120 protein-coding genes and 3 riboswitches (2 of these 123 running past the window's edge) are annotated in these 114,997 nt (G+C 46.2%); of the genes, 84 read left to right on the top strand and 36 right to left on the bottom strand.

Annotated features, from left to right (window positions below; all coding sequences use genetic code 11):
* Positions 1-685, top strand: the 3' end of a protein-coding gene (locus tag H615_RS0107865) for a hypothetical protein (protein ID WP_035531390.1). It extends 689 nt beyond the left edge of the window; only the last 685 of its 1,374 coding nucleotides appear in the window; the start codon falls outside the window, past its left edge; the stop codon is at positions 683-685.
* 235 nt (positions 686-920) lie between these two features.
* Positions 921-1,853 carry an oxidoreductase gene (locus tag H615_RS0107860; protein ID WP_027954632.1) on the top strand — a complete coding sequence of 311 codons (933 nt, stop codon included), beginning with the start codon at positions 921-923 and terminating at the stop codon, positions 1,851-1,853.
* 330 nt (positions 1,854-2,183) lie between these two features.
* On the opposite strand, the gene H615_RS0107855 is transcribed toward H615_RS0107860, so the two are convergent.
* Both H615_RS0107855 and H615_RS0107850 read right to left on the bottom strand, forming a co-directional pair.
* Complete coding sequence (locus H615_RS0107855; protein ID WP_027954631.1) at positions 2,184-2,753, bottom strand: DJ-1/PfpI family protein; 570 nt, start codon at positions 2,751-2,753, stop codon at positions 2,184-2,186.
* A gap of 124 nt (positions 2,754-2,877) precedes the next feature.
* Positions 2,878-4,506, bottom strand: coding sequence for an SLC13 family permease (locus H615_RS0107850; protein ID WP_035531387.1), 1,629 nt, complete (start codon positions 4,504-4,506; stop codon positions 2,878-2,880).
* Positions 4,507-4,700: 194 nt separating this feature from the next.
* Here H615_RS0107850 and H615_RS0107845 point away from each other — a divergent pair, with 194 nt between their 5' ends.
* From H615_RS0107845 to H615_RS0107830, 4 genes are all read left to right on the top strand, one after another.
* On the top strand, positions 4,701-5,795 hold the full coding sequence (locus H615_RS0107845; protein ID WP_027954629.1) for a tartrate dehydrogenase: 1,095 nt from the start codon (positions 4,701-4,703) through the stop codon (positions 5,793-5,795).
* Between the two features lie 88 nt (positions 5,796-5,883).
* A complete protein-coding gene (locus tag H615_RS0107840; protein ID WP_051254618.1) occupies positions 5,884-6,624 on the top strand; it encodes a GntR family transcriptional regulator in 741 nt (246 codons plus the stop codon).
* Positions 6,625-6,660: 36 nt separating this feature from the next.
* Positions 6,661-7,818 carry a glycerate kinase family protein gene (locus H615_RS21035; RefSeq protein ID WP_051254617.1) on the top strand — a complete coding sequence of 386 codons (1,158 nt, stop codon included), beginning with the start codon at positions 6,661-6,663 and terminating at the stop codon, positions 7,816-7,818.
* A 121-nt stretch (positions 7,819-7,939) separates the two neighbouring features.
* Positions 7,940-8,596, top strand: coding sequence for a DUF429 domain-containing protein (locus H615_RS0107830; RefSeq protein ID WP_027954627.1), 657 nt, complete (start codon positions 7,940-7,942; stop codon positions 8,594-8,596).
* A gap of 207 nt (positions 8,597-8,803) precedes the next feature.
* On the opposite strand, the gene H615_RS0107825 is transcribed toward H615_RS0107830, so the two are convergent.
* Positions 8,804-10,084: a GntP family permease gene (locus H615_RS0107825; RefSeq protein WP_027954626.1), complete on the bottom strand. Its 1,281-nt coding sequence runs from the start codon at positions 10,082-10,084 to the stop codon at positions 8,804-8,806.
* Between the two features lie 262 nt (positions 10,085-10,346).
* Here H615_RS0107825 and H615_RS0107820 point away from each other — a divergent pair, with 262 nt between their 5' ends.
* Positions 10,347-11,123, top strand: coding sequence for a 3-hydroxybutyrate dehydrogenase (locus H615_RS0107820; protein WP_027954625.1), 777 nt, complete (start codon positions 10,347-10,349; stop codon positions 11,121-11,123).
* Positions 11,124-11,227: 104 nt separating this feature from the next.
* On the opposite strand, the gene H615_RS0107815 is transcribed toward H615_RS0107820, so the two are convergent.
* The gene (locus H615_RS0107815) at positions 11,228-12,148 is read right to left on the bottom strand and encodes a DMT family transporter (protein WP_027954624.1); all 921 of its coding nucleotides are present in this window, start codon (positions 12,146-12,148) and stop codon (positions 11,228-11,230) included.
* A 334-nt stretch (positions 12,149-12,482) separates the two neighbouring features.
* Between H615_RS0107815 and H615_RS0107810 the strand changes: the two genes are divergently transcribed.
* On the top strand, positions 12,483-14,093 hold the full coding sequence (locus H615_RS0107810; protein WP_027954623.1) for an amidohydrolase: 1,611 nt from the start codon (positions 12,483-12,485) through the stop codon (positions 14,091-14,093).
* A gap of 686 nt (positions 14,094-14,779) precedes the next feature.
* Here the strand turns inward: H615_RS0107810 and H615_RS0107800 are convergent.
* Positions 14,780-15,829: a homocysteine S-methyltransferase family protein gene (locus tag H615_RS0107800; RefSeq protein ID WP_027954621.1), complete on the bottom strand. Its 1,050-nt coding sequence runs from the start codon at positions 15,827-15,829 to the stop codon at positions 14,780-14,782.
* Positions 15,830-16,002: 173 nt separating this feature from the next.
* A riboswitch (SAM riboswitch) is annotated at positions 16,003-16,107 on the bottom strand.
* A 709-nt stretch (positions 16,108-16,816) separates the two neighbouring features.
* Between H615_RS0107800 and H615_RS0107790 the strand changes: the two genes are divergently transcribed.
* Positions 16,817-17,314: a hypothetical protein gene (locus H615_RS0107790; RefSeq protein WP_027954619.1), complete on the top strand. Its 498-nt coding sequence runs from the start codon at positions 16,817-16,819 to the stop codon at positions 17,312-17,314.
* Positions 17,315-17,402: 88 nt separating this feature from the next.
* On the opposite strand, the gene H615_RS0107785 is transcribed toward H615_RS0107790, so the two are convergent.
* Positions 17,403-17,729: a hypothetical protein gene (locus H615_RS0107785; RefSeq protein WP_027954618.1), complete on the bottom strand. Its 327-nt coding sequence runs from the start codon at positions 17,727-17,729 to the stop codon at positions 17,403-17,405.
* Between the two features lie 542 nt (positions 17,730-18,271).
* Here H615_RS0107785 and H615_RS0107775 point away from each other — a divergent pair.
* The 12 genes from H615_RS0107775 to H615_RS0107720 all read left to right on the top strand — a co-directional run bounded on the left by H615_RS0107775 (position 18,272) and on the right by H615_RS0107720 (position 30,003).
* Positions 18,272-19,693 carry a sodium/glutamate symporter gene (locus H615_RS0107775; protein ID WP_027954616.1) on the top strand — a complete coding sequence of 474 codons (1,422 nt, stop codon included), beginning with the start codon at positions 18,272-18,274 and terminating at the stop codon, positions 19,691-19,693.
* 145 nt (positions 19,694-19,838) lie between these two features.
* Complete coding sequence (locus H615_RS0107770) at positions 19,839-20,741, top strand: hypothetical protein (protein ID WP_027954615.1); 903 nt, start codon at positions 19,839-19,841, stop codon at positions 20,739-20,741.
* A 120-nt stretch (positions 20,742-20,861) separates the two neighbouring features.
* Positions 20,862-21,080 (top strand): PF20097 family protein, encoded by a 219-nt coding sequence (locus tag H615_RS22675; protein WP_027954614.1) that lies wholly within the window; start codon positions 20,862-20,864, stop codon positions 21,078-21,080.
* A gap of 202 nt (positions 21,081-21,282) precedes the next feature.
* Entirely contained in the window at positions 21,283-22,230 is a 948-nt protein-coding gene (locus tag H615_RS0107760) for a hydroxyacid dehydrogenase (RefSeq protein ID WP_027954613.1), read from the top strand.
* 220 nt (positions 22,231-22,450) lie between these two features.
* The gene (locus H615_RS0107755) at positions 22,451-23,215 is read left to right on the top strand and encodes a TerC family protein (RefSeq protein WP_027954612.1); all 765 of its coding nucleotides are present in this window, start codon (positions 22,451-22,453) and stop codon (positions 23,213-23,215) included.
* Positions 23,216-23,379: 164 nt separating this feature from the next.
* On the top strand, positions 23,380-24,594 hold the full coding sequence (locus tag H615_RS0107750; protein WP_027954611.1) for a NupC/NupG family nucleoside CNT transporter: 1,215 nt from the start codon (positions 23,380-23,382) through the stop codon (positions 24,592-24,594).
* 122 nt (positions 24,595-24,716) lie between these two features.
* Complete coding sequence (locus tag H615_RS0107745; RefSeq protein ID WP_027954610.1) at positions 24,717-24,989, top strand: hypothetical protein; 273 nt, start codon at positions 24,717-24,719, stop codon at positions 24,987-24,989.
* 230 nt (positions 24,990-25,219) lie between these two features.
* Positions 25,220-25,984 carry a putative hydro-lyase gene (locus H615_RS0107740; RefSeq protein ID WP_027954609.1) on the top strand — a complete coding sequence of 255 codons (765 nt, stop codon included), beginning with the start codon at positions 25,220-25,222 and terminating at the stop codon, positions 25,982-25,984.
* A gap of 23 nt (positions 25,985-26,007) precedes the next feature.
* Entirely contained in the window at positions 26,008-26,943 is a 936-nt protein-coding gene (locus H615_RS0107735; RefSeq protein ID WP_027954608.1) for a nucleoside hydrolase, read from the top strand.
* 115 nt (positions 26,944-27,058) lie between these two features.
* Positions 27,059-28,087 carry a phosphotriesterase family protein gene (locus H615_RS0107730; RefSeq protein WP_027954607.1) on the top strand — a complete coding sequence of 343 codons (1,029 nt, stop codon included), beginning with the start codon at positions 27,059-27,061 and terminating at the stop codon, positions 28,085-28,087.
* Positions 28,088-28,308: 221 nt separating this feature from the next.
* Positions 28,309-29,517, top strand: coding sequence for a Bcr/CflA family efflux MFS transporter (locus H615_RS0107725; RefSeq protein ID WP_027954606.1), 1,209 nt, complete (start codon positions 28,309-28,311; stop codon positions 29,515-29,517).
* 201 nt (positions 29,518-29,718) lie between these two features.
* Complete coding sequence (locus H615_RS0107720) at positions 29,719-30,003, top strand: putative quinol monooxygenase (protein ID WP_035531381.1); 285 nt, start codon at positions 29,719-29,721, stop codon at positions 30,001-30,003.
* 24 nt (positions 30,004-30,027) lie between these two features.
* On the opposite strand, the gene H615_RS22880 is transcribed toward H615_RS0107720, so the two are convergent.
* Positions 30,028-30,315 (bottom strand): TIGR04104 family putative zinc finger protein, encoded by a 288-nt coding sequence (locus H615_RS22880; protein ID WP_084163049.1) that lies wholly within the window; start codon positions 30,313-30,315, stop codon positions 30,028-30,030.
* A 197-nt stretch (positions 30,316-30,512) separates the two neighbouring features.
* Between H615_RS22880 and H615_RS0107710 the strand changes: the two genes are divergently transcribed.
* The 6 genes from H615_RS0107710 to H615_RS0107680 all read left to right on the top strand — a co-directional run bounded on the left by H615_RS0107710 (position 30,513) and on the right by H615_RS0107680 (position 35,723).
* On the top strand, positions 30,513-31,616 hold the full coding sequence (locus tag H615_RS0107710; protein WP_027954604.1) for a hypothetical protein: 1,104 nt from the start codon (positions 30,513-30,515) through the stop codon (positions 31,614-31,616).
* 625 nt (positions 31,617-32,241) lie between these two features.
* Positions 32,242-33,105: an AraC family transcriptional regulator gene (locus tag H615_RS0107700; protein WP_156896456.1), complete on the top strand. Its 864-nt coding sequence runs from the start codon at positions 32,242-32,244 to the stop codon at positions 33,103-33,105.
* Positions 33,106-33,224: 119 nt separating this feature from the next.
* Complete coding sequence (locus H615_RS0107695; protein ID WP_027954602.1) at positions 33,225-33,761, top strand: GNAT family N-acetyltransferase; 537 nt, start codon at positions 33,225-33,227, stop codon at positions 33,759-33,761.
* 30 nt (positions 33,762-33,791) lie between these two features.
* Positions 33,792-34,145 (top strand): VOC family protein, encoded by a 354-nt coding sequence (locus tag H615_RS0107690; RefSeq protein ID WP_027954601.1) that lies wholly within the window; start codon positions 33,792-33,794, stop codon positions 34,143-34,145.
* Positions 34,146-34,179: 34 nt separating this feature from the next.
* Positions 34,180-35,262, top strand: a complete 1,083-nt coding sequence (locus tag H615_RS0107685) for an NAD(P)H-dependent flavin oxidoreductase (protein WP_027954600.1) — start codon at positions 34,180-34,182, stop codon at positions 35,260-35,262.
* A 56-nt stretch (positions 35,263-35,318) separates the two neighbouring features.
* Positions 35,319-35,723 (top strand): NUDIX hydrolase, encoded by a 405-nt coding sequence (locus H615_RS0107680; RefSeq protein WP_027954599.1) that lies wholly within the window; start codon positions 35,319-35,321, stop codon positions 35,721-35,723.
* A 123-nt stretch (positions 35,724-35,846) separates the two neighbouring features.
* Here H615_RS0107680 and H615_RS0107675 read toward each other — a convergent pair whose 3' ends face one another.
* Both H615_RS0107675 and H615_RS0107670 read right to left on the bottom strand, forming a co-directional pair.
* The gene (locus H615_RS0107675) at positions 35,847-36,488 is read right to left on the bottom strand and encodes a YczE/YyaS/YitT family protein (protein ID WP_027954598.1); all 642 of its coding nucleotides are present in this window, start codon (positions 36,486-36,488) and stop codon (positions 35,847-35,849) included.
* Positions 36,489-36,848: 360 nt separating this feature from the next.
* Complete coding sequence (locus H615_RS0107670; protein ID WP_027954597.1) at positions 36,849-38,405, bottom strand: ABC-F family ATP-binding cassette domain-containing protein; 1,557 nt, start codon at positions 38,403-38,405, stop codon at positions 36,849-36,851.
* 145 nt (positions 38,406-38,550) lie between these two features.
* On the opposite strand from H615_RS0107670, the gene H615_RS0107665 reads away from it, so the two are divergent.
* The 5 genes from H615_RS0107665 to H615_RS0107645 all read left to right on the top strand — a co-directional run bounded on the left by H615_RS0107665 (position 38,551) and on the right by H615_RS0107645 (position 42,801).
* Positions 38,551-39,456: an NAD(P)/FAD-dependent oxidoreductase gene (locus tag H615_RS0107665; protein WP_244877733.1), complete on the top strand. Its 906-nt coding sequence runs from the start codon at positions 38,551-38,553 to the stop codon at positions 39,454-39,456.
* Positions 39,457-39,544: 88 nt separating this feature from the next.
* Positions 39,545-41,068 carry a potassium/proton antiporter gene (locus H615_RS0107660; protein WP_027954595.1) on the top strand — a complete coding sequence of 508 codons (1,524 nt, stop codon included), beginning with the start codon at positions 39,545-39,547 and terminating at the stop codon, positions 41,066-41,068.
* Between the two features lie 105 nt (positions 41,069-41,173).
* Complete coding sequence (locus H615_RS0107655; protein ID WP_027954594.1) at positions 41,174-41,599, top strand: DMT family transporter; 426 nt, start codon at positions 41,174-41,176, stop codon at positions 41,597-41,599.
* A gap of 18 nt (positions 41,600-41,617) precedes the next feature.
* The gene (locus tag H615_RS0107650) at positions 41,618-42,313 is read left to right on the top strand and encodes a Crp/Fnr family transcriptional regulator (RefSeq protein ID WP_027954593.1); all 696 of its coding nucleotides are present in this window, start codon (positions 41,618-41,620) and stop codon (positions 42,311-42,313) included.
* A gap of 11 nt (positions 42,314-42,324) precedes the next feature.
* Positions 42,325-42,801 carry a DMT family transporter gene (locus tag H615_RS0107645; RefSeq protein ID WP_027954592.1) on the top strand — a complete coding sequence of 159 codons (477 nt, stop codon included), beginning with the start codon at positions 42,325-42,327 and terminating at the stop codon, positions 42,799-42,801.
* 14 nt (positions 42,802-42,815) lie between these two features.
* Here H615_RS0107645 and H615_RS0107640 read toward each other — a convergent pair whose 3' ends face one another.
* Both H615_RS0107640 and H615_RS21030 read right to left on the bottom strand, forming a co-directional pair.
* Positions 42,816-44,669, bottom strand: a complete 1,854-nt coding sequence (locus tag H615_RS0107640; RefSeq protein ID WP_027954591.1) for a terpene cyclase/mutase family protein — start codon at positions 44,667-44,669, stop codon at positions 42,816-42,818.
* Entirely contained in the window at positions 44,666-45,634 is a 969-nt protein-coding gene (locus H615_RS21030) for a nucleoside hydrolase (protein WP_084163047.1), read from the bottom strand. The genes H615_RS0107640 and H615_RS21030 overlap by 4 nt, the downstream gene beginning before the upstream one ends.
* 110 nt (positions 45,635-45,744) lie before the next feature.
* Between H615_RS21030 and H615_RS0107630 the strand changes: the two genes are divergently transcribed.
* Complete coding sequence (locus H615_RS0107630) at positions 45,745-46,479, top strand: AAA family ATPase (protein WP_035531610.1); 735 nt, start codon at positions 45,745-45,747, stop codon at positions 46,477-46,479.
* A gap of 187 nt (positions 46,480-46,666) precedes the next feature.
* Here H615_RS0107630 and H615_RS0107625 read toward each other — a convergent pair whose 3' ends face one another.
* Together H615_RS0107625 and H615_RS22035 are read right to left on the bottom strand one after the other, a co-directional pair.
* Positions 46,667-47,173: a peroxiredoxin family protein gene (locus tag H615_RS0107625; RefSeq protein WP_027954589.1), complete on the bottom strand. Its 507-nt coding sequence runs from the start codon at positions 47,171-47,173 to the stop codon at positions 46,667-46,669.
* 117 nt (positions 47,174-47,290) lie between these two features.
* Positions 47,291-47,440: a YjcZ family sporulation protein gene (locus tag H615_RS22035; protein WP_084163045.1), complete on the bottom strand. Its 150-nt coding sequence runs from the start codon at positions 47,438-47,440 to the stop codon at positions 47,291-47,293.
* Positions 47,441-47,608: 168 nt separating this feature from the next.
* Here H615_RS22035 and H615_RS0107615 point away from each other — a divergent pair, with 168 nt between their 5' ends.
* The 10 genes from H615_RS0107615 to H615_RS0107565 all read left to right on the top strand — a co-directional run bounded on the left by H615_RS0107615 (position 47,609) and on the right by H615_RS0107565 (position 58,906).
* Positions 47,609-48,442, top strand: a complete 834-nt coding sequence (locus H615_RS0107615) for a DUF2268 domain-containing putative Zn-dependent protease (protein WP_027954588.1) — start codon at positions 47,609-47,611, stop codon at positions 48,440-48,442.
* Between the two features lie 126 nt (positions 48,443-48,568).
* A complete protein-coding gene (locus H615_RS0107610; RefSeq protein WP_027954587.1) occupies positions 48,569-48,814 on the top strand; it encodes a stage VI sporulation protein F in 246 nt (81 codons plus the stop codon).
* A gap of 200 nt (positions 48,815-49,014) precedes the next feature.
* Complete coding sequence (locus tag H615_RS0107600; protein ID WP_027954586.1) at positions 49,015-49,455, top strand: GNAT family N-acetyltransferase; 441 nt, start codon at positions 49,015-49,017, stop codon at positions 49,453-49,455.
* 145 nt (positions 49,456-49,600) lie between these two features.
* A complete protein-coding gene (locus tag H615_RS0107595; protein ID WP_027954585.1) occupies positions 49,601-49,972 on the top strand; it encodes an ArsR/SmtB family transcription factor in 372 nt (123 codons plus the stop codon).
* 24 nt (positions 49,973-49,996) lie between these two features.
* The gene (locus tag H615_RS0107590; protein WP_027954584.1) at positions 49,997-52,534 is read left to right on the top strand and encodes a heavy metal translocating P-type ATPase; all 2,538 of its coding nucleotides are present in this window, start codon (positions 49,997-49,999) and stop codon (positions 52,532-52,534) included.
* Between the two features lie 196 nt (positions 52,535-52,730).
* The gene (locus H615_RS0107585; RefSeq protein WP_027954583.1) at positions 52,731-54,317 is read left to right on the top strand and encodes a M4 family metallopeptidase; all 1,587 of its coding nucleotides are present in this window, start codon (positions 52,731-52,733) and stop codon (positions 54,315-54,317) included.
* Positions 54,318-55,124: 807 nt separating this feature from the next.
* A complete protein-coding gene (locus tag H615_RS0107580; protein ID WP_027954582.1) occupies positions 55,125-55,970 on the top strand; it encodes an ABC transporter ATP-binding protein in 846 nt (281 codons plus the stop codon).
* Positions 55,921-56,871, top strand: a complete 951-nt coding sequence (locus H615_RS0107575) for an iron-hydroxamate ABC transporter substrate-binding protein (protein ID WP_027954581.1) — start codon at positions 55,921-55,923, stop codon at positions 56,869-56,871. Before H615_RS0107580 ends, H615_RS0107575 begins: the two co-directional genes overlap by 50 nt.
* A 26-nt stretch (positions 56,872-56,897) precedes the next feature.
* A complete protein-coding gene (locus H615_RS0107570; protein ID WP_027954580.1) occupies positions 56,898-57,899 on the top strand; it encodes a FecCD family ABC transporter permease in 1,002 nt (333 codons plus the stop codon).
* A complete protein-coding gene (locus H615_RS0107565; protein ID WP_027954579.1) occupies positions 57,896-58,906 on the top strand; it encodes a FecCD family ABC transporter permease in 1,011 nt (336 codons plus the stop codon). The genes H615_RS0107570 and H615_RS0107565 overlap by 4 nt, the downstream gene beginning before the upstream one ends.
* Positions 58,907-59,199: 293 nt before the next feature.
* Here H615_RS0107565 and H615_RS0107560 read toward each other — a convergent pair whose 3' ends face one another.
* From H615_RS0107560 to H615_RS0107525, 8 genes are all read right to left on the bottom strand, one after another.
* Positions 59,200-60,141 (bottom strand): metal ABC transporter solute-binding protein, Zn/Mn family, encoded by a 942-nt coding sequence (locus tag H615_RS0107560; protein WP_035531376.1) that lies wholly within the window; start codon positions 60,139-60,141, stop codon positions 59,200-59,202.
* Between the two features lie 146 nt (positions 60,142-60,287).
* Complete coding sequence (locus H615_RS0107555; RefSeq protein ID WP_027954577.1) at positions 60,288-61,145, bottom strand: metal ABC transporter permease; 858 nt, start codon at positions 61,143-61,145, stop codon at positions 60,288-60,290.
* Between the two features lie 2 nt (positions 61,146-61,147).
* Positions 61,148-61,888 carry a metal ABC transporter ATP-binding protein gene (locus H615_RS0107550; protein ID WP_027954576.1) on the bottom strand — a complete coding sequence of 247 codons (741 nt, stop codon included), beginning with the start codon at positions 61,886-61,888 and terminating at the stop codon, positions 61,148-61,150.
* Positions 61,889-62,177: 289 nt separating this feature from the next.
* Positions 62,178-62,426 (bottom strand): hypothetical protein, encoded by a 249-nt coding sequence (locus H615_RS0107545; protein ID WP_027954575.1) that lies wholly within the window; start codon positions 62,424-62,426, stop codon positions 62,178-62,180.
* A gap of 20 nt (positions 62,427-62,446) precedes the next feature.
* Positions 62,447-63,022, bottom strand: coding sequence for an HMA2 domain-containing protein (locus H615_RS0107540; RefSeq protein ID WP_027954574.1), 576 nt, complete (start codon positions 63,020-63,022; stop codon positions 62,447-62,449).
* The gene (locus H615_RS21025; protein WP_051254616.1) at positions 62,971-65,040 is read right to left on the bottom strand and encodes a heavy metal translocating P-type ATPase; all 2,070 of its coding nucleotides are present in this window, start codon (positions 65,038-65,040) and stop codon (positions 62,971-62,973) included. Before H615_RS21025 ends, H615_RS0107540 begins: the two co-directional genes overlap by 52 nt.
* 47 nt (positions 65,041-65,087) lie before the next feature.
* On the bottom strand, positions 65,088-65,621 hold the full coding sequence (locus tag H615_RS0107530) for an HMA2 domain-containing protein (protein ID WP_027954573.1): 534 nt from the start codon (positions 65,619-65,621) through the stop codon (positions 65,088-65,090).
* Positions 65,618-66,019: a hypothetical protein gene (locus tag H615_RS0107525; protein WP_027954572.1), complete on the bottom strand. Its 402-nt coding sequence runs from the start codon at positions 66,017-66,019 to the stop codon at positions 65,618-65,620. The genes H615_RS0107530 and H615_RS0107525 overlap by 4 nt, the downstream gene beginning before the upstream one ends.
* A 245-nt stretch (positions 66,020-66,264) precedes the next feature.
* On the opposite strand from H615_RS0107525, the gene H615_RS0107520 reads away from it, so the two are divergent.
* The 3 genes from H615_RS0107520 to H615_RS0107510 all read left to right on the top strand — a co-directional run bounded on the left by H615_RS0107520 (position 66,265) and on the right by H615_RS0107510 (position 67,680).
* Positions 66,265-66,609, top strand: coding sequence for a MerR family transcriptional regulator (locus H615_RS0107520; protein ID WP_027954571.1), 345 nt, complete (start codon positions 66,265-66,267; stop codon positions 66,607-66,609).
* Entirely contained in the window at positions 66,606-67,076 is a 471-nt protein-coding gene (locus H615_RS0107515; protein WP_027954570.1) for an SRPBCC family protein, read from the top strand. The genes H615_RS0107520 and H615_RS0107515 overlap by 4 nt, the downstream gene beginning before the upstream one ends.
* A gap of 124 nt (positions 67,077-67,200) precedes the next feature.
* Complete coding sequence (locus H615_RS0107510) at positions 67,201-67,680, top strand: effector binding domain-containing protein (RefSeq protein ID WP_035531373.1); 480 nt, start codon at positions 67,201-67,203, stop codon at positions 67,678-67,680.
* A 286-nt stretch (positions 67,681-67,966) separates the two neighbouring features.
* Here H615_RS0107510 and guaC read toward each other — a convergent pair whose 3' ends face one another.
* Complete coding sequence (guaC, locus tag H615_RS0107500; protein ID WP_035531372.1) at positions 67,967-68,950, bottom strand: GMP reductase; 984 nt, start codon at positions 68,948-68,950, stop codon at positions 67,967-67,969.
* A gap of 241 nt (positions 68,951-69,191) precedes the next feature.
* On the opposite strand from guaC, the gene H615_RS0107495 reads away from it, so the two are divergent.
* Positions 69,192-70,637: an MDR family MFS transporter gene (locus H615_RS0107495; RefSeq protein WP_027954566.1), complete on the top strand. Its 1,446-nt coding sequence runs from the start codon at positions 69,192-69,194 to the stop codon at positions 70,635-70,637.
* A gap of 36 nt (positions 70,638-70,673) precedes the next feature.
* On the opposite strand, the gene H615_RS0107490 is transcribed toward H615_RS0107495, so the two are convergent.
* Positions 70,674-71,315 carry a FusB/FusC family EF-G-binding protein gene (locus H615_RS0107490; protein ID WP_027954565.1) on the bottom strand — a complete coding sequence of 214 codons (642 nt, stop codon included), beginning with the start codon at positions 71,313-71,315 and terminating at the stop codon, positions 70,674-70,676.
* Between the two features lie 181 nt (positions 71,316-71,496).
* Between H615_RS0107490 and H615_RS0107485 the strand changes: the two genes are divergently transcribed.
* From H615_RS0107485 to H615_RS0107410, 16 genes are all read left to right on the top strand, one after another.
* Positions 71,497-72,171 carry a DUF421 domain-containing protein gene (locus H615_RS0107485; protein ID WP_027954564.1) on the top strand — a complete coding sequence of 225 codons (675 nt, stop codon included), beginning with the start codon at positions 71,497-71,499 and terminating at the stop codon, positions 72,169-72,171.
* 198 nt (positions 72,172-72,369) lie between these two features.
* Positions 72,370-73,281, top strand: coding sequence for a DUF6612 family protein (locus H615_RS0107480; RefSeq protein ID WP_027954563.1), 912 nt, complete (start codon positions 72,370-72,372; stop codon positions 73,279-73,281).
* A 66-nt stretch (positions 73,282-73,347) separates the two neighbouring features.
* Entirely contained in the window at positions 73,348-73,995 is a 648-nt protein-coding gene (locus H615_RS0107475) for a class D sortase (RefSeq protein WP_027954562.1), read from the top strand.
* 108 nt (positions 73,996-74,103) lie between these two features.
* A riboswitch (cobalamin riboswitch) is annotated at positions 74,104-74,292 on the top strand.
* A gap of 127 nt (positions 74,293-74,419) precedes the next feature.
* Positions 74,420-75,415 carry an ABC transporter substrate-binding protein gene (locus tag H615_RS0107470; RefSeq protein WP_027954561.1) on the top strand — a complete coding sequence of 332 codons (996 nt, stop codon included), beginning with the start codon at positions 74,420-74,422 and terminating at the stop codon, positions 75,413-75,415.
* Positions 75,378-76,442: a FecCD family ABC transporter permease gene (locus H615_RS0107465; RefSeq protein WP_027954560.1), complete on the top strand. Its 1,065-nt coding sequence runs from the start codon at positions 75,378-75,380 to the stop codon at positions 76,440-76,442. The genes H615_RS0107470 and H615_RS0107465 overlap by 38 nt, the downstream gene beginning before the upstream one ends.
* Positions 76,439-77,908 (top strand): adenosylcobinamide amidohydrolase, encoded by a 1,470-nt coding sequence (locus H615_RS0107460; RefSeq protein ID WP_027954559.1) that lies wholly within the window; start codon positions 76,439-76,441, stop codon positions 77,906-77,908. The genes H615_RS0107465 and H615_RS0107460 overlap by 4 nt, the downstream gene beginning before the upstream one ends.
* Entirely contained in the window at positions 77,905-78,876 is a 972-nt protein-coding gene (gene cbiB / locus H615_RS0107455) for an adenosylcobinamide-phosphate synthase CbiB (protein ID WP_027954558.1), read from the top strand. Before H615_RS0107460 ends, cbiB begins: the two co-directional genes overlap by 4 nt.
* A complete protein-coding gene (gene cobD, locus H615_RS0107450; RefSeq protein WP_027954557.1) occupies positions 78,842-79,927 on the top strand; it encodes a threonine-phosphate decarboxylase CobD in 1,086 nt (361 codons plus the stop codon). Before cbiB ends, cobD begins: the two co-directional genes overlap by 35 nt.
* Positions 79,915-80,451, top strand: a complete 537-nt coding sequence (locus H615_RS0107445) for a bifunctional adenosylcobinamide kinase/adenosylcobinamide-phosphate guanylyltransferase (protein ID WP_035531370.1) — start codon at positions 79,915-79,917, stop codon at positions 80,449-80,451. The genes cobD and H615_RS0107445 overlap by 13 nt, the downstream gene beginning before the upstream one ends.
* A complete protein-coding gene (locus H615_RS0107440; protein WP_027954555.1) occupies positions 80,448-81,914 on the top strand; it encodes a cobyric acid synthase in 1,467 nt (488 codons plus the stop codon). Before H615_RS0107445 ends, H615_RS0107440 begins: the two co-directional genes overlap by 4 nt.
* The gene (locus tag H615_RS0107435; protein ID WP_027954554.1) at positions 81,911-82,705 is read left to right on the top strand and encodes an adenosylcobinamide-GDP ribazoletransferase; all 795 of its coding nucleotides are present in this window, start codon (positions 81,911-81,913) and stop codon (positions 82,703-82,705) included. The genes H615_RS0107440 and H615_RS0107435 overlap by 4 nt, the downstream gene beginning before the upstream one ends.
* A complete protein-coding gene (locus H615_RS21020) occupies positions 82,672-83,295 on the top strand; it encodes a histidine phosphatase family protein (protein WP_051254615.1) in 624 nt (207 codons plus the stop codon). Before H615_RS0107435 ends, H615_RS21020 begins: the two co-directional genes overlap by 34 nt.
* Positions 83,232-83,624: a bifunctional adenosylcobinamide kinase/adenosylcobinamide-phosphate guanylyltransferase gene (locus tag H615_RS0107425; RefSeq protein WP_027954553.1), complete on the top strand. Its 393-nt coding sequence runs from the start codon at positions 83,232-83,234 to the stop codon at positions 83,622-83,624. Before H615_RS21020 ends, H615_RS0107425 begins: the two co-directional genes overlap by 64 nt.
* A gap of 15 nt (positions 83,625-83,639) precedes the next feature.
* Entirely contained in the window at positions 83,640-84,230 is a 591-nt protein-coding gene (locus H615_RS0107420) for a cob(I)yrinic acid a,c-diamide adenosyltransferase (RefSeq protein WP_027954552.1), read from the top strand.
* A complete protein-coding gene (locus tag H615_RS0107415; RefSeq protein ID WP_027954551.1) occupies positions 84,227-84,712 on the top strand; it encodes an ECF transporter S component in 486 nt (161 codons plus the stop codon). Before H615_RS0107420 ends, H615_RS0107415 begins: the two co-directional genes overlap by 4 nt.
* Positions 84,702-85,418, top strand: coding sequence for a hypothetical protein (locus H615_RS0107410; RefSeq protein ID WP_027954550.1), 717 nt, complete (start codon positions 84,702-84,704; stop codon positions 85,416-85,418). Before H615_RS0107415 ends, H615_RS0107410 begins: the two co-directional genes overlap by 11 nt.
* A gap of 40 nt (positions 85,419-85,458) precedes the next feature.
* Here H615_RS0107410 and H615_RS0107405 read toward each other — a convergent pair whose 3' ends face one another.
* Positions 85,459-85,758 carry a DUF3243 domain-containing protein gene (locus H615_RS0107405; RefSeq protein WP_027954549.1) on the bottom strand — a complete coding sequence of 100 codons (300 nt, stop codon included), beginning with the start codon at positions 85,756-85,758 and terminating at the stop codon, positions 85,459-85,461.
* A 196-nt stretch (positions 85,759-85,954) separates the two neighbouring features.
* Between H615_RS0107405 and H615_RS0107400 the strand changes: the two genes are divergently transcribed.
* Positions 85,955-86,251, top strand: coding sequence for a hypothetical protein (locus H615_RS0107400; protein WP_027954548.1), 297 nt, complete (start codon positions 85,955-85,957; stop codon positions 86,249-86,251).
* Between the two features lie 49 nt (positions 86,252-86,300).
* The gene (uvsE, locus tag H615_RS0107395) at positions 86,301-87,269 is read left to right on the top strand and encodes a UV DNA damage repair endonuclease UvsE (protein WP_027954547.1); all 969 of its coding nucleotides are present in this window, start codon (positions 86,301-86,303) and stop codon (positions 87,267-87,269) included.
* Between the two features lie 51 nt (positions 87,270-87,320).
* Here uvsE and H615_RS0107390 read toward each other — a convergent pair whose 3' ends face one another.
* Both H615_RS0107390 and H615_RS0107385 read right to left on the bottom strand, forming a co-directional pair.
* Positions 87,321-88,508 (bottom strand): acyl-CoA dehydrogenase family protein, encoded by a 1,188-nt coding sequence (locus H615_RS0107390; protein ID WP_027954546.1) that lies wholly within the window; start codon positions 88,506-88,508, stop codon positions 87,321-87,323.
* Between the two features lie 11 nt (positions 88,509-88,519).
* Positions 88,520-89,707, bottom strand: coding sequence for a CaiB/BaiF CoA transferase family protein (locus tag H615_RS0107385; protein WP_027954545.1), 1,188 nt, complete (start codon positions 89,705-89,707; stop codon positions 88,520-88,522).
* Positions 89,708-89,946: 239 nt separating this feature from the next.
* On the opposite strand from H615_RS0107385, the gene H615_RS0107380 reads away from it, so the two are divergent.
* The 8 genes from H615_RS0107380 (at position 89,947) to H615_RS0107345 (ending at position 98,895) form a co-directional block, all read left to right on the top strand.
* Positions 89,947-91,116, top strand: coding sequence for an aminotransferase class I/II-fold pyridoxal phosphate-dependent enzyme (locus H615_RS0107380; protein WP_027954544.1), 1,170 nt, complete (start codon positions 89,947-89,949; stop codon positions 91,114-91,116).
* 19 nt (positions 91,117-91,135) lie between these two features.
* Positions 91,136-92,761 carry a thiamine pyrophosphate-dependent enzyme gene (locus H615_RS0107375; protein WP_425307000.1) on the top strand — a complete coding sequence of 542 codons (1,626 nt, stop codon included), beginning with the start codon at positions 91,136-91,138 and terminating at the stop codon, positions 92,759-92,761.
* A gap of 17 nt (positions 92,762-92,778) precedes the next feature.
* The gene (locus H615_RS0107370; protein WP_027954542.1) at positions 92,779-94,284 is read left to right on the top strand and encodes an aldehyde dehydrogenase family protein; all 1,506 of its coding nucleotides are present in this window, start codon (positions 92,779-92,781) and stop codon (positions 94,282-94,284) included.
* Positions 94,285-94,304: 20 nt separating this feature from the next.
* Positions 94,305-95,459, top strand: coding sequence for a saccharopine dehydrogenase family protein (locus tag H615_RS0107365; protein WP_027954541.1), 1,155 nt, complete (start codon positions 94,305-94,307; stop codon positions 95,457-95,459).
* Positions 95,460-95,640: 181 nt separating this feature from the next.
* Positions 95,641-95,937, top strand: a complete 297-nt coding sequence (locus tag H615_RS0107360; RefSeq protein WP_027954540.1) for a hypothetical protein — start codon at positions 95,641-95,643, stop codon at positions 95,935-95,937.
* 87 nt (positions 95,938-96,024) lie between these two features.
* Positions 96,025-96,918: a TIGR01777 family oxidoreductase gene (locus tag H615_RS0107355; RefSeq protein WP_027954539.1), complete on the top strand. Its 894-nt coding sequence runs from the start codon at positions 96,025-96,027 to the stop codon at positions 96,916-96,918.
* A 106-nt stretch (positions 96,919-97,024) separates the two neighbouring features.
* Positions 97,025-97,867, top strand: a complete 843-nt coding sequence (gene ablB, locus H615_RS21015) for a putative beta-lysine N-acetyltransferase (protein ID WP_035531367.1) — start codon at positions 97,025-97,027, stop codon at positions 97,865-97,867.
* Between the two features lie 191 nt (positions 97,868-98,058).
* Positions 98,059-98,895, top strand: coding sequence for a DUF4037 domain-containing protein (locus H615_RS0107345; RefSeq protein WP_027954538.1), 837 nt, complete (start codon positions 98,059-98,061; stop codon positions 98,893-98,895).
* On the opposite strand, the gene H615_RS21010 is transcribed toward H615_RS0107345, so the two are convergent.
* Both H615_RS21010 and H615_RS0107335 read right to left on the bottom strand, forming a co-directional pair.
* Positions 98,892-99,266 carry a fluoride efflux transporter FluC gene (locus H615_RS21010; protein WP_051254614.1) on the bottom strand — a complete coding sequence of 125 codons (375 nt, stop codon included), beginning with the start codon at positions 99,264-99,266 and terminating at the stop codon, positions 98,892-98,894. The two genes, H615_RS0107345 and H615_RS21010, sit on opposite strands and share 4 nt — an antisense overlap.
* Entirely contained in the window at positions 99,263-99,634 is a 372-nt protein-coding gene (locus H615_RS0107335; RefSeq protein ID WP_027954537.1) for a fluoride efflux transporter FluC, read from the bottom strand. The genes H615_RS21010 and H615_RS0107335 overlap by 4 nt, the downstream gene beginning before the upstream one ends.
* Before the next feature lie 129 nt (positions 99,635-99,763).
* On the opposite strand from H615_RS0107335, the gene H615_RS0107330 reads away from it, so the two are divergent.
* The 6 genes from H615_RS0107330 to H615_RS0107310 all read left to right on the top strand — a co-directional run bounded on the left by H615_RS0107330 (position 99,764) and on the right by H615_RS0107310 (position 105,815).
* Entirely contained in the window at positions 99,764-100,903 is a 1,140-nt protein-coding gene (locus H615_RS0107330; RefSeq protein ID WP_027954536.1) for an FtsW/RodA/SpoVE family cell cycle protein, read from the top strand.
* A gap of 270 nt (positions 100,904-101,173) precedes the next feature.
* Positions 101,174-102,370 carry a dicarboxylate/amino acid:cation symporter gene (locus H615_RS0107325; RefSeq protein WP_027954535.1) on the top strand — a complete coding sequence of 399 codons (1,197 nt, stop codon included), beginning with the start codon at positions 101,174-101,176 and terminating at the stop codon, positions 102,368-102,370.
* 491 nt (positions 102,371-102,861) lie between these two features.
* Complete coding sequence (locus tag H615_RS0107320; protein WP_027954534.1) at positions 102,862-103,122, top strand: YesK family protein; 261 nt, start codon at positions 102,862-102,864, stop codon at positions 103,120-103,122.
* A gap of 77 nt (positions 103,123-103,199) precedes the next feature.
* On the top strand, positions 103,200-103,397 hold the full coding sequence (locus H615_RS22030) for a hypothetical protein (protein ID WP_084163041.1): 198 nt from the start codon (positions 103,200-103,202) through the stop codon (positions 103,395-103,397).
* Positions 103,398-103,444: 47 nt separating this feature from the next.
* A complete protein-coding gene (locus H615_RS0107315) occupies positions 103,445-104,386 on the top strand; it encodes a phosphotransferase (RefSeq protein WP_027954533.1) in 942 nt (313 codons plus the stop codon).
* 175 nt (positions 104,387-104,561) lie between these two features.
* Positions 104,562-105,815: an aminopeptidase gene (locus tag H615_RS0107310; RefSeq protein ID WP_035531364.1), complete on the top strand. Its 1,254-nt coding sequence runs from the start codon at positions 104,562-104,564 to the stop codon at positions 105,813-105,815.
* 57 nt (positions 105,816-105,872) lie between these two features.
* On the opposite strand, the gene H615_RS0107305 is transcribed toward H615_RS0107310, so the two are convergent.
* Positions 105,873-106,268: a sporulation protein gene (locus H615_RS0107305; RefSeq protein ID WP_027954531.1), complete on the bottom strand. Its 396-nt coding sequence runs from the start codon at positions 106,266-106,268 to the stop codon at positions 105,873-105,875.
* A gap of 247 nt (positions 106,269-106,515) precedes the next feature.
* On the opposite strand from H615_RS0107305, the gene H615_RS0107300 reads away from it, so the two are divergent.
* The 3 genes from H615_RS0107300 to H615_RS0107290 are packed head-to-tail and all read left to right on the top strand — an operon-like array spanning position 106,516 to position 107,814.
* A complete protein-coding gene (locus tag H615_RS0107300) occupies positions 106,516-106,773 on the top strand; it encodes a hypothetical protein (RefSeq protein WP_027954530.1) in 258 nt (85 codons plus the stop codon).
* A gap of 48 nt (positions 106,774-106,821) precedes the next feature.
* A complete protein-coding gene (locus H615_RS0107295; protein ID WP_027954529.1) occupies positions 106,822-107,382 on the top strand; it encodes a GNAT family N-acetyltransferase in 561 nt (186 codons plus the stop codon).
* Positions 107,383-107,385: 3 nt separating this feature from the next.
* Positions 107,386-107,814: a hypothetical protein gene (locus H615_RS0107290; RefSeq protein WP_027954528.1), complete on the top strand. Its 429-nt coding sequence runs from the start codon at positions 107,386-107,388 to the stop codon at positions 107,812-107,814.
* 113 nt (positions 107,815-107,927) lie between these two features.
* On the opposite strand, the gene H615_RS0107285 is transcribed toward H615_RS0107290, so the two are convergent.
* From H615_RS0107285 to H615_RS0107270, 4 genes are read right to left on the bottom strand one after another with little or no spacing between them, the layout of a single operon-like run.
* Positions 107,928-108,707, bottom strand: a complete 780-nt coding sequence (locus H615_RS0107285; RefSeq protein WP_027954527.1) for an energy-coupling factor transporter transmembrane component T family protein — start codon at positions 108,705-108,707, stop codon at positions 107,928-107,930.
* Positions 108,688-109,956 (bottom strand): ATP-binding cassette domain-containing protein, encoded by a 1,269-nt coding sequence (locus H615_RS21005; RefSeq protein WP_051254613.1) that lies wholly within the window; start codon positions 109,954-109,956, stop codon positions 108,688-108,690. Before H615_RS21005 ends, H615_RS0107285 begins: the two co-directional genes overlap by 20 nt.
* Entirely contained in the window at positions 109,956-110,534 is a 579-nt protein-coding gene (locus tag H615_RS0107275) for an ECF transporter S component (RefSeq protein ID WP_027954526.1), read from the bottom strand. Before H615_RS0107275 ends, H615_RS21005 begins: the two co-directional genes overlap by 1 nt.
* On the bottom strand, positions 110,531-111,133 hold the full coding sequence (locus H615_RS0107270) for a YkoF family thiamine/hydroxymethylpyrimidine-binding protein (RefSeq protein ID WP_027954525.1): 603 nt from the start codon (positions 111,131-111,133) through the stop codon (positions 110,531-110,533). The genes H615_RS0107275 and H615_RS0107270 overlap by 4 nt, the downstream gene beginning before the upstream one ends.
* Positions 111,134-111,225: 92 nt before the next feature.
* Positions 111,226-111,326, bottom strand: a riboswitch (TPP riboswitch).
* A gap of 217 nt (positions 111,327-111,543) precedes the next feature.
* Here H615_RS0107270 and H615_RS0107265 point away from each other — a divergent pair.
* Positions 111,544-112,473 (top strand): hypothetical protein, encoded by a 930-nt coding sequence (locus tag H615_RS0107265; protein ID WP_027954524.1) that lies wholly within the window; start codon positions 111,544-111,546, stop codon positions 112,471-112,473.
* A 451-nt stretch (positions 112,474-112,924) separates the two neighbouring features.
* Here the strand turns inward: H615_RS0107265 and H615_RS0107255 are convergent, their stop codons facing one another.
* Both H615_RS0107255 and H615_RS0107250 read right to left on the bottom strand, forming a co-directional pair.
* A complete protein-coding gene (locus H615_RS0107255) occupies positions 112,925-113,155 on the bottom strand; it encodes a hypothetical protein (protein WP_027954522.1) in 231 nt (76 codons plus the stop codon).
* A 198-nt stretch (positions 113,156-113,353) separates the two neighbouring features.
* Positions 113,354-113,890: a DUF420 domain-containing protein gene (locus H615_RS0107250; protein ID WP_425306999.1), complete on the bottom strand. Its 537-nt coding sequence runs from the start codon at positions 113,888-113,890 to the stop codon at positions 113,354-113,356.
* A gap of 181 nt (positions 113,891-114,071) precedes the next feature.
* On the opposite strand from H615_RS0107250, the gene H615_RS0107245 reads away from it, so the two are divergent.
* Entirely contained in the window at positions 114,072-114,497 is a 426-nt protein-coding gene (locus H615_RS0107245; RefSeq protein ID WP_027954520.1) for an RDD family protein, read from the top strand.
* A 54-nt stretch (positions 114,498-114,551) separates the two neighbouring features.
* Here H615_RS0107245 and H615_RS22620 read toward each other — a convergent pair whose 3' ends face one another.
* Positions 114,552-114,997: the end of an N-acetylmuramoyl-L-alanine amidase gene (locus H615_RS22620; RefSeq protein WP_084163037.1), read on the bottom strand. The gene runs 1,210 nt beyond the window's last position; 446 of the gene's 1,656 nt are visible here — the last part of the coding sequence; its start codon lies off the right edge, out of view; the stop codon is at positions 114,552-114,554.

Genomic DNA, 114,997 nt, shown 5'->3' with positions numbered 1-114,997 from the left:
ACCTGCGGCCGATCTCCGTGCTGATTTGAACCATCTCCTTTCTGAACATGCAGCCTTGGCAGTTCTGGCTATGCAGAAAGGCGGCGACGGAGCGGAGGACTTTGAAGAAGCTGCCGAAGCTTTGAGTCATAATACAGAAGATCTATCAGCAGCTATATCCTCTGTTTACGGGGAAGAAGCGGGTGCACAGTTTGAAGAGATGTGGTCCGAGCACATCGGCTACTTTGTTGATTATGTAAAAGCGACAGGAAATGATGATGAGCAGGCGAAAGAAGAAGCATTGAAAGCTCTTGATGGGTACAGACAGGAATTCTCCAAATTCCTTGATACAGCGACCGAAGGTAAATTGATGGCTGAAAATACAGCAGAAGGTCTGCAGATGCACGTGCAGCAGCTTACTGGAGCGTTTGATAACTATGTGAACGGTGACTACGAAATGGCATATGAGCAGGTACGTGAAGCTTACGGCCATATGTACGGCGTAGGAGAAGGGTTATCCGGAGCCATTGTGCAGCAGAATCCTGATATGTTTGCCAGCGACATGCCATCTGAAATGCCGAAAACCGGCATGGGCGGTACGAGTGAAGATGGCGGGCTGAATGCCTGGATGATAGCCTTTGCTTCCATGGGTATGGCTGTTCTAGCTGCCTTCATCGGTTTCCGCCGTAAGCAGGATCAAGCATAAAAAGAACGGTTTCCAATGACGGGGTGTTCTCACCCCGCCATTGTTTTCTATAGAGGGTTTTAAAAAGGTGGTGTCTGACATGGACGCCGCCTTTTTTTGGATGTAGTTAGAATTTTTTGATAATCAAGGCGTTTTCTTTTCTTCTATATGAACTTTGTCTTATGATTTATAGTAGGAACCTTTCTCGTAAAGGCAGCTGGAAATGAAAGATGAACATACAGGAGGAGATGAAATCATGAACGTAACAGAATGGTCCGTTCCATCGATACCATCCATGGAAGGAAAAGTCGTAGTTGTGACAGGTGGGAATGGAGGGCTGGGTCTGGAAGCAGTCAAAGTCCTCGGTGAAAAAGGGGCCACAGTTATTATGGCTTCACGTTCTAAGAAACGTGGAGAAGAAGCTGCCGATCTACTGAAGAGAAAAAAGGCGGATATCATCGTAGACGTGATGGAACTGGATTTAGCAGATCTGGATTCTGTCGCTTCCTTTGCAGAACAATTCAAGGGAAAATATGACCGCCTTGATATATTGATGAATAATGCCGGGGTCATGACAACGCCTTATGGCAAAACGAAGAATGGGTTCGAGCTTCAGTTCGGAACCAACCACCTGGGTCACTTTGCTTTAACGGCCCGCTTATTTGAACGGTTAGCCGCTACTGATGGCTCCAGGGTTGTGACAATCAGCAGCAATGCCCACAAATCGGGCTCTGTGAACTTTGAAAACCTTATGTTTGAACAGGGGAAAGGATATACCCCTATGAAATCATACAGCCGCTCAAAGTTTGCTAATTTACTATTTGCCTTTGAACTGCAGCGAAGGATCGATCAGGCTGGACTGTCCATTAAATCGCTGGGGGCCCACCCCGGGGGAGCACAGACAGATCTCGCCCGTCATATTGAAGACCGCTTCTTATACAAAGCTCTGAGTGGTGTGTTGAAACGTGTCACCCAGAGTGCCTATGAAGGGGCACTTCCAGGGATCCGCGCAGCTACTGATCCGGACCTTGAGGGCGGCTGTTATCTTGGACCTTCAGGATTTATGGAGATGAAAGGAGATCCTGTTGTGGTGAAACCGAAGACGGAAACCCTCGATGTGGTGGATGCGGAGGAACTTTGGGCAGAATCTGAGCGTCTTACCGGAATTTCTTTCCCAGTCACGAAATAATAAAAGGGACACCTTTTGACGGTGTCCCTGGACTGTAGAAAAAGCACTTGTTTCTCCGTGGAGCTGTCCCTTTTTTATGGATATTCATGTTCCGCTTATCGGTGGAAGCCTGACCCAGGCACGGCCTCAGCTAACCAGCCGTGAAAAGTCACTTGACCTAATGGATTTTCGGCTCGCACTGTTCCCACAGGCGCCGATCGCTCCACGGCAGCTCAATCACAATCCGTTGTATACGAACCGTTTCTATTGGAAATGTTCTTTCATACTTAGAGGCAGACAAAGCGTGAATCTATCAAAAAGGACACCTTTTTAAGGGTGTCCTTTTTGTACTTACGTATGAACGGTTGTTTCTTTTACCTGCTTCACGAACTCTTTCATGATGTTCGGGAGATCCGGCCAGGCATGTCCGGATACGAGATTACCATCAACATAATCCATTTCATTCATATATTCGGCTCCGATACTCTCCACCTCCGGCTGACAGGCTGAGTAAGCAGTCATCTTCCTTCCCCGGACCACATCAGGGACCGTTGTCAGGACAAGACTGCCGTGGCACATGACGGCAACCGGCTTATCGTTTTCAAAAAAGTGTCGGACAATACCCGGAATTTCTTCGTTCATCCGGATGTGTTCCGGAGCACGTCCACCAGGGATGATCAGGGCATCATAATTTTCCGGTGTCACATCAGCAAAGGTGATTCCGGCTTCAATTAAGTATCCAGGCTTTTCCGTATACGTTTCCCAATCCTCGAAATCATGGATGACGGTATTCAGTTTCTTTTGATGAGGGGCGGCAATGTCAACTTGGAAACCTTCCTCCAGGCAGCGGAAATAAGGGTAGTACACTTCCAGGGCTTCAACAGCATCTCCAGTAATGATCAGCACTTTCTTTGCAGTCATTCCATACCCTCCTTGTCATGAATCAAATACAGTACGTCCATTCCCTTATTCCATGATTTGTAATCCGTTTTCCAAAAGAATAAAACAGAGGCCCTGCACAAAGCAGAGCCCCTGATTCAGGTTGTTAGTTCAGTAACCCTCCAAAAATAACAGGTACATAGAAATAGACGATGACGATAGAGAAGAGGATGCAGCTGATGTTCAGCCAGATTCCTGTTGAAGCCATTCCGCTCATTTTGATGTAACCGGTTGCGAAAACGATCGCATTCGGCGGTGCTGCTACAGGGAACATAAAAGCAAATGTTGCACCCATACAGGCGGCCACCATGAGGATGATCGGATCTGTTCCTAAGGCTGCAGCACCTGCAGCAACAATCGGATAAACCATCGTAGAGGTCGCCGTATTTGATGTGAACTCAGTCAACATAGTGATGACGGCGATGATTAATCCGACCATGAGGAAGAATGGGATGCTGCTGTAATTGACGAGCTGGCTGCCGATCCATTTATCCAGTCCGGAACTGACGATACCCGCAGCAAGAGCGAGACCACCTCCGAAAAGCCAGAGGATTCCCCATGGCAGCTTTAGGACCGTGTCCCAGTCGAGAATGCTTCCTTCTTTATTTTTGGCAGGAATTAAGAATAGCAGGACGGCTCCAAGCAGTGCGATAATCGTGTCATCAATACCAGGAATGAAGCGTTCAAGTACAAGACTCCGCGTAATCCAAGCCAGCGCTGTCAGGGAAAATACAGTCAGTACAACCTTCTCTTCGTAACTCATTTTTCCAAGCTCTTTTAATTCCTTCTTTATAATTTTTCTTCCGCCTGGAATGTTCTTGATTTTCATTGGATAGGCGACTTTAACAAGATAGAGCCAGACGAGAGGTACAAGAAGAACAACCATGGGAAGACCGAACATCATCCATCGGGCAAAGGAAATGTCAATGCCGTATAAATTATTCACCGTTGCAGCCAAAATCGTGTTGGCCGGAGCACCGATTAATGTGCCGAATCCACCGATGGTTGCTGCATACGCGGTTCCGAGCATAATGGCGGTACCAAAAGGGAAGTTTCCGGGAGTTACATCTGTGTTGTTTTTCAAGGATTCGGCTACGTGTTTCGTAACAGCCAGGCTTATTGGAACCATCATCATTGTACTGGCTGTATTGGAAATCCACATCGATAAAAAACCGGTCGCTGTCATGAAACCAAGTATAATCATATTCGGACTGCTTCCTATAAAGGCAATGATAGCTAAAGCGATTCGTTTATGAAGGTTCCATTTTTCCATTGTTAAAGCAATCATAAAACTTCCAGCGAATAAAAAGATCAGAGGATCACCATAAGAGGAGGAAACTTCACCGGTCTCCATAACTCCTGTTAACGGAAAAAGCAGCAGTGGAAGCAGGGACGTGACCGGAATCGGCAGCGCTTCTGTTACCCACCATGTAGCAATCCAGCTGATCAGACCAAGCATCTGGACCGCTTCTGCGCTCATTCCTTCCGGTTGAATCAGCGAGGTGATCAATACGTGTAAAAGGGGTCCAACAATTAATCCGATTTTCTGAGGGGGGGAATAATTCCCCGGTCGTGGAGGTTTGTCATCGACGAGTTCCTTTGATGGATTAATTTCTTCCTGTACGGCTGCATTCGAAGGAGCTTTTGCAAATACATAAGAAGTTACATTCTTTATATCCTTTCGAAGGCTGCGATCCCATTTCCATAATTGCTTCCAGACAGAATGTAAGTACATCCGTTTATCCCTTCCTTTCACCTTTTTGATAACGCTTTCATGTCTGAATCATACTTTACGTATACATTATTGTCAAACTATTTTCAAAAGTTGGGATATTTATCTTTTAAAACGAAATTCATTTGACAATAACGTATACATTAATTAATATTTAGAATAGTTAAACAAAAAACTCTTTCAGGAGGTATGTATCGATGGAAAGTAAAAAACATTTTAAACTAGCTGTAATTCCGGGTGATGGTATTGGAGAGGAAGTCATTCAAGAAGGGCTTCGTGTCGTCGATCATTTATCAAAGACTTCTAATAAGTTCACTTTTGAAAGCGATTACTTTCCTTGGGGATGTGAATATTACCTTGAACATGGAAAGATGATGGATGAGGATGGACTGGAAAGAATTAAAAATCATGATGCTATTTACTTCGGAGCTGTTGGATATCCGACCGTTCCCGATCATATAAGCCTCTGGGGACTCCGTCTGGCAATTTGTCAAGGTTTTGATCAGTGGGCCAATATTCGTCCGGTTGAGTTCCTGCCAGGTGTAGAAGGGAAATTGAATCACCCGGATAAGGAAAAATTGAACTGGGTATTAGTCAGGGAAAATACAGAAGGTGAATATTCCGGCGTTGGTGGAAGGAACTTTGCCGGCCGAGGACCTGGCAAAGAAGTGGCTGTCCAGTCTTCTATATTTACAGAGGAAGGTTGTGAACGAGTGATTCGTCATGCTTTCGAGATGGCCATGAAGAGAGACCGCAAAAAAGTGACCAGTGTCACGAAAAGTAATGCCCAGCAGTATGGCATGGTTTTATGGGACGAAGTTTTCCAGCGCGTAAGCCGGGACTATCCTGAAGTCGAAACCGATCAATGGCTTGTAGATGCGATGGCTGCACGCTTTGTACTTCATCCGCAAGAGCTCGAAGTGGTGGTCGCTTCCAACCTTCATGCTGATATATTATCCGACCTGGGCAGTGCCCTGGCTGGAAGTCTCGGAATCGCCCCGAGTGCAAATATTCATCTGGACGGCCGTTTCCCGAGCATGTTTGAATCTGTCCACGGTTCTGCCCCGGATATCGCAGGACAGGGAATCGCCAATCCCATCGGAACTATCGGCAGTGCTGCCCTAATGCTGGAGCACCTTGGACTGAAGCAGGAAGCAGACTTAATTAATGAGGCAATCCGTGCTACAACGAAAGATGGTATTTTAACAGCAGACATTGGCGGAACCAGCTCGACAAGGGAAGTGACCGACGCCATTATCTCTCATATATCATCCAAATATGCCAGCGTCTAATTCCATACAGAGTAAAAAGGGAGTGCGATCTCTTTTTACTCTCTTCTTGTTATAATGAAAGGAAGACAAAAGGCAGAGTGGTGAATTTATGAGAGAACAATCATCAGTGAATACAGAATCGCATACAAGAGTAGAGGAAATGCAGGAACGATTGGCGCCGATCATCCATCATGTGTCTGAAAAAAAACTTCCGGTCAGGGCTTATCAGATATTACGCCTGGCAATCAGAAACTTGAAGCTTCTGCCGGGTCCGACAATCCTGGAAAGAGAGATTGCAGAAGTTCTTGATATGAGCCGCACACCTGTAAGAGAAGCATTAATCCGCCTGCAGACAGAAGGGGTCGTTCACCTGATTCCTAGAAAAGGATTTGAAGTAGAACCGATATCAGCTAAAGATTTGAAAGAGATTTATGAAGTTGTAGAAATGTTGGAAGGGTTAGCCGCAGGACTTGCTGTAACGGTCATGAACGCTAACGATCTGGAGCATCTGGAAGGTCTTATTTCCCAGCAGGAACAGGCGTTGTCGAAGAATGACCTTGATGAATGGGCAAGGCTGGATAACTTGTTTCACTTTACCATTATAGAGCATGCGGGGAATAAACGACTGGCTAATGTGATTGATGTCCATGCCGATCAACTGTACCGCGCCCGTCTGCTTACGATAAATAAACGTCCGCTCCCGATGCAGTCGATTGTGGAGCACAGAGCCATAGCTGCGTGTATGAAGGCGGGTAACGCAGAAGCGGCTGAGGCCTCGATGCAGTCGCACCGGAAAAGAGCAAGGAATGAAATCCTTGAGGTGCTTGAAGAGGGGCAAGACTCCATATAAACGAAGTACGGGAGGGCATTTGGAAAGGATACGTCTATGAAATGTATAATTGCACCGGACTCTTATAAAGGTAGTTTATCTGCTGTTGAAGTAGCTCAGAGTATGGAAAGAGGCATCAAACGGGTGTTCCCGTTGTGTGAGATCCGTTCTTTTCCGCTTGCAGATGGAGGAGAGGGTACGGTTGAGTCCCTTGTGAAGAGCACGGATGGGACACTTCGAACAGATGAAGTGACAGGCCCCCTAGGTGGAAGAGTACAAGCGGCTTGGGGCATACTGGGAGACGGGCAGACGGCTGTCATAGAAATGGCCGCGGCTTCCGGTATTACACTCATTGCGGAAGAAGATTTGAATCCCTATGAAACGACGACATACGGAACAGGTGAACTGATTAGGAAAGCGTTGGACTATGGAGTGGAAAAAGTGATCCTCGGCGTAGGCGGCAGTGCAACTAATGACGGAGGTGCTGGTATGGCCGCCGCTCTTGGGGCAGAACTGCTGGATAAGGAAGGGCGTGTGCTCCCTTATGGAGGTAAGCCACTTTTGGATCTCCACGAGATCAGGACGGATCATTTGGACAAAAGGATTTTTTCTACTCAGTTCGTAACAGCCTGCGATGTCTCAAATCCATTGTGCGGACCAGAAGGAGCTTCGGCTGTTTTCAGCCCTCAAAAGGGAGCAGCGCCTGAGATGGTAGAGATTCTGGATCAGGCATTATATCATTATGGAATGCAGATTCAAAAATATCTCAATAAGGATATTATGCATGAAAAAGGTGCAGGGGCAGCCGGGGGATTGGGTGCTGGTCTGATGGCATTTTTAAATGCTGAACTAAAGCCGGGCATTGATATCGTCCTGGACAGCATTCATTTCAATGCTGAACTGGAGCAGGCAGCCTTCGTCCTTACCGGGGAAGGAAAGACTGATCGTCAGACGTTATTCGGTAAAGCTCCTATGGGCGTAGGAATGAGAGCAAAACAGTTTAACGTTCCTGTATTTTGTATTTCTGGAAGCTTGAGCGATGGATATGCCCTGCTTGAGAAGAAGGGCATTCATGCTTTTTTCAGTATTGCTCATGCGCCCTCCAATCTCGATTATTTAAGTGAACATGCTGGTCCTCTTGTTGAGGAAACCGCAAAAAACATCATGAATGTTTACAAAACGGTTTATAAAGAGAAGACCGCTTCTGCAATATGAAGCGTCTGATCCCCTTGAAGATCTCTTCCTCAGACAAAAGGAAGAGATCTTTTGTATGCGCTTCCTGTTTTTACGAAGGGATTGGAAGGTATAACAGAACCAAGGGAAAGGAGGATTTATTGTGTATTACGCAGGCATTGACTTATCAGGTCCGAGCAATCATGCCGATACGGCCGTGATAATTTTTGAGGACAGGAAACATGCTCTGATTTTCAAAGAAAAAGTCACTCCGGCCAGTGACGGGGACATTATAGATACGCTGAGCAGGCTCGCATCAGAGCAGCAGGTCGTGGTGGGGATTGATGCGCCATTGTCTTATGAGGATGGAGGCGGCGATCGCATGAGAGACCGTTCTTTACGGCAGTTCCTTATGGAAAAAGGTGGACGATCCTCTTCCATTATGACTCCGACTATGACACGGATGGTGTACCTGACTATGAGAGGAATTCGATTATCAAGAGAGCTTTCCCATTTGGGTACGCCGTATGATATACAAGTTGTTGAAGTACATCCCGGTGCAGCTATTTTGACGCGGGCAGGTGAGGCAGACCATTTTCTTTCGTACAAAAAGGACCGCTCTACACGAAGAGAAGTGCTGGATTGGTTGAGAGATCAAATGAATATGCTCCATATTCCGGAAGAATCATTGGATCATGTCCACACGTTGGACGCCTGCGCAGCTGCTCTTGCCGCATGGAGCTGGAATGATTCAGAATTGGCCTCTACTTGGATCTATCAAGCCGAACCGCCTCTGCACCCTTATGATTTCTGTTGTTAAGAACGCCCTTTCCTGAGACGGCTTTGCCAGCGTCATTACAGGACCGGCACCATCAATACGAGCGGACGTTGAACAGGAGCCGTCTCGCTTGGAAAAAACACCATGGATAGAAAGCAAGCAGGACCCGCCGAAATAATAGACGACGGGTCCTGCTTTTTTTTTAGGAATTCTTTCACAGATAAAGGAATATGGTCTTCTCAGTCTGTTTTATACAATTCCGATATAGGACATCAAAATTCCTACTACTGTTGCCACAAAAGGAATGAGCAGAGCAACGATGAAGATATCTTTATAGGAATCTTTATGGGTTAAGCCTGTAATCGCAAATACGGTCAGAAGGGCACCGTTATGCGGAAGAATGGAGGCTCCGGAAGCGATAGCTGTAATCCGGTGAAGGATTTCCGGGTTCATTCCCATCTCCATCGCCTGCTGATAGTAATCAGAGCCAAGAGCATTCAAAGTAATATTCATTCCGCCGGATGCGGAGCCGGTAATCATCGCAAGCACCTGTGTGGCTAATGCATCAGAGATGACAAGTCCGCCTTTGATGTTCAATAGCGCTTCTTTAATCGCTGGAAAAGCAGGGGAAGCCTGAACAACTGCTCCGAATCCTACGGCTGCACCTGTATTCACGACGGCAGTTACAGCACCTTTGGCTCCATCATTCAATGCTGTGATGAACTCGTGAAATGCTTTCCAATTCAAGATAATCGTTAAAATAATTCCGATGAATAAAGCAATCAGCATTTCTACGTTGAAGATGTTAATCAACAGGACTACACAAAGTAGTGGCAGGAAGGATAAAAAGACGCTGGGATCGTTCCCGGAACTTTCCGTCCCCACTTTGTTCTTCGGTTCAGTAAAGCCTTCTCCTGCTTTGGTCAGTTTGTTTGCGCGGTAGGAAAGATAAAAGTATCCGCCGACAGCCATAATCAATCCAGTGACAATACCGATGATCGGCGCGGCCATCATCGTTGTATTAAAGTATTCGGTAGGAATATAGTTCTGGACCTGAGCTGTACCGGGCAGAGCTGTCATCGTAAAGGTGAATGCACCAAGCACAATCGTACCCGGAATCACTTTCCGGCTGATATCGGCCTCTCTGAACAAGTTAAGAGCCAGAGGGTACATAACAAAGACGACTACAAACAGGCTCACACCGCCGTAAGTAAGGATGGCAGCACCTAAAAGGACCCCTAAAATCGCCCGCTCTTTTCCGACAATTCTCGATAAAAAGCTGGCTACTTTGCGGGCACTTCCTGTAACTTCCATCAGTTTTCCGAAGACAGCACCAAACAGAAAGATCGGGAAGAAGTCTCTGGCAAATGAAGCAAATCCACTCATGAAGTCAGACGTGAACGCGTCCAGAATATTCATGCCTGATAGAATCGCTACGATGGAAGCAGCAATTGGGGCAATCCATAGAATGGACCAGCCTAAATACGCCATAATCATTAAAGAAACAAGTCCAATTATGATAGCAAACATGGGATAACCTCCTTTGGTATTCGTTTTAATAGAATGATGTTTGACAAAACTCGACAATATTTTTGCAACAAGAAATATCTTACTCTCACGCTTTATAGTAATCAATAGAAATAGAAAGATAGAGAATTCATGCATTTTTCGGGGAAAAACGAATATTCCGTATAATTCGTAATGCATGAAATGGAAAAAGTTTTTGGGTACAATCGAATTTGAGTTAAAAGCAGCAGCTCATCAAGAACATACATGAGAGAGGTTGATAGACATGGTTGAAAACAAAGTTGTATTTATTACAGGAGCGGCCCAGGGTATCGGGTATCAAATCGGAAAAGTTTTTGCAGAGAACGGCGCGAAAGTCGTCTTGTCTGATATTAACGAAGAAGGTGTACAAGAGGCGGCCAAATCGCTGACCGAGCAGAATTTAACAGCTATTGGTGTAAAAGCGGATGTCACGAGTGAAGACGAAATCAATGCCGCTATTAACAAAACGGTTGAAACCTATGGCCGCATTGACGTACTTATCAATAACGCAGGGCTTCAGCACGTATCTCCTCTTGAAGAATTCCCAACAGAAAAATTCAAGCTGATGCAGGACATTATGCTGACAGCACCATTCATCGCAACGAAGGCTGTCTTCCCAATCATGAAGGAACAGGGACAGGGACGTATCCTGAACATGGCTTCCATTAACGGAGTCATCGGATTCTCTGGTAAAGCCGCTTACAATAGTGCGAAGCATGGTGTCATCGGATTGACGAAAGTGAGTGCCCTTGAAGGTGCAGAACACGGCATTACAGTAAACGCCGTAGCCCCTGGGTATGTAGATACACCACTTGTACGTGGTCAATTGAAGGATCTTGCCAAATCCCGCGGTGTAGAACTGGAAAAGGTGTTGGAGGAAGTTATTTATCCACTAGTTCCTCAAAAACGCCTGCTTCAAGTAGAGGAAATTGCAGACTACTCTATGTTCCTTGCCAGTGATAAGGCGAAGAGTGTTACTGGTCAAACCGTTCTTATTGATGGCGGGTATACAGCTCAGTAAGTAGGAGAAAATGAGTAGAATCACAAAAAAAGGAACCGTTCATTTCATGAAATGAACGGTTCCTTTTTTTGTGGAAATAGGTTGAAGCAAAGAGGCCTTCCCGGCTAATTGGCTGCTGCTCTCTCCTTTTCCGGGTTGATGGAACGGGTGTTTTTCTTCGAATCCTGTACGACAATGACAGCCGTAATGACGAGGCCGACTCCTGAGTACTGCCAAAGCGTCAACTGCTCCTGAAAAACGAGAAAACCCATAAGTGTCGCAACCACAGGCTCAATGGTAGCGATAATGGAGGCCTTGCTCGATTCTATGAAGCTCAAACCTTTCGTGTATAAAATAAACGGAAGCATCGTAGATAAGAGCCCCAGCCCCAGTACATAGAGCCATGTGGATACGGTTGAGAATAAAGAAGCCTCATTCCAAAGGCCGCTGAATGGGACGATAGCGATCGATGCGAATACAAACGTATAAAAGGTGACGGTCAGTGAATCGTAGTGCACAAGGGCAAACTTACCGAAAATGCTGTATAACGCATAAAATAATCCTGACCCAAGTCCTAGTATCAAGCCATACATGGAAATGGACTGTTCCGAATGTGGAACGATGCCAACGACGAGTGCACAGCCAAGAAAAGTAATCAAAAGAGCAGATACTTTGCGTACCGTCAACGATTCTTTAAAAATCAGTCTTGAAAGTATCGTGACAAACGCCGGGGCTGTGTAGAGAAGGATGGATGCTACAGAAATAGACGTTTCCTCAATCGCACTGAACAAGCACCAGTTAAAGAGGACGATACTGATGATCCCGGTTCCGATAAAGTATCGGCTGTCACCTGCTTTTATTTTAAAGAGGCGGCGGTCTTTTGATAATAGGTAAAATCCCAGAAGCAGGCTGGCTGATAAAACCCGGAGCGATACGACTTGGGCCGGGGTGAATCCGATATTGTACAAGTAAGTGACGTAAAAACCGATGATCCCCCATAAAGCGGCGCCTGTACCGATTGAAAAAAGAGCAGACTTTTGACTCATAGTGACTTCCTCCATACGATTTGATATATGGAATGCTATCAGAATCTGGAAGGATTGGATAGATTCTGTTCCTTCTTTTCTAAAAAAAACGGCATCTGTATGGACAATGATGTAAAGATTGCCGAGACCTACACCTGGGTTTTTGTAAGTGAATCTATGGATGATGAATGAGTAGGGAACATAAAAGAGTAGGAGCAAGGGACCCGGTGTAAAGTCTCTTTTTGGTCATTTTTTCCTCATGTTATACTGTCCTCTTCATTAATTAAGGGAAAAAATGGACATCAAACCATTAGAGCCCTTCTCACATGACCTGACTATGAGAGGAGACATGACCATGCAGACGATTTACTACGGAGGAAATATTCTTACTATGGAAGAGGAAAGTTCGATTGTCGAATCGATCTTGATCGAGGATGGATGGATTAAACGTAAGGGCGCGCTTCAGGAAATCGAGAAGGAAGCACATCCATTAGAGGTGGAAAAAGTGGATTTGAAAGGGAAAACGTTAATGCCTTCATTTATTGACCCTCACGGACACATCTCTTTTGTAGGTCCGGTTTCCCGAATGGCAGATTTGAGCGGCTGCGAAAATTTTGAAGATGTAAAGCGCGCGCTCAGACAATACATAGAGCAGCAGGAGGATGGACAAGGTGAAGTGATCATTGGGTTTGGATACGATCATACTATCCTTGAGGAGGGGCAGCATCCTACCAAGGAAATCCTGAACCAAGTCACAGATCAACCGGTATTTGTCTTTCATGCGTCGGCTCATATGGGCTGTGCCAACGACGCTCTTTTACAAAGGGCAGGTGTAGATTCCCGAACGGAGGAAGTCGAAGGTGGAACCATTGGTCGAATGGCAGACAGTATGGAACCAAACGGATATGTGGAGGAAACAAGTCTTTCGTTGATTCAGCCGTATTTACAAAAAGGAATGGAACTTGATTATTTGAAGCTGGTGGAAGAAGGTCAGGACGTTTATATACGAAATGGGATAACGACTGTCCAGGATGGAGCCGCCTCTCTGCAATTCGTCGAGTTGTGTAAAGCTTTAGCTGAAGAGGAAAGGCTGCTCATTGATGTGGTATCCTACCCGCTCATGGACACAAATCCGAATGAGATTTTTACATCAAATCCCCTTTATGCGAAACAGTATCATAAACGCTTCAAACTCGGTGGATACAAAATGTTTTTGGACGGGTCTCCCCAGGGAAAAACAGCCTGGCTTACGGAACCATATGAAGGAGAGGAAACGTATAGAGGCAGTGCCTGGTACAGTGATGAGCAGGTGAAGCAGTTTACAAAACAGGCGGTGCAAGACAATGTCCAATTGATAACCCACTGTAATGGAGATGCAGCAGCCGATCAATTGCTGAGAAGCTATAAAGGCTCTCTGGCAGAAACAGAACAACCTGAAACAAAAGCAGGGAGACCTGTTATGATCCACTGTCAGACCGTTCGTGACGATCAATTGGATGTAATGAAAGAAATCGGGATGATCCCCTCTATGTTTGTTGATCATACGTATTACTGGGGAGATGTCCACTTGAGAAACCTCGGGGAAGAGCGGGGAAACCGGATCAGTCCGGCTAAATCAGCCATAGATAAAGGTCTTCCTGTCAATTTTCACCAGGATGCCCCCGTCATTAAGCCGGATATGCTTCACACCATTTGGAGTGCGGTGAATCGAAAAACGAGGTCAGGTGTAACGATAGGGGTGGACCAACGCGTTTCTGTATGGGAAGCTCTTCAAGCCGTTACGATTCATGCCGCCTATCAATATGGAGAAGAAGAGACAAAAGGAAGCCTTCAGGCAGGGAAGCTAGCTGATTTGGTCATCCTTGATCATAGCCCGTTCCAAGTAGACCCCATGCAGATCAAGGAAATACAGATTGAAGAAACAATTAAGGAAGGACGCACCTTATACAAGAGGGAAGAAAAGTAAGGGAATCCATATGCTTTGTGAGCCTTGCCGTTTTCGTTTGAATAAAGCCGCCTGTCCAGGTAGGACAGGCGTCAGGCTGTAGAAAAATCCGTGTTATCCAGCTAGAGTTCTCCGCATGTCGTGTTGAGGGGACACGTTCCGCTTATCGGTGGATGCTTGCCGCGGGCACGGCGGCCTCACCTGACTTGGTCAAGAAAACCATTGGACCAAGTGGATCTTCGGCTCGCGCTGTTCCCACAGGCGTCACCACCGAACGCTCCTCGTGCCGACGTTAGAATATAGAGGAGAGAGATTGTGCACTAAGCAGGTTCGCAGATTCAAAAGAACGGCATCGTCTGCGCTATTGCCGCTTGCGTGGAAAAGAAAAAGAGAAAGAACAGGCGCTGATGACGGCTGTCTGCCGGAATATGACAAAGACTCTTCTCCATCCAGTAAAGGTGAGCTGGGTGAAGGAGAGTCTTTTTCGATGTTAAAGAACGCCCAAGGAGCGGTGCCCCTTCCACTCCTGCGGAAGAACGAGTGGTCCGAGATCGCCGAGCGTGGGTTTTGCGAGGAAGCTCGGGCGCTCGTCCGCGGAAAGGGAAGGGGCTTTCGCTCCTGGCGGTAAGAAAGAAAAAAGCTTGTAAAGAAACAGAGGTTTCTCTACAAGCTGTCGCCTGTCCAAGGAGGACAGGTGTTTTTTTTGCTTAAGCTTTCGTTTTATAAGATGTTATGTGATCCTGAAGGGTGTCATCACTGCCAAATAAGAAATGTTTCTTCATATCCGGAGAGTACGTAGAGTTTACTGCTGTACGTCCGACGGTTTCGGCTACTTCGCGAAGCATAGCCGGAGACGCTCCACAGCAGAGCCCCAGGTAGTTCACACCGATACTATGGGCTTCCTTAGCCCATTCCGCCAATTCATAGCGGTTCGTGTAGAGTGGGTCAAGTGATGTTGGGAACGTTGTTTCCGTTGGCAGGGTACAGGCACAGCCACCGTCCGGCAGGTTGAAGAAAGTAGGGTGCTCCTCCGTTGTCCGGTAAGGGATTGGAAGGGCTCCTACATAACCGTCCACGGTGCTGCGGATTTTCTCTACGTACGGCTGCATCGTTGCCGGACCGCGGAAACAGTTCATACCTACAACAAGCGCCCCTTTTTCTTCCAGCAAACGGCAGGCTTCTTCAACTTCATAACCGTCCCGTAGAACATTTTCCCCCATAAGACCGAAGGTGATGACAGCAGGGAGGTCCTGCTTTTGAATTTCTTCAAGAGCAATCAGAGCTTCTTCATAGTAGTAGAAGGTTTCACCGTTAACAAAATCTACACCTTCCTCTTTACACCATCCGATCATCTCTGCGAACATGCTCCTTGTTTTCTCAACAGATTCAGGATCATCCGGATTGAACAGGTTGGTATTGGAAACGTTCCCAGCGACAAGAGCTTCTTCCTCTGGATGCTCTTGAGCCACCTCTTTAGCCAGACGAACCGCCTGACGGTTCAGCGGTTCTAAAAGATCCTCTTTGCCAATGATCCTCATTTTTTCACGGTGACCATTGTAAGTGAAAGCTAAAACAACGTCGGAGCCCGCAAGCATATAGTCGCGATAGGTCTGTTTGAGTGCCTCCGGGTTATCCAGCGCTACTTCCGGTACGAAGGATCCAGCTTGTAAATAGCCCCGTCGCTCCAGTTCAAACAAGTAACCTTCTCCACAAATGACGGGTCCATCTTGTAACCTCTGCTCTAATGATCGTTTCATTTCACAACAACCTTTCCATTTAGTATTGATCAAATATATTAGAAAGCTCATCCTTCTACAGGAATATGCTGACTCACAGTTTCTGAGGGAGCTCTTTTCAACAGAAGAGGTGGTGTATATTTCCATTAAAAAAAGACCTCCTTTGATAAGGGGGCCTTCTATTTATCTAAGACTCCTTATCTTCAAGGCAGTAAGACTGCCTTCTGGATTTAGCACCGTGCCAATGGCTGGTTGCTGAGGTATCAAAGGGCCAGTCCCTACACCTCTCTGGATAAGTTCGTATGTAGTTTTTAAAGCAGTTGATCCGTTTGATCAACGTTTATCCTTTCGCTTGCGTTTTACAATACAGGAAAATATAGTGAGAATCAATAGAATTTTCGGAAAAAATCTACCTGTATTAAAAAATCGTGAAAGAAGGCTGCTCCGTTTCGACGATGATGGGAAAATGACCATAGACTTATAGAAGGAGGGATATTCTTCATTATGAAACTTTATACAAGTCAATTCGTAGTCCATGAAAGAAGTTTCTAATGGAATAGTAAATAGGCAAGGGCTCCATTGTAACCGGAATGGTTTTTCGTCTTAAGGATTGCGTTAGGAAGTGAGTAATGAGTGGAGATTAGTAGAATGAACGTTTACGTTTATGCTTTAGGAACCTTGGCAGACTGGGGAATTGACTGTGTAACCGCTGGGTTGAGCTCAGGTGCAGTGCTTTAAGAGAAGATGGGAGGAGGTTTCGCTTCAGGTGGCAGGGGCAGGAAAAGAAAGGATTACGGCAAAGGGAGGGGTGAGGCGTACACCTTATATAACGACGGATGAGATCTCCTTTTATCCTCCACTTAAGCATTTAGACGTTTGCTCAGAAAGAACCTTGGAAGCATGGTATAAGGATTTCGACACAGGTGTTACAAATGAATGGAAACTTTGGAGAAATAGATTCAATTGAAGTGATGAAAGTGATTTCTCAAGGTGTGATAGGAGGAGAGCATGTACAAAGCATTCCATTTTCTATTCATCATTCTTATCTTTATTGTGTATCATGTCGTATCATTCGGAGATACTCCCGCTCCTTTTGGGGTAGGCGTCAAAGAGTTGGGGGATCAGACAATGAGGGTCGAAGAATATAATTGGAAAGGAGACACCGTTCATCAGACTGTTATAAGCTGGAAATCGCAGGAGGAAAAGCCGGAAGAACTGACGTATCTCTGGGTGAATGAAAAACAATTAAGGCAAATGTATGCGGCCCTCATATCTTGTATTCTGCTATTGTTCTATTTCCCTCTATCTAAGCTCATAAGTTTGAAATCCACCATAAAAGAGAGGGATCCCAGGCTGACTCCTTTTTGGAAAGGAGTTTTATTTATACTGGGTACAGGCATCTATACAGCCGTATTGATCAATGGCATTGTGCATTATCAAGAGCTGTTGGATGAAGCCACTCGCTTATTAGCTGAACTGGAACCACTGATGCATCAGGACGAATGAAAGGATTTCATAATACATTACACAAAAAAGGGAGCACTACAAAAGTGTCTCCCTTTTCTTTGTTCAATGACAGGGTCGATCCATTCGTTTACTCCGCCGTCTTGTTAACCTTGGTGATCTGCATAGGCTCCTCCTGCAGTGGAAGTCCTTTTTCGACACTTCCTACATCACATAGAGGAATGAAACTGGTTGTCCCAGGTACAAGTAGATCATCAATTTCAAGAACATAGTCTTCCAGTCCTCGATACCTGCCGACAAAAATCCCTGCTCCTTCTTCTACGAAAAAAGTGATTCCTATCGTATCTCCGCAGCGGAAACGGGTGGAGATGACATTAGCTAGTCCAGTAACACAGCAGCTGCAGGTGATCACATCCACATCGGAATGACAATCCTTTTTACACGGTTTATGGTTCATACTATACACCTCCTAAACATCAAGATAGTTCATTCTATGACAGGATATGAACTATGGTATAGATGTATATCACAGTCTTTAAAAAGATAGAGAAGAAGATGGATTTTCTATTATTTTTACTAAGGCAGCCGGAATTGTGACAGACCGAATTATACATGTAGGTAAGGCATTCCCCATTCGATAATGAAACGTAAACCTCGTTCTTTGCGGAAGTTACCCATGGTCGAAGTTCATTTCGTTTTCAATTCGGCTTTTGTTGATGGATTGTATAAGGCCATAACCCCCTCAGAATCCACAGCTCCAAAAAATCATCGTTTTCGTTCAGGAATAGTGCCTGTCATCAGGTTCAGGAAAGAGGATGATTTCCATAGAGGGGATCGGTTGGGATCCAGGATAGGAGGTATAAGAAAGAAAGACTTTTCAATGGAAATGATTGAAAAGTCTTTCTTTTTTCATAAGCGTTTAAAACTCTTTTTTCAGCGGGAATCGGGGGAAAAGGTTATTCATGAATTGAAGTTTAAAAACAGCGGGGTGATGGGATAATGAGTCCGGAACAAATAGGTTTTGCGCTATTATACATTGGTGTATTTCTTATCATCGGGAAGATTATCAGAGTAAAAGTGAAAATATTTCAGGATCTCTTTTTGCCGGCATCGATTATCGGCGGCTTTATTGCTTTATTATTAGGGCCGCAGGTGCTTGGTAAAATTGCATCTCTATTTGTATCAGAAGGGCATTTCTTAACGAACGGGATTATGACAGATACGATTATCCAGGTTTGGTCAGCCCTTCCAGGGTTAATGATTAACGTAGTTTTTGCTTCTCTCTTCTTGGGAGCGGCTATGCCTAAATTGAAAGATGTCTGGACATACGGCGGCCCACAGCTTGCTTTCGGCTGGGCCGTAGGGTGGGGACAGTATGTGATCGGTTTGTTAGTCGTACTGCTGATTCTAACACCCTTTTTCGATATTCCAGCGATGGCCGGTGCTCTTATTGAAGTGGCTTTTGAAGGAGGACACGGTACAGCGGCGGGAATGGCAAGTACATTCGAAGAGCTTGGTTTTTCAGAAGCCTTCGATTTAGCGATCGGCCTGGCCACCGTGGGTGTTTTATCAGGTGTCATCTTCGGTATTATTCTGATTAACTGGGCGGTCCGGAACAACAAGACCGAGGTCATCAAAGATGCTCATGGATTTTCTGAACTGCGGAAGAGTGGGATCATGGAATATCAGAATCGTGAACCTGCCGGGAAAATGACGCTCCGCCCTGAATCCATCGAGCCGTTATCCTTCCACCTCTCCATCATTATGGTCGCCATTCTGATCGGCTGGGGTATTTTACAGGGACTGATCGGACTTGAAAGCATTACGATTGCCAATTGGACAGGATCGAGCTTCATGACATACATTCCATTGTTTCCGGTTGCTATGTTCGGCGGCATTATCATTCAGATTTTCTTTAACAAAAATGATAAATACAACTTGATTGATCGGAGAATGGTGAACCGCATTCAGGGGCTGGCTCTGGACTTGTTAATTATCTCAGCCATCGCAACGGTTTCCCTGGAAGTGATCGGGGACTATCTTGTGCCTTTCTTAATTTTGGCTGTGGCCGGGATTTCCTGGAACCTCTTCAGCTTTATTTTCCTTGCTCCCAAGATCATTCCAAATTACTGGTTTGAACGTGGAATCGGAGATTTTGGTCAATCCATGGGTGTGACGGCAACGGGCCTTCTATTGATGCGTATCGTCGATCCGGACAACGAGTCCCCGGCATTTGAAGCTTTCGGCTATAAGCAGCTCGTTTATGAACCATTTTTAGGAGGTGGCCTCGTCACCGCACTTTCTGTCCCATTCATTGCCGGGGTCGGTCCGTGGGCAGGACTCATTCTCGCTTTATGCATGACGGCCCTGGGTATATTGGTCGGCATTTTCCATTTTGGGAAACAAAAGAATCAAGAGTAGACAAGGAAGCTGCTTAAACGCAGCTTCTTTTTTTCGTCAACAACGTTTGATCCGTTCTAAAATAAGGAATCATTTACTAAATTTTGAAACTGGATGCCCCTGGTGTTCGTAGAGTCAGGAAAGAAGGAGAGGTGGAGGTGGTTTCATGATCAAAAAGGTTTCCATTGTCTTTGCTGTTCTTTTTTTTACTGCAGGATGCACATCTTCACAGTCTTCTTTGGACCATGAAGAAAATAACACAACGAAAGATGATGTATCGAAAGTGCTCACGCAGCTGTTCACAGGACCGGGAGAAGAGGTTAAGGAGTTGTATGAAGAAGGCAGTTATGAAAAGGTTCATGCCTATTATACGGAGCAGTTCGCACCCTATTTAACGGAGGATTATATGGATCAGGCGATGCAGACGAATCTGCTTACAAGGTATCACCAACAAGCGTACAGCAGCGAAGTGAAGATGGAAGTGGAAAATAAAGACATCCAGCAAAGCGACGTTGAAACAGGTTATATTTTTGATTACCAGGTGAATGTAGATAATGGCGAAACGGCTGATGTTCGTGGGAGAGTAAACACAAATGAAGATGGGGAAATCACTCGGATCTATTTTACGGAGGGCCAGGCATTGAGTCATGCTCTTGATACCGTAGAAAAAACATCGGACGGATTATATGAGTATGACTATTCAAGTCTGGAGACCCGTTCTTCTGATGAATCGTTTCAGCCCCAATTTCCTCGAGTGATGCCTTATGAGGTGGATGGTGTCGAAATAAAAGCTGGAACAAAGGAAGATAAAGATACTCTTTTAACGTTTATTTTTCATGGTGAGTCAGGAGAATCCATGACATTGACCACGATGAAAGAGGGAGGCCTTCCATTGGAGGGCATGGAAACGGAAGAGGTTGCTGTTGGTGATGGTACAGGAAAGTATGCCGTGGATAACAACACAAAATATTTGAAATGGACGGCAGATTCTATCACCTATAAACTCGAAAGTCGTCTGGAGCAGTTATCTATAGATACCCTCGTTGTAGTAGCGGAGTCTTTTGAATAAGTGGAAGGTGCATCCTGATCTTTTTATAACGCTCATGTCTATTTATGTGGAGGTTAAAGCGTTTATAACCATAAGAGTCCGCTGTTTCCTTCCAAGCATTAAAGAGGTGGTGCTGAAAAAATGAACAAGGACAACATGCTATGCCCTGACTGTGGCCGTAAACTCAAAGCGGGATACATATTCTCTCCGCGGAAGATTTGCTGGTCAGAATCGCCTGATTCGATGGTTATGGATTTTGGCAGTGAGGTTCTGGTAGAAAGTGCTCTTCTTAAAGTAAGGAAGATTCCAGCTCACAGGTGTGAAGTCTGTCAAAAGGTGATATTCGGATATGAGCAGTAGAAATGATGGAGATGAACGGATTTTAAAAAGTCATCCTGAGAAAGAGGTGTAAAGGAAGGAACCTTGGATCGACGCAGTCTTTCCCTGACTGCTGGTTGGTCACCTTGATTGATTATTTTTCAAATTCGACAAACCATACGACATCCTTTGTCCCTTCTCCAACAAAATGGTTTAATGAAAGAAAGGAAAGGGTGGGAGAACTGTGAATATTCTCATAAGTGAAGTAATATGGCCGGAGGGCGTGGAGATTCTTGAGAATCAGGGTCACAAAGTAACATACGATAAAGAATGGTATAAGAACAGAAGAGAGCTGCTGGAGCATCTTCGGGACGCTGATGCGTTGATTGTGCGGAACCAGACCCAGGTGGATGAGGAGCTGCTGAGCCATGCACCAAATCTTAAGGTCATCGGCCGACTGGGCGTAGGTTTGGATAATATTGAACGGAACGAAGCGGAAAACCGTGGGATTTCTGTCATCTCAGCTAAAAACGCGAATGCCGTTTCCGTGGCGGAGTATGTGATGCAGGCAGTTCTCAGCGCCGGTCGCCCTCTTCATGAGGCCCACAAGAGTGTGACTGAAGGCAAGTGGGAAAGAAAGGTACATACCGGATTTGAAATAAGTGGAAAAACGCTCGGGTTCATTGGTCTGGGGGAGATTTCCCACAGGACAGCAAAACGGGCTAAGGCTTTCGGCATGAATGTGATCGGCTATGATCCTTTTCGTACTGAATATGATTATATGATTGACGAAACAGGTGTTGTTAAAAAAGAATGGGAAGACGTACTGAGGACGTCCGATTTTCTTTCCATTCACGTGCCATTAAATGCGGCTACGAAAAACCTTGTGGACAGAGAAGCCTTACAGATGATGAAACCTTCTGCCTGGGTCATCAATACCGCGAGGGGCGGCATTGTCGATGAAACTGCTCTGGCTGACACCTTACATGAAGGGCGTTTGGCAGGTGCTTTTCTCGATGTGTTGGAAAATGAACCTGCCCAACCTGAAAACCCTATCCTCCATGCACCGGGCGTTAGGCTGACTCCTCACATCGCCGGTTTAACAGAGGAATCGCAGAAGAGGATTTCTGTAATGATTGCGGCCGAAGTGAATAAGGAACTTCAAGGCACCCCTTCTTTGTGCCGTGTATAGTATTTAAGCTGTATTGACCACTTCTCTATCCTTCTGCTATAGTTTTACTAGTTATAAAGGGGAGTAGCTTTAACAGTAAAGTCATCATGACAGAGTTTCCGCTCTCGGCTTTATTGGCGGCATACATGCTGCTGGCAGGACCTTTACCAATCAGGGTAAGGGTCTTTTTGTGTGCTTCTGTAAATGATACAGAAGCCTTTATCAGGAAGGGGAATAATACATGGAATCTATTTGGATTGAATACGGGTGGACCCTGTTAATTTTAATCGGCCTTGAAGGTTTGTTATCTGCGGATAATGCCCTTGTTCTCGCCGTGATAGCTAAACATCTGCCGGAGGACCAGAAAAAACGAGCCATCAATTATGGAATTATCGGAGCTTTTATTTTCCGTTTCAGTGCTTTATTTGCTATATCATTCATCGCCAGTGTATGGCAGGTGCAGGCTCTTGGTGCCGCCTACCTGATCTACCTTGGTTTGAAAAATATTTTATCGAGGGATAGTGACGATGAAGAAACAGCACAGGAAGGGAAAGGAAAGGGCTTCTGGCCGACGGTCGTGAAAATCGGGTTTGCCGATTTGGTTTTCGCTATCGACTCCATCCTTGCAGCTGTGGCCCTGGCTCTTGCGCTTCCAGATTCACCGCTGCCAGTGATCGGAGGCATGGACGGTGGTCAATTTATCGTGGTTATAACAGCAGGTATTGCCGGTTTGGTTTTGATTAAATTCGCTGCTTCCTGGTTCGTGAAGCTTTTAGAAACACGTCCAAGTTTGGAGACGACGGCTTATCTAATTGTTGCCTGGGTCGGGGTGAAACTTGCTGTCATAACGTTATCCCATAAGGATGTCGGTATACTGGATGAACATTTCGCTCATGGTCTTGGGTGGACAGTGATCTTCTGGACCATTTTACTTGGTGTCGCTATCGGTGGCTGGTTCCTGTCCGGTCGTGACCTGAACAAAGCGTACGAAAAAAAGGCTTCTTAATGAGAATGGATCCCATAGAAGGGGTCCATTTTTTGCATTATCGGACAATTCTTACTTGTTATAAACCTATTGCGGCCCTTTTTTTCAACTGGTATCATTTATCCTTTAGTTCGAAACGGCAGCACATGAAACAGTGGATGAAAAGGAAGAGGGGTTTCAACATGATAAATATCTTGTGGGGGTTAGGCGGCGTGAGTATCGTCTTCATTCTGGCCCTGCTATTTTCAACAAATAGAAAAGCGATTCGCTGGAGAACTGTTGGCGCAGGTCTTCTGCTCCAAGTTTCTTTTGCCTTCCTGGTTTTTGCAACCAGTGGAGGGCAGAAACTTCTCGGAGCCATGTCCTCCGGAGTAAGTAAGCTGATCGGATACACAGAGGAAGGAATCGGTTTCCTTTACGGCCCGCTGATCAATCAGGAAGGGATGGGGATGCTGTTCGCCTTTCAAGTCCTGCCGACGATCATCTTCTTCAGTTCCTTGATTGCTGTATTGTATCACCTTGGCATTATGCAGATTGTGATAAAGCTGATCGGAGGATTCCTGTCTAAAGTTCTTGGCACGACGAAGGTGGAAAGCATCAATGCTGCAGGGAATATTTTTGTCGGACAGACAGAGGCTCCGTTATTGATCCGTCCATTTATATCCAAAATTTCCAAATCGGAATTATTTGCTGTTATGACTGGTGGATTTACATCTATAGCCGGGTCAACGCTTGTAGGATATACACTTCTGGGCATTAACGTAGAGTACCTGCTGGCCGCTTCTTTTATGGCTGCACCCGCGGCCCTTGTGATGGCTAAATTGTTTCTTCCAGAGACTGAGCCGCGTTCAGAAGAGTTCTCCGATATCAACCCGGAAGACAGCGATACGTCGAACGTATTCGATGCTGTGGCAAACGGAGCGGTGACCGGTTTACGGCTGGCCTTGAATATCGGAGCGATTCTGCTCTCGTTCATTGCCCTTCTGGCCCTGTTGAACGGGATGGTCAGCTGGATCGGTGGTTTGCTCGGCTTTACGATTACCATCCAGCAGCTGCTTGGATATGTGCTGGCTCCTCTGGCTTTTGTGATTGGTGTCCCATGGGAAGAAGCTGTTAGAGCAGCTGGATTTATTGGGGAGAAAATCATGGCCAATGAATTTGTTGCGTTTTCCAGTCTTGGCGAAGCTAAAAATGAATTAAGTGCGAAGGCAGAGATTGTGACGACCTTTGCATTAACGGGCTTTGGCAGCCTGTCTGGTATCGGCGTACAGATCGGCGCCCTTGGCGGTCTTGCTCCTGACAGGAGGAAGGACGTAGCCAGCCTTGGTCTTAAAGCTGTTGTTGCCGCAACGCTGGCCAATTTCCTGTCAGCCAGCATTGCTGGAATGTTTCTTTTGTAAAACGAAAGCACCTGAGATCCTCGGGTGTTTTTTTGTGCGCTCTGTTCGAACATCCGTACGTTTATTTTTTTATGGAAAAGGCAAAGGATGAAGGACGACAGATCATAATTGGAGGAGAATCCGTGAAGAGAAGTCTTTTAATTATTCTTGCTGCTATAGATATCCTATACATGCTTACCATCATTTTCAGATACGATTTCACCTTTGAAGGGGTACTAAATCTATTGTTCGGCTTTGCCTTCGCTGCAGGCATCGTTGTTTCTGCTCTCTTCATATTCCAGGCTCAGTATAAAAAAGGGTTCCATCCCCTATTGTCTATATTCGTACTGGCTATGAGTGCCGCTTCCTTAGCATGGCTCGCCTTTTTCAACTTTCTGGCAGACTTCATATCCTGAAGCATACCCGGGGGCGCTCCCCGGGTATTTTGCATGATCCGAGTGATGGGTATGTTTATAAAAGAAGAACGTTATCGTAAACCTTTCTTCCGGAAAGATAAATTTTCCCCTCCCGGGTACACTGGAAATACAAAGACTCCCGCTTCATAAAACCACAGAATACTCGGAATGGTTTAAAAATCAGGGTTGTTTTCGCTATAATAGAACCATAGACAAGAGAGGGTGTTGGTATGAATCCATTGGAAACACGAATGAAATTTCGAAATCAGGAGTTGACTGGAACAACTTCCGGCTTGTGCGAACAGTATATACAAACCAATCTGGTAACGCTCCCGAAAGCCTACGCTTTCGATTTTCTTTTATTCTGCATGAGAAACCCAAAACCATGCCCGGTTGTGGAAGTTATGGAAGCAGGGGTGACGAAGCCCTTTACCGCTGATGCGGATATCCGCACCGATCTCCCGCGCTATCGGATTTATAGAAATGGCTTCTTTTCAGAGGAAGTCCTGGATCTGAACGAAGTCTGGCAGGATGATTTTGTTACTTTTCTCATCGGATGTTCCTTTACCTTTGAACAAGCCCTTCTTGACGGGGGGATTCCTCTGCTGCATCAAGACCAGAACAAAGTCGTCCCAATGTTTGATACGAATATTCCCTTAAAAGAAGCAGGCATCTTCAAGGGAAATATGGTTGTAAGTATGCGTGCTGTTCCGAATCATTTAGTGGATCAGGCTTTGAAAATCTCCCACCAATTTGAATCTTCCCATGGTGATCCTGTCCATATCGGTTCTCCGGAGCAGATCGGAATCGACGACATTCAACAACCGGATTATGGTGAAGCTGTTACATTTGACAGGGATGAAATGACACCGGTGTTCTGGGCATGCGGAGTAACTCCTCAGAATGCCGCCCTTCAGGCACAGCCTTCGATTATGATTACCCATGCGCCCGGACACATGCTTATTACAGACGAAAAAGATCCGAATTATTCCTGACGTGGGAAGGGGAGGTGTGTACAATGAAAAGGAAAGTGATTCTCGACTGTGATCCCGGTCATGATGATGCCATATCGATTATTTTAGCAGCTTCTCAAATAAGTCCGCTTCAAATAGAAGCAATAACGACAGTGGCTGGAAATGTAGAAGTGGAGAAATGTACATACAATGCTCTAAATGTCTGTGAAATGATAGGACTGGACGTTCCAGTGGCTGAGGGAGCAGCAAAACCTTTAAAAGGGGGGCGGGTGACGGCAGGGGATTTTCATGGCGAATCGGGGCTTGATGGTCCTGAACTCCCAACCATTCCGACAAAAGGGCCGGTTGAACAGCATGCGGTTGACTTGATTATTGAAAAAGCCCTTCAAACAGAACAGAAAATTACACTCGTCCCGACAGGTCCTTTGACAAATATTGCCTCAGCTCTCATCAAGGAGCCCGGAATTAAGAAGAATATTGAGGAAATCGTCTTGATGGGCGGGGGAACGTTCGGAAACTGGACACCAGCGGCCGAATTTAATATATGGGTGGATGCAGAAGCGGCGAAGCATGTATTCGAAAGCGGCATCCCGATTACGATGTTTGGTCTTGACGTGACACATCAAGCACTCGCCGACCGGAAAATTATGGACATGGTTGCAGCTGTCGATCACCCCGTTGCTCAATTTGTTTTTGAGCTTCTGGAATTTTTTTCGAAAACGTATAAGGATGTCTTTAACTTTGAAGCCGGACCCATTCATGACGCCTGTACAGCTATGTACCTTATAGAACCAGATATCTTTGAATGCAGGCATGTGCATGTGGACGTGGAGACTAGAGGAGAATATACCACGGGCATGACAAGTGTCGATCTCCTTGGTGTGACGAAAAAAGAACCGAATGTCCATTTCGCTGTTGATTTGGACAAGGAAAAGTTCTGGAATGTTTTTGAAAAAGCTTTGCGGTCCTACGGTGACTAACCGTTATATTTTCATAATTGCATTGAATATTCTGAAAAATAACCTTATCCTTAAGATAAGGTTATTTTTTGGCCTTAACATACTGACTGGTAGGTATATCGAGGAGGAGGAGTCCATGCAGTACGTTGAAACGGTAACAGGACCGATCAAGGCGGACAAGCTTGGGAAAACGTTGATTCACGAACACTTTTTCTTTGGGTATCCTGGTTTCCAAGGGGACCTGACCCTTGGAGGGTATGATTTTGAAGAGAAAAAACAGCAGGGCCTTAAAGTGGCCGAATTGATTCAAACGCAGGGGATTGAAACAGTCGTCGATCCTACCCCGAATGAATGCGGACGTCATGTTGAACTGCTCAGAGCCGTTTCTGAAGCAAGTGGCCTGAACATCATTTGTGCTACTGGTTATTACTATGAAGGGGAAGGGGCGACGCCTTATTTTAAGTTTCGTCAGCAGCTAGGAACAGCGGAAGAGGAAATCTATCAATTATTCAAAGCAGAAATAACCGAGGGGATTGAAGGGACCGGTATTAAACCGGGCATCATCAAGCTCGCTTCTAGCAAAGGGGAAATTACTGCATATGAGCGCATGTTTTTCCGGGCGGCGGTGAGGGTTCAGAAGGAAACCGGCGTCGTTCTTTTAACCCATACGCAGGAAGGAACGATGGGACCGGAACAGGCAGCATTTCTAATGGAAGAAGGAGCCGATCCTAAAAAAGTTGTGATCGGCCATATGTGTGGGACGACAGACATTACCGAACATCTGCAGGTGCTGAAGCACGGAGTCTATCTTGCGATGGATCGCTGGGGACTTCAGGGGATAGTCGGGGCTCCTGCGGATGAGGAGCGGACAATTGTTTTAAAGGCTCTTCTTGGGTCAGGGTATGAAGGCCAGCTGTTTCTTTCGCATGATACAGTCAACGTCTGGTGGGGACGGGAACCAGTCATGCCTGACCCTCTGAAGAAACTTCTGAAAAATTGGAAGCCGGACTATTTATTCCAGCATGTTCTTCCTGGTCTACTGGAGGAAGGGGCCGTAACTAGCGGGCAGCTGGAGCAGATCTTGTCCAGAAACCCCGCCAGGCTTTTTGGACAAGCCTATGAACCCCAGCCGGAACAAACGCAGTCACAGGAAGAAAGGATTTAGATCAAGGAAGGATTATGGACCTGACGCAGTCAGGTCTTTTTTTTGATGGATGAAGGAACCGCTCTCTAATGTCTGTTTTCTATCAAGAGCAGTGAATCATTAAGAAAATCATAGACTTTTCAAAGGAAGAGGGATAAAATCGAAGTTTAACAAACAGGTGATTGAGGGATATATAGCAGGGATTGTTTACAGATAGAGAGAAAGAGGAAGGTGTTTGAACAATGTTACAAAATCCTACAGGGAAAGAAAGAATCGGATTAGCGTTTCTGCTTGGAATGCTCGGAATTCTGGGTCCGCTGAATATTGATATGTATCTGCCGAGTTTTCCAGCCATCGCGTCTGACCTAAATACAAGTGCTTCATTGGTGCAGCTCAGTCTGACCGCCTGTCTTATTGGTCTGGCTGTTGGACAGATCGTCGTAGGTCCGATTAGTGATGCGCAGGGCAGAAAAAAGCCATTAACCATATTTCTGGCCTTATTCTCTGTTGCTTCACTTTTAAGTGCACTGGCACCGAACATTACCATTCTTGTTATAGCAAGGTTTCTGCAGGGTTTTACTGCTTCAGCAGGAATCGTTCTCTCACGTGCCGTTGTGCGTGATGTTTTTACAGGACGCGAATTGACGAAGTTTTTTGCATTATTGATGGTTATTAATGCGACAGCTCCAATGATTGCTCCAATGACAGGAGGAGCGATTCTTCTTCTGCCGTTTTCAACATGGGAAACGATTTTCTTTTTCTTAAGTATTGTCGGAGCGGCTATTGTTTTGACGGTCATTGCGAAAATGCCGGAAACTCTTCCAAAGGAGAGAAGGATTCCAAGCTCTGTCAAAGAATCTATTTTGACGATTGGACGTCTGCTTAAAGATCGTTCCTTCATTGGGTACGCGTTGACCATCGGCTTTGTCCATGGCGGAAGCTTTGCGTATGTATCCGGAACACCGTTCGTTTATCAAGGTATTTATAACGTATCTCCTCAAGTCTTCAGTATCTTGTTTGGAATCAATGGACTTGCCATCATCACAGGGAGCTTTTTGATCGGCCGTCTCGGCGGAATTATCCATGAACGCAGCCTGCTGCGTACGGCTGTCCTGACAGCGGTAACCGCCACAGGGTTTCTCTTGGTAATGACTTGGATAGAGGGGCCGTTGTATTCCATCGTTACCCCTATTTTCATTTATATGACAGCGATGGGAATGGTGCTGACGAGTACATTCACCCTTGCCATGGAGCATCAAGGCCACCGGGCAGGAAGCGCCAGTGCAGTTCTCGGTATGCTTCCGCTGTTGTTTGGAGCCGTTGTTTCGCCGCTGGTCGGTTTGGATGAAACGTCTGCTGTACCTATGGGGCTGATTTTATTCAGTACATCCTTTATTGGAGCGGTTCTTTTCTTTACACTCACAAGTAAACATCAGCACGCGTCTGCTTAAGACGGCGAACCACCTCTTGGGTGAGTTTTCTTAATCACCATATGATGAATGCTGGTATGCAAAGAAGGCTTTTGGGAACAATAAGCGTCGGATCTTTATTCACTCCATGAGCGGATGATTTCTCTACTGAAATGAGTTTTTGTAAAATGAAAAGGCAGTAAGTCATCAGCCGGACCCGGCTGTAAAAAAAGGAGAATAACTATGATTACCATTAATGCATTTCTAACAGCGAAAGAAGGGCGTGAGGAGGAACTGTTCAACGAATTGAGAAAAGTGATTGAGCCTTCCCGCAAGGAAGCGGGTTGTATCGATTACGTCCTTCACCGTTCTCTTGATGATGCTTCTGTATTCGCTTTTTATGAAACATGGAAGGACCAGGAAGCCCTGCAGATGCATATCGATTCTGACCATTATCAGGCCTATCGTGAAGCAACCAAAGATCTGACCTCCTCCCGTGAAGTTCATAAATTGGAAAAAGTTCAATGAAACCGCCGTCTCCCGGCGGTTTTTTTATGGGCGGTTTCTTACATAAGTGCAGAAGGGCATAAGAGAAATCAACGAAAGAGCGGTCAAGGTTAAACCAATCATATAGGCGGGGATTTGAATCCTTTCAGATAAGACAAATGGATACAGGACTAAGGGTATAAAAGAACACAGGAAAACCATTCTCAACTTTATCCCGACCTTGCTTTCCCTATGGCATGAAGGACAGGTGCTTTGATGTTTCCGGACCGCCCACATCCGGGTGAACGTTTCCATGTAGGTCCACCGGCGGCCGCATGACGGACATGTCGGCATCGAACTCCCTCCTAAACGTTGGTTTGATAGATTGACAGATTCTCTTGTCTGTTTACCCCTTTTTATAAAGGAATATCGTAATCTGCTGTGAATAATCTAATCGATTCTACCTATCAAAACATTCTACGGCTTATGTTAAAATATAGGAAGTTTTCTATCAGATAGGAAACTGAATCTACTACATAGGAAGTGACTGCATGAGAAAGATTACAGTGATACTATTTTTGTTGATTCTGGGAGTATTCGCAGCCGCATGCTCAGAAGAATCATCTTCGGATCAACAGGACAATAAAACAGAAACGGAAGAAGAAGCGCAGGAAAACGAAGGGACAGAATCGGCTTCATCAGATACTCAGCACACGGAACAACCATTTAAGGCCGTAGAGCCGGATGATTCAGCAGCTCCTTTAAAAGAAGGGTTAACCGAAGAAGAATTAAACAACATGCCGTCTGCAGAGGCGCATGGGGGTGACCGGACCCGGATGGTGCCGGTGGGAGAAACACTTGTGAAAGGGGCTGAAGATGAAAGTTCAGGTCCTTTGAAGGATCATAGAATCGTTGCTTATTATGGGCACCCGGATTCTGAAAATATGGGAATCCTTGGGGAAATGGAACCCGACGCACTCATGGAAAAACTAAAGGAACAGACACAGGCCTATTCCAACGCTGATCCTGAACGCCCGGCTGTTCCGATGATAGAGTTGATCAGTACGGTCGCGCAGCGCACGCCTGGTCCGGAAGGTAAATATTATCACCGCACCTCGCCTGAAGATATCGACCGTTACGCGGAACTCGCTGAGGAGAATGATGCTTTGTTGATGCTTGATGTTCAGCTGGGAACCGATTCTGTGATGAATCAGGTCAAGCTGTTGGAGAAATGGCTGAAACTCCCGTATGTCCATCTTGCCATCGATACGGAATTTCACGTGGCTGAAGGCGAAACGCCGGGAGTGAATCTAGGTCAGGTGGATGGAGCAGAAGTGCAGCAGGCGGTGAATTATTTATCGAAGATGGTGGAGGTAAACGACCTGCCGGATAAAATGATCCTCGTCCACCAATTCATGGATGAAGCTCTGACAAACAAGGAAGCCATCACGCCGACAGATAACGTTGAAGTCGTTCTCAACTATGATGGGTGGGGGGATTCAGCGACTAAAATGTCTCTTTACCGTAAATTTGTCCGCAATGAAGCCGTCCAGTACGGTGGTTTTAAAATCTTTTACAACAAGGACGAACCGGTGATGAGTGCTGAAGATGTACTGAGGCTGGACCCAAACCCTGCGGTAATTAATTATCAATAGTAGATATGTAATAGGCGGAGGAGGGGTATGTCATCGGTCTTATAGTTGTTGTAGTCATTATTATATCGCTCTGGTCCATCACGCATACGATAGAAAAGAACACACGGAAAATCACCACTAAGATGGACGAGCAGAACAAATATTTAAAGCATATCCACGAAGCTGTAGAAAAAGGAAAACAATAGCGGTTCTTATTTCAAGAGATGCAGAGATGCATCTCTTCTTTTTGCTTAACTTCAAATGATACCTCAATAGATGGGTTCATTGACTGGGAATGATTTAAAGATGTAGGACAACGGAGGGGATTTATTTTTATGAAAGTAAATTTTGGTGGAAAAATAGGTTATTCTAACCAAAGCGAACTATAGGAAAGGAGGTGGCTGGGAAGAAACGAGGGCAGCTCGTTAACGCTGTTGAAATGGGTGTTTATGGAATTTTAGAAAGCGTCGCATCCGGTGATGTGTACGCGATAGATGTAGAAACATATGAAGATATTCCAAATACAGAACGATAACGGACAACGGTTTTTCATTACAACCGTCAACCTGTCATCCAAGAGCATGGGATGACAGGTTTTTAATATTTACACGTGCTAAAGTAAAGGAGAAGGAAGGGGGGGGGAGATGTGAAGGGCATTGAAACAATGCAGAAAGCACTTCAATATTTAGAAAGCCATTTGAAAAAGGATATTTCGGTGAAGGAAGCTGCCAGGGAGGCCTGTCTTTCTCCGTTTCAATTCCAAAGAACATTTCATCTTTTAACAGGTACAACGGTAATGGAATACATCAGAAGAAGAAGGTTGACACTTGCAGCCCTGGAGTTGAAGCAGGGGAACACCAGAGTCATAGATGCTGCGTATCGATATGGCTATGAATCACCGGAATCTTTTACCCGGGCCTTCCGAAAACAGCATGGATGCCCGCCGAGAGATATACGGCTTCCTGAAAGGAAGGTGACTGTTTATAATCCCCTCGTCATTCAAGTAACTATTAAAGGAGCTGAGCCGATGAAGTTTCATATTGAGGAAAAGGAAGGGTTTAAGGCTGTTGGAGTGAAAAGGGAAATATCCTGTCTGCACGGGGAAAACCTAAAGAAGATCCCTGAGATGTGGGTGGAATTAAATACGGATGGCACGGTTGAGGAAATCGCAGCAGTGAATAACGGACCGGTCAGAGGGATTCTGGGAATATGTGAAGACCGGTCGGATGAAAAAGAAGGTGTCATTGATTACTCGATTGCTGCAGCCAGTGTGAACGAAGTTCCTGCCTCTATGACCTCCATCTCTATTCCAAAAGCTGTTTGGGCTGTATTTGAAGTGAAAGGTCCAATGCCTCAGGCGATGCAGGAGAAGTGGGAACGCATCTATTCCGAATGGTTTCCTTCAAGCAGGTACACCCAGGCCCCCGGGCCCGAACTCGAAGTCTACCCTGAAGGAAATCCCTACAGTAACGATTACTCTTCTGAGATTTGGATCCCCGTACAAAAGTGAGGGAAGTAAGCACAATTCATTCTCGAATTGTGCTTTTTTTTGTTGGGAAAAGGATTTTTCTGTTCCCAGAGAGAAGTAAAAGGTTAAGGAAGAGTATGGATCTTGAGAGGAGCAGACGAATGAAAACAGCAACGAATTTCTTTATGCGGGAGATTACATCAGAGGACTGGGAAGCGGTCCACAGCTATGCGTCCATTTCTGACGTCTGTCGTTTTCAGGCATGGGGCCCGAATTCAGAGAGGGAAACAAAACTTTACATAGAGCAGGTCCTTTCCGATACGAGCGTGGAGGACCCGACCAGATATGTTTGGGGGCTGGCGGATATTGAAGAAGGTCATTTGATCGGAGCTGCTGAAATGAATATTCTGGATAAGGAAAATGAAATCGGCCGGATCTCTTATGTGATCCATCCCGGGTACTGGGGACGCGGCATCGCTACACAGGCCGCGGAGCAGATGATTTCCTACGGATTTCAAAACTTGACCCTCCATAGAATTGAGGCTGTCTGTGATCCACGCAACGCCGCAGCCATCCGTGTTTTGGAAAAGAACGGAATGGAAAAGGAAGGACGGATGAGAGGGCATTTGAAACTCGATCAAGGCTGGCGGGATTCCTACTTGTACAGCATCCTTGTGACGGATGCTCTTTATCGGTGAAGGTATAACCTAAACAGAGGAGGAAGTAATATGACCACTCCGGTCAAAAATGAAATCGGGACCGTTTTTATCCCTGTCCGTGATATAGAAAAATCCCGTGACTGGTACTGCCGCCTATTAGGTGTACCCAATGACGGTGAAATCGTCCATGACCACTTGTATATCCTGCCGATGAAGGGTACTGGAGCGGTTTTGGACAGCCGGATGTATGAACCCGGCAAAACATTTGATACTCCGGTTTTTCATTTGAATACGACAGATATAGAAGCTGCTTATGATTTTATGATGTCTCTTAACTTCAATGTCGTGACAGAAATTCAGCATCACCACTATTTTAATTTCAAGGATCCAGATGGCAATCTGCTGATGATCTGTCAATGTTGATTTTGGATGCATCTGAAAAGAGGAGGTTCGGTAAATGGAGAAGCAAAACCGACTTGTCCATATGCTTTCTATTAAGTATCCCATCATACAGGCGGGAATGGCAGGTGGAGTCACGACTCCGTCCCTTATAGCAGAAGTGTCGAACCATGGAGGCCTCGGTACACTCGGCGGTGGCTATATGCACCCTGAGGAATTGAGAACGGCCATTAAGAATATCAAAGAAAAAACCAGCAGGGCATTTGCTGTGAACCTGTTTGTGCCAGAATATCCCGAAGTAAATGGAGAAGAGGTGACAGCCGCCCATAAGGCGCTGAAACCCTACTATGATAAATTGGCTGTACACGAACGTCAGGACCCCTTTCTTGATGTGGAATTGTTTGAACAGCAGATCAATGTCGTATTGGAAGAAAAAATACGAGTCGTAAGTTTTACATTCGGTCTCCCTTCAGGAAGAGTGATGAAAGCATTGAAACATTCAGGTGTCATCACAATAGGAACAGCAACAACCGTTGAAGAAGCTGTTTTGAATGAAATGAAAGGCCTGGATATCGTCGTTGCTCAGGGAAGTGAAGCAGGCGGGCACAGAGGCTCTTTCCTGCAGAGTTTTGAAAAAAGTATGATCGGTCTCTTTTCACTCATTCCCCAGGTCGTAGATGCGGTGAAGGTTCCAGTTATTGGAGCGGGCGGAATCATGGATGGCCGTGGTTTTTCGGCTGCTCTGTCCCTTGGTGCTGAAGGGGTCCAAATGGGAACCGCCTTCGTAACAAGCCGGGAGAGTGGAGCCCATGAGCTGCATAAGGAGATGATCCAAAAAGCCAGAGAGGATGAAATGACATTAACCAGCGCCTTCAGCGGAAAGCCGGCCCGGGGCATCCGTAACACTTTTACAAAATCGTTGAGCAGACATGAGGACCTGCTCCCATACCCTTTGCAAAACCAGATGACAAAAGCGATCAGACAGGCCTCCGCAGCTAAAGGAAACCCGGAATACATGTCCCTCTGGTCAGGGCAGAGCCCAAGGCTCAGCAGAGACACTTCAGCTGGAGAAGTAATCAGCGATCTTGTATCCTATGTTGAAGAACATCGGGTGCTGCCCATCACCTGGTCATCTACATAAGGAAGAGCAGGTGAACATACGCACAGTTTACAGAATAAGGGGAGGTCGCGGGAGGAATGGCACCAAATCACATCATATCGGCAGCGACGGTCATATTGAATGAAGAAGGAAGATTTGTACTGATTCAAGGGCCGAAGCGGGGCTGGGAGATTCCCGGTGGGCAGGTGGAGGAAGGAGAGTCCTTAACGGCAGCTGCTGTCAGGGAGGCTGAAGAGGAATGTGGATTGAAGATTGAAGTGATTCGGTTCTGCGGCATTTTTCAGAACGTTGATCGGTCTATCTGTAATGCCCTTTTCATTGGAAAAGTGATTGGAGGAGAATTGAAAACGACAGAAGAGGCTCTGAATGTTGGTTTTTTCAATTTGGAAGAGGCTGAAAAACTTGTCACATGGACGAATTTCCTGGAAAGGATTCAGGCGTGTCTGGATGAAAAGAATCAGCCCTTTTTACGTGAATGGTAAAGTGAAGAACCCGGGCGTTAAGAAGCCCGGGTTCTTGTTATGAATGGGAATGGTTAATGAAAAAGCCTGCAGGGAAACATGAGGTTTCTCTGCAGGCGGATGGTGAAACAATTCGATTATGCTTTAATAAGGAGCTTCCTGATAGGCTTTATCTGCTGCTGCCGGCAGTCGGTGATACAGCGGATAAACTCTTGTATAAGCCAGTTGGATCACGGGACCGAGAAACAGCATAGGGGCCAGTGTTCCAAGTCCTACAGGTCCTCCAATAAGGAAGGCCAGAGAGGTCATGATGACCGCTACAATCGTCTGACCTGCCTGAAGGCTTAATTGGAAACGTTCACTGACAGCAAGGAAAAGCTGATCGACAGGCGCTCTCGGGAATTCCGGCAGAATGTAGATGGCTACACCAATACCGATAATGATGACACCGGCAAGCAGAGTCACGACTTTAACGAAGAACGGGGCAGCCGTCAAGTTTACACTTGCAAAGACGATTTCAAGCCAGAAGTCCAAGATGAGACTTTCCAGAAATACAGGGATGACCGCCCGGACTTCAGGCATCGATTTCATGAGCTTTGCATTGATAAAGATAATAATCAGCTGAAAAGCCCCGTACCAGAAACCGACCGTAAATCCGAGGTGGTCAGAGACCCCGATGAAAAATGACGTCCAGAATCCAGCTCCCAGTGTGGCATTGATAAGCAGCGCAACACCGAAGAAGTTAATAAGCATACCGGTCAGATAGACGATTGAACGGTAAAGCATACATGTTCCTCCCTTCCTTTTCCAAATGAAAATGCACAGCACTCTCTAAATTTCTCACCACATTTTATTAGGGTGGAAGAGGGGGTGTCAATCATAAAATTTTGGAAGAGGAAGAGAAGTGGTTGCGTTCTTGTGAACGTCTTAAAAAAAGTCCGGAATTCAAAATTCGGACTCATCTTTAAAACCCTTCTGTTTCTGCAGCAGTGGAGAAGTGTGAGCACGTTCCGGAATTGCAGAGGATACTCCCGCACCTGCTGCCTCTGACATTTAAAATGAAAAAAGGAGGTATTCTGTTGGACAGAATACCTCCTTTTTTGCCGTGTGTTCGAAAGCTGCTGAAAAGGATGCAGCCTTTTTCCATTAAAAGACCTTCGTCGTCCAGTCTTCGCAATTCCATACATCCGTTACGATATCCTGGTAAAATTCTGGTTCGTGTGAAATGAGCAGAACGCTGCCCTTATATTCTTTAAGGGCTCTTTTCAGCTCATCTTTTGCATCCACATCCAGGTGATTGGTCGGCTCGTCAAGAACGAGAAGGTTGGTTTCTTTATTGATCAGCTTGCAGAGGCGGACTTTTGCTTTTTCTCCACCACTGAGCACCTGGACTTTGCTCTCAATGTGTTTTCTAGTCAGCCCGCACTTAGCGAGGGCGGCACGTACTTCATACTGGGTGAAGTGCCGGAACTCTTCCCACACTTCTTCAATACAGGTGCGGCTTCCGACATCAGTCAGCTCCTGTTCGAAGTATCCGATGTGCAGGTGTTCCCCAAGTTCCACGGATCCGGAGACAGGTTGAATTTCCCCGAGAATACTTTTCAGCAAGGTCGTCTTACCGATTCCGTTTGCCCCGGAGAGGGCTATTTTCTGGCCGCGTTCCATAGATAAATTCAAAGGACGGGACAGAGGCTCGTCGTAGCCGATGACCAGGTCTTTCGTCTCAAATAGATACTTTCCTGGTGTACGGGCCTGCTTGAATTGGAAGCTCGGTTTCGGTTTTTCTTTATCCAGTTCGATGACATCCATCTTATCCAGCTTTTTCTGGCGGCTCATCGCCATTTTACTTGTAGCGGCATTCGCTTTATTACGGGCCACGAAATCCTTGAGGTTGGCGATTTCCTTCTGCTGTTTTTTATAAGCGGCCTCCAGCTGTTGTTTCTTCATTTCGTATACTCTTTGAAATTCCTCATAATCTCCCGGATAACGGGTCAGCTCCTGGTTTTCCATATGATAAATCAAATTGACCACACTGTTCAGGAAGGGAATGTCGTGAGAGATGAGGATAAAGGCATTCTCATACTGCTGCAGGTAAGTGCGCAGCCATTCAATATGCTCGACGTCCAAGTAGTTGGTCGGCTCATCCAGAAGCAGGATATCCGGTTTTTCCAGCAGCAGCTTGGCAAGCAGCACTTTCGTTCTCTGACCACCACTCAAGTCGTGAACATCCCGCTCAAGGCCGATATCATCCAGCCCGATGCCATTGGCGACTTCATCCACCTTTGCATCAATGGTGTAAAAATCATTGTTGGTCAGCATATCCTGAATACTTCCGGTTTCCTCTAAGAGGGTTTCCAGTTCTTCCGGGGAGACTTCTCCCATTTTTGCGAAGAGGTCGTTCATTTCCTGTTCCATATCAAATAAATACTGAAAAGCTGTTCTCAGCACGTCACGGATGGTCATGCCCTTGGCAAGGTCTGCGTGTTGGTCAAGGTAACCAATCCGGATCCGCTTGGACCAGGTGATGGAACCGGCATCCGGTTCAAGTTTTCCAGTAATGATATTCATAAACGTTGATTTACCTTCGCCATTGGCACCGATCAACCCGATGTGCTCCCCTTTTAAAAGACGGAAGGACACATCCTCAAAAATCGCACGGTCACCAAAGCCGTGGCTCAGGTTTTTAACTGTTAGTAAACTCATAGTCGTAAACACCTTTTTTCCTTGTAGTAAAATTGCTCTTACTCATTATAAAGGGGATGGCCGTTGGATGACAGGGTGCGGAGAAAAAAAGAGTAAATAATCCGCACGTGGGTAAGGTAAGCGAAAAGGTTGAACGGGCGTGGATATGATGAAATATGACTGTATTATTATAGGAGGAGGCCCGGCTGGTCTGCAGGCAGCCGTCCAGCTAGGAAGATATATGAGGAGCGTCCTTATCGTAGATGCTGGTTCCGGGAGGTCCTCGGCGTGCCGGAAATATAGTAACCTGCTTGGTTTTCCGGAAGGTGTCAGCGGGGATACATTGAGAAGGCGTGGTCTGAAACATATAGAGGCTCTTGGAGTTACGCGTGTGGAAGAAAAGGTCAGCCGTGTTCATAAGTCTTTCACAGATTTTATTGTCCAGACCCGGAAAGACCGCGTTTACAAAGGGAAGAGTCTTTTGTTCGCTACAGGTATCCAGGATGCCTATCCGTATGTCCCCGGTTTGCAGGAATGTCTGGGGGTTTCTGTGTATATTTGTCCAGATTGCGACGGGTATGAAGTGAAAGGTAAACGGACAGCTGTCTGGGGACGTGGAGACCCAGGGGCGGACATGGTGGAAACCATCTATTACTGGACGAGAGATATTATTTATGTCAATCATGGTGCCTTCCCATTGTCTGCTGAGAAAAGAAGAGGGCTGGAGGATAAGGAAATCCCTGTCTATGAAGCGGTGGTTACGGACCTTATCCAGCATCATGGACAGGTCCAGTCTTTGAGAAGTTCCACGGGAGAGTCATGGGCTGTGGAAAAAATCTTCCTTGCTTTCGGTGGAAGCCGCCCCCGAACTGAATTAGCTTACTCACTTGGTGTCATTCAGGATGATAAAGGACACGTTCTCGTGGAGCCCCGCACGAAAATGACAAATATTGAAGGCGTCTGGGCTGCGGGGGATATCTTGATGCATTCCCAGCTGGTCAGTACAGCTGCAGCTGATGGAGCTCAGGCGGCGGTTTGGATTCACAAATGGCTTCACAGGCAGTCTTTTTGATTTTGGACCGGTCCTGTAGGATAATTATAGATGACTCACGTCTTTTTCCTCAAAATCCCCATTACCAACGAAGGAGCATAGACCTTCCATGTTTTTCGAAGCTTTTGGAACAGACTCATTTTTATTATTAACCGCTTTATTACTTTTCAGCGGTGTATTTGTAGCTAAATTCTCAAGCCGTTGGGGGATCCCGGCGCTTATTTTATTCATTTTGATCGGCATGTTATTCGGAAGTGAGGGCCTTGGTATCGTTTATTTCAACGATGCATCAACGGCACAGTTGATAGGTGTATTTGCCCTTGTCATTATCCTGTTTGAAGGTGGGCTCCATACGAAGTGGGCTACAGTGAAGTCTGTCGCACTTCCGTCCCTGTCACTCGCCACCCTCGGTGTGCTCCTTACCTCGATGATTGCCGGGTTTTCCGTCTATTTTCTGTTTGAACTCAGTCTGTTGGAGAGCCTTTTGTTTGGTGCCATTGTAGGATCCACTGATGCTGCTGCCGTTTTCGCTGCCTTGAAAGAAAGGAATATCAAGGCGAAAATGGGAGCGACTCTTGAGGCCGAGTCAGGGACGAACGACCCGATGGCCGTTTTCTTAACTTTATCTTTCATTGAATTGATTACATCACCGGATACGTCCCTATGGATGCTGATTCCGCGCTTTTTCTTCCAGATGGGTCTTGGTCTTGTATTTGGTTTTGTGTTGGGGAAACTCGCTTCGGTTTCAATTAATAAGATTAAACTGGATTCCAGTGCTCTTTATCCGATTTTCTCTGTAGCCTTTGCCCTGGCTACTTACAGCATTACAGCATTCAGCGGAGGCAGTGGCTTTCTTGGAGTATATGTAGCAGCGCTTGTGATTGGTAATAGCGAATTGACATATCGGTATTCCATTTTCCAGTTTAACGAAGGCTTCGCGTGGATGGCACAGATTTTAATGTTTGTGATTCTCGGCCTTTTCGTTTTTCCGAGTGAATTGTTCACCGCCCCGATCATGATCAATGGTCTCCTGCTTTCGGCGGTGCTTATTTTAATTGCCCGACCCGCCGCCGTATTTTTGTCATTACTTGGAATGAACTACTCGAATAAGGAAAAGTTGTTTATATCGTGGGCTGGTTTACGGGGAGCTGTACCCATTGTTCTCGCCACGTTCCCGATTGTAGAAGGTTTGGAAAACAGCCAGAGCCTGTTCAACCTCGTTTTCTTTGTAGTTCTGACATCAGCCCTTGTACAGGGATCAACGATTTCCTATGTAGCCAAGAAGATGACATTGGTAGGTCCGAAAAAGGATGTGCCCCACCACAGCATCGAACTTATATCTATGGGGAAAGCCAAGGCAGAGATGATTCAGTACCAGACCAATGCTGAATCAGCGGTTGTCGGAAAAAAACTTCATGAGGTAAGCTTTCCCAACCGTGCCAATATCAGTGCCATTATACGCGATAACGAAGTGATTACTCCCTACGGAGAGACAGAGATTCACGCTGGGGACTTTTTATACATCCTTGTCGAGGAGAAGTATAAGGCCCAGCTGAAGCGGACACTGGAGGAGCGGGTGAAAAAAAGTAAAGAGAAACAAAAAGAAAAGCAGAAACAGGACGCGGTCAACTAACGTGTCTGTTTCTGTATTTTTTTGCATCTATGACGAAAAAGGACATATGTCCTTTCCGGGCGCTCTGTCTTCCTTTTTAATATAGGAAGAACAGGAGGTTGACGTATGAAAGGTGCATTATTTTCCCTGCTTGGAGGTCTTTGTATCACCCTGCAGGGTATTTTCAACGCGAGAATGAGTGATTCCATTGGCGGCTGGCATACAACATCAATGGTTCATTTGGTGGCCTTTGCCATTTCATTCTCCATTTATATGAAAGTAAGAGATGGAAAAGGGAAAAGCTTTGCGCGTGTTCCCTTCGTATATTTGACCGGAGGAACTTTCGGTGTCATTGTCGTCTTTTCCGAATTAACCGCTATCCATCAGATCGGTCCGGCTGCTGCTATTGCTGTTTTACTCGTCGCGCAGATTGGTACCGCCTTTATCATTGAATCACGCGGCTGGTTTGGAGAGAAGAAAATTCCAATTACGCTGAGGCAGGCGGCAGGACTGACGATGATGGTGCTGGGCGTGATCCTTTTTCAACTTTGATTTAGAGGAGACATCACCATGAAAGAAGCAAGCACAAAGAAAATGATGGACTACCTGTCCATGTATAATCTTGATCAGTATTTTCCTGGAACTTACAAGGATAAGCTTCAATTGTTTTCCTTTACAGAAGGCGAAGATTTATTTGTCCCGGGGGAAAGGCTGGACCGGCTTTATTTCTTAGTCGAAGGGAAAATTAAAATTTACACCCTCACACCAGAAGGCCAGTCACTGATCAACCGGTTTAAAAAACCGCTCGCGGTCATCGGAGATGTTGAATATATAAAGCAAAGTGCCGTACTTAATTCTGTCGAAGCGGTCAGTTCGGGTGAAATGATCGGCTTTCCTTATGCAGCACTGAAGGATTTGGAAAAGGAGCACCCGGCTATTCTCCGTTTCCTTTTGGAAATGGTGGCGCATAAATTTTATACAGAGGCTCATTTTACGAGTATGCATATGCTTTACCCTGTTGAAGTCCGGCTGGCCGGGTACTTGCTGTCTATCTCTTCTGTAGGTGAAGGGACCGCTTTTCATCAGGAAATGCGTACGTCCAACTTATCCGAACTCGCCGAGTGGATTGGAACGAGCTACCGCCACTTGAACCGGGTCCTGAGAAAGATGGAAGCTGATGAAGTTATCGAGAGGTCGAGAGGATCGATTATGATAAAAAATTTACAGGAGCTTCGGCTGCTGGCAAAAGGTAATATTTATGAATAAGGAGGAATTCGATGTCAGGCATCGTTCTTGCCGTCGCGGCAGGCATATTAATCAGTCTGCAAAATGTCTTTAATGCCCGGGTCAGCGAAAAAACAGGGCCATGGGCCACAACAACTCTTGTGCTTGGTCTTGGCCTTGTCTGTTCGCTGCCAGTGTTTTACGCAGTTGAAAGGGAAAGTCTGTTCACTTTTGGAAATGTAAATCCGATTTATCTATTCGGCGGGGTCTTCGGTGTTGGGATCGTTTTCTTTTTAATGCAGGGAGTTACGTTGATCGGCCCGGCTTATGCTATATCAATTGCTTTGATTTCCCAGATCGTTCTTGCATTCATCATTAATACAGGAGGATGGTTCGGATTTGCTGCTTCCGATCTATCCTGGCAGAAGCTGCTTGGTATTGCGCTTCTGATCGGTGGTGTCCTCGTCTATAAACTGGAGAAAAAGCCGGAGGTAAGTGAACATACAGAGGAACATCAGCTGCGGGCTTGAAGCCCACGGCTGATTTATTCGTCCATCTGCAGGTATTTTTTCAAGGCGATGAGCGGCCAGATAGCATTATAGCTGTGGTAGTGGATATAGAAATTTCCGGGCAGGCCGGCTCCCGTAGGGTATCGGGTGCTCCAATCATCGTTTTTCAGCTGCTTTAACAGACTGGAGACTCCTTGATCGATGACAGGAGTCCTTTTTTTGTAAACAGAAAGAAGAGCATCCAAAGCCCAGGCTGTCTGAGAGGGTGTGCTGGTGCCTAACGGAGAGTACGTTCCATTTTGATCACTCCGGCATGACTCTCCCCAGCCGCCATCCGTGTTCTGAATGGACATCAACCATTCAGCTGCCTTGAGGACGGCAGGGTGGGCGGTGGTTTTTCCCGCAGCGGCCATACCGGTCAGTGCCGCCCATGTCCCGTAGATGAAACAGACTCCCCAGCGTCCGTACCATGAACCATCCTTTTCTTGATGATCGGTCAGCCAATGGACGGCTTTTTTTACGCTTGGATGATCAGATTTAAGACCTCCATCTGCACATAAGAATTCCAGTGTTCTCCCTGTCAGGTCCGCTGTGGATGGATCAAGAGCAGCGTGCTCAGCTCCATCCATCGGCACATAGCGGAGGAGCGGGTTTGTTTTCCCTTTTTCAAAAGCCGGCCAGCCCCCATCCTCGTTTTGAAGTCCCAGCACCCAGTTCAACCCACGGGTATAGTGGTTCGTGAGCGAAGGGTGACTTTTTAAAAAGGGGGTAAGAGCTCGTAAAGCTGCCGTGGTATCATCAATATCAGGATGGATGGAATTGCTTTTTGAAAACCCCCATCCTCCGGGTAGAAGAGAAGGGGCTCCCATCACCCAGTCTCCGTATCTGTATTGCTGATGTTGGAGGAGGAAGGATAATGCTTTGGTACAGCCTGCTTTAGATGATGGAGGAAGGGCTAGAGCATGAGCCGCCAGGGCCGTATCCCATATGGCTGAGGGGGAGTTCTGCATATGGTACCCTTCCTTGAGTGGAAAGAGGTGGGTTCTCAATCCTGAAATGGCCTTTTGAATAACAGGATGGGATTCTTTATACCCGCATGACAGCAGGGCATAAATCATATAAACGGTGGAGCTCGTATAACTATAAAGTGTTCCATCCGATTCAATTCGATCGATCATATAGGATTCCAGTCTTTTTCTAGCGGTCCAGTACAACTGCTCTGGAGCACCGGCAAGATTGAGGATTGTCCTTTTTATATGAGAAAGCAGCTGCGGAGAACGGGGGTCCGAGCCATCTTCCACTGTTCGGTTGTTCAATGTGTGAAAGTCTGGAATCCCTGGTTTCAAAATACGGAATTTTTTGTCAGACATAAGCAGAATCGGTGCCATATGAACCCTTGCATAGCTGCTGAAATCATAAAACGACAAAGGCGATGCAGGGGGGAGAAGACTGATATGAACAGGCAGGTGGAAGACATGCGGCCATTCATATTCCCCATAGATGGCAAGTATAATTTTTGTCATGGAGTGGGAGCGGCGAAGACCTCCTTTGGCACGGATGAAATGAAAGGCTTTTTGTATTTCCTGACTTTCCTTCTTATAGAACCCGGCGTAAAGAAGAGCGAAGGAAGCTTCGATCGTTGCAGATAGATTCCCTTTTTCATCATGATAGAGGGACCACCAGCCTTCTGCATGTTGCAGGGAAGCGAGTCGTGTGCACAGACTCTGGACGGTGGAAGCATCATTCGTGAACGAGTGCAGCAAAAGGATCATCGAGACATCTGTGGAAAGACTGTTTTCAAAACAGTATGAGTAGTGCCCATCATGGTCCTGTTCAGCCTGGAGGGCAGAAGTGATTTCCGAAACGGCCTTTTCTGCTGCATCCTTCATGAGCGGTCCTCCCTTTTCAGGTGTGCCCTGGTGGAAATGGGGGATGAGCTGATGGTAAAGATGAAATCATCGATAAAAGCCTGCACATCAAATTCAAGACAGATCGCAGGGTCACCCGGCTTGGAGCGCGACCCCGGGCGGAAATCGGCAATAGACGTTCCTTTTCCTTCTCCTTCGACTAAAACAGAGACGGATCTCCTTACATACCTTCCCTTCCCGGGGTTGACCATCAAGTATAAAGTCAGTACATCATGGAGAGGAGCCCCTTTGATTCCGGGGATAAGGGTTTGATAAGCTTCTGTATAGTAATCCATAAGTTCTTTGATAATCGGTACAAGGGGATGAGAAGAATACGCCGTGATCTGTTGGATATGGTGAGGGGTAATGACGGCTTTTGATGTCACATTCAAGGGAATGATATAGATGGTCGTGGCCCGTTGAAGGATGATGTTGGCGGCCACAGGATCACCAAAAAAATTGGCTTCCGCAGATGGGGTGACATTGCCTGGAACCAAAAAGGCCCCGCCCATGAGGAATATGTCTTTAATGTGTGGCTCTATATCGCTCCCGAGGAGAAATAAATGCGCAAGCGCCGTGTTCCGCCCGATGTCCACTATCGTTACATCGGTATGGGCATGGAGGATATCATACAAATCAGAAAAGTTGTTGAGTCTTCCTTTAAAGGGTGGAGGAGTCAATGGACCGAGTCCGTCCGGCCCATGAATTTCCGGGTAGTACTCAGGGGTTTCACCACTCAATGGACTGTTTGTTCCACCGATCATGGGAATGGAAGAGAAGCCGGCTTTATTCAAAAGAAAAGCTGCGTTATCAACAGCTTTTTGTTTCGTTACATTTCCGTAGCTTGAGACGATGGCAAGCACTTCAATTTGGGGATGCATCAGGGCATACATAATGGCGATGGAATCATCAATACCAGGGTCGGCAAACAGGATGATTTTTTTCACTAATCTGCTCCTCCCTCATCATACGTGCTTCTACCATCGTATGGGCAGAAAGAATATTTCATGTATATCAGAAAGGGGGACATCCCGTGGCAAAATTATCGAGCAATGATATGTATATCCGATCCCTTCAATTGTTAAGAGAAAAGGTTCCATCCTTTCAATCCTATCCTTTTCATTTACCTGTGCTGAGGGAATTAGACGAACTTCAGTTCCATCCTAATGTCACGTTCATCGTAGGTGAGAATGGAATGGGGAAATCCACACTGCTTGAAGGAGCGGCTGCAGCCTATGGGTTTAATCCGGAAGGCGGGACAAAGAATTTCAATTTCTCCAGCTATGATTCCCACTCTCACCTTGATGAGTACCTGCGCCTTGTCAAAGGGATAAAAAAACCGGACGATCAATTTTTCTTCAGAGCAGAAACGTTCTATAATGTAGCAACAAATATTGAGGATATGGATAGTGATCCAATGGGAGGGGGGAAGGTTATTGATTCCTTTGGCGGTACCTCCCTGCATGAGCAGTCCCATGGAGAGTCTTTTTTTGCTGCCTTCAATCATCGTTTCTTCGGAAAGGGGCTGTATATTCTGGATGAACCTGAAGCTGCCCTCTCTCCATTGAGGCAGCTTTCGATGCTCTCGAGAATTCATGATCTTGTAGAGAATGAATCCCAGTTCATCATATCCACCCACTCCCCGATTCTTATGGCTTATCCTCATGCTGATATTATTCAGCTTACAGAGGAAGGATCCCGGAAAGTCGGGGTTGAAGAAACGAGCCATTACCACATTATGAAACAGTTCATCGAAGATCGGGAACGATTGTTTTATCACCTGCTGCAATAAGGAAGACCGGTGCGTTCAGCACCGGTCTTTTTGTCGATACAGTACGTTCTAGAATAAAAGCGGATAGAGTCCGTTGTGCATGGACCATAATACAGCAGCAGATCAAGGATAGAAAAAGGCTGACGGAAATATTCCCGTCAGCCGCAGGACCAGTGCTTTTCTCACCGGTCGTATAGGAAAAGGTCTGTTATTTCAGGTTGCTTCGGATATACTTAACGATTTTACGGATTTCATTTGGGTGTGGCCGGCCGAACGGGCTTGTCTGACGCTGTTGATACAAGACTTTCCCCTGATCATCTGTCAGAAAGTAGGCCGGTTCTCCATGAGTACCGTGATCTTCATATGGCGCCTGCTCATCATGATAATGGACACCGTAGGAAGAAAGGAATTCCAGGTTCTCATCAATAAGAACAGGGAATGTGAAATCATGCTCTTCCACCATTTTCTCAAGAGCTTCCTTATCGTCATGCGTGACAGTTATGAGGCGGATGTTATGTTTGTCGAAATAGTCTCTGCTGTTTTGGAATTCATCAAGTTCACTCATGCACGCCGGGCACCAGGAACCGCGGAAATAGACGATGAGGTTCCAGTTTTCCCCTTCTTCTTTTAACGTGTCTGAGAAGCTGAAGGTTTCCCCGGACACGGTTGGTAGTGTGAAATCAGGTGCATCTTGGTTTAATTTGAATGTAGTCAAAGTTGGACACTCCTTTTCTATTTCATTCCTAGTCCTATACCCTTTTCATACTGGATATAACATAAAATGATAGGAAAACAGGAAAGCGGGTGCCTGCGATGGGCACCCGCTGGTTGATCAGCAGACGAAAGCTGCTCCAACGATAATCAAGAGAATGAACAATACAACAATCAATACGAAACCGCCGCCGGATCCGTATCCGCCGTATCCATAACCACAGCCATAGCCGCCGAAACCACCAGGGTATCCACCATATCCAAAGCCCATTGAGGAAAACTCCTTTCTGACATGAATTGAGGATGGTTCCTCTACACTGATAGCATATGTCCAGGTCTGAATCATGCGTGTGCGGTTGTCTACCTCACCAGGGATTCACATACGTTTAAAGTTGATACATATACTTGTACAAAAGTTAAGCTGAAGTGGGGGATAGGCATGGGCGTGGTGCCGACGGCGGAATCAGTGGAACGGTTTTGCAAGGCTGCAGCGAAAAGCAGAGCGGATGCAAACGAAATACAGCGAAACATGTTATGCAGGGCGGAGGACCATCCGTTTCCAGAGTTTACAGAAAAGGAGATCCAACGGCTTCTCCATTTCTATGGATTGTTCAAGCCTGAAAACTACCAAAGAGCAGAAATGTTGGTGAAAGAGTGGAAGGAGCACCAGTTATATTCGCGTCTGGAGAAGGAATTCAAGCGTCTGAAAAAAATATGGCGCGGTCCTGATGTCCCCGTCTATTTGTATCCTTTTCAAGAAACGGGAGGTCTCTTCGGAAAACGAGGAAGAGGTGGAGCAGCTTTCAAAGAAGCCTTATATATCTTTTATGGCGCACCTTCAGAAAAGGACGACTGGAAAGCTGTACTTGCTCATGAGTATAACCATGTCTGCCGCCTCCACCAAGGGTCCTATTCATTAAATAAGGTCACACTTCTGGATTCCCTTATCATTGAGGGTTTAGGAGAATACGCAGTCCTGCAGCTCTATGGGGAAGGATACACCGCACCGTGGACACAAAGGTATTCCGACAGGCATTTGAAGCAGATCTGGAAAAAGAAATACCTTCCTTCCATCTATTTGAGAGGTCAGGAGAAGCATATGGATTATTTGTATGGCAGTCAAAGGCAGGGACTTCCGAAGTGGGCCGGATACCAGCTGGGCTACCGGATGGTGGAGTCCTACCATAGGTCCCACCCGGAAGAAACGATGCTTTCCCTGCTGCAAAAGAGTGCAGCAGAAATCTATCATGGTTCCCTTTTTACTGACAAGTAGTTAAAAAAACGCTCCGTGGCTGCTCCATGGAAGGAATCAAGGAAACAGGGACAGATGCATATACGGCCTTTCTTTTCTGCACATAGGATATGTATGAATCTTATGAATGGAGGAGGAGGGTTCTCGTTGTTTGATAAATTTGAAAAAAAGACAGGCGTCAAAATGGATGAAGTCTTTAAGCTGGCACAATCCCTGCAGGGGGCAAACTTTAAAGATGAAAAAACCATTCGTAACGTAATTAAGAAAGTATCTTCCCTTGCCAATCGTCCGGTATCCAGGGAGAAAGAAGATATGATCGTCAAGGCTATTCTTGATGGCAAAGTACCGAAAGACATGGCTTCTATGGAGAAAATGATGAAGAAGAAAAAGTAAAAGGAAAACCTTTATCTGGCATGATCGTACCGGATGAAGGTTTATTTTTTTACTTTTTTCTTTGTTACAATGAACAAAAGGAGAGTGAATCGTATGAAGTCGATCATATGGATGATGGTCATCTTATTGGTGATTGTCGTAGGAAGCATGGTCTGGTTCATGGTTGCAGCAGGGTCTTGAAATGCAGGAGGAGGGGAAAGGTGAAAGGGTACAAAATCATAGAAATGAAAACGGACTCTGATATCCGTTCTGTTTTTCCAGTCATGCAGGAGCTGCGTCCCCATTTAAGTGAGCAGAGTTATGTAGAACTTGTTCAAGAGGCCGTCTCTGTGGATCGTTATCACCTTTATGGATTATGGAACGATGGAGTGCTTGTGGCTGCTGCAGGTTTCAAGCCGATGACGACGCTGTACTACGGCCGGTTCGTATGGGTATGTGATTTAGTCACGACTGCCGGAGCACGCTCTTCTGGATGGGGAAGCATCCTTCTGCAGTTCATTGAAGGATGGGCCGAGCGGAACGGATTTACAAGCATCGCTTTATCTTCAGGACTCACAAGACAAAGAGCTCATAAGTTTTACGAGAAACATATGCAGTACGACAAAGTGAGTGCGGTATTCCGGAAGCAGCTTGATACATAAGATCGGTTTTGCGATGAAACCAGGGAAAAACTGTCTCTAGAGAGGCAGTTTTTTCATTCTAATCTTCGTTTGAATGTTGACGCGTGAAAGCGTAAAGCATATGATGAGTATATAATCAAACATGTATTTGAATGAGGTGGACAGAATGCCTGAAGAGGTAATGAAAAAGCAAGCCAAAGATACGTGCGATATCTTCTGTTACGATGAGGCGCTTGTTCAGCGCGTGCGGCCTCAGGTGGAGCGGGTGTCCGGGGTGGAGCAGATTTTTAAAGCTCTGTCCGATCCGACACGCATGAAAATCGCCTACGCTCTGACCCTGGAAGATGAGCTGTGCGTTTGTGATGTGGCGAATATTATTGGATCGACAACCGCTACGGCCTCTCATCATTTGCGGCTCCTGCGTAATATGAATCTTGCTAAGCATAGGAAGAAGGGGAAGCTCGTCTTTTATTCCCTGGCTGATGAACATGTCCGGCAATTAGTATCGATCGCCTTGCTGCATAACGAACATGAGTGATGTTACAGAATGGAGATGGGGTTAATGAGTACGAACGAAAAAGATATACAAAATAGCTGTTGTTCCGGAAGTAACGAGCGAAACCCCGGAGTGATCCAGTCCGGATCTTCCTGCTGCTCGAAAGAGAATCCCAGCAGGAGAGTTGAGGAAAATTCCTGCCCTTCCAATCAACGAAAAGAGGAGCGGGAAAACGTATGCTGTGAAACCAGTGAAGAAGAGGAAGATGAGGATTCCAGTCCATCGGCACCTCCGACACAGCTTGTGGAATACCAGGTTAAAGGTATGGATTGTCCGTCGTGTGCCGCAACGATTGAAAAAAGTCTCCGAAAAAAAGAGGGTGTTCAATCTGTTTCCGTCCATTATGGTACGGCTAAAATGGCTGTGGGCGGGGAAAACCAGGCTGTTTATGATCAAATTCCTCACCAGATGAAAAAGCTGGGATTTGAAGCCGAGCCTCTTCAAACCGGCAGGGAGATGGAAACGTATAAAGTTGAAGGGATGGACTGTGGTTCGTGTGCCGCAACCATTGAAAAGCACCTGTCAAATCACCCCAATGTTCAGGATGTACGCGTGAATTTTTCCACAGGTAAGCTTCATGTCCTTCACACGATAAAACCTGAAGAAATCATGAGGGAAGTCCAAAAATCGGGTTTTGAAGCTTATCTTGAAAAAGGGGATTCCTCTAAGGAGAGACAAAGAACTGCTCGAAGATCTTTCCCTTCTGCTGCAATATCGGGGGCTCTTCTTGCCCTGGGCTTTATCGGGACCTTCACGTCGCTGTCTGCTGAATGGGTGACGGCTTTCTATGCGCTGGCCATTGCAGTGGGAGGGTGGAAACCGTTAAGAAGTGCCTTCTATGCTGTGAGAAGCGGCTCGCTTGATATGAACGTGCTGATGGCTTCCGCGGCTCTTGGAGCAGCCCTGATTGGGGAATGGTTCGAAGGAGCTATGGTCGTCTGGTTGTTTGCATTAGGGAATTCCCTTCAAAATCGATCGTTGGAAAAAACGAGAGATTCGATTCGCAGCTTAATGAACATAGCTCCAGCTGAAGCGTTGGTGAAAGAAGGCCGTCAGTGGGTCAGCAAAGCTGTTGAAGAGGTATCGATCGGGGAGGTCATCGTTGTCAAGCCGGGGGATCGCGTCCCTTTGGATGGAGAGATCATCCAAGGAGCTTCCAGCTTGAACCAGGCACCCATTACAGGTGAATCTCTTCCTGTTGATAAGCAGGAAGGAGATTCAGTTTATGCCGGGACGATTAATGAGAGTGGTTCTTTGGAAGTTCGTGTAACGAAACGATCCGAAGATACAGCCATCGCAAAAATCATACATCTGGTTGAAGAAGCACAGGAAAAGAAAGCTCCTACCCAGGCGTTTGTAGACCGATTCGCAGCTGTTTATACACCAATTGTGTTTATGCTGGCTCTTTTAGTGATGGTGATCCCTCCGTTGTTTATAGGAGGATCATGGGGTGAATGGCTTTATAAAGGGATTTCCCTGCTTGTTGTTGCCTGTCCGTGTGCCCTGGTGATCTCCACACCGGTTGCGATCGTATCGGCTATTGGTAATGCAGCCCGGCAGGGTGTACTGATCAAAGGTGGAACATTCCTAGAAAAAGCGGGTGCCATCCAAGCTATTGCCTTTGATAAAACCGGTACCCTGACAGAAGGTAAACCGAAAGTAGCGGATGTTATTGCTCTTAATGGGGAAAAGGAGAATCTGATCAGGATTGCTGGGACGATCGAAGAATATTCTACTCATCCGATAGCGGCAGCCGTATCTTCCTATGCATCAGAACGGCATATATCAACAGCCCACGGGAGTGATTTCCGTACACTGCCTGGCAAAGGGGCCCAGGCCCGGATTGCCGGGACTGTCTATTACGCAGGGAATCCGAAATTGTTCAGAGAAATGGGAGTCGATCTGGGTCAATTGGAAAATCAATTGGATCAGCTTGAGTCAGAAGGGAAAACCCTCGTTCTTATAGGTACGGAAAAAGAAATCCAAGGAATCATCTCTGTCGCTGACTCTATCAGGGAAATCACGATCCGATCGATCCAATCCTTGAAAAAATCCGGATTAAAAGAACTGGTTATGCTTACGGGAGATAACGAGGGGACCGCCAGGCGGATAGCAGCAGAAGCAGGTGTGGACCGTTATTTTGCTGATTTGATGCCGGAAGATAAAACTAAAGCGATCGAGAAACTGCAGGAGGAAGGGAAACAAGTGGCTATGGTAGGGGATGGGATTAACGATGCTCCTGCTCTTGCTTCCTCAGATCTCGGTATTGCGATGGGCGGTGCAGGCACGGATACAGCTATGGAAACAGCTGACGTTGTTCTGATGGCGGATAATCTGGAAATGCTGCCTCATACGATACGATTGAGCCGGAAAGCCTTGACCATTATCAAACAGAACGTTTGGTTCTCCCTGCTTACAAAACTAGCGGCGCTCGTTTTGATTTTTCCAGGTTTCTTAACTTTGTGGATGGCTGTGTTAAGTGATACAGGTGCTGCTCTGATCGTCATTCTCAATAGTATGAGACTGCTTCGCAAAAACGCATAAATCGAAGGAAATCCCGGATGAGAAATCCGGGATTTTTTATGGTTGATGAGATATTCGTTAGTTGAACCGCAGAAATATTCCCAAGTTCGATGAAAAAAGACAATCTTAAACGGTTTTAAACCCTCTTACTTTCACAATTTCATTAACTGAAAATTATGATATATTGTAAATGTGCTAGATAAATAGGAGGGATTCGATGAATTGGAAATCAGTAATGGCTACCTTTGTGCTGGGTACGAGTCTTGTGTCTGGCGGGACACTCGCTCATGCTGAAACAGGCAAAGATGTAAAAGAGGTACCGAACGCATCGGAGTTTATGCAGAAAGAATGGCAGACGAAAAATGTCAAATCAGAAAAAGGGATCCAGGAATTCTTTAAGCAGAACGCGAAAGACTTTCAGCTGAACCCATCCAAAGATTTGAAACTGGTGGATGCAGAAACCGATGAACTTGGAATGAAGCATTACACATACCAACGGGTGATTGAGGGAATTCCTGTCGCTGATTCAGAAGTCGTGGTACATACCGATAAGAACGGGACTGTTACAGCTGTGAATGGTGAATTTCATATGGATGCACCTGACAAGCTTGAAGAAAAACGAAGAGTAAGCAAGACAAAATCGTTGATGATTGCTTGGAAGCACATTGACGTGGATCGCAGTGAAGCGGATAAAGTCCAGAAAAGTGATGTAGGTGAAGATTTTGAAACGTTAACGGAAAACACGGACCTTGTTGTGTTCAATGGTGAACAGGGTTACACGCTGGCTTACCAAGTGGAGCTTCAGTTTGCTCAGCCTTATCCTGCCAATTGGAAGGTTTATATTAATGCGGAGTCAGGAGAAGTGTTGAAAGCTGCCAACGCTGTCCACGAAGCTACAGGTACGGGAACAGGTGTATTGGGAGATACGAAATCACTTAACACCTACGCGTATAACAACACGTACTACTTATATGATACGACAAAGCCAATGAGCGGCGTTATTGAAACATTTGATAACTATGGTGGGCAATTTAGTAATCTACCAGGAAGCTATGTTACCGATTCTGGTAACACATTCACAAGCGAAAGACAGAAAGCGGCTGTAGATGCTCATTACTATGCTGGAGAAGTTTTTGATTATTTCTATGATACATTCGGTCGTGAAAGTTATGACGACCAGGGATCCAATATCCGTTCCACCGTCCATTATGGTTCGAATTACAATAACGCAGCCTGGACAGGGAACCAGATGATTTATGGGGATGGGGATGGCAGTACGTTCACATATCTTTCCGGTGCTGACGATATCGTCGCTCATGAATTGACTCATGCTGTGACAGATACAACCGCTGACCTTGTGTATGAAAATCAGCCGGGAGCGTTAAACGAATCATTTTCAGATGTATTTGGATATTTCGTGGATTCGGAGGACTGGCTGATGGGTGAGGATGTGTATACACCAGGGCGTTCCGGAGATGCGCTCCGTTCCATGTCCAATCCGAATGCCTACGATCAGCCGGATCATATGAATGAATACCGGAACCTTCCAAATACAGAAGCTGGAGACTGGGGCGGCGTCCACATTAACAGCGGAATTCCGAACAAAGCTGCATACTATACCATTAACAGCATTGGGAAATCGAAAGCAGAAAAAATATATTATCGTGCCCTTACCGTTTACCTGACACCAAACAGCAACTTCTCCAGTGCCAAGCAGGCGCTTGAGCAGTCAGCCCAGGATCTGTATGGATCTTCAACAGCCAGCGCTGTTACACAGGCTTGGAATAATGTAGGAGTCAATTAAGAAGAGGACCAAAAGAAGCAGAGCCACAGCTCTGCTTCTCAGCTTGTAGAGAAACCCCTGTTTCTTTACAAGCTTTTTTCTTTCTTACCGCCAGGAGCGAAAGCCCCTTCCCTTTCCGCGGACGAGCGTCCGAGCTTCCTCGCAAAACCCACGCTCGGCGATCTCGGACCACTCGTTCTTCCGCAGGAGTGGAAGGGGCACCGCTCCTTGGGCGTTCTATAAAATCGAAAAAGACTCTCCTTCACCCCGCTCATCCTTGCTGGATGGAGGAGAGTCTTTTTCATATTCCGGTAGACAGCCGTCATCAGCGCTTGTTCTTTCCCTTTTTCTTTTCCACGTGAGCGGCCATAGCGCAGCCCGTGCCGTTCTTTTGAATCTGCTTAGTGCACAATCTCTCTCCTCTATAATCTAACGTCGGAGCGAGGAGCGTTCGGTTGTGATGCCTGCGGGAACAGCACGGGCCGGAGATCCACTTGGGCAGGCGCGATCTTCCTGACCAAGTCAGCTTTAGGCGTGTCCGCCATTCATCCACCAAAAATTGGATTGTGACCCTTCATACGCCAAATGGACAACTCTAACTGGTTAACACAGACTTTTTCTACAGCCAAAGAAGCAGAGCCACAGCTCTGCTTCTTTTTTTATGGAAAATACAAAATAGGATCGTATTTTTTCATGGAATGGGTATTTTCGCACATTTGAGAGGGAATGAAGCGTTGACAAATTTCTCAGCAGCACGTAGTATAATGTACGAGAGTGAGAATCATTATCACTGTTAAATGGTTTAAATGTTCGAAAGGGGTCCTTATTATGACACGTCTACATACGGATGGTCTCCATGTGGGCTACGAGGATAAACTCATTGTAGAGGATATGACACTGGAAATTCCGGAAGGGAAAATAACGACGATTATTGGGGCCAATGGCTGTGGAAAATCCACACTGCTGAAATCGATTGCACGTATCATTCCTAAACAGGAAGGCAGCATTTATCTGGACGGTGAGAGTATCCATAATCACCCGACGAAGGAACTGGCGAAAAAGATGGCGATTCTTCCTCAATCTCCGGAAGGTGCTCCAGGATTGACAGTCGGTGAGCTTGTATCGTACGGACGCTTTCCTTATCAAAAAGGATTCGGCCGTCTATCGAAAAAAGATCGGGAGGTCATTGACTGGTCGATCGAAATGACAGGAATGATGGAATTTAAATACCGGCCCGTGGATGCCTTGTCGGGTGGACAGCGGCAGCGGGTATGGATTGCGATGGCTCTGGCTCAGGAAACAGATTTAATCCTGCTTGATGAACCGACGACCTATCTTGATATGGCACACCAGCTGGAAGTTCTAGAACTGCTGGAACGGCTGAATAAAGAGGAAGGGCGTACGATTGTCATGGTGCTTCATGATGTCAACCAGGCTGCCAGGTTTGCTGATCACCTGATTGCATTGAAGCACGGGCGAATCATAAAAGCTGGATCCGGACAGGAAGTCATTCATAAAAGCGTGTTAAGAAGCGTCTTTCATATTGATGCTGAAATCGTTGCGGACCCTCGAACAGGAAAACCTATTTGTTTGACATACAACTTATTAAAGGGAGATAGAAATCATGAAGAAAATCTGGCTGATCGGTCTCTTGTCACTGCTGCTCATTCTTAGCGCCTGCGGTGGTGGAGAAACAGAAAACGAAAATACAGGGAATGAAAGCGATGACGATACACAAACCGAAGAGACGAGCTCTGATTCAGAAACAAGAGTGTATGAGTCAGAAAACGGTGAAATTGAAGTTCCTGCTGATCCGGAGCGCGTTGTTGTCCTTTCGTCCTTCGCAGGAAATGTCCTTTCGCTGGATACGAATATTGTAGGGGTGGACGCATGGTCTAAAGGAAACCCGTTGTTTGAAGAGGATCTTGCGGATGCAGAAGAGCTTTCCGATGAAAGCCTTGAGAAAATCATCGAGCTTGACCCGGATTTGATTATCGGGCTGGCGAACACGAAAAACACGGACAAGCTGAATGAAATTGCTCCGACTGTCACCTACACATATGGGAAGCTCGATTATTTGGAACAGCATGTGGAAATCGGGAAACTTCTGAACAAAGAAGAGGAAGCCCAGCAGTGGGTGGATGAATTTAAGGAAAAAGCCGGTGAAGCAGGCACAGAAATCAAAAATGAAATCGGTGAAGATGCGACGGTCACTGTATTCGAAGAGTTTGATAAGCAGCTTTATGTCTTCGGAGATAACTGGGCACGCGGAACAGAAATTCTCTATCAAGAGATGGAACTGAAGATGCCTGAAAAAGTGAAGGAAATGGCACTGGAAGATGGTTTCTATGCGATTTCTCCGGAAGTGCTCTCAGACTATGCCGGGGATTACATGATTTTCAGTAAGTCCGATGGTGCAGACAGTTCCTTCCAGGAAACCGAAACGTACAAGAACATTCCTGCTGTAGAGAACGATCAAGTGTTTGAAGCAGATGCCGAGGCTTTCTACTTCAATGATCCCATTTCACTGGAACACCAGCTCAGCTTCTTTCAAGAGAAGTTTTTGAACGAATAAACCTTTGGTAGAAAAGATGAGACTTTATGCAGACTTTTTCATTAAAGCAACTATATAAATTCATAATTGGAATCGCCGTCCTCATCCTTTCTTTCTTTGTCGCCATGACATTTGGGGCGGCGGACACCACCTTTAAGCAGGCGTGGGCTTCCATGACGACCAGTTCGCTGGACTCGACTACGACGATGTTAAGGGAAATTCGTCTGCCGCGGGAGATTGCTGCAGCCCTGGTAGGGGCAGCGCTGGCGGTGTCAGGAGCGATTATGCAGGGGTTGACCCGAAACCCTCTTGCTGATCCGGGTCTGCTTGGTTTAACCGCAGGGGCAAATGCTGCTCTTGCGGTTACACTTGCTTTTTTCCCTTCTACGAATTACATGGGAATTATGCTGGCCTGTTTCATTGGAGCGGCAGTCGGAGTGGTTCTTGTGTTTGGAATCGGTTCAGCTAAACGAGGCGGTTTTTCTCCGTTCAGGATTGTACTTGCCGGAGCTGCCATCTCTGCGTTTTTGTTCGCTGTGGCCGAAGGTGTAGCCCTTTATTTCAAAGTGTCCAAAGATGTATCCATGTGGACGGCCGGCGGATTGATCGGAACGTCCTGGAGTCAGATACAGCTGATTGCTCCCATTGTATTCATCGGGATCATTGTTGCTGTTCTGCTGGCACGTCAGCTGACGATTATCAGTTTGAACGAAGAAGTGGCCGTCGGACTCGGGCAGAACATCCTGACTGTAAAAATTATATTATTCATCGTCATTACCCTGCTGGCCGGAGCAGCGGTGGCGCTTGTCGGAAACCTTGCCTTTGTCGGCTTGATGGTGCCCCATATGGTCAGACCGATCGTGGGTAATGATTACAGAATGGTGCTTCCGATGTCCGCTTTGTTCGGTGGGGCTTTCCTTCTCCTCGCGGACACATTGGCCCGGATCATTAACGCCCCTTATGAGACACCTGTTGCAGCGATTGTTGCTGTACTCGGTCTACCGTTCTTCCTCTTTGTTATACAAAAAAAGGGGAGTGCATTCTCATGATTCATCCTTCCGTCTTGAAAAAACAACGTCTATATCTGATCCTGCTTTCTCTCTTAATTGTAGCAACCGCTGTAGTGGGACTTGGCCTTGGATATTCCTCCGTTTCCTACGATCGGATTCTTCCAACGATCCTCGGGAACGGCGAATTCAAAGAGGAATTTGTTTTATTTTCGATTCGTCTTCCCCGGATGATCATAACGGTACTGGCGGGGATGGCCCTTGCTTTATCCGGCGCTATTCTTCAAGGGATCAGCCGCAATGATCTCGCGGATCCGGGAATTATTGGAATCAACGCCGGGGCAGGGGCTGCTGTTGCGCTCTTCTTTTTGTTTGCCCCCATTGATGCAGGCTCTTTCGTTTATATTCTTCCACTGATCGCATTCGGGGGAGCAATGATTACGGCCTTGGGAATTTATTTGTTTTCCTATAATAAACGGACCGGTTTTGAGCCTGTACGATTAGTGCTGGTCGGTGTCGGATTTTCCATGGCTCTTTCCGGTTTAATGATTATTCTCATATCATCAGCACCAAGGGAGAAAGTGGACTTTATATCCAAATGGCTGGCAGGAAGTATCTGGGGCACAGACTGGCCTTTCATCCTTGCGCTGCTGCCATGGATCATCGTTTTGATTCCATTTGCGCTTTGGAAAAGCAACGTTATGAACATACTAAACACAAGTGAACCGGTTTCCATCGGTGTTGGTCTTCCGCTTAAGAAAGAGCGTTTTATTATGTTGATGACCGCTGTAGCTCTTGCTGCTTCGGCTGTATCCGTTACCGGAGGGATTGCGTTTGTCGGTTTGATGGCTCCCCACCTGGCCAAAGTACTGATCGGTCCGAGAAGTCAGCTGTACCTGCCTTTGAGTATCCTGATAGGAGGATGGCTCCTGTTGTTTGCTGACACGGTCGGGAGAAACATCGCAGAACCTGACGGGATTGCTGCCGGAATTATGACCGCGCTGATCGGAGCCCCTTATTTTATTTATCTATTATTGAAGAAGTCTTGATAACCTGTTTCCTATTGAGGGACATCAATTACCATTCGGAAAAGTATGGAGGTCTCCCGGTAACTAGAACGAGGACTCACCAAATGCTTGTCTTGAAGAAAGGGAGATTTTCTGAAGTACAGAAAGTCTCCCTTTTTATATTTTAGAGTCGTAGGGCAGCCGAATGTCCCTTCGATCACTTGAAAACGGGCTGTAAGACACGTAAATGGATGTACATGTACAGGAGAGTGGCTTCGGCTGCTGTCCGTTATACAAAAAACGCCTCCCGATCAGCCGGGAGGCGTTTTTACCATTTATTGAGTCAATCCTTCTTTTATGGTTTTGATATTCCATTCCATCATGGAGATGTAACTGTCTCCATCCTCTCCAGGTTCAGCAAGGGAATCGGTAAAGACTTTACCTCTGATCGGAACATCGGTTTCTGATGATACAGCTTCCATACTCCGGGCATCAATACTGGTTTCGAGGAACAATCCAGTGATTTGTCTTTCGTTGATCAAATCTACAATTCTAGTAATTTGATCAGGAGTTCCCTGGTTTTCCTGGTTGATTTCCCAAATGTATTCGGCTTGGAAGTTGTAAGCCTCACTGAAATATTTGAATGCTCCTTCACTTGTAACGAGCACACGTTCCTCTTCGGGGATTTCCTCGAACTGGGCCACTGCTTCATCATGCAGATCTTGCAGTTCTGCGATATATTCTTCTGCATTTCTTTCATAGACTTCCTTGTTTTCAGGATCCACCTTAATCAGGCCGTCCCGTGCGTTTTCAGCATACTGGATACCGTTTTGAATATCCAGCCAGGCGTGAGGATCTTCTTCACCCTCCTTGCCTTCTGTCGTTAAGTACATGGCTTCAACATTTTCACTCATTAAAAAGACAGGAGCATCGTCGCCGGCTTTTCCGGTGGTTTCCATCAGTTTATTGAACCATGAATTTCCGGCTTCCAAATTCAAACCATTGTAGAATACGGCATCAGCATCTGTTGTTTTCTTGACATCTTCCGGTAGTGGATCGTATTCATGGGGGTTGGAGCCGATGGGAGCGAGACTGTGAATATCCACTTTGTCACCACCGACATTCTTAACGATGTCATAAATAATGGAATACGTCGTAACGACCTGTACTTTTTCATCTTCATCTTTCGTTCCGCTTGCTTCGTTGTCTCCACAGGCTGCCAGAAAGAGCAGAGTGGAAAACACGAGTACACTAAGGATCCAATTCTTTTTCAACATAAACATAATTCCTCCTGACTATTCGTAAAACGTTGTTTTATTCAATGGTGCTTTAGATAACAAGTGTTAGAAGGGAAGAGGTACTTGTCTTCCCGGCATAAATGATGACTAGGGGAGTGATGACTCCCATTTACCTTATTCATTCATTAAACAAGGGATGCCCGCTTTTTCCTTACCTTCAGCATTTTCCATAGAAGCCCGTGCTTTGGTGAAAAAAGGAATACGAGAATAAAAAGGGCGGTTGCTGCTAAAACAATGGCAGCTCCTGAAGCCAGGTTGTAGGTGAAACTGAAGTACAACCCTGTAATGCTTGATATGACGCCGATACCGGCAGCAAGAAAAATCATGATGGACAGCCGGTCTGTTAATAGGTAAGCGGCGGCTGCCGGTGTAATCAGCATGGCTACGACGAGGACAATGCCCACGGTCTGCAGAGAAGCCACGGTCACCATCGTTAACAGAGTCATAAGAAAATAATGAATCATACGTACAGGCAGCCCATAGGCGGCTCCCATTGTTTCGTCAAAAGATGTAACGAGCAGTTCTTTATAGAATAAGTAAACAGCTGCCAAGACAACTAAACCTATGCCCATGGTGATCCACATATCTGAGGAACGGACGGCCAGGACATTCCCGAACAGAATGTGATACAGATCTGTACTGCTTTTCAGCAGTGTAATAATGATGATCCCGGCAGCAAATGCAGCGGTGAACATAATTCCAATGGATGTGTCATGTTTGATCCGGCTGTTTTGACTGACGAATCCAATGGCAATGGCGGTTAGTACACCGCTGAAAACGGCACCGAAAAAGAAGTTGATTCCCAGCATATAAGAAATGGCAACACCAGGTAGGACGGCATGTGAGATGGCGTCTCCCATAAGTGCCATTCCTCTTAAGATAATGAAGCAGCCGATGACTCCGCAGATGATGCCGACCATAATCGATGTAAGCAGGGCTTTTTGTAAAAATTCATATTGAAAGACGGCCTCGATAAATTCCATAGTTACACTCCAATCTCTTTCATGAAGGCAAATTGCCCTTGATACGCTTTGGCAATGGTTTCTGTACGGAAAACTTCACTGACAGGACCGAAATCAACCAATTCCTTATTTAGTAAAATGAGCTGGTCAAAATATTCTTCTGCTTTACTTAAATCGTGATGGACGACCACGACGGTTTTTCCGTGCCAGCATAATTCCTTTAGGATTTTGACAATCGTTTCCTCACTGGACACGTCGACTCCTACAAAAGGCTCGTCAAGAAAGAACATATCCGCTTTCTGGGCCAGAGCACGGGCGAGGAATACACGCTGCTGCTGCCCCCCGGAAAGTTCACCGATCTGTCTTTTGCTGAAATCTTTCATACCGACTCTGTCCAAACACTCCAGTGCCCAGATTTTTTCTTTTTTTCCCGGTCTACGGAACAATTTCAAGTTGGGGTAGGTGCCGAGCAGGACAGCATCCAGGACAGTGATTGGAAAATCCCAGTCGATATCATTTCTTTGAGGGACATAGGCGATTTTCCGTCGTGCTTCCTGAATGGAACTCCCGAATAAATGAATGGTTCCTTTATCTTTAGGAATCAAATTCAGTACAGCTTTTAGAAACGTAGATTTACCTGCGCCGTTAGGCCCGATAATTCCTATAAGGTTCCCTGGCTGCACTGACAGACTGATACCTTTGACAGCTTCATTTCCGTAATAGGAAACGTGAAGGTCTTTGATGGAAATAGCAGGGTGGTGCATGATGATCCTCCTTTAATCATTTTCTTTATACATAGTTCGTGCATGTCTTCATGAAATTTATATTAGGGCATTTAAATTTGCCGAGTGCAACTTTTAGTTTAAAAAAGATACCCCTTTACTATATGGGGGTCCCGAAAAAAGATGACAGTATTGCTTTCAGCATAAAAAGTTTCCTTAGTGCAAAATATATAGCTAACTCCACGAAATGTCAACAGTGAAGTCAGAATATTATACGAAAGTTTATAAAAAAGGTACATTCCCGGGGGAGTGTACCTTTTTGGCCTTCTTCTTATTGGGCGCTGTTCACTTTTTTCTCGGCAATATAATCTTCCAGGCGTTCTTTCTGTGCGATTAAATCCTCCATCGTTACTTCATGTTGGTTGGTTGAAAGGGAAGGCAGTGAATTCATAGATTGAACGCCGGGGTTTTGAATGAGCTGTGAAAGCTGACCCTGGTTTTGTTCATAGAGCCGGTAGCCGACTGCTCCAACGACTGTTCCTGATACAAATCCCATCATGAAATCCTTATTTAATACCATAGTAATACCTCCTGTTTTTTTTAGAATGGCAGTATTCTTTTTTTGTTTGAATCATTTAAAAGCTCAAGGACGTTGACAGCCCAAGTTACCATAGCTACCTGAAGAATGTTTCCTGCCCCGATGGACAGCATGCTTACAATTCCCGTGAGAACATCCGGGTGACGGAGTTTGTTTTCTCCGTGGGACAGAACTGTATAAGCAGTGGAAATGACGACGGCATAGTCGAGCATTCCAGGGACGCTGCCGGGCTTGTTGTTCAAATAGGCCAGCAGAATAAGGAATCCTGTTACAAGACTTCGGAAAAAATCCTTGCGCTGGGCAGGGGCAATATTGATCATGATATTGTCCAGCGGATCAAACTGCGTCTGCTTAAAAAATAAACTGATAAAACGGAGGATGATTTTTCTGTTAATCACGTCCTTGGAGTAGTGGACCGTCATCGATTGAATAGCCGGTTCAATGTTTACCTTCTGTATTCCTTTAATGGACGTAAACATATCCTGGATCTGCCCGTGCTCTTTCTTATCGTAGAGAGCAGGAATGATCAGGCGGAGTCGACCAGGTATGTCGTGGACGATGGTAAAGGTTGCCTGCATGGTTTTCTCTCCTTGTTCACCAACAAGCGTGTGCTGTTCAGGACAACTCCGATTGTAGCCGAGTTGTGTATGGCGGCACCCACTGTCGGTGTAATCCATCCGAAAAGGCCGAACAATATAGCCGCGCTATTTAAAGCAATGGTGACAGCGAAATTCCTCCGGATCATCCGCATGGTGGACTTGGATAGATCGACCATATCTGCCAGGATTAGAGGATCGTCTGAGGTGATAACAAGGTCACTGGCTTCCACGGCAATATCCGTCCGTTTTCCTCCCATGCTTACTCCTATATCAGCTGCTGCCAAAGCAGGAGCATCATTGATTCCGTCACCGACCATCATGACATTTCTTCCTTGATTTTTGTAATGATGGACAAAGGCTGCTTTCTCGTGAGGGAGGACTTCAGGGTAATAGTGATCCAGATGAAGCTCCTTGAAAACTTCTTCAGCTGTCTCCTTTTTATCCCCTGTAATCATGACAATTTCATCAATCCCGCTTCTTCTTAATTGGTTGATCGTCCGCTTCATTCCAGAGCGGACAGCATCTTCGATAACAATCACACCGGCAATGGACTGATCAACTGCTGCATATACGGTGTTTTTCTTTTTTAAAGATTTTTTAAGAAAAGGCAGGCTGCTCATATCCACATGTGACTTTATGAGAAGTTCCTGGCTGCCGACCAGTACTTCCTTTTTATTGACGATCGCTCTAACTCCGTGACCTACGATATTTTCAATGCTTGAGTGGTCATGGTCATAGGCAGTAAGGCCATTCTTTTTCATTTTAGTTAAAATAGATTCAGCTATTGGATGAGAGGAATGCTCCTCAGCAGACGCCGCGTATCGGAGTATGTCGTTTTCTGTGAAACCATTAAATGGAAGGATTTGAACAATTTCTGGGCGTCCTTCCGTAATTGTTCCGGTTTTATCCAATATGGCCGTATCGACAGAGGCTAAGGACTGCAGGTGCTGCCCGCCTTTCATGATGGCACCTTGACTGGCTGCTCTGCCGATTGAAGCGGAAACAGCAGTAGCTGTAGCCAGCTTGATCCCACATACATAATCAATGACAAGCATGTTCAACACACGGTCCCAGCTTCTTGTAAGGGCGTATGTCAATAATGCCAGCAGGAATGACACGGGAACCAGCCGTTCCGACATGTCGTCGGCGTAATTTTGAATCGGGGCTTTGGAATCCTGAGCATGTTCAATCATATGAATGATTCCGGCAGCGGTCGTGTCTTCTCCGACGCGGGTGACTTCCATCTGCAGACTTCCGGACTGTACAATAGTCCCAGCATACACTTCCTGCCCTTTGAACACTTCTTGAGGCATGTATTCTCCTGTAATGGCCGATTGATCTATGGTGGCGGTTCCTTGGCATACTCGGCCATCCGCTGAAATTTTTTCCCCTTCGAAAACCGCCAGTGTATCACCGGGATTGATGGTTTGGATGGGGACTTTCTCTTCCCGGCCGTTATGAATTACTTTCCATACATATGGCGTATCCACACTCATCATATCCCGCACGTATGTTTTCGTTCGCTGTGACGTCATGTCGGTAATAATCTCACTTAACGTCGACATGATGAGAATCATAACGGCTGACTTCGGATTTCCTTTTATAATAGAAGCGATGATAGCAGCCATACTCAATGTGTCGGCATTTGGGCGGGTCTTTTCCTGAAGTGGCCGCACCCCGTTCTTTAGAGTATTCCTGCAAGCGTACAGGGTAGTCAATGCTGAAGGGGAAAGGACTTTCAGCATTCCAGTGAACCGGGACGCAGGTAGGAAAAAGTCCATCAGGAACGCAGCACCTGCTGTTTGAAGTTCTTTTTTATACAGTGAAAGTTCAGACACAGAAGAGAGTAAACGAGCTGTCCTGCTGCTGTCCGCATTCCAGTGAACGTCGTGGTGGAGCAGCAGCGATCCTGTTTCCGGGGTGTAAAGGGCGGATTTCACCCCTGGAAGGTTTCGATGAAAAGCTTCGACGACTTCTGGCCTTTGTTCTTTTTCCATTCTCAACCGTGTCCTTCCTGGCAGCTGATGTATGATTGTTCCTTGCATCAAGTTTTGTCGTCACCATCTTTCTGGATGAGAGTATAAGCCCAGTAAAGGAGGCTGCTGGCAAAGGCCGGGTTGCCGCCGAAACCTGTTGTTCCTTTATATAGGAGCCATAAAACCAAAAGGGATTCCGCATCGGTTTTCCCTCCGGTTTGTTTCTTAACCGCATTGTTCAGAGAGTTCATCCCTTTTCGGAACGAACTTTTCATCTTTGATTCTATGTAGGGATAGGTCGATGTAGACGTGTCGACGGCCAGCTGGATTAAGGCATCAAATTGTTCTGATGTCAGGGTACTGCTGTTGAACAAGATGAGAAGACTCCCTGTGATTCCTGAAGCTTCCACATGCTGGACGATGGGGATTTCCGTGAATACTTCTTCCAGAGCAGCGGCTGTCGTTTCATTTTTCCAATGATCGCTTTGGAGACGGACTCTTCCCGGCATCGCATGGAGGACCTGAACTTTTTGATCCTTCATCCGCTTCATGATTTCTGGAGCGGCCAAAGATGCACCCAGACCGATTAAATTCTGGATCATAATTCAGTCACTTCTTTGGAGATTACATCATTGTGAACGCGTTGAATGATGGTTAACCAGTTTTCTATTTGTTTTTCCCCTACATTTGGATCAGGATCGTACTCTACAAGCAGTGTTCCGGTCTCTGGTGTGTGTTTGACGGTGTATATTTTATTTTCCAATTCCAACAATGGAATCAAACGCGTAATAATTTTAGAACGGCCTTCCCAGTATGGTGACGAAAGCCGGACTCTGCCGGGAATAAAATGGAGAACGTCTATCCTGTAAGATCCCAGCATTTTTTCCAAGCGTTTTAAGAATAGGACTTGCTTTACTTTAGTGAGCATGGTGGACTCCTTTGCGATAGATTGTTTAACATGTTTATGATTAAGTGTATGTAAACTTCCATTATATGACAAGGTAAATTCCTCCTGTTCATGATTAACATAATATGGTTGAAATCAACAATTTTAGACAGTATCTTTCACCATTTAACAAGATGAAACAAAAACTACCCGGACTTTTATCCTGCCAGGTGCAGCGTGAAAGATTCGTAAAGATAGAGTGAATAAGGTCAATGGGAGGGGATGTTTTCTTCATTTGGAGAGATTCCTTGACTATGGCGTGTACCCCACGGTTTATAATAAGTGCAGGAGGGCGTGTCATGTATAAAAGAAGTGAATTCTCAAACCTTACGGGACTCAGCAAGGATACACTCCGGTATTATGCAGAGGTGGGCCTGTTGGAACCGGCTTTTATTCATCCGGAAAACAAGTACAGGTACTATGATGACGGCAGCTATTTTCTCGCTCTTCTGCTTGGTAAACTGCGGAGGTTCGGTTTTTCCATACAGGAAATGAAAACCGTAATGGCCGATGAATCCTTTGCCAGTCTTGGAGAGTTGTTAGCAGAAAAGAAGAGCAAGATGGAACAGGAGGCCGAAGATATTCAGGCAAGAATTAAGGAACTGGATGCTTTTATCCAATCAGGTAAGGAGGAGAACGAATGATAGAATGGGAAAAAGAAAAAATGATCGACGCTTCTCTTGAGGATGTGTGGGATCTTTTCAAAGATCAAAACATTAAGCGGATCATGCCTAAGGTGGAAGAGCATAAGCTGATTGAAAAAACAGAAACGGAAGCAGGTGCGAAACACCTGCAGACCTACAGAGAAGGGAAGCGTCTCGAAACCTATACTGTAGATACGCTTGTGTATGAGGACAAGCCGGCATTTAAACATAAGAAAATCGCTTTTGTGATCGGCAAAGCTTTTGAAGTAACGGCGTCCTTCCGATTGGAAAAAGTGGATCAGTCGACAACAAGGTTGATATATTCCGGGTCCAATCGTGGGACTAACTTTGTCGGCCGTGCCATGATGAAGCTGGCGAATAAAAAAGGGAATGATAAAGTCGTCCAGGAGTTCGTCGACCGTGTAGAAGAGCAGGCAACGCTGTCCAGCGAATTATGGAAACCGTAAGGTGGAGGACCTGATCATTTATAAGGGTTGGATTGGAAGGGAAGAGACTCATATGTAGTATAGAAAACAGATTGAACGTCTCACATAACTAATCAATCCTGTTTTACGGGAAAGGAGTGAGTCTATGGAAATCATTACGCTTCCGGAATGGAAGGCAGCCTGCAGGAGATGGGAAGGAGGTTACACAGAACTTTCGGATCTGAAAGGGTTGATTGAGGGGGTAATGGAGGAAATGATCGGAAGAGCTGACCTTGAGCATGTATCTGAACAGTGGGGGTTTTCCTATCATACAAGGGATGATGGACTTGTGCACTATTCAGGGTTTCAGGTTGACGAGTCGGTGGAAATTCCCTCGACGATGAACATTCAAACGATTCCAGAACAAACCTATCTTCACGTGCAGTATCTGAAAGAGAAAAATGTTGCAGATACCTATACAGCTGTCTATCAATGGTTTAAGAATACGGGGAGACAACCTCATCGTGAACCTGGTGTGGAGTATTATGATGATCTGCCAATCAAGTTCGAGAAGTACCCGGTGCCAAGGAAAATGGATCATCATGATTTTGATATCTACATCCCACTTCTGCAGCGAGATTATTGATCCGGATCAAAAAAGAAGACCGTCCCAGCTTTAGAAACATTACGTAGAGGTAGCTGTATGTCATCTGGATTGCGAAGGGCCGCATATTGGGAAGAAGTCTGTAGGGAGCACGGCCTCCGTTACCTTTTTCCGGTAGAGATTCCTGACCAAGCAGATCTTCGGATGATGGTGCTTCTTCAGGCATACTTAACGGGCTTTTTTCATAAGATCGGGAATCCCAAGTACAAAAAAGCTGCCGGGAACTTTACCGACAGCCTGACCGGCCGCTCTTACGGCCGGTTTTCTTTTAATAAACTTTGTCTCCATTGAAGATGGAGTTTTTCACAATGACATAGTCCACGTGTCGGATGCCATCAAGATCGATACCGCCCGCATAGCTGATAGCGGACTGAAGATCCTGTTCCATCTCTGTGAGGGTATCTTTCAAATGTCCTTTGTATTCCACGAACATCTTCTTGCCCTCGACGTTCTTCTTTTCCCCTTTTTGATATTCAGAAGCAGAACCAAAATATTCTTTGTATAGTTTCCCACCTTTTTCAACGGTTTCTCCCGGAGATTCTTCGTGACCGGCAAAGAGAGAGCCGATCATTACCATGGAGGCGCCGAAACGGATGGATTTTGCGATATCTCCATGGGTGCGGATTCCGCCGTCGGCAATAACAGGTTTACTGGCTGCCTTTGCACACCAGCGTAAAGCTGCCAGCTGCCACCCACCAGTACCGAAACCGGTTTTGACCTTTGTAATACAAACCTTTCCTGGTCCGATTCCTACTTTAGTGGCATCGGCCCCGGCGTTTTCAAGTTCCCTGACGGCTTCTGGAGTACCGACATTCCCGGCAATAACGAACGTGGATGGGAGGTGGGCTTTGATGTGCTGAATCATATGAATGACAGCGCTGGAATGTCCGTGGGCGATGTCGATCGTAATATAATCCGGAGTCAGATGGCGGGCAGCCAAGGATTCGATAAATTCATATTCGTCTTCCTTCACACCTACACTAATGGAAGAAATCAAACCTCTTTCCTTCATTGTTTCAATAAAACGGGTACGTGTTTCAGGCTGGAAGCGGTGCATAATATAGAAATATCCATTTTCAGCAAGCTTTGTTGCTGTTTCATCATCAATAATGGTCTGCATGTTGGCGGGAACCACAGGCAGCTTGAACGTATGATTTCCAAATTGAACAGAGGTATTGCATTCAGAACGACTATTTACGACACATTTTGCGGGAATTAATTGAACATCTTCATAATCAAATACATTTTCCATCAAAATCACTCCTGAAACACGAATATTTTAGTAATAATTAAATATATTGTTCGTACAATAGTAATTTACATCATTGTGCGCTTCCTGTCAAAGAAAGATTGATTTCCTTTCTATTAAGAGGGAAGCCATTGTAAAAGCCGATTAAAATGATCAAAAAGAAAAACAAAACCCTTGCAAAAGTGAATCATTTTATAGAACATAGGGAAGGATTGTACTTTGAAACAGAAGATGGAGGTTCAAAATGGAGACGACGCAGAATAGAAAAATTATTTTGGCAACGTTTATGATCGGGGCGTTTTTCGCGATTCTCAATGAGACGCTTTTAAACATAGCATTAACAGAACTTATGGATGTTTTCGGCTTAAGTGCTCCGACGGTCCAGTGGATGGCCACGGGCTTCATGTTGGTGATGGGGGTATTGATGCCGATATCCGCCCTCTTGATTCAATGGTTTACCACGAGACAGATGTTTATCGGAGTTATGACGATCTTCTTAATAGGAACGACAATTGCTGCGACCGCATTGAACTTCCCGATGCTTTTAACAGGGCGCATGATTCAGGCGGTTGGAACGGGTTTATTAATACCTGTAATTATGAATGCCCTCCTTTTGCTTTATGAGCCTGCGGTCAGAGGAAGGATTATGGGGACATTCGGACTTGTCATCATGTTCGCTCCAGCGATTGGACCGACATTATCGGGAGTTATTGTCGATTTCCTTGGATGGCGCTGGTTGTTTATTACTGTCATTCCATTTGCCTTGTTTTCCATCGTTTTTGCATGGAAATTCCTTGAGAACGTCGGTGAGATCACAAGACCGAAGGCGGACGCACTTTCGATTGTCCTTTCTTCTATAGGAATCGGGGGGATTGTCTATGGATTCAGCAGTGCCGGGGAAACAGAAGCAGGATTCGCCTCACCATTAATCATTGTGATTCTAGCTGTGGCAGTCATCAGCATAGCCTGGTTTGTTTTCCGGCAGCTTCGTTTGGAAGAGCCGCTTCTGGATGTGCGGGTTTTTCAATATCCCAGCTATACTAGAGGCATCTCTATTTTTGTTATTGTCATTATGGCAATGTTCGCTTCCGAAATCGTCATGCCGATGTATCTCCAGGGGCCGCTTGGTTACTCTGCTAAAATCGCCGGACTGCTTTTACTTCCCGGCGCTTTGCTTAATGGGTTAATGTCACCGGTTATGGGGACGTTATTTGACAAAGTCGGCCCGCGGAAGCTGATTATTCCCGGGACGATTGTCCTGACAGGCGTCATGTTCTTCTTCAGCCAAATCACGCCCTCCATCCCGACGTGGAGTTTTGTTCTTGCTTATATACTGCTGATGTTGTCAATTTCAGCCATTATGATGCCTTCCCAGACCAATGCGCTGAATGAGCTGCCGAAGCACTTGTATCCTCATGGAACAGCGATAGCCAATACGCTGCAGCCGATCGGTGGAGCGCTTGGAGTATCCATTTTTGTCAGCATAATGAGCCAGGGGCAGAGAAATTACCTCGATGGAGAACAGGCACAGGAGGGAAGTGCCCTTATGACCGAAGCCATGACCGCCGGCGTCCATCAAGCCTACTGGTTTGCGCTTGCCCTGGGAGTTATCACAGTGGTCATTGCTCTTACGATTAAGCGTGCGGTTTCTCCTGATTACGACAAAGAAACTCAACAGAAACAAGCATAAAAAAGACCCATCCGGATTCCGGATGGGCTTTTTTTATTATAGATTCATCATACGGATGATAAACGACTCCAGAGGTTTTCTGGATTTAATATTTTCGTTGCATTTCCTGCTGTCATAGCAGATATAATTCCCACGACTTACGCTTTCTTCAGCATCTTTCCCTTTGCTGGTGACCGTAAACAGGCCGACACGCTCCTGTTCATGGCAGAGCGTGCATATGTTTTTCTGCCGGGATGGCAGGTAGTGTCCGTAAAGACCGGTATACCGGCCGTCGACTTTAGTGATAATATATTTCCGATTGGCTGCAGGGTCATTCCATCCCATATAGGACATTTCAGCCCAGTCCATTTCATCGAATTCCGGAACCTGGAGTTTTTTTACTTTAGGAAACAGTAGACTGATTTCTGCGTCAGTCAGCTTCGGGAAAGGAATCACGTAATGCTTCAGTCTGGAAAAATAAAAAATGGCATCCGTTTCTTCCTGCACCTGTTCAATCTGACGGATCAATTCGTGCTGGCCTTCCGTTAACGTTTCAAAAACATCGAGGGCTTTTTCGGAAGAGAGAGAGGTAAGTGCCTGAGTGACCGATGAATCATTGGTCGTCCGGTGGCCGTTCAACAGATTCTGGGTTTCATTCTTTATATAATGGTATTGATCGGAGCGGATAAATGCATCCATGTTCATACCTCCGTTTCTAGTAGGTGTGGTCTTATTATTTCAGAGCCGCTTCATTTCATCAACTTAAAGGCTTTTCATTCACACTGGAATACCCTGAAAGTGTAAGATTAGGGGGCTTTTTCATATTCTCTGATGATTATGGAACGCTAGGATTATGGAAAAAGAGTAAGGAGGGTGACTTATGAATACGGTTATGTACCTTGGAAACGGGATCGTGTTATTTTTTGTTTTATACATGCTGGCCCGGACGCTTGGAAAGAAATTGACATCCCAGATGACGCTTTTCGATTTTATTGCAGGTATAACCTTGGGTAGTATGACAGCGACAACGTTTCTATCTCCAAGTGTGTCCCTTCCGCGTGGCATCCTTGCCCTCACTTTATTTTCCGGACTGGTTTTTCTTATCGACCATTTGACGTTGAAAAGTCTTTTGATCCGCCGGATTTTCAATAGTGAAGCAAGCATGCTCATGAAAGATGGGCGGATTCAGATGGAAGAAATGAATAAAGTACGTTTTACAGTGGATGAACTCATTGCAGAGTTAAGGAAGAAAGGTGTCTTCAGCTTCAGTCAGGTGGAGGCAGCTGTACTCGAAACCGACGGGACTGTAAGTGTATTGAGGAAAGCGGACGCTTCTCCGGTCACCCCTGCACAGATGAACCTTGTCACTCAAACCATTTCTTCTCCCTACCTTGTGATCACTGATGGAAAAGTTGTCAAAAAACAGCTGCAGCAGAGCGGTTTCAGCGAGCAATGGCTTCAGGAGCAGGTGAAAACGGCGGGGTATGTTTCTTTTAAGGAAATTTCAGCCTGTCAAATTCATCAGGATGGATCCCTGTACCTTTCGGGAAAATAATCGACGGTCCTCCCAACTATAGACCCGATCCTTCGACAACATCTGGAATAAAAATGCAGAAAATGAGGATTTTATGTTTAAGTGTGGGGAGGGTGGGTTATTAACTTGTAGGTGGAAAATAGTGGGTTGTGTCAGCTTTTGGATCATACATACATAGGAAACTCACCGTAGAAGCCAATATGAAACGGGAGTGTTTGGATGAAGAAAAAGTTTTTGAGTACGATGATGGCCGGTGCTGTAATGTTTGCGTTACCTCTTCAAGCCGCTGCGGCTGACATGAGTGCGGAAGACATCTTGAAAAAATCGAATGAAGCGATGATGGATCTGGACAGCTATACGATCCATACGTCTTCTGATCAGACAGTACCTGGTATGGAGGGTGGAGAAAACTCAGAAGTGACATCTGAATCAAAAGCGGATGTCATGCTTGATCCTCTTAAAATGCATATGACGACGACCATTGCCGGTCAGGAAACGGAATCATATTTGACTGAAGATGGGTATTACGTACAGATGCCTGAGGAAGGCTGGGTAAAAATGTCCGGAGATCTTGGAAATCTTCAAAAATCCATGATGGCAGAAGGCCAGATGTCCCAAGCCATGCCGCTTGCCTCGGACATGACCGTCAGTGAGGAAGATGACGCTTATGTACTGACCTATGAAGGTGACGGCGAAAAACTATTGAAAATGTCCACGCAAATGCTTCAATCTTCCGGCAGTCAGCAGGATTCGGAGCAGTCTGCTGAAATGCAGAAGATGATTGAGCAGTTGATGGAGAAAGTTGAAATTGAAGATTTCTCCTATCAAGTAACCATTGATAAGGAAAACCATTATATGACAGGTATGATGATGGATATGAAACTTACGTTTGAGGAGAGCAGTGAATCTATAACCATCAGTCAGACATCTGATGTCACTCTTTCCAATTTCAATGGAGTAGGCTCTATCGAAATTCCTCAGGAAGTCCTGGATGCTCAGACACTCGAAGAGACTGCCGGTGGGGAGCTTCCAGACACATCTTCCCATGAACCGGTTTACGCATTAGCAGGCGCACTTGCTGCCGCTGCTGCCGGAGCCGTCCTTTTGTACAGAAGAAAAGAGACAGCATAAGGAGGACATAGAGAAGCCGTACAGCGGCTTCTCCCTTTCTTTATTAATGAAAAAGGAGGTTTTTTTGTGAATAAATTTCTTATTGGGATCATAACCATCGGGCTTTCCATCTCTCTGTTTTATGGACTTCAATGGTGGAATGCTGCTGGTGCAGTAGAGAAGGTCTCCCAAGAAGAAATCAGTACATGGGAGGAAGCTTCCACGGAAATAAATGAAATGGCGGTCATGGATGGGCCGGACCGTAAAACGGCCGGAGAAGAAAAGGTATACAGTGAGCAAGTATCTACATATGAAAAAGGAGAACAGATGGGAAGGCTGATCATTCCGATGCTTAACAAAGGATACACCACATACTGGGGCGCGGATGAGGATTCACTGAAGCGAGGCGTCGGCATGTATGTGAGTGAGTGGACCACCACTCCTGATGAAAAAGGGCATACCGTGTTAAGTGGGCACCGGGAGACGGTTTTTACGAACCTGGGCGATATCAAGCAAGGAGATTCCCTTTTTTATGAGTATGAACAAAAGCGTTATGAATACAAAGTAGAGAAGACCTGGATTACCGATGCAGACGACCGCTCTGTCATTGTGGATAAGAAGGATCCGACATTGACATTGACTACCTGTTATCCGTTTAATTTTGTTGGAGATGCGCCGGAAAGGTATATTATTCAAGCTTCTTTGGTGCACGTTAGTGAAATGGACGGATTATGACAAGAGCAGGATGGACAGCTTTGAAAGGCTGGTTGGGTTAAATAAAGTCCGACGGAAAAAAAGAAAATGGGAGCAATTTAGTCAAATTTCGTTTACAATAGAATTGAATTACATATTGGAAAAGCAGGCGCAATTGAACGACTCAATTGCTTAATAGGGAAGCTGGTGTAATTCCAGCACGGTCCCGCCACTGTAACAGAGAGAGACCCGCATGATCCACTGTACGCGAAATCGTATGGGAAGGAGCGGGGCTTGTTGACCTGAAGTCAGGAGACCTGCCTGCTTTAAACACCAAAAAAACCTACGCGGATAGGAGGGTGTGTCGAAAGATTAGAAGAGACCCGTCTGCGGTGTTTTCTAATGGTGCACATCTTTTCCGGGGATGTGTTTTTTTGTGTTCCAAGGAATAAGGGGAGGAATAAAGATGGAACATTTATGGAGAAAGCTGCTGGCTGTGATATTTGTCATCGGTCTATTAGCAGGGTGTGCTTCAGGTGGAAATGAGGAGGCAGAGTCTTCTGATGACCAGTCTGAACAAACGACAGAAGAAAACGAAACGTCCGGAGATGAGGGTTCTTTTCCATTGACCTTAACGGATGCTATGGATAATGAAGTAACCATAGAAGAAGAACCGGATCAAATCATCAGTACAATTCCAAGCAATGGGGAAATCCTGTTTGCACTTGGCTTGAACGAGGAAGTGGTCGGGGTTAGTGATTTCGCCAATTACCCGGAAGAAGCTGCCAAAAAGGAGAAAATTGGAGGGCAGGATTTGAATGTAGAGAAAATCCTTTCTCTTGAGCCGGACATAGTCCTTGCTCATGCTTCCGGAGCGCATACTTCCCAAGAAGCCCTGCAGCAGATTCGTGATGCAGGGATTGACGTTTATGTCGTCCAGGATGCTTCTTCGTTCGATACGGTCTATGAAACGATTGCCACGATTGGAGATATTACCGGAACTAGCGAAAAAGCTTCAGACATCGTCTCTGGTATGCAGAACGACTTAAAAGCGGTCGAAGAAAAGGCGGCTGCAATTGCTGAGGAAGACAAAAAAGATGTATTTGTGGAAGTGTCACCGGAACCTGAAATCTACACAGGTGGACAAGGGACATTTTTGAATGAAATGCTGGCTGTTATTCAGGCGGAAAATGTCGTCGGGGATCAGGAAGGCTGGTTCAAAATGAATAATGAAGCGATCGTTGAACTGCAGCCGGAGGTCATCATTACGACGTATGGCTATTACACAGAAGATCCTCAAGGCAGTGTGTTAAGCCGGGATGGCTGGGACACCGTACCTGCTGTTGAGGATGAACAGGTCTATGATGTTCATTCCGACCTTGTCACACGTCCGGGTCCACGTTTAGTTGAAGGGGTTCAGGAACTTGCAGAAGCCGTTTATCCAGACGTTTTTAGCGAATAAGACCACTCATTATACTGGTAGTGTCTTGTTTTTAGTTTTCAGCATTTTTCTTGGGACGTCCCTAGGCAGTGTCCCGATTTCCTTCGAAGCGATTGCCCGCATCATCGGCGGGCAGCTGCTTCCATTTTCACATATGTCTGAAGGGACAGATCCTACTCTGCAGGCGATTATTCTGCAGATCCGGCTGCCGAGGGTCGTTCTTGCAGGGTTGGTAGGCGGCGCACTGGCTGTATCAGGGGCTGCTTTTCAAGGGCTGCTAAAAAACCCACTCGCAGATCCCTATACACTCGGCGTGTCATCAGGTGCGTCGGTGGGAGCGGTTGCGGTTTTGTTCCTGGGCATAAGTCTTCCTTTTGCCGGTTCTTTTACGCTTCCAGTCGTAAGTATTACGGCAGCGATCTGCACGATTTTTATCGTCGTAGGTTTTGCCAGGCTTGTGGACCGATCAATGTCCATGACGACGATCATATTAACTGGGATTATCTTCAGCTCATTCCTCGGATCATTCATCTCCCTTATGATTTCTTTGACAGGAGAGGAGCTGCGGCAGATCATCAACTGGCTGCTTGGCAGTGTCGGTAACCGTGGCTGGGATTATGTCCATTTGATTCTTCCTTTCTTTGTTGGTGGAGTCTTATTACTCATGTTTACAGGACAGGAACTGAATGCGATGACATTTGGTGAGGAACGGGCCAGGCAGCTCGGGGTTCATGTGGAGCTTCAGAAATACGTGGTCCTGTCTGCGGCCTCTATTTTGACTGGTGCGGCTGTCGCCGTATCCGGGACGATCGGATTTGTCGGACTGGTGATCCCTCATATATGCAGGAAGTTGTTTGGGAGTGACCACCGGCACCTTATACCATTGTGTGTCTTGAATGGCAGTGCGTTTTTAATTCTCGCTGATTTACTGGCCCGAACGATCGTCACCCCATCCGAGCTTCCTATAGGTGTGGTGACCGCTCTAATCGGGGCACCGATGTTTGCTGCCATACTAATCCGAAGAAGAAAAGGAGGTAGAAGTTCATGATTGACGTGCAACATCTCTATGCGGGCTACGACCATGACATTCTTCATGATCTGTCCTTTTCTGTACTTAAGGGTGAAATGTTTGGTGTCCTCGGTCCGAACGGCAGTGGAAAGACGACGTTACTTAAAGCGATAAACGGGACGCTGCCGGGAGTCAGAGGAGACATTGCCATTCAAGGCCGTCCGATCACCCGTATGACAGCGAAAGAAACAGCGAGGGAAATGGCAGTCCTGCCCCAGCATCATGATGTGTCCTTTTCCACAACAGTGGAGCAGACCGTATTGATAGGCCGCTACCCTTATCAAAAAGGCCTTTTCAAGCAGTGGACAAATGAGGATTACCGGATTGCTGAAGAGGTGATGGAACAAACCGGGGTGACACAGTTCAGACATCAGTCGCTGTTATCCCTTAGTGGAGGAGAGCGCCAGCGGGTTTTCCTGGCACAAGCGCTTGCTCAAAAACCTGGTATTCTACTATTGGATGAACCGACGAACCACCTGGATTTCAGTTATCAAAAGCAGATGCTGGACGCGTTAAAGCAATGGTCCTTGAAAAACGGACTGACGGTCGTCGCGATCTTCCACGATTTGAATTTGGCAAGCCTGTACTGCGACCGTCTCCTTCTTTTGGATCAAGGAAAGGTGAAGGCGCTTGAAGAACCGGAAATAGTGCTGAATGAACAGCATCTATCAGCCGTCTACCGATCAGATATCCATGTCCATGCCCACCCCTCCTTTTCAAAGCCTTTTACAAATGTCGTCCCCTCTTTTAACGAAGATAAACCAAAATCCATCCTATCACCAGATGAGTTGGACGTTTCAAAGGAGCGGGTCTATTACAAAAGTCGTCAACCTTTGAAGTGTTATTCCTCGGCCGTTCTTCATCCCGGCTTCGGCTGGTTTGAAGAATTTATCAACGTCCAGGTAGACCATTCTTTCCGATGTGATGATCCAGCGGGGTATTTAATGACAGAAGCGGAGCGATGGGGCTGTCAGATCCATAGGACCGTGGGCATGATGACAGCGGCGGACGTCGAGGATGTTTCAATCGAGTTTATGGAAAACGAAGATTTTACGCTGCTCGTCGTCGTCACTGCAGGAACAGGTAACGCTGTGGATGTCGTCCACGGCAGCAGTCATATACAAGAAACCGTGCCTGGGACGATCAACACCTGGGTGTTCATAGACGGACATTTATCTGAACAGGCCTATGCTCAAAGCTTGATGACCGCCACAGAGGCCAAGGTGAGGGCTTTGATGGATATGGGGATTAACGATCCTGTAACGGGTACAGCGGCAACAGGAACTTCTACGGATAGTGTATTAATCGCAGGCACCCAGCAGGGAACGACGTTGGAATATGGGGGAACCATTTCCAAATTAGGCAGAGCGGTCGGTCCTGCTGTATACAAAGCGACGAAGGAAGCGGCTGCCCGATACCTCAACCGAAAAGAGGACGGGTTTTGATTCCCCATCTGCTTGCCCTCACATTAGGCTGCCTGCTGGACTACTTTTTTGGTGATCCGACAAAGATGCCTCACCTTGTCACAGGAATGGGAAAGCTTATTGCGTTTTTGGAGAAGTCCTGGAACAAAGGCCGTCACCAGGTTTGGAAAGGAGCCCTTCTTTGGATTGCCGTTACAGGTTCTGCTTTTCTGATTGCATGGGGGATGACAGCCGCTGTGGCTTTATGGAGTCAACCGGCGTCCGTCATTGTAGAAGGGCTTCTCATATGGACGACGATTGCAGGAAAAGGGCTGAAAGAAGCCGCTCTCAAGGTATATTTACCTTTGAAGGACGGGGATTGGAAGACCGCACGTGGGGAGCTTGGGTGGATTGTCGGCCGGGATACGGACCATCTTGAAGAGGATGAGATTGTCCGTGGTACGGTCGAGACGGTGGCTGAAAATGTAAGTGACGGCGTTACCGCACCACTTTTTTACGCTTTAATCGGAGGAGCACCCCTCGCCGTGTTGTATCGGGCGGTGAATACGTGCGATTCAATGGTCGGTTACAAAACAGACCGATACAAAGCCTTCGGGTATGTATCAGCGAAAATGGATGATGTGTTTAACTATATCCCAAGCCGGCTGACGGCTTGGGTGACGCTCATCGTTTCCAATGGAACATTCCGTGAAAAGCGATGGAGGTTCCGTCACCTGCCTTCTCAGGCCTCGCATCACCCAAGCCCGAACAGTGGCTGGGGGGAAGCCGCAGCCGCTTTATCGCTTGGCGTACGTTTAGGTGGAGAAAATACGTATTTCGGGGAAAAGTCATTCCGCCCGTATATTGGTTTTCCTCATCATGAATTGGCAGACACACATATCAAGCAGGTCAATGTACTGTTAACACGGACGGTGGCAGCATGGATTGTCCTGCTCTGGTTAGGGGGGATTGGGTTTGAACTGGCCGTCTCATGGGGCAAATCCTTATAAACTTTATGAAATGCAGGGAAAAATACCGAAAGAAACGATTACGGACTTCAGCGTGAATACAAATCCATACGGGTCTCCGGAAGGGTTGAAGGGTCATATGGCAAACCATCTGGATTTGATCCACGAATACCCTGATCCTGAACAAAAGCGTCTCACAGAACGAATTGCTTTGATGCAGGACCTGCCGGAAGAACATGTACTCGTCGGCAACGGAGCTTCTGAACTTATTCATATGCTGGCCCGGTTTTGGCAGGGCAGGAGGGTAGGGATTATTCAACCAACCTTTTCTGAATACCAAAAAGCGTGTGAAGCGTATGGCTGTGAAATCATCGACCTTCATGTATCTGAAAAGAGGAATTTTCATCTCTTTATTCCAGATATTCTTCCACACCTCCCGAACCTGGATCTATTAATCCTGTGTCATCCCAACAATCCCACAGGTAGAACCTATCGGCCTGATGTATTGTATGGGTTATTAAAACTCTGTGAATTCAACGATGTCCAGGTCGTGATTGATGAGGCTTTTTATGATTTTGTTTCAGGAGAGCCTTTCTTCTCACCAGACTTGTTTGAATTTCCGAATGTTCTTCTTCTTCGCTCACTCACAAAAATGTACAGCATTCCCGGACTCCGTCTCGGTTATCTGATGGGGGAGGCAGCGGTGGTTGAAGCACTGAAGCGTCTGCAGCCGGAGTGGAGCGTCAACGCACTTGCTGAGGAAGCGGGTATGTATTGTTTAAGTCAGGAAGGATTCGCCCGGAAGACAGCTGCTGATATTTCCAGGGAGAAAGCCTATCTCTTTTTACAATTGAAGAGGCTGGGCTACACTCCTTTATCCACGGAAACCAACTTCTTTCTTATGAGAGACCCTTTCCACAGCCAGGCCGATGACATGATCGGGTTTCTTCTGCAGGAAGGGTTAACGGTCCGGCATACGAATAACTTCAAGGGGTTGAACGGTGCGTTTGTTCGTGTGGCGGTGAAACAGCGGACGGATAATGAACAGCTTCTCGAAGCTCTGGAAAAATGGAGAAGTGTATGCTTACAGTAGTGATAGGCGGTGTCAGAAGTGGCAAAAGCAGCATGGCGGAGAGGAAAGCTGTGGATACAGGAGAAGAAAGCCTTCATTATATTGCTGCAGGGGTTAACACAGATGAAGAAATGCAGCACCGGATTAATCATCATCAAAAGTCCAGGGAAAATTCGTTATATACATGGGTTCTTCATGAGCATCCAGTACAACCTTCGGAAGCTCCTTTTCCTGGTGGGAGCGTTGTCATCCTGGACTGTTTGACGACCTGGGCGACGAATGAATGGATGAAGATGGACGATGATGACGACGTCGATGATCTTGTGGCCGCGATTCTGGGTGAAATCATTCATTTAAATGGACGGGCAGGTCATTTGATTGTTGTTTCCAATGATCTTTTTTCGGATGCATCCAATCATCCGCCTGTGATTGAAGAATATCTACAACTGCTGGGAACCCTCCATGTAAAATTGGTTGCTATGGCCGACTTTGTTTATCAAGTGCAGTTCGGTCATGCCCAGCTTAAAAAGGGGAAACAGCTATGAAGGGACTAATGATACAAGGAACAGCTTCCAATGTAGGGAAGAGCTTCATTGTAACCGCAATCTGCCGGTGGCTCTCCAACCAGGGATATCGTGCAGCCCCGTTTAAATCGCAGAACATGTCGAATAATTCTTATGTAACCGATTGGGGTACAGAAATCGGAAGGGCACAGGGAGTCCAGGCTGAGGCGTGCAGGACACCGGCCCTTCCGGAAATGAACCCAATCCTGCTAAAGCCGAGAAACGATCAGCATGCGGAAGTCATCTGTCTCGGAAAGTCGGTGAAGACATTATCAGGGAGGGATTACCGGGCCGGTTTTTATGAAGAGGGGCTTCAAGCCATCAAGCAGAGCCTTGACAAACTGAATAATTCTTTTGACTATATCGTGATTGAAGGAGCCGGAAGCCCTGTTGAAGTGAATTTGAATGACCGGGAGCTTGTGAATATGGCTGTCGCCGACCTTGCTGACGTTCCGGTCCTGCTGGCAGCGGATATCGACAGGGGCGGAGTTTTTGCATCCATTGTCGGTACGCTGGAACTTCTTCCCCCGCATCACAGGGACAGGGTCAAAGGGATCATCATCAATAAGTTCCGTGGGGACCCTGCCTTGTTCGAAGACGGACGGAAGTGGCTCGAAGTCTATACGGGACTCCCTATCCTTGGGGTTCTTCCGCATGTCGAACATCATATTGAAGCGGAGGATTCCTTGTCATTACGTCCCCCTAAGGCTTCCACCGTTCCCAAGTCTCTGGACCTTGCCGTCATCGTTTTTCCTTACGTTTCCAATTTTACAGATGTCGATCCGTTCTATAGGGAAAAGGATGTCAGTATACGCTATGTGTATAAGGAGGAAGAATTTGGATGTCCGGATGCCGTACTTCTTCCGGGAACAAGAAGTACGATTGAAGACTTGAAAGCATTGCGAAGCAAAGGTCTGGCTGAAGCTCTGATCTCTTATATACATAAGGGAGGAACAGCAGCGGGGATATGCGGAGGATATCAAATGCTCACCCGGCAGTTGACAGATCAACACGGTTCCCATGAGGGACTGTCCATTCTGCCAATGAGGTCGGTGTTTCATACCGACAAGCAGACGAGGAAGGTGCAGGGAGAAGTACACTCTTCCAGTGGTTTCGGACTCCAGTCTGTTGAAGGGTATGAAATTCACCTCGGAGAAGTCACAGCTGAAGACGAAGTTTCAGCTTTGTTCAGCTTTAATGGCCATGAGGAAGGAGCAGTCTGGAACGATGGCAAAGTGATAGGCACCCATCTGCATCATGTCTTCCATAATGATGGCTTTCGAACGGATTGGTTAAACAGGCTTCGTAATGCAAAGCAGCTTCCCGTCCGTCCTGAAGCGGATGAGGACGGAGATCCTTATGACAAAGTGGCGGAAGAATTCGCTGCAGAAGTGGATACCGATGCGCTCCTGCGTTTATTAAATGGGGAGGAGCTTATACCATGAAGGCATGGGTCCAAGGGTTTCTTCTGGCTTTTCAATTCTTCTCCATTTTACCTGTGCGCCGTGAGCTGCCGATGGAGGAAAGACAGTTGAAGGGAGCCGTGGTAAGTCTACCCTGGGTCGGGCTTGCTGCCGGGGTATGCGCACTAGTAGTTTCTTTTCTGTTGGATGTGTATACGCCTATGTCTGTTGGAGGGATTGCGCTCGCAGCTTTGATTATCAGCAGTGTGTTCACTGGAGGTATTCATCTGGATGGGTGGATGGATACAGGGGATGCTTATTTCTCCTATCAATCCATTGGTAAACGATTGGAGATCATGAGTGATCCACGCACGGGGGCTTTCGGCGTCCTTTCCGTCCTTCTGCTCCTTTCCGTCCGATTCCTGTTTTTAATGGAAACCCTCCATTTATCCTTTGCTGCATTTGCGTTCGGACTCCTTGTCCTTCCATGGATAAGCAGAGGTGTCCTACTTTATCATTTTGCCTGGACACCGCCTGCGAAGCAGGTAGGGTTATGTGTGCTTTTTCAGTCAGCCTATGAAAAAAAACTAATGATCATCAGTCTTATGCAGAACATTATTTTGACTGCATTATTCATTGCTGGATATCACCTGTTCTGGATTCCGGTCTTTCTTTCGTTATCAGCTGCTTTTTTGATGTATTGGCTGTTCCGGTACTTATCTATCCGATCGTTCGGGGGAATGACGGGCGATGTTCTGGGTGCAACGGTAGAAGGAGGGGAAACACTGTTGTGGATCGTATGGTGGATCTCTATTTTATCCGTCATGGATTAACCAAAGGAAACAAACAGAGACAATATATTGGCTGGAGTGATTTTCCGCTTCTCAAAGAAGGGAAAACAAACATACAAAAGCTCAAGGACCAGCTCCCTGATATGGGGTTGATTTACAGCAGTGATCTGCTTCGCTGCCTGGAAACGACGGAGCTGTTGTTCCCCGGCTGTCGATACGGAAGAAGTTCTTCCTTGAGGGAAATCCATTTCGGTGATTGGGAAACCTGCACATATGAGGATTTAAAGGATAAAGACCTCTATAGGGCGTGGGTGTCCCGGCCGGATCGGTTTACACCGCCCGAGGGTGAATCGTATCCTCACTTCCAACAGAGAGTGGAACGATTTTTGTTCTATCTGCTAAAAGCAGTCAAGAAACAGCCGGTTGAATCCGCTGCGGTCGTGACCCACGGAGGTCCGTTAAGGGAAATGATCAGCTGGGTGACAGGAACACCTCTCTGGACATATCGAGTCCACCCTGGAGAAGGCGTCAAAATTAAGCTTCAGCTAAAAGGGGAAGGGGGGATGTCATGGAATTTGTTACAGGTGGAGCCTATAACGGGAAAGGAAAATGGGCCAGGGATATGTGGCTGAACCATAATAAGGAGCACACATGGATGGATATGAAATCCCAGGAGGTGCACATGCCGGACACAGATCAGCTTGTTGTTGAAAACATTGAATTTATGGCCAGGGAAACGGAAGAAGGCTGGTCCTGGCTGAAGCCGTTGTTGTTATGGGAGAGTCAGGCCCCTCAGCGCCGTCTGCTTCTGATAGGTACGGATATTACCAGAGGGATTGTTCCATTGGAAAAGTCGGACAGAGAGTGGCGTGACCGGACAGGTTTCTTATATCAAAGGATTATGGAAGAGGCAGCTCATGCGTATGTGGTGTGGTTCGGTATTGCAGAACAATTGAAATAAACAGGAGGTTATCAAATGAGACTTTATACAAAATCTGGTGATAAGGGCCAGACGAGTGTCATCGGTGGACGTGTGGACAAGGATGATATCCGTGTGGAGGCCTATGGTACGGTTGATGAAGCTAACAGCTTTGTCGGAAAAGCAAGAACAGAATTGGATCTGTCGATCGATTCACTTCAGCAGGTGGATCAGGAACTGGAACGGATCCAGCATGAATTGTTTGACTGTGGAGGCGATCTGGCTAATAAAAAAGCGGATCATCCCTATAAATTGGAAGAGACAAGTGTGAACTGGCTGGAAGACCGGATGGATGATTATATTGCAGAAACGCCTGAGCTCAAACGGTTTATCCTACCTGGAGGGGCTCCGGCTTCCGGCACACTGCATATCGCACGGACGGTTACGAGGAGAGCGGAAAGGAATGTCGTTTCCCTTGCGAAAGTAGAGGACATTCATGATGTGTGCCTGCGATATTTAAACCGGTTATCCGACTACTTTTTTGCGGTGAGCCGCTACATCAATTTCGTAAGCGGGGAGAAGGATGTAGAGTATATCCGCAGTGCTGAAGTGTTCAAAGGCCGCCCGCGGAAGTTTAAAGATACGTGAAGAAATTCGTGTGGACTGCAATGTTCACTTCCATGGCCGCTCTAGGCGGCTTATTGAAAATCCCTGTCGGTATTGGAAGTATCGCGCTTGATGCAGTGCCGGCGCTTCTTGCATCTATTCTTCTTGGACCAGTCAGTGGAGCGGTTGCCGGTGGTCTCGGCCATCTTCTTTCCGCATTAACCGGCGGTTTTCCACTCGGTCCTTTTCATCTGTTTATTTCGGTGGAAATGGCTATGCTTCTTTTGCTGTTTCCTTTTATCTACAATAAGAGCAGATGGATGGGATATTTGTTTTTCATCACCTTCAACAGCCTTGTTTTACCGCTCCCTTTTTTATGGATGATGAACTCTGTGTTTTACTGGGCTCTTGTACCAGCTCTCACGGCAGGGGCTTGCATTAATGTCATCTTGTTCTGCTTCGTATTACAGAAAATAAAACCGGCACTCATGGGGGTAAAGGAGGGGAAAGTCAGTGCGGGATAGTACGTTTATTCCTTTTGATAAACAGTTCGATCTGGTCATCAGTTCTGATAACGCAGCGAACATTGGCGAAAAGGATGCCGATCACATCCAAGCTCCTTATCCACTTGTGGCGGAATCTATGTTCAGGGTGGCTTTTATGGAAAATTACGCAGTAGGAGCGGAGCCATTATCCATTCTGCTGCACAATTTTTCAGGAGAAGGAGTGTGGCAGCCGTGCGTGGATCGGGTCAACGAATTGACTGAAGGTCTCGGTCTTTCTGTTTCCGTGACTGGAAGCACAGAATCCAATTTTCCTCTGCAGCAGTCTGCGCTCAGCCTTACTGTCATGGGGAAAGTAAGCCCGTCAAAAGTAAAGACAGGCTGTACGCCGGAATATGCAGCCTTTGCTGTCATCGGTGAGCCGCTGGTCGGGCAGGAAGTGATGGAAAAGCAGGACCGGATAGCACCGTTGTCGTTATTCAAAGAACTCGCTGATCATCCGTCCGTTTTTGAAATGGTTCCTGTCGGCTCCAAAGGAATTCTTTACGAGCTGCAGGAAATGTTGAAAGCGAACGATTTAGCAGAAACTTTTCCTGAACATTGTTCATTGGATATAAATAAATCAGGCGGCCCTTCCACCTGCTTTATCATCAGCTATAAAAAAGAAGAGGAAGCAGCGCTCCGTAAAGCAGCAGGGGCGTTGTTCCACCCTCTCCTTCCACGTTAAAAAACCCCCGAGGGCTGCATCAGCCTCGGGGGTTCTGGTTTTAATTGGTTTGGTCGGCCATTTTTACAAGAGCGTGTGCAATGTGCTCCCGCTCATTATTGTCCGCCGCATTCCACAGTTCATTGAGAACCTTTTCTTCCCTGTTTCTCGGTTCTTCGTATTCAGCTAAATAATCCGCTACGCGTTTAGCGCCCTTTGTAAGACCTTCTTCACCAAGGCCCAATTTTTCGCCTTTATTGACTTTATCACCGAGGTAGTCCTTAAATGTTTGGAAGTTGCTCATGATTTCATCTTTTTTCTCTTCATTCATCTGTGCTGCCTGTTCTTTTGGATCTTTCATTTTAATTTCCTCCTCTGGTAGTTTCTAACTTGTGTATCATTACGCTCTTTTTTGTAATTCATCGTGTACACATTAAGGTGTATATCCGTATTGATGGGTAGTGAAACATTCGGAAAACATCAAGTGGGAAAATGAGGAAAATGGCAGGGGATCCCATCATTCATCTAGAAGGACATATAGTAAGGAGGCGTTTCCATTGAGTATTTCCATGATACTGACCTTGTTTGGATTGTTCCTCGTAGGAAGTGCTCTTATATGTACAGGTCTTGGCTGCTATTTCACGAAGAGAACGGATGTAACAACGGGATACCTGGCTGTGCTTCTTCCCAGTGTCGTACTTGTTACGCTGACGGTGAAGTGGTTCATTTTAACAGCCGTGCCCGTGAGTGTCAGTATGTTCACCTGGGTGATGCCGATCGCACTAGCCCTTGTTTTTTATCCTCTTTTCCTCAGTATGAGCTGGGTGCTGTTAAAACGAATGGACCATGCATAAGCGGGAATTCCATGACAGATGATATAGAAAAAGAATCTTGGTGATGGTTATGACTTTATTCCGACTCGGTTATGTGGCTATGAGTGTTCATCTGCACAATGCTTCTCCTTCTCAGACCGTAACTTATAAACGATTTGCTCAGATGAAAGATCAAGAAGCTGCAAAAAGGAAACTGGAGCGGACCGCTTCTGCCAATTTACAGAACTGCCTCAGACTTTTGAAGCATAACAAAGCACACGATATCCAGTTTTTTCGATTGAGTTCCCGTCTTGTTCCCCTCGCCACGCATGAGGCTTTGCAAGGGTGGGATTACATCGGTCCGATTAAGCAGGACTTGAAGATGCTTGGAGATTACGCCGGAGAGAATGGGATGCGCCTGGATTTCCACCCTGATCATTTTGTGGTGCTGAACGCCCGTGATCAAGAGATTTTCCAATCGTCTATCACTGTGTTGAAGTATCATTATCTCCTTCTGCACCATATGGGGATCGATCCGACCCATCGATGCGTCTTCCACCTCGGAGGGCGGTACAAGGATAAAGAATCATCTCTGGAGCGTTTTATAGAGAACTGGGCACATGTGCCGAAAGGGATCCAGAAAATGGTGATGATTGAAAATGATGATACTTCCTACACGTTGAATGATTGTCTCTATGTATGTGAAAAACTTCAAATCCCCCTCGTTTTTGATCTTCATCATCATATGGCGAACTATGATCATAAGGAATGGGAAGAGAATTGGAGCCGCGTACTTGGGACGTGGACTCATTCCCCGCTTCCTGTGAAAATGCATATCTCCAGCCCAAAAAGCCCGGAAGCATTCAAAAGTCATGCGGATTACGTTGATCCGGATATGTTCCTGACTTTCATTGAGAAAACCGCCGGTACAACAGACCAGATTGACTGTATGATTGAGGCGAAACAAAAAGATGAAGCTCTTTTTCAACTGGCTGGAGAGCTTCGGAAGCATCCTCGAATCAAAATGAGAAGTGAGAGCAGCTTTGAGTGGAAAGGGTAAGGAACAACAGCCTGCAGGGGGGCACCTGCAGGCTGTTGTTTTTTAATTGATTTAAGACTTCCACGCCGGCAGCATGCGGTCTAATGGTTTATCTTTCCGATATCCGAGGACATACTCGGCCTGCATGATGGTATGGATCTCCCGTGTGCCTTCATAAATGACTGGAGCTTTGGAATTCCTCAGATACCGTTCAACTGGGTATTCATCAGAATAACCATAAGCACCATGAATCTGTACAGCATCATCAGCGGCTTTGTTGGCAAAATCGCACGCCTGCCATTTGGCCAGAGATGTTTCTCTTGTGTTTCTTTTTCCTTCGTTTTTTAATTCACCTGCTTTATAGACGAGCAGGCGGCTCATCTGCAGGCCGGCTTCCATTCGGGCGATCATCTGCTGGACGAGCTGATGCCTGCCGATTTCCATTCCGAACGTTTTCCGCTCAAGGCAGTAATCCACGCATGCTTCCAGGCAGGCCATAATTTGTCCGCAGGCTCCGGCTGCGACAGTAAAGCGTCCATTATCAAGGGCGGACATCGCTATTTTAAACCCGTCTCCTTCCTGCCCGACCAGGTTATCTTCCGGCACGCGCACACCATCAAAAAACAATTCTCCCGTATTCCCCGCACGTATGCCGAGCTTTCCTTTTTGAGCTTTTGATGAAAAGCCTGGGAATGTCCGTTCCACTATAAAGGCGGATATACCGTGGTGCTTTTTACTTTTATCTGTATAGGCAAAGACGAGAAAATGATCGGCAGCATCACAGAGGGAGATCCAGGTTTTCTGCCCGTTCAAAACGTATTCGGTCCCATCTTTGACAGCCGTCGTCTGAAGGGCAGCAACATCAGATCCGGCGCCTGGTTCCGTGAGTCCAAACGCACCCACTTTTTCTCCTTTGGCCTGAGGGATGAGATAACGCTGCTTCTGTTCCTCGGAGGCCCACTGCAGAAGCGTCATACAGTTCAGGCCTGTGTGCACAGATACCGCGGTGCGGAAAGCGGTATCGCCACGCTCCAGTTCCTCGCATACAATCGCCAGGGCGTTATAATCCATCCCGCTTCCTCCATAATCTTCAGGTATGCATACCCCCATCAGCCCAAGGTCTGCCAGCTGTCGAAGGACACCGTGGTCAAAATGACCGGAAGCATCCCATTGTCTGATGTTCGGCATAATTTCCTGATCAACGAAGCTGCGGACCGTTTTACGAAGCATGTCCTGTTCCTGCGTAAATGAAAAATTCATACCATCACTCCTTATATGATCTCACCTTTTTTCAGTCGTTGTATTTCGTTTGGGGCATAGCCGAGTTCCGATAGAAGGACAGCACTGTCGGCACCTGGTTCAGGTGGAGCCGTGCGGTAGGTTACGGGAGTTTTTGAGAGTTTCAACGGACTTCCGATGATGGATGTCGCTCCGGCTTGTGGGTGATGCATGCGGATAAACATTTCCCTGTCCTTTAATTGCGGGTCGTTCCGGACGTCCTCCAACGTTTGGATGGGGCCGAAAGGGATATTCCTAGCCAGGCAGGCTTGTTCCCAAAAGGAAGTATTTCCCTCTAGAAACAACTTCTGCAGGATGGCTGAAAGTTCCTTCCTGTTTTCTACTCTTCCCGTATTGGAGTTGAACTTCTCATCCGATCCCAGTTCGGGTTTACCGAGCATTTCTGCCAATTGCATGAACTGCCGGTCATTTCCTACAGCAATAACAATTTCTCCGTCCTTCGTATAGAACGATTGGTATGGGACGATATTGGCATGACGGCTGCCGAGTCTTTCAGGTAGATGACCGGTCATTAAATAATTGCTGCCGATATTCACAAGGGCGCTTACAGCTGAATCGAAAAGGGACAGGTCGATTTTCTGCCCTGTTCCGGAAACCTCGCGTTCCAATAAAGCGGACTGGATGCCGATGCACGCATAAAGACCGGTCAGAATATCGGTAATCGCTACTCCCAGTTTCTGCGGGCCGGATGTTTCATCTCCGGTAATGCTCATTAAGCCGCTCATGGCCTGAATGATAAAATCGTATCCCGGTCTGTCACGGTACGGTCCGGTTTCGCCGAACCCGGTAATAGAACAGAAGACGATCCCTGGATGGATCTCTTTTAAACGGTCATATCCGATTCCGAGCTTTTCCATCGTCCCTGTCTTGAAGTTATGAATGACCACATCGCATGTTTGGACGAGTTTTTCGATGATCTGTATGCCTTCCGGCTTTTTGAGGTTCACTGTTAAGCTTTTTTTGTTCCGATTGGTACACAAAAAATAGGAGCTGACTCCATTTTTGAAGGGAGGACCCCAGCAGCGTGTTTCATCACTGCCGCCCGGGGCCTCTATTTTTATGACTTCTGCGCCAAGGTCACCGAGGATCATGGAACAGTAGGGGCCTGCCAGCACACGGGTCAAATCAAGGATCCGACGTCCTTTCAAGGCTGTCTCCATTTACGACCACTTCCTTCCATAGAAAAAGCCAGAAGAACCCATACGTGGTATGAATCCGACTGGCTTGGGAAACGCGGGGGTTACGGTTCAAAGTTGTCCTTTACGGGGTGTATCTCATCCTATGCAGAAAGGGGGCAGCCTATGAATGGGTAAAATCTATCATCATACCTGCCTTATCCAGCTAATAGGATAAGACAGTACGGTGAATGTGAATATAGGACAGGCTGGAGGTAAGGTAAATGATTCCACTTTCTAAACAGGTGCAGAGTCTGCCTGCATATCTGTTTTCTCTTTTTCATAAAAAGAAGATGGCTCTTACGGCGCAGGGGATTGATGTGATTGATCTGGGGATCGGAGCTCCGGATCTTTCTACACCGCCGTTTATTATAGACAAGCTTATTCAGGAAGTCAGAAAGCCGGAGAACCATAAATATCCCCCTTATCATGGGTGCATGGAATTCAAGCAGGCCGTGACCGATTTTTATCAGCGCCGTTTTCATGTATCCCTTGATGTGGACAGGGAGGTCTTGGCCCTGATCGGTTCAAAGGAAGGCATTGCCCATTTAATCCAGTCCATGCTCAATCCTGGCGACGGCGTCCTGGCGCCGGACCCCGGCTACCCGGTGTATCAATCAGCTGTGCATTTGGCCTACGGGGTGACGATTCCTTATCCTCTCAATCCAGAGGAGAATTTTGCACCTGCATTTGATCAAATTTCGGAGCGGGACTGCACCCGGGCAAAATTGATGATCCTGAACTATCCGAACAATCCGACCGGTGGAACGGTTGGAATGGAAACGTATGAACAAGCTGTCCGATTTGCGAAAAAAAATCAACTGATTCTTCTGCAGGATGCCGCTTATGATCTTGTGACCTTCGGAGACTATCAATCTCCAAGTCTTCTACAGGCTGAGGGAGGAAAGGATGTTGGGATTGAATTCGGCTCTCTGTCTAAAAGCTTCAATATGGCAGGGTGGAGAATGGGATATGCCGCGGGGAACGAAGAACTTATCCAAGGCCTCGGTCTTGTCAAAAGCAACAGGGACACAGGGCAGTTCCCTGCCATTCAAAAAGCGGGAGCAGCCGCTTTAAACAGCAGTTTTGATTCTGTCGTGGCCAATAACAGGACGTACGAGATGCGCTTTACTATTATTCTTCCAGAGCTGGAGGAAATGAATGTCCGTGCTGTAAAACCAAGAGGGACGTTTTTTGTCTGGGCGCAGGTCCCGGAGGGGTTCACATCCCAGAGCTTTGCTGAAAAAATGCTCGATGAAGCCGGAATCATTCTAACACCCGGAACAGCCTTTGGGCAGCAGGGAGAAGGGTACATCCGCATCAGTCTGACCCACCCCGTCGAGCGTCTGCATGAGGCTGTGCTGCGGATGAAAAAGGCGATGAAGGGAGGGTGATGGTGTGAAGCAAGCGGTTATGTCCAGTGCCCGGGCCATTGTGGAGTGTATAAAAATGGAAGGTGTCCGACATATTTTCTGCGTCCCAGGGGAAAGTTTTCTGCCGGTGCTGGATGCTATATCAAGGGAACGTTCCATGCAGTTGATTTCCGCCAGGCATGAAGGCGGTGCATCGTTTATGGCGGAAGCCTATGGGAAAGCGGGCTCCTGTCCTGGAGTCGTCATGGCCACTAGAGGAGTTGGAGCGGCCAACCTTGCTATTGGTGTCCATACGGCTGCGCAGGACTCCACACCTCTTGTCGTTCTCCTTGGACAAGTGCATTCCAGCTTCAAGGGGCGTGAAGGGTTTCAGGAAGTGGATTTGGAAGCCTTTTTCAAACCTATCGCGAAGTGGGTGGCGGAAATCAGAGAGCCGCCCCGGACAACCGAAATCATTCAGCGTGCCTTCCGGATTGCACAAACGGGGCGGCCCGGACCAGTGGTGGTTTCGCTGCCTGAAGATATTTTGAACAAAGAAGCCCTTATGACATTCGGGACGGCGGTTACAATACCTGCACCTGCACCTTCTGATGAGGAAGTAGAAGCCGTAAAGACTGCCTTGAATTCCGCTGTCCGTCCGGTGGTGATTGCCGGGGGCGGGATTAAGCGTGCAGGCGCAGAACAAGAGCTGGTCTCTTTCGCAGAACGCTTCAGCCTTCCCGTCGTTACAGCCTTTCGCAGACATGACAGCTTTCCAAATGACCACCGTTTATATGCCGGCCATCTCGGGTTAGGAACCGATGCGGAGATTCTGGAAACGGTTCGTCAAGCCGATACGATTGTTGCGGTCGGCACCCGTTTATCAGAAATTACAACACAGGACTATAAGCTTCTCACTCCCGACCACAAGGTCATTCATATAGATATCGATGAACAGACGATTGGAAGTGTGCATCCGCCGTTCCTGGGGGTGGCCGCTGATGCACGACAGACATTGAAAAAGCTGAGATCCATGCATATTACCGCCGGATGGATTTCGTGGGCGGAACAAAGGCGGCTGAAATATGAACGCACGCTGACCAACGCTGGAAGGCAGATGTTAAATGGCCGGGTTATCGAGTGTTTGCAGCACAAACTCAAAGAAAACAGTGTGATTACCAACGATGCTGGTAATTTTGCGGGATGGCTTCATTCATTCTTTGTGTTTCGTCATCCCCATTCCTATGTGGGTCCGACATCCGGGGCAATGGGCTACGGACTCCCTGCAGCCCTTGGAGTGAAGCTGGCATCTCCTGACAAAACCGTCGTCTCTCTCTCCGGAGATGGAGGGTTTATGATGACCATGCAGGAAGTGGAGACCGCCGTCAGATACAACATTCCTGTAATTAGTCTTGTCTTTAACAACCGTATGTATGGAACCATCCGCATGCATCAGGAAATGCATTACCCGTACCAGGTCGCCGGAACAGACCTGGGAGAGGTCCGGTTCAGTAAAATAGCCCGTCATATGGGAGCGGAAGGGTTCTATGTACAAACAGCAGAGGAATTCTCAGGCGCCCTGGAGAAAGCTCTACGGTCGAACGTCCCTGTAGTCATTGAAATTGAATGCGATCCGGAGCAGATTTCCTTGAACCGGACCATTTCAAGTATCCGGTCAAATCAGTAACCAAGAGGAGTGAGGACATGGAAATCACCCAGGTGAAAAAGTTAAAGAACTTTATCAATGGCGAATGGAAGGCACCTTCTACGGAAAAAATGACCAAGGTGTATAACCCGGCTGATTCAGAAATACTAGCCGACGTTCCGTTATCCAACGCAGAGGACGTTAAGGCGGCGACCAGGGCGGCCGTTTCTGCCCAAAAGAAATGGGCGCTTGTTCCTGCACCGCAGCGGGCGGAGGTCCTTTATAAAGCAGGCTTGATCATGAAGGAGAAAAAAGAGTATCTGGCTCGTCTGCTGACGATGGAAAACGGTAAAGTCATTGAAGAGGCGCGTGGAGAGGTGCAGGAAGGGATCGACATGGCGTTTTATATGGCTGGAGAAGGCCGGCGCCTGTTTGGACAGACAACTCCTTCCGAGCTGAAGGATAAGTTTGCTATGAGTGTCCGTGCCCCTGTAGGTGTCGTCGGAATTATAACCCCTTGGAACTTTCCCATTGCCATTGCAACGTGGAAGTCTTTCCCTGCCATCGTGGCTGGAAATGCCGTCGTTTGGAAACCTGCAACCGAAACCCCGTTCATGGCCTTCGAAATGGCCGGGATTCTTCAGGAATCAGGCCTTCCTGAAGGTGTTCTGAACGTTGTGTTCGGATCCGGTTCCAACGTAGGGGAGGCGATGATCGAAGAAGATGACATCCGTGTTATATCCTTCACCGGATCGAACGAAGTTGGCAGGCACATTGCTGGTAAGTGCGGAAGCCGCCTGAAGAAAGTGTCATTGGAAATGGGTGGAAAAAATGGTGTGATCGTCATGGATGACGCTGACTTATCCCTTGCTGTTGAAGGGATTTTGTGGAGTGCGTTCGGCACGAGCGGACAGCGCTGCACCGCCTGCAGCCGTGTTATGGTGCACGAGAACGTCAAAAAAGAGCTGGAGGAGCGGCTGCTCAGGGAAACGGAAAAGCTGACAATAGGAAGCGGCCTTGATGAGTCGATAAAGGTGGGACCGATTATCAATCGGGGCGGCCTTGAAAAAATTCAGCAGTACGTAGACATTGGAAAACAAGAAGGGGCCAAGCTGCTTACAGGAGGTTCTGTGATGAACCAGGGCGCATTGGAAAAAGGCTGTTACTTCGCCCCGACTATTTTCACAGATGTTACTCCGGACATGCGGATTGCCCGTGAAGAAATTTTCGGTCCGGTGGTATCCCTTATTCCTGTTAAAAGCTTTGAAGAAGCGGTTCATATCAATAATCAAGTCGAATTCGGCCTGTCCAGTTCGATTTTCACTAAGGATGTAAACCGAGTGTTTGCTGCTCAACGGGATCTCGACACAGGAATCGTTTATGTGAACGCGGGAACGACAGGTGCTGAGATCCATCTTCCGTTTGGCGGAACAAAAGGCACAGGCAACGGCCATAGAGATTCCGGAGTAGCTGCTCTTGATGTGTTCACAGAATGGAAGGCCGTTTATGTCGATTTCAGCGGCCGCCTGCAGCGGGCGCAGATTGATGTAGAGGAAGGTTCATAACGGGCAGAAGGAGTGATCCAATGAAGGTGGCTGTTTTAGGGTCCGGTCTCATGGGAAAGGAAGCGGCCAGAGACCTTGCTCACAGTCCTGGTGTAACACATGTCGGTCTGGCTGATATTGATCAGAAAAGAGCCGAGGCTGTCGTTCATACGCTGCATTCTCCAAAGCTTTCCGCCTTTCAGGTTGATGCAGGCAATGAACAGCAGCTCGAGAGCTTTTTACAAGATTACGATGTCGTGATCAATGCCTTGTTTTATTCGTTTAACGAAATCGTTGCGCGTACAGCAGTGAAAGCGGGTGTCCACTCCGTCGATCTTGGAGGGCATATCGGTCACATTACCGACCGTGTGCTTGAGCTGGATGAATCGGCCCGAAAGGCGGGTGTTACCATCATCCCTGACCTCGGTGTAGCCCCCGGGATGATTAATATCCTTTCCGGGTATGGCGCATCCAAACTGGACAGCTTGAGTGGTATAAAGCTGTTCGTCGGGGGGATTCCTGTCCGCCCAGAGCCCCCGCTCGAGTATAACCATGTCTTTTCTATGGAAGGACTGCTGGACCACTATTCTGATCCTTCCACGATAATAAGAAAAGGGAAACTGGAAGAGGTGGAATCCCTGACAGAAATAGAGCCGATTTACTTTGACCGCTTCGGCCCTCTGGAGGCTTTTCACACTTCCGGCGGCACATCAACGCTGTTGCAATCCTACCCGGATATTGAAACGCTGGAATATAAAACGATCCGTTACCCCGGCCATGCAGCGAAGATGAAGCTGCTCGTGGACCTGAACCTCACAGGAGCCGGCAAAGAAGTGGAAGTAGACGGGAGGAAAGTGAATACGAGAAAGGTTCTACTGAAAAGCATTGACCCTCTTTTGGAACTAAAAGAAAAAGATGACGCTGTGCTTTTAAGAGTCCTGGTAGAAGGGCGGAAGGATGGGGAAGACCAATCCTGCTGCTATGAAATGATCACATATAAAGACAGGGAAGCTAATGTAACGGCGATGGCAAGAGCGACCGCTAATACGATATCCGTTGCTGCACAGATGATCGGAAGCGGCCGGATCACAAAGCGGGGCGTCCATCCTCCCGAAAGAATTGTTCCTGGTGATTTTTATATCAGGGAAATGGCGAAGCGGGGAGTTGTCATTACAGAACGAAATCATAAAGTGTAGGAAAAGAGGGGCGCCCCCCCCTCTTTTCTTAATTTTTACATAGAATTCAGACAGGATGAATATCCCGGAGCTATACTGGTGACACCGCATGAAATCAGTGCCGCTCAACAGTAGGATGGGTGATGATGTTTAAAAGAAGAAGATATTGGTAAGGTAAAGAAAAAACAGGGAGTGCGTAAACATGGTATGGAAAGAAATCGACAATCTGCAGTTTCTCAGCCAGCTATCCTTGAAGCAGGTCGAGGACAGACTCTTGATCACTGCTGATTTTGCACCTGAACTGAAAAAGACACTGGGGATGAAAGAGCCCTTTCTTTACGTCACGCTTTATGTTCGTGGAGGGGCGAGGATAAAGATCATTGATGAGGATAGTGCTGCCCTTTTTAATACAACCAAAAAAGATTTTGACGAAGACACGTATGAGCGGATTATTGATTTTGCCAAATCCCATGCCCGTCAATTCAAGAAAAGAACATGACCTTCATGGTAAAATAAACCTACGGTTTACATGCCATAGTAAGGAGCGTTTTGCTCTTTCATTATTTTCCTGAAAGGTGGTTTACATATGAAAAAAGTGGTATTAGCTGGGGGAACTGGATTTATCGGCAACTATTTTAAGCAGCGATTCGAAGAGATGGGTGTTGAAACCTGTATGATTTCCAGGCAGCCCGGGTATATTCACTGGGAAGACTTTGACGGGATTGTTCAGGCTCTTGAAGGAGCCGATCTGTTGGTGAATCTGGCAGGCAAATCTGTGAACTGCCGGTATCATCCACGTAATCAAAACGAAATTATGATCTCTCGCGTCATGACGACGCATGTTCTAAGTAAAGCTCTCAAAGCGTGTTCCCACCCGCCGGAAGTGTGGATGAACTCGAGTACAGCTACGATTTACCGGCATGCGGAAGACCGGCCGATGACTGAGGAGTCTGGGGAAACTGGGAGTGGGTTTTCCGTCAATGTCGCATCGACCTGGGAGGATCACTTCTATGCCCACAGCCTGCCTGGAGTCCGCAGGGTCGCGCTTCGGACAGCGATCGTCCTCGGTAAAGAGGGAGGTGTGATGGGCCCTTATAAAAATTTAGTCAAGTTTGGTCTCGGAGGTGTCCAAGGGAGTGGAAAGCAGATGTTCAGCTGGATTCACGTGGAGGATTTGTTCAGGATTGTGTTATTCCTGAAAGACCGGTCTGATTTAACCGGTGCTTTTAATTGTTCAGCACCCGGGCCGGTCACCAACGCTCATTTCATGGAAATCATGCGGGAACAAATGGGGCGGAGCTCTGGACTTTCCGCTTCGAAGTGGATGCTTGAGATTGGTTCTGCATTTATCCGCACAGAAACCGAATTGGTGTTGAAAAGCCGTTGGGTCATTCCGGATCGTCTGGTCAAAGCAGGGTTTTCCTTTGAATATCCTGCCATCGACGATGCACTCTCGGAAATTCTACAAATGTCGTCATAATTAGTCCCTCGAGACATATTCCTTCTTTATCCAGGCCCCTGTAAAATAAAAGAGTAGAGGTGAATGAAAGCTGACTTGAAACTCATAAAGGGGAGAAAAAGTGATTATGTCTAAGGTGGATCTTTCTGTTCAAACGCTTTTGGAAAACGATGATGTTCATTTGGAACCTGTCAATAAACGGATCAAGGTGTACAAGCTTCCAGACTGGATCACTGAGGAAGAACTGGATGAACTTTCTCAGACGGCTCTGGATAACGACTGCGATAAAATCATTTTCTATGTGCGGGCAGATCAAAAAGAAACATCGATTGCAGAGGAGCTTTCCTTTATATATGAAGGTGAAATCCAAGGTTTTTTTCAAGGGGAGGATGCGCTGATTTATGCCAGGTACTTGAATCCTGACAGAGGGAGAGCCGGCACGGGCAATGTGATCCCACGCCTCAAGGAATTAAACATACAGGAGCAGACCGGGGTTAAGCACCTGCCTGAAGGTTATGATATCCGATGGGCGGAGGAAAAGGATGCAGAGGAAATGGCCGAGTTGTACCGGGAGGTTTTTCCGAAATACCCAACCCCTATTCATGACCCTTCCTATATTAAACAGCTGATGAGAGAAGAAGTTTATTTTTCCCTCATTCATGACCGGCACCAGCTGGTGAGCTCCTGTTCCGCTGATCTATTTCCTGAATTTAATGCAGCGGAATTCACGGACTGCGCAACCCTTCCTTCTCATAGAGGAAAAGGTCTTTTATCCTGTCAATACCCACACCTGGAAGAAAAGATGAAACATCTCGGCGTTCAGACGATGTTCTCCTACACGCGTGCAGCTTCCATGGGGATGAATATCGTAGCAAGACAGCAGGGCTTCACGTTCGGGGGCTGTATGATTCAAAACAGTATGATCGGCAGTGGACTCGAAGATATGAATATATGGTATAAAGCTTTGTAAACCTAAAGCTTAGTAAAACCGAATAAGAAAATAACACCCGTACGGTGAAAAATGGGATCATCGTACGGGTTTTTCTTTGCAGACCGTCTTCCCTGCCGGCAGACATCCACCGTAACACTTTTCTGTCGGAGTATGAAGATGCTGCTTGCAGGGCAGGCAGAATGAGATCGAACATATGAGGAGGGATTTGGTTGAGTTTAAATAAAAAAGCTGTAAACATGGCGTACTTCTATCAGGAGAATGCCAATGTGGAAGCTGTCATTTTAGCTGGTTCTGTGTCCAGGAACCTTGATGATCATCATTCTGATATTGAACTGCATGTGTTGTGGAAAGAGCCACCGAGTGATTATGACCGCATGGATCCGGTAAAAAGAGGAGAAGGGATTCTTCATACGTTTTACCCTTATGAAGATGGTGAGTGGTCTGAGACGTATCACGATCAAAGCGGGGTGAAGTTTGAAATCAGCAGCTTTTTAACGACTACGATTTCAGAGGTGATCCACGATGTAAAGAAAAAGCTGGATGTGAGTTATGAAAAACAGTGCCTTCTTGCAGCTGTTCAGGACGGGGTCGTATTACATGGCCATCATGTAGGAGATATACTGAAGCAGGAGGTGGATGTTTACCCGGGTGCCTTAGCGGAAAAGATGATCAAAATCCACCTGGATTTTGGCAGCCCGTGGCGCAGCCGGAGAGTATTGTGTGAAAGAGAAGACTGGCTGATGTTTTATTCTGTCATCTGCAGAGTTCATCAAAATCTTTTCGGCATTCTTCACGGATTAAACCGGATGTACGTCAAACACCCTTCCTTTAAATGGATGAAAGAAACCTTGAAGCAGATGGACGTTCACCCTGAACGGATGTCTGAGAGATTGACTCACATCTTTCACGCATCTCCTGCACAGGCGCTGCAGGAGACAGAGCAGCTCGTTAAGGAGGTCGTCCGGCTGGTGGAAGTTTCTGATTATAAAGGGCTCCTTCAGGAGGAAAGGGCGTCGCACTGGAAAGGAGCGGGCCCCGTCAGTTAAAGCTGTGACAGCAGGGAAGGGAAGGTATACCCAATGATATACAGGGTCAGGCCCAAGGTATAGCTGGCAATTGTATAAGCTGTAAGTGTTTTCCACTCCCTTCCCCTGTGGAGGTGGAGGGCTTCCAGTTTAAACGTGGAAAACGTGGTCAAACCTCCCATGATCCCTGTTCCGGCCAATGTTATCCATGCTTCTGAAAGATGGATGCCGGCTGTTGTACCGAGCAGGAAGGAACCGGTCATATTGACAGTAAAAGTGGCCCAAGGAAAGGAAGAAGATGTCCGTCTGTTGATCCATTTACTTATAGTATAGCGCAGGACAGCTCCAATGAATCCGCCTGCCCCCGCCAGGAGTAATAACAGTATCGTCATCGAGTCTTCCTCCCTGCGAGGTGGTATCCAAGGGATGAGCATAGAAATCCGCCCCCGATGCTCAGGCTTATGTAGAGAAGGCTTTCCCATTCACTGCCATGCTCATACAACGAAAACGCATCTGCTGTCAAAGCGGAAAACGTCGTGTAAGATCCAATGAGTCCGGTGCCCAGAAAAGCTTTCCACTCAGCCGCCAGCTGATATTTGTTGATCAGTCCCGCGGTCAACCAAGCCAGCAGAAAGCTGCCGGATAGATTCACAAGCAGGGTGGAATAAGGAAATCCACTCGTATTTACAAATAATAGACCAATCAAGTACCTCAGGGATGCCCCGATAAACCCACCAAAGCCGACATAAAGATAGATCATTCCACAAACCTCCTACCATTCTCATCGATATTATAAAGACTTTTGATTTAATTTAAAAGGAATGCTTTTTTTACATGGGGAGAACCCTTATAATTTATCTATCAGCACCAAAATGAAAGAGGGTTACCAATGATAGTCAGAATCTTAAAGAACATCGATTTTTCAATCCTTTTCGCCGTACTGGCACTTTCCGCCTTTGGTACTGTCATGGTATACAGCGCGAGCATGGTCAGTGGTGTCATGGTGTATGACGTAACCCCCGGATATTTCTTTGAAAAACAGCTGCTTTCCTGGGGTCTGGGAATCGGCGCTTTATTTTTCGGGATCATCTTTCCGTATAAAAACTACCGCCGTTTATTTAAACTCATTTTACTGGTGACCGTCATTTTATTAGGAATGGTTTTTGTCATTGGACAAACGACCAACAACGCTCAGTCCTGGATCAGCCTCCCGCTGATCGGACGCTTTCAGCCGGCGGAACTAGCAAAGATGTCACTAATTATCTACCTGGCTGCTATTTATACGAAAAAAAGCAGCTACATACAGGATTTCACACGAGGGCTGCTTCCTCCTATGATCATTACGATGCTTGTCGTGGCCATGATCTTAAAGCAGCCGGACTTGGGCACGGCAGTGATCGCGCTGGCTGTTTCCGGATTGATCATTATGTCCAGCGGCTTGAAGAAGTCCCATTTGTTCTTTATGCTCGGTCTCGTTTTAGTGGCTGCAGTTACGATGTATCAATTCGGATTGAGTGAAGAACAGCTCTCCCGGTTTGATGGTGCCTACCAGCCCTTCGAATATGCGGATGACGCAGGGTACCAGCTGATTAATTCCTATCTCGCTATCCATAATGGCGGGATTATCGGTACAGGCCTTGGGGCAGGTGTGCAAAAGCTTGGATATCTGCCGGAAGCGCATACCGACTTTATTATGGCCGTCATAGCGGAAGAGCTGGGAATTATTGGAGTGGCTGTTGTGATCGGACTGATCGCTCTTATCGTCCTGCGTGGTTTTTATGTCAGTATGAACAGTCATGATACCTTCGGAAGGCTGCTATCTATCGGTGTTTCCGGTTTGATTGGCATTCAGGCTGTTATCAATCTGGGAGGATTGACAGGATTAATTCCTTTGACGGGAGTTCCGCTTCCGTTTGTCAGTTTTGGTGGAACCTCGTTATTGATGATGATGTTTTCTGCAGGAATTTTAATCAATATCCACGCTATTTCTAAAATCAAAAAGAATCAGGAAGAAAGAGCTGCCGCATAAAAAGGCGTCACCCCTTGAGGGTGGCGCTTTTGTTTTTATAAAGCACGTTCCAGACTGTGGTGCAGCGCTGGTCAAAGGATGACCTGAACAGCTGAGATGAGACGCAGAAGGTTGGTAACACCAGTCCGTAACTTTGTTCTTTACATATCCATTGTTTTATTGTTTTTTATACTTCACAAACCATAGAAAAAAGGGTAGTGTATAAACCATGATTTGTTCTATAACACATGACCTCGTTAAATTTTTACAAATGAAGAAGGGGAGAGGGAGATGAAAAGAATACCATTATTAGTAAGGATTGTCCTGGCAATAGCGCTGGGGATCATTATAGGACAGTTTGCACCGGAGATTTTGATTGAAATCGCTGCAACATTCACAGGTTTATTCGGTAATTTCCTAAGCTTTGTCATCCCGTTAATCATTCTCGGTTTTATTGCACCGGGGATCGCATCAATGGGCAAGGGGGCAGGAAAGATGCTGGGTCTGACGACTGGATTAGCCTATGCCTCCACAGTTCTGGCAGGTACAGCGGCTTTTTTATTCGCCAAGAACCTGTATCCATCTTTTTTGCAAGGACAAAGAGGGGGGTCTTTTGCTAATCCAGAGGAATCCCTGGTGGAAGCACCTTTTTCAGTCGAAATGACTCCAATTATGGGCGTAATGGCCGCACTTATATTATCTTTCCTATTAGGAGTTGGAATGACGGCTGTTCAAGGCGATTCCTTATTACATGTCATGAATGAGTTTCGCTCCATTATCCAAAAGGTAATAGAGAATATCATTATTCCACTCTTACCATTTCATATATTTGGAATCTTTGCGAATATGACGTATGCAGGACAAGTCGGTACGATTTTAAGTGTATTCGCCAAAGTGTTTCTGATGATCATAGCCCTGCATCTGCTTTATCTCATCGTTATCTATGGTATTGCAGGCAGTATGCATGGCAGAAATCCATTCAGCTTATTGAAGAAAATGACGCCAGCCTACTTTACAGCATTAGGAACGCAGTCTTCGGCAGCTACGATTCCAGTTACATTAAAGCAAGTGAAGAAAATGGGAGTGCGCGAACGTGTCGCAGATTTTGCTGTACCGTTACTTGCGAATGTCCACTTAGCAGGAAGTACAATCACAATTACCAGCTGTGCCATGGCGGTTATGTATATGCTTGGACAAGCCACAACATTTGCCGATGTATTTCCATTCATTCTTATGGTAGGAATTACAATGATTGCAGCCCCGGGTGTGCCGGGAGGAGCAGTTATGGCAGCTATCGGCCTTCTCGAATCCATGTTAGGGTTCGATTCCACCATGGTTTCCTTAATTATTGCTCTCTACCTAGCTCAAGACAGCTTTGGTACAGCAACGAACGTTACAGGCGATGGAGCCATTACTGCGATTGCTGATAAACTTATGAGAAAAAGGAAACAAGAGGATATTCCTGTATCTGATCAGAACGTTGGATAAGGAAGTCCGCTTGTAGTAAAAAAGCCGCTGCTTAGGCAGCGGCTTTCTGTCTGTCGAGAAACAATCGCTGCCCCGCATGTCGTAGTTGCGTTAACGTATCTCTTATCGGTGGATGCATGCCGCGGCATTGACCTCAGCTAACTTGAATGGGAAGAGCACCTGCCCAAGTGTATCTTTGGCTCGTACTGTTACGCAAACATCACCACTGAACGCCCCTGGTGACCTCAGCAAATAATTCTTTGTATCCTTTAAAATCACAGCTCACAAAGTGATGTACAATCCATAGAGGTATTTCAGAAAATGAAGGGAATAGAAATGGTTTTACTTTCCTAAACCATTACACATGAGTTCAATGCGGAGTTGCATTGTTAACAAGCGAGGGAAAGGTCTTATTAAAGGAGCAACGCCATTAGGCTTCACATGCAATCTGTTAATATCCATTTTATGGTATAATATAGACCGCATAGACGTAATGGAATGGAGGCACTCTTATGATGATTTACGGACCTTTACTCGTATCATTCATTCCAGGGATCCTTGTATTGGGTCTTGCGTGGTGGTTCAGCAGAAAGGGTTTTTCTCTGTTTATCAGGATGTTACCCGGAGGTTTATTGAGTATTGCAGTTCTTGTTCTCTTCTATATTGGATTTGTTATCATCAGGGGATTCGAAGGGGCAGCTTATGGTATTCTTTGTTTCTTTTTTATCCTTTTTGCTATTCTATCATTTGCTCTTGCATTTAAGGTGAAATGAAGTACAAGAAAGTAATTGTGGCATATTCTCAATGGGATCAATAAAAATATAGTCAGTGATATCGGAGGGGGGTTTTTGTGAATCAGTTATTGGCCTTTTCTATATTAGGTTTAAGTTGTAGTGGTGCGGTTTTAATGCTATCTCTTCCTTTATTATTTGAGTCTCCGACAGGATACGTTGAACTCTTATTGGCTGCTGGATCAGCAGGTTCTTTTGCCGTTTTCGCCGCCTCAGCCCTCGTTTTTCGAAACCGTTTCAACCACTCTAAGGATTGATGGTTCAGCTTTCCCTGTTGATCTTATGCAATGAAAGGAAGGTTTTTTTGGATCTTCTAAATCAAAGACTGCAAGAAGTGAAAAAGTCCCCCATTCATTCAGAACATATTAAAGGAGCTCACGCGGGTCATGTGATCCGGATTGAAACTTTCAATCAAAATGGTGAAAAGGAAAAACTCATCTATAAAGAATTTGCTAAGGGTAGAAACAATGAAATAGACATCTATAAAAAGCTGGCGGATCATCTACAGTCTTTTATCGGGCTGGTGAAATGGTGGGAGTCTCCCCCACAAGCCATTCTTATGATTGATTTTGGAATACCCTTAAAAGACGATTTTATGGAATCCCCTTTCCATAAAAAAAAGAAGTCGATCATGTCTATTCTGCAACGGCTCTCTCATCTACATAGTTTAAAAATTGACCAGACCGGTGTTCCTCTGAATACTCATGCTATTACATATGAATGGTCGGAGTGGGCCATTGAACAATTAAAGCTGTTAAATGCAACGCACATATGGGCACCTGATTGGTTCACTCAAATAGAAATTATCTACCATAGATTAAAACTTGCTGAATATAAAGTGAGAGGTCCTTTGACTCTCACACATGGCGACCCTCATCTTGAAAATGTTTTCAGGTATCATGGTGAAATATGGTTTATTGACTGGGAGTGGACGGCATTTGCTTCACCGCTCAGGGATGTCACGATACTTTTGCAGGATGTATATGACGAGAAGTTGGTGCAGGATGTATATAGAGCTTATAAGGTTTTGCTGGATAAGAAAAACGTATCAATAAGTAATGATGCATACAGACATGATTTTCACCATTTATATTTGGATCACACGGTGATGATGCTGGCATGGGAAATCGAGAAATACTTTCAAGGATATACTGCCGAAGGCAGGATCAAGGAAATTGTAGAATTTAAGATAAACCAAATAAACAAAGTGGTCAGAGGAGAAGCGGACCTTTTTGAAAAGCAGTAAAATACGATAGCGCGCTTAGGGTAAAATGGATGGCTGTCTTAATTTCATGCCTTACGTTAAGTTCGAAAAACAGCTGCACAGCGCGGTTTGCTGTTTTGTCATACAAAGCTGGGAGATCAAAGCAGAAGAGAGCCTGGCAGGAGAATCTATCATACTACTTCTGGGGAGTTATCAAATGACTACAGGAATCTATGAGTGTGTAAGTGAAGAAGCATTATACAAGTACGCAGAACTCGCTGTAAAAGTTGGTGTGAATCTACAAAAACAGCAGATGTTGATTATTCATAGTGATATCCAAAATGCTCCGTTTGCACGTCTCATTCAAACGGCAGCCTATAAGGCAGGTGCATCAAACGTACATATAGATTGGACTGATGTACAGTCTGCCAAAGAATTTTTCTTACATGCACCAGATCGCATCATCGGGTACTATCCGGATTGGCAGGCCGCCCGTTTTAAGGAATGGGAAGAGGCAGACGCCGCTTATATCCATATTATTACTGAGAATACGGAGATGTTTAAGGAGGTTTCTGCTGAAAGGGTGGCCCGTTTTCAAAAAGCTTCTCGTACCAAATTGAGGGATTATCACAATAAGGTTAGATCCCACGAGATACGCTGGTGTCTTCTGGCTGTACCGAGTGTTGACTGGGCATTGAAGGTATTCCCGAACCTACGTAAAGAAGAAGCTGTAAAATCCTTGTGGACGTCGATTTTAAAAGGGGCCCGGGCAGACGGGGATTTCCCTGTAAAGGATTGGAAAACGCACCATGCAGCCTTCGAGTCCCGGAAGAATTTCCTGAATGAGAGCCAATTTGAATCCCTGCATTTTAAGAATAGCTGGGGAACTGATTTACACGTTGGTCTACCTGAAAACCATCTCTATATCGGCGGGGGAGTCTCAGATAAAGAAGATATCCCATTCTTTCCGAACATTCCTACCGAAGAAGTATTTACTGCTCCCCATAGAAATAAAGTGAATGGCAGACTGGCAGGTAGTAGACCCCTTGTTTATGAGGGACGTGTTATTGATGGGTTTTATCTGATTTTTAAAAACGGTCGGATTACGGACTATTATGCGGCAGAGGGGCAGGAAGTGCTGGAGCATCTTATTGCTGCAGACGAGGGATCCCATTACCTCGGGGAAATCGCTCTCGTCTCTCATACATCCCCACTTGCTCAGGAGGATACTCTTTTTTACAACACACTGTTTGATGAGAATACATCCTGTCATATCGGAATTGGGCATGCTTCTCCTTCCAATATTCAGAACGGCATGAATCAATCTGTGAAAGAGTTGAAGACAGCTGGGCTGAATACATCGCTATTGTCCGTTAATGTGACCTTTGGTACTGGAGATATGAAAGTAACTGGCATAAACGAGGACGGAAATGAAATCCTGCTGATGGAAGAGGGGGAATTTCAATTTTAAATTGCCGGCAGCTGAAAAGCGTCATCCATGGAGGATGACGCTTTTTTAATCTTTCCCTTAATGAGGAAGAAGAGTGATACGAATCTCATCCGTATCGGATGTTTTACGGTTATTTCCGAGAACAAGTTTCGTTTGAAGAACATAGGCGATATCGGGAGAGCTCTGTTCCATGTCTTCAGGCAGGACGAAATGGAACGGGTACTGAGTTTCTTCGTTGGAATCAAGTTCTCTATTCATTAAGATGGTTGTAATGGGCTGGATGAAAGCCGGTTTTCTTCCTGCTTCCCTTTTAAATAAGTCACATTCCAGACGTTGAATGGTTTGATGGGTGAGTCCCCCTTTAACGTGAAAAGAGCCCTGGACTGAATCGCCGGGTTTGAATTGGTTTCCTGATAAGACTAGATCCACTTGAGGAAATCCGGTTTTGATCCAGCTGAAAAGTTTGGCAAGCATAGGCTGATTTCTCCTTCATAATCAGAATAAATGACTCCACCCGGGAATGAGGGTGAATGAATATTTTGTTCGCTTTTTCAAACGGGGTAGTGAAGAGCTGGTTATCGTTCTTTCAGCTGTCTACACTTGTATAATATTCCAACCTCATGGAGTCGTCAATCTTTTATTCTATTCTTCTTTGATTCCATATGGCAGGGTTATAGTTGTTGGAAAATTATGATAAAGTAGAGGGTAGGAAGGTTCTTGAATGCAAGTGAATCATTTATTTTCCTATCTGTTTTCAAATAAAAAAACAGGAGTGTACACAACGTTCCTGCGGATAGATTATAACAAAACAGCTTCTAAGCTTACACAGTCGGGGCTGGATTACAAAACAGCAGTCATCCATCATAAGGCTGTCGTGTGGGAAGTGCCCGGTTCGCAAGGGTTAACCAGTGAATATCGCTTTTATGTACGTAAAAACGGTTATAACATGACAGACAGCATGATTTTATTTCGGACATAAAGGATTAAGTTAGATGAATAGGCTCAGGATGGCGGATGGGGGAACGATATGGAGTTTAAGGAATTGACTACAGAACGGCTGCGTCTTGTGGAAATGACTGATGGATATATTGATGACTATTTTCACATCTTGTCCAGAGACGAAGTGACAAAGTATATTGGGATGCCTTCCCTCACCCACCGGGATCAAGCTGACGGAATGATTCAAACCTTTAAAGAACAGTTTAAGTCTGAAAAGGCTATCCGATGGGGTATTTTGCTCAGCGAAGAAGAAAAGTTTATCGGTACGGTGGGGCTGAGTCATTTAAGCCTCTGGGGCAGAAAAGCTGAAATAGGATATGAACTGCACCCCGGCTATTGGAAAAGGGGATTGATTACGGAAGCAGTTGCACATGTTCTCACTTATGCGTTCGAAGAATTAGGGCTGTTCAGGGTGGGAGCGGTTACCTTCCCGGCGAATACTCCTTCATCAAGAGTGCTTGAGAAAACAGGGTTTCTTAGAGAGGGCCTGCTGCGGGGCTACCTGTTTCAAAATGGAGAAAATCATCATGCCTATATGTATTCCATACTGCGTACCGAATTCAGTAAACGTCAAAGTAGGGATGTGTAACCAATGAACATAGGGAAACTTTTATTATGGATAGCCGGTATTGCACTTATTTTTGGTGGAGGGTATGCGGCTGCTGTGTATGTTGGTGACACGCCTTCCTATACGCTGACTGCCGTGAAAGCAGGAGAAAATAAAGAAACGTCTGCCACACTTCATAATGGAGAGCATCAGGCTGAACTGGATACGATGCTCAATATTTTGCTGCATCAAAAGCCGATGGAAGGGGCATCTGTGGACATGGAAAATCCAGATGTAACCTTGAAGTTGATCAGTCCGGAGCGTTCCATCGGCATTCTGGATGCAAGGGTTTGGTTTGAAGAAGACAGGGCTGTGCTTGGGATCCGTAGTGGACAGACGTGGAATAGTATCCGGTTTTCGGAGTTGTCACAAAACGAGGCATCCTACATCCGGTCCATCGTCGGCGAAGAATAATTCAGCGTTTTTGGTAAGTGCTTTATTTAAAGTGAATGGAATGATAGAGAGGGAGGGCGCCCTCTCTTTTTTTCTCTAGTAATATCCGGGGAGATATCCAGCTCAACATGGATTTAAAACTGGCCGTTATACCATTGGAAATAGTCCAATTGAATAGACAGAACGATCAATGCCCCCAGCACCGTAAACATGAGTAGAGGAAACCCCCAGTCCTTTGTGCTGATTTTCATAGGTCTGTAAAACGTACGTGACCGTTCCCCCGTAAATCCTTTGGACTCCATCGCAGCAGCTGTTCGCTCTGCTTTTCTTACAGCGCCTGCCAAAAGAGGGATGGAATAGCGTTTCAGCTGTTTGAATCTTCCTTTTACTGATTTGGATTCTGTGACTCCACGTATCCGGTGGGCCGCCCGGATCTGATCGAATTCTTCTTTCATCATTGGAAGGAAACGGTATCCTGCCATCAGTCCATAAGCAAGCTTCGGAGGCAGTTTCAGCTGTTGAATGAGGCTTAATATGAAATGAACCATGTTTGTCGTAAATACAAACAAAAGAGATAAGGCGGCAAAGGCCATTACACGAAAGGAAAGCGCCAGAGCCATCAACAAGTCTTCTTTTGGGAACAGAAAACCAGCAAGGCGGATAGTCTCGCCGGGCCTGGCTGGTTCATCGGCAAAGGCAATGGTCGTCCACAGCATCCCGAAGGCGAACAGGGTGAACGCTGAGAGGTATAGGAGATATACTCGTTTCCGAAACCTGCCGAAAATCAATGTCAAAGCGATTGTGAATCCTGTGAAGACAAAAGGCGTTACAGGATCGAATAAAAAGGCAAGGACAAAGACGAGTCCGATTATCGTGCAGGCTTTCATGGCAGGATTAAGAGTATGAAGGGACATGAAGGCAGCTCCTTTCTATTAATAATCGATCCAGTTGAACAGGAAGGGGAGGTTCAATATGCCAATCCGAAAGTCGGTTATGTTTCCACAGATGCTCTGGGAGACCATCGTAAGCGATCCTTCCTTGTTCCAACACGATCACCCTTGTCGCATAGTGGTGAACAAGCTCCATATCATGTGTGATCATAAATAAGGTGGTCCCTTGTTGAAAGCGCTTTTCAAGCAGAGCCATCAGCTGTTGGGTGGAGACTGCATCCTGGCCGAAAGTCGGTTCATCCAGCAAGAGAAGTGATTGATTTTCCACTATCATCGTGGCCACGCTTAAGCGGCGTTTCTGCCCCTGACTTAACTGATAAGGATGATGCTTGTCTAATCCATCCAATCGGCAAAGGGAGAGCAGATGTTCAACCTGCCGGCATATTTCCAATTCGGGTGTTCCCCGCTGTCTTAAACTGAACGCAATTTCCTCGAACACTTCATCGGTTACAAATTGGTGCTCCGGATTTTGAAAAACGTACCCCACCTGTGACCGTAAGTCGTCCGCTTTCCATTTCTTCATGGATGTCCCTTTCCATGTAACCGTGCCTCTGTCGGGCTTTGTGATGCCGGCCATTATTTTGGATAGGCTGGATTTGCCACTTCCATTCGCCCCTACCACAGCAATCCATTCTTCTTCATAAAGGGACAACGTAAGATCCTGTAAAATAGCTTTCCACTGAACATCGGATAATTCCAGGAGCGGCTTCCCACGTCGGTTCGGGTGACGGACACCTGAAGGAACTTCAATGTCCCGCTGCGTCAGTTCTTCCAGGGTAAATGGATAGGGAGGAGGGCTGCCTTCGTCTATGCTGTACTGCACAGCATAGGGAAGCCGGATACCTTGATTGTGGATGGCGCGGGCCTGGTTATTGAGGACTTCTTTTAACGGTCCCTGAGTAAGAATCCCTCCATCGGAATGGAGTACAACGACATGCTTGAGAAGCTCCAGCCATCCTTCTAATCTGTGTTCGATTACAATCAAGGTAAGACTCCTTGTTTTTTTTATGGAAGTCAGAGTTGTAATGAAATCCAAATCCTCCGGGTAAAGCCCGTTTATACATTGGACAAGTGAGCTTTTTCCTGAACCGCTCGGGCCAAGGATGAGGGTGTCCTGTTCGTTTTGGATGGAGAGGGTAATATCCGTCAATACGGTTTTTTCATTTTCTTCATACGTAAGCGTCAGGTTTTCCAGTTGTACAGCCGTCTTCATCAGGAAGCCCTCTTCTTTCTCAGTTCCCGCCCGAGAGCAAAACTGGAAAGGACGCCGGTACGTGCAAGTCCGTCAGCGATGGCTTTACCAAATACTCCGGAAATCACAGCGCCGCTGACCATACGGACAATCAGCATGGCAGCAACGTATCCACCACTTAACGCAGCGTATCCGGATTGGAAATACCCCCATGCGAAACTGAAAACGGCAGCCATCACGCCGGCGAGCATGAGTACAGAAAGATGATAAGACCGGTAACGCGTCAGAGCAAACGCACTTTCAGCTCCGAGTCCCTGAACCATTCCCGTTAAGATTAAAATAGGTCCGGAAGCATTTCCAAGCAGAACTTCAATTGTCGCTGCGATGGTTTCAGAGAGAAAAGCTGCGCCCGGGCGGCGTAGAATATAGGCGGCAATGATGGATACGATGAACCAGATACCAAAGATAAAATCATATCCGATTGGACCAAAGAGACCTGAGAGAAGTTTTCCAACAGGCAGGAAAGCGAGGTAGACAACAGCGAAAACGACAGACAAAACAGATAGAACAACGATTTCTTTGAGTTTCCAGTTTTTCATAAGATGCTCTCCTTTGAGGAAGGGCTGTTGACCGACACCGATACAGTCATGACAGTGTGAGACGACCCTGAAGCTTCTGTCTCACGGAAAACATTTTCCAACCCTTCGAAAACCGTATGGGTATCTCCGTCAAGCCTTGTAGAATAGTGGGCGGGCGTCACTTGGATGCCCTTCGATTTCATCGCTTCAATCTGCTTGTATATTGTATCCATATAGCTGCCCCCTCCCATTGGATACAGGGAAAACTTAGCTGCCAATGGCTGGGTGATCGAGCGGGAGGCGTCTTCATTCCTCCGGTGCAGGGATTCAGCCATATACGTATCTCCAGCCGAATCTCCCGGGCACCCAATTGAATAAGTCGCATGAAAAGCCGCATGAACATTTGTTTTGGATACATGAAGAAGGATGGCCTTCGTCACATCAAAAATATGTTCCACTCGTCCCCGTACCGTCGTTGTGACATCATCGGTATCGAGCCATACTTTAGATGTATCCACTTTCTTTAAGCTTTCCAGAATTATACCCGCAAACTCATCACTCATCGGATGTATAGAAAACGAACATCCGGCAATTTTTGATGTACCACAAACTTGATCCATCCATCATTCCTCCTTTTTTTAAACACAAAAAAACTGCATCCCATGGGAATGCAGTCCGTTGATCGATGAATAAAACCTGTAAAGGCCTGATTGATAGAACGGCTGCACTTCCCCACGCTAGTATTATCTAGTTCGGGTGCCAAGGGTCGGATCATCCTCTCAGCCGCTCGCAGCAGCTCCCCTAGTGCCTCATATGTATACAGTTTTTTGTATTGATTCTATCGTAGCGGATGTTGGAATATTTGTAAATGTTTATTCTCTTTTTTATGAATACGAACGATAGAGTTCATTTTCAAAATCTTCCAATCGTGGTACGCTGAGGGTAATAGAATCCGTCATTTATTGAGTGGAATAAAAGAGTCGGGCAATCAGAAGACAAGGGATACCATCAACAGGAAGGGGAGACAGTCATGAACAATCACATGCATCGGACAAACAGGTGGATAAAGCGGTATGCACGTCCATTGGAAGCCGCCAGATGGGAAGCTCTTTTTGGAAGAGGTCCTAAAGAAAAAGTCCTCGATTATTTGAGTGCGTTCCAAAATGAAGATGGAGGTTTTGGTCACGGAATTGAGCCGGATTTTCAACTTCCAGCTTCTTCTCCAATGGCCACATGGGCAGCTTCCCAAGTGCTGACTGAATTGAATGTATCTTCCAAAGAGCCGATGCTTCAACAGATGGTTTCCTACCTGCTTCGCTCGTATGATCGTCAATCAGGGATGTGGCCCTCGGTTGTTCCTGAGGTCAACCATTTTCCTCATGCACCCTGGTGGTCGTGGAGGGAAGGGGTGCAGTCCAACTGGATGTTTAACCCGGCGGCGGAATTGGCCGGTTTTCTCATCGACTGCTCCCAACGGGATACGGAAGCCTGGGAAACGGGTGTGGCTGGTGCTGTTAAAGCTGTCGAACATTTGATGAGTGTCAGTCAGATGGATTTCCACGAATGGCAGTGCTTTCAAAATCTACTGATCTCCTTGGACAAGCATAAAGGACATGTTCATAATCTAATGCCTTATGGACTTGATCAGGTGCAGTCCCACCTTCTTGCTTTAGGCGAGAACTGCTTTAGTCAGGATCCTTCGGAATGGGGAAGTGGGTACGGTGCTCTTCCGACTGACATAATATCGTCCCCACAGCATCCGTTATATGCTAAATATAAACCTTTAGTATTGGAAAACATCCGTTATTATTTGAAGACGCTGAAGGAAGAAGGCATCTGGGATATCACCTGGGACTGGGGAGACGGAACAAAAGCTTTTGCTGTAGCCGAACAACAATGGAAAGGAATTATGGCAGTTCGGCGTTGGAAAATTATCCATGCTTTTCAAGAGGAATGGTAAAAGGAAATAGAGGCCATAGCGCCTCTGTCGTACGTGGAGGTTGGAAAAAGGGGCATTTTTTATCTATTCCCAGCCCCTTCCTTCTTTATGGAACCCTGTTTCCCGTTATCTCCCGATAGAGGAAATCGGTTCTTTATACAGTGGGGATAACCAGCACAGAGGGAGGAGCAAAGATAAGCGGACTCATACCTGTTTGTTTCACTTAGCATCAGGCGCTGGTTTTATGGTTATCCGTGTCCTGATTCATGAGGGGGACGTCCTGGTGACCGGGAGTATCGGTGCTGCTTTTGTTAATGGTTGAATCAGACGATGTTTCACAAGCGTCTACTCAGTGGATGACCTGAAGGAGATCACCCTTGGTTAAAAGACCACTTGCTGTGAAGGCTCCTTTTTCAGAAATATAAAGGAATAAAGAAAACCGGGATACATGTGTTATGTATCCCGGTTATTTTTATGGCTTAAACAATCTTAATTTTAAGTTGTCTTCATTCTGAGAGCAGTCCAGATAAGGAAGTTTTTCATAAGGATAGTACCGCACAGTTGTCGGGTTCATATCAAGCAGGCCGAATAGTTCCTTCATGTCCGTAATCCGGTTCAATTGAATGAGCGTATCTTTCCCTGCGAACGATTGGAATCTTGCAGACGTAAATCCTTCTTCCTTGATAAAGTTAAGAATGTCCATTAGTTAGTCTCCTTATGGCCGTAAGCTGGTTGGACATGTGCTCATTATATTTTCATAGACTTAACCGGCTTCGATACCTACCGGCTGTTATTCTACAATAACAAATATCTTGGAAAATAGCCAACTTTTCCCGTCTACTTATTGTTTTTGTAATATAAAAAAGAAAAAAGCCACGTATCCAAAGACACGTGACTGTTCTTAGTAATATGGAGAAATCATTAAATAGACAACGACGCCTGTGAAACTGACATAAAGCCAGATTGGCATCGTCCAGCGGGCGATTCTCCTATGTTTATCCACTTTCATTGCCAGACCTCTGAACAGTGTTAACAGGGCCAGGGGTACAATAAGTGCGGCCAGCACAATATGGGTGATCAGAATAAAGTAATAAATACTCGCCACCAGACCCTCGCCGCCGAAGGACGTTGATTCAGACATGGAATGGTACGTGAGATATGAAACTAAAAACAAGGCTGTAGTTGTAAAGGCAGCAAAAATGAACCGTTTATGCCACGTAATGTTCTTTCGGATAATCATAAATAAAGCCGCCAAAAGAAACACGAATGTGAAGGAATTGAATACGGCATTGAGTAACGGGAGCAGCGTAATATCAAAGCTGGTCTCGCTTCCAATCTCCGGAAGGAACAACAAGGCCACCACAATTAGATTGATAGCAATGGATAGTCCCACCACCCATGGTACATAATTAAAATCTTTTTTTATTTCCAAAGTAATACCCCATCTCTTAATAGACTGCAGGAATAGTATATAAAAAATCCGCTTGAAAATCATCTCATGATGTCGAACGTTAACGAAACTGTCACTTCATGATGGCTCACAAGCGTGACAAAAGACGGAATAATGGGCTGACCTTATCCAGAAAGAATCCATAGGATACGTACAAGGAGGGAAGTTTATGCGCCGTAAATACTTGTTTTTGAAATTTCTAGGATTTGGCGGGGAGCTGCTCATATCCGGAATATGGGCTGCCCTTTACACGTATCTGCAGGATACCGGGAGGGGATTTGATCCCAATCCTGTATTCTGGCAGGCCTTTATCACGATCCACCTGAGCACGTTGATGGTTCTGCCATTATTCCTACAGGGCAGAACTTTAGGCATGCTGCTGACAAATATGTCTGTCGTATCGACGCATGGAGGAAGCCCCCATGTATTTCAATCCATGGTAAGAGCTGTTCTTGGATTCGGCCCGGTGCTGTTGACCAACGGGTGGTGGCTGTTGGTCTCTGCCGCAACATCCGTATTGGATAAAAAAGGACGGAGCTGGGGGGAACTCATATCCTTTACAACGATGAAGCCAAGAGAAACAAAAGAGAAGTAATGTTCCTGTTTTAAAACGAAAAACCGGTTCCTGTAAAGCAACCGGTTCTATTTATTAGTTTAAATCTTGAATAAGTTTTTGCAGGGTCTGCTGCTGGATTTCTATAGACTTCTGCGTGTATTCAGCCATTCGTTCATAGATTGATAAAATAAGCTGACCATATTGATTGCCGGGTACAGCCCATTTTCCATTCAGCGCGGTCCATGTGCGCGCGCTTCCCCGTGCAACAAGATCGAATCGTGGGTCTACAAGCTTCACCCCTTCGGGAATCGGGTCGCTGGAAGCATAGGCATATAAGTGTTGAATCTGAGCGTGAACACCTTCTTCGGGTGTCGAAAAGGATGCCCCGGCAGCTCCACCGCCTACAGCTCCAATTCCTGCAAAATTATTTTGATCTCTTTGTACATCGCCCGTGAAACGGAAATAGTTCGTTTCATGAACGGCCTGGGCGAATGCAATATCCGCTCGTATGCCGTAAAGGTTTCCGTATACCCTATAGT

It is taken from the genome of Halobacillus kuroshimensis DSM 18393 (assembly GCF_000425705.1).
GTDB classification, from domain to species: Bacteria; Bacillota; Bacilli; order Bacillales; family Halobacillaceae; genus Halobacillus; species Halobacillus kuroshimensis.
The sequence above is the reverse complement of the archived record's forward strand: the minus strand, read 5'-3'. Positions and strand labels throughout refer to the sequence as shown.

Bases quoted from the DNA above. Each gene is read 5' to 3' on its own strand.
- H615_RS0107690 (WP_027954601.1), top strand. From the start codon at position 33,792: ATGACCACTCCGGTCAAAAATGAAATCGGGACCGTTTTTATCCCTGTC.
- H615_RS0107440 (WP_027954555.1), top strand. From the start codon at position 80,448: ATGAAGGGACTAATGATACAAGGAACAGCTTCCAATGTAGGGAAGAGC.
- H615_RS0107710 (WP_027954604.1), top strand. From the start codon at position 30,513: ATGAGAAAGATTACAGTGATACTATTTTTGTTGATTCTGGGAGTATTC.
- H615_RS0107480 (WP_027954563.1), top strand. From the start codon at position 72,370: ATGAAGAAAAAGTTTTTGAGTACGATGATGGCCGGTGCTGTAATGTTT.
- H615_RS0107840 (WP_051254618.1), top strand. From the start codon at position 5,884: ATGAGAGAACAATCATCAGTGAATACAGAATCGCATACAAGAGTAGAG.
- H615_RS0107375 (WP_425307000.1), top strand. From the start codon at position 91,136: ATGTCCAGTGCCCGGGCCATTGTGGAGTGTATAAAAATGGAAGGTGTC.
- H615_RS0107325 (WP_027954535.1), top strand. From the start codon at position 101,174: ATGAAAAGAATACCATTATTAGTAAGGATTGTCCTGGCAATAGCGCTG.
- guaC (WP_035531372.1), bottom strand. From the start codon at position 68,950: ATGGAAAATGTATTTGATTATGAAGATGTTCAATTAATTCCCGCAAAA.
- H615_RS0107730 (WP_027954607.1), top strand. From the start codon at position 27,059: ATGCAGTACGTTGAAACGGTAACAGGACCGATCAAGGCGGACAAGCTT.
- H615_RS0107360 (WP_027954540.1), top strand. From the start codon at position 95,641: ATGGTATGGAAAGAAATCGACAATCTGCAGTTTCTCAGCCAGCTATCC.
- H615_RS0107365 (WP_027954541.1), top strand. From the start codon at position 94,305: ATGAAGGTGGCTGTTTTAGGGTCCGGTCTCATGGGAAAGGAAGCGGCC.
- H615_RS0107370 (WP_027954542.1), top strand. From the start codon at position 92,779: ATGGAAATCACCCAGGTGAAAAAGTTAAAGAACTTTATCAATGGCGAA.
- H615_RS0107300 (WP_027954530.1), top strand. From the start codon at position 106,516: ATGCAAGTGAATCATTTATTTTCCTATCTGTTTTCAAATAAAAAAACA.
- H615_RS0107540 (WP_027954574.1), bottom strand. From the start codon at position 63,022: ATGCAGGCAACCTTTACCATCGTCCACGACATACCTGGTCGACTCCGC.
- H615_RS0107445 (WP_035531370.1), top strand. From the start codon at position 79,915: ATGCTTACAGTAGTGATAGGCGGTGTCAGAAGTGGCAAAAGCAGCATG.
- H615_RS0107310 (WP_035531364.1), top strand. From the start codon at position 104,562: ATGACTACAGGAATCTATGAGTGTGTAAGTGAAGAAGCATTATACAAG.
- H615_RS0107485 (WP_027954564.1), top strand. From the start codon at position 71,497: ATGAATACGGTTATGTACCTTGGAAACGGGATCGTGTTATTTTTTGTT.
- H615_RS0107825 (WP_027954626.1), bottom strand. From the start codon at position 10,084: ATGTTTGCTATCATAATTGGACTTGTTTCTTTAATGATTATGGCGTAT.
- H615_RS0107860 (WP_027954632.1), top strand. From the start codon at position 921: ATGAACGTAACAGAATGGTCCGTTCCATCGATACCATCCATGGAAGGA.
- H615_RS0107385 (WP_027954545.1), bottom strand. From the start codon at position 89,707: ATGGAGACAGCCTTGAAAGGACGTCGGATCCTTGATTTGACCCGTGTG.
- H615_RS0107820 (WP_027954625.1), top strand. From the start codon at position 10,347: ATGGTTGAAAACAAAGTTGTATTTATTACAGGAGCGGCCCAGGGTATC.
- H615_RS0107650 (WP_027954593.1), top strand. From the start codon at position 41,618: ATGAAAGAAGCAAGCACAAAGAAAATGATGGACTACCTGTCCATGTAT.
- uvsE (WP_027954547.1), top strand. From the start codon at position 86,301: ATGACTTTATTCCGACTCGGTTATGTGGCTATGAGTGTTCATCTGCAC.
- H615_RS0107800 (WP_027954621.1), bottom strand. From the start codon at position 15,829: ATGAAACGATCATTAGAGCAGAGGTTACAAGATGGACCCGTCATTTGT.
- H615_RS0107615 (WP_027954588.1), top strand. From the start codon at position 47,609: ATGGGCGTGGTGCCGACGGCGGAATCAGTGGAACGGTTTTGCAAGGCT.
- H615_RS0107655 (WP_027954594.1), top strand. From the start codon at position 41,174: ATGAAAGGTGCATTATTTTCCCTGCTTGGAGGTCTTTGTATCACCCTG.
- H615_RS0107575 (WP_027954581.1), top strand. From the start codon at position 55,921: ATGAAGAAAATCTGGCTGATCGGTCTCTTGTCACTGCTGCTCATTCTT.
- H615_RS0107790 (WP_027954619.1), top strand. From the start codon at position 16,817: ATGTACAAAGCATTCCATTTTCTATTCATCATTCTTATCTTTATTGTG.
- H615_RS0107550 (WP_027954576.1), bottom strand. From the start codon at position 61,888: ATGCACCACCCTGCTATTTCCATCAAAGACCTTCACGTTTCCTATTAC.
- H615_RS0107580 (WP_027954582.1), top strand. From the start codon at position 55,125: ATGACACGTCTACATACGGATGGTCTCCATGTGGGCTACGAGGATAAA.
- H615_RS0107355 (WP_027954539.1), top strand. From the start codon at position 96,025: ATGAAAAAAGTGGTATTAGCTGGGGGAACTGGATTTATCGGCAACTAT.
- H615_RS22035 (WP_084163045.1), bottom strand. From the start codon at position 47,440: ATGGGCTTTGGATATGGTGGATACCCTGGTGGTTTCGGCGGCTATGGC.
- H615_RS0107510 (WP_035531373.1), top strand. From the start codon at position 67,201: ATGGAAATCATTACGCTTCCGGAATGGAAGGCAGCCTGCAGGAGATGG.
- H615_RS0107670 (WP_027954597.1), bottom strand. From the start codon at position 38,405: ATGAGTTTACTAACAGTTAAAAACCTGAGCCACGGCTTTGGTGACCGT.
- H615_RS0107850 (WP_035531387.1), bottom strand. From the start codon at position 4,506: ATGTACTTACATTCTGTCTGGAAGCAATTATGGAAATGGGATCGCAGC.
- H615_RS22675 (WP_027954614.1), top strand. From the start codon at position 20,862: ATGAACAAGGACAACATGCTATGCCCTGACTGTGGCCGTAAACTCAAA.
- H615_RS0107735 (WP_027954608.1), top strand. From the start codon at position 26,008: ATGAAAAGGAAAGTGATTCTCGACTGTGATCCCGGTCATGATGATGCC.
- H615_RS0107285 (WP_027954527.1), bottom strand. From the start codon at position 108,707: ATGTCCCTTCATACTCTTAATCCTGCCATGAAAGCCTGCACGATAATC.
- H615_RS0107565 (WP_027954579.1), top strand. From the start codon at position 57,896: ATGATTCATCCTTCCGTCTTGAAAAAACAACGTCTATATCTGATCCTG.
- H615_RS0107720 (WP_035531381.1), top strand. From the start codon at position 29,719: ATGATTACCATTAATGCATTTCTAACAGCGAAAGAAGGGCGTGAGGAG.
- H615_RS0107570 (WP_027954580.1), top strand. From the start codon at position 56,898: ATGCAGACTTTTTCATTAAAGCAACTATATAAATTCATAATTGGAATC.
- H615_RS0107630 (WP_035531610.1), top strand. From the start codon at position 45,745: ATGTATATCCGATCCCTTCAATTGTTAAGAGAAAAGGTTCCATCCTTT.
- H615_RS0107495 (WP_027954566.1), top strand. From the start codon at position 69,192: ATGGAGACGACGCAGAATAGAAAAATTATTTTGGCAACGTTTATGATC.
- H615_RS0107775 (WP_027954616.1), top strand. From the start codon at position 18,272: ATGAGTCCGGAACAAATAGGTTTTGCGCTATTATACATTGGTGTATTT.
- H615_RS0107585 (WP_027954583.1), top strand. From the start codon at position 52,731: ATGAATTGGAAATCAGTAATGGCTACCTTTGTGCTGGGTACGAGTCTT.
- H615_RS0107470 (WP_027954561.1), top strand. From the start codon at position 74,420: ATGGAACATTTATGGAGAAAGCTGCTGGCTGTGATATTTGTCATCGGT.
- H615_RS0107555 (WP_027954577.1), bottom strand. From the start codon at position 61,145: ATGGAATTTATCGAGGCCGTCTTTCAATATGAATTTTTACAAAAAGCC.
- H615_RS0107420 (WP_027954552.1), top strand. From the start codon at position 83,640: ATGAGACTTTATACAAAATCTGGTGATAAGGGCCAGACGAGTGTCATC.
- H615_RS0107390 (WP_027954546.1), bottom strand. From the start codon at position 88,508: ATGAATTTTTCATTTACGCAGGAACAGGACATGCTTCGTAAAACGGTC.
- H615_RS0107435 (WP_027954554.1), top strand. From the start codon at position 81,911: ATGAAGGCATGGGTCCAAGGGTTTCTTCTGGCTTTTCAATTCTTCTCC.
- H615_RS21025 (WP_051254616.1), bottom strand. From the start codon at position 65,040: ATGGAAAAAGAACAAAGGCCAGAAGTCGTCGAAGCTTTTCATCGAAAC.
- H615_RS0107770 (WP_027954615.1), top strand. From the start codon at position 19,839: ATGATCAAAAAGGTTTCCATTGTCTTTGCTGTTCTTTTTTTTACTGCA.
- H615_RS0107335 (WP_027954537.1), bottom strand. From the start codon at position 99,634: ATGATCTATCTTTATGTCGGCTTTGGTGGGTTTATCGGGGCATCCCTG.
- H615_RS0107330 (WP_027954536.1), top strand. From the start codon at position 99,764: ATGATAGTCAGAATCTTAAAGAACATCGATTTTTCAATCCTTTTCGCC.
- H615_RS0107380 (WP_027954544.1), top strand. From the start codon at position 89,947: ATGATTCCACTTTCTAAACAGGTGCAGAGTCTGCCTGCATATCTGTTT.
- H615_RS0107685 (WP_027954600.1), top strand. From the start codon at position 34,180: ATGGAGAAGCAAAACCGACTTGTCCATATGCTTTCTATTAAGTATCCC.
- H615_RS0107275 (WP_027954526.1), bottom strand. From the start codon at position 110,534: ATGAAAAACTGGAAACTCAAAGAAATCGTTGTTCTATCTGTTTTGTCT.
- H615_RS0107665 (WP_244877733.1), top strand. From the start codon at position 38,551: ATGATGAAATATGACTGTATTATTATAGGAGGAGGCCCGGCTGGTCTG.
- H615_RS0107845 (WP_027954629.1), top strand. From the start codon at position 4,701: ATGGAAAGTAAAAAACATTTTAAACTAGCTGTAATTCCGGGTGATGGT.
- H615_RS0107490 (WP_027954565.1), bottom strand. From the start codon at position 71,315: ATGGATGCATTTATCCGCTCCGATCAATACCATTATATAAAGAATGAA.
- H615_RS0107405 (WP_027954549.1), bottom strand. From the start codon at position 85,758: ATGAAAGATCCAAAAGAACAGGCAGCACAGATGAATGAAGAGAAAAAA.
- H615_RS21005 (WP_051254613.1), bottom strand. From the start codon at position 109,956: ATGAAGACGGCTGTACAACTGGAAAACCTGACGCTTACGTATGAAGAA.
- H615_RS0107675 (WP_027954598.1), bottom strand. From the start codon at position 36,488: ATGCTTTACCGTTCAATCGTCTATCTGACCGGTATGCTTATTAACTTC.
- H615_RS0107680 (WP_027954599.1), top strand. From the start codon at position 35,319: ATGGCACCAAATCACATCATATCGGCAGCGACGGTCATATTGAATGAA.
- H615_RS0107740 (WP_027954609.1), top strand. From the start codon at position 25,220: ATGAATCCATTGGAAACACGAATGAAATTTCGAAATCAGGAGTTGACT.
- H615_RS0107560 (WP_035531376.1), bottom strand. From the start codon at position 60,141: ATGTTGAAAAAGAATTGGATCCTTAGTGTACTCGTGTTTTCCACTCTG.
- ablB (WP_035531367.1), top strand. From the start codon at position 97,025: ATGTCTAAGGTGGATCTTTCTGTTCAAACGCTTTTGGAAAACGATGAT.
- H615_RS0107290 (WP_027954528.1), top strand. From the start codon at position 107,386: ATGAACATAGGGAAACTTTTATTATGGATAGCCGGTATTGCACTTATT.
- H615_RS0107785 (WP_027954618.1), bottom strand. From the start codon at position 17,729: ATGAACCATAAACCGTGTAAAAAGGATTGTCATTCCGATGTGGATGTG.
- H615_RS0107545 (WP_027954575.1), bottom strand. From the start codon at position 62,426: ATGGTATTAAATAAGGATTTCATGATGGGATTTGTATCAGGAACAGTC.
- H615_RS0107245 (WP_027954520.1), top strand. From the start codon at position 114,072: ATGCGCCGTAAATACTTGTTTTTGAAATTTCTAGGATTTGGCGGGGAG.
- H615_RS0107265 (WP_027954524.1), top strand. From the start codon at position 111,544: ATGAACAATCACATGCATCGGACAAACAGGTGGATAAAGCGGTATGCA.
- H615_RS0107520 (WP_027954571.1), top strand. From the start codon at position 66,265: ATGTATAAAAGAAGTGAATTCTCAAACCTTACGGGACTCAGCAAGGAT.
- H615_RS0107320 (WP_027954534.1), top strand. From the start codon at position 102,862: ATGATGATTTACGGACCTTTACTCGTATCATTCATTCCAGGGATCCTT.
- H615_RS0107695 (WP_027954602.1), top strand. From the start codon at position 33,225: ATGAAAACAGCAACGAATTTCTTTATGCGGGAGATTACATCAGAGGAC.
- H615_RS0107590 (WP_027954584.1), top strand. From the start codon at position 49,997: ATGAGTACGAACGAAAAAGATATACAAAATAGCTGTTGTTCCGGAAGT.
- H615_RS21010 (WP_051254614.1), bottom strand. From the start codon at position 99,266: ATGACGATACTGTTATTACTCCTGGCGGGGGCAGGCGGATTCATTGGA.
- H615_RS0107855 (WP_027954631.1), bottom strand. From the start codon at position 2,753: ATGACTGCAAAGAAAGTGCTGATCATTACTGGAGATGCTGTTGAAGCC.
- H615_RS0107270 (WP_027954525.1), bottom strand. From the start codon at position 111,133: ATGGATCAAGTTTGTGGTACATCAAAAATTGCCGGATGTTCGTTTTCT.
- H615_RS21035 (WP_051254617.1), top strand. From the start codon at position 6,661: ATGAAATGTATAATTGCACCGGACTCTTATAAAGGTAGTTTATCTGCT.
- H615_RS22880 (WP_084163049.1), bottom strand. From the start codon at position 30,315: ATGCCGACATGTCCGTCATGCGGCCGCCGGTGGACCTACATGGAAACG.
- H615_RS0107255 (WP_027954522.1), bottom strand. From the start codon at position 113,155: ATGGACATTCTTAACTTTATCAAGGAAGAAGGATTTACGTCTGCAAGA.
- H615_RS0107640 (WP_027954591.1), bottom strand. From the start codon at position 44,669: ATGAAGGATGCAGCAGAAAAGGCCGTTTCGGAAATCACTTCTGCCCTC.
- H615_RS0107530 (WP_027954573.1), bottom strand. From the start codon at position 65,621: ATGATCCAGAATTTAATCGGTCTGGGTGCATCTTTGGCCGCTCCAGAA.
- H615_RS0107425 (WP_027954553.1), top strand. From the start codon at position 83,232: ATGGAATTTGTTACAGGTGGAGCCTATAACGGGAAAGGAAAATGGGCC.
- H615_RS0107460 (WP_027954559.1), top strand. From the start codon at position 76,439: ATGATTGACGTGCAACATCTCTATGCGGGCTACGACCATGACATTCTT.
- H615_RS0107305 (WP_027954531.1), bottom strand. From the start codon at position 106,268: ATGCTTGCCAAACTTTTCAGCTGGATCAAAACCGGATTTCCTCAAGTG.
- H615_RS0107595 (WP_027954585.1), top strand. From the start codon at position 49,601: ATGCCTGAAGAGGTAATGAAAAAGCAAGCCAAAGATACGTGCGATATC.
- H615_RS0107295 (WP_027954529.1), top strand. From the start codon at position 106,822: ATGGAGTTTAAGGAATTGACTACAGAACGGCTGCGTCTTGTGGAAATG.
- H615_RS0107725 (WP_027954606.1), top strand. From the start codon at position 28,309: ATGTTACAAAATCCTACAGGGAAAGAAAGAATCGGATTAGCGTTTCTG.
- H615_RS0107645 (WP_027954592.1), top strand. From the start codon at position 42,325: ATGTCAGGCATCGTTCTTGCCGTCGCGGCAGGCATATTAATCAGTCTG.
- H615_RS0107810 (WP_027954623.1), top strand. From the start codon at position 12,483: ATGCAGACGATTTACTACGGAGGAAATATTCTTACTATGGAAGAGGAA.
- H615_RS21020 (WP_051254615.1), top strand. From the start codon at position 82,672: ATGGTGGATCTCTATTTTATCCGTCATGGATTAACCAAAGGAAACAAA.
- H615_RS0107515 (WP_027954570.1), top strand. From the start codon at position 66,606: ATGATAGAATGGGAAAAAGAAAAAATGATCGACGCTTCTCTTGAGGAT.
- H615_RS0107755 (WP_027954612.1), top strand. From the start codon at position 22,451: ATGGAATCTATTTGGATTGAATACGGGTGGACCCTGTTAATTTTAATC.
- H615_RS0107660 (WP_027954595.1), top strand. From the start codon at position 39,545: ATGTTTTTCGAAGCTTTTGGAACAGACTCATTTTTATTATTAACCGCT.
- H615_RS0107815 (WP_027954624.1), bottom strand. From the start codon at position 12,148: ATGAGTCAAAAGTCTGCTCTTTTTTCAATCGGTACAGGCGCCGCTTTA.